A 115,343-nucleotide genomic window follows, 5' to 3' on the forward strand; every position below is an offset into this window, starting at 1 on the left:
TCTTTCAGGAACAATTCGATTTTTCGGTAATGGCATTACGAAAACCTCCGTCAAAGTAGGTAGAGAATACTTCGACGAAGGCTAATGGAAATCCTTGTTAGTTAAATGGTCAGGCGTAGAAAAAAAACGATCATTTTCCAAACGTGAATGGCACCGGTCGGGTAAGAACGTGGGAACATCACCTCGCAAGGAGGGATGCCACAATGCATGCTTTGAGATATTGGGATTATTACGGAATGACGGAACGCTTTACGGAATTATACGACAGAGCTATGAAACAGGAAGTTTTCTCGAACTTATACGACATAATTACATCCAGGGAAAATATCTTATTGGCCTATCGTATGATGAAATCCAACAAAGGTTCAAAGACGCCTGGAACGGATGGAAAAACCATCTCTGACATACAAAAGCTATCCGACGATGAATTAGTATCTGTAATCCAAACCAAGCTACAAAACTATCAGCCCAAAAAAGTTAGACGGAAACTCATAGAAAAAGATAATGACAAATTAAGGCCTCTCGGAATTCCCTGTATCTTGGGTCGCATCATTCAGCAATGCTTCAAGCAAGTGTTGAACCCATAGCAGAATCCCAGTTTTACAAGCATAGCTATGGTTTTCGCCCCCTCCGGTCAACGCACCATGCGATGGCCAGGGTACAATTCCTTGTCAACCACTCACAACTGCATTATGTCGTAGACATTGACGTTTTGGGGTTCTTCGGTGCGCCTAGGTAAGCTGGGTGCTTTCAGTGGGTGCAATTCCCACCCGGGCAAAGGGAAGAGCCACCCTACCCGGAATCGAGTCTTGAACACGCAAAGGCAACGATGCGGGTTAAGCGTAGACAGAGCGACGTCCAGGCCGTAACGCAAGTGAAGCGATAGAGCCTCGTGAGATGTCCGGGGGCCGACAAGGTCGAAAACTTGGAAGGCTACAGTAGATTTCCGACAAAGGCGAGGAAATCGGAGACCCCGGCGGGGTCTGAGAGCACGGCATGGCGGAAATGGAAGCATCACGGAACTAGGGAGATCCATCGCGGTCTTCGCGAGAAAAAAAATGCGGATTACGCCGACTGAAAGGACCATCCATAGGGGAGCGGATGCCGCGGTGGAAGTCGGACCTGCTGGTAGTACTCGGAGCGCGGGAAGGCCGCGTACAGGGGGAAGCGGCAGGACAGAGTAAGTTCTTAACAGCGAAACATACCCCACACACAGAGGTGGACCTTGTATGTCAACACAACTGGCTAAGATAGCAGAGAAAGCTCGGCAAGATAAGAAGATCCAGTTTACGTCACTGGCGCATCTCATGACACCGGAGTTTCTGCAAGAGACCTGGGGGATGATGAACCGCAAAGGGGCGAGCGGAGTAGATGGGGAAACAACGGTACAGTTTGAAGAAAATCTGAAAGAACGGACCGAACATCTATGGGCGCGGCTCAGACAAAATCGCTACCAGGCTCCACCTGTAAGGAGAGTGGACATTCCGAAAGGAAATGGAAAGACACGCCCACTTGGCATCCCTACTGTGGAAGACCGCCTCGTCCAACGAGCGGTAGCAAGAATAGTCGAAGCCATCTATGAACAAGATTTTCTGGGTCTATCTTATGGATTTCGTCCGGGAAGAAACCCGCATATGGCGCTTCAGGCGCTCCGAACGTGCATAGTAACCAAGAAAGTCAGGCATGTATTCGAAGCGGATATCCGCAGCTACTTCAACCACATCAACCACGAATGGCTGATGAAGATGGTCCAACAACGTATCGCTGACCCAGCCATTCTACGGCTAATCGGAAAATGGTTGCGGGCAGGAGTCATGCAACAAGGCGTCGTCACGAGAAATGAGGAAGGAACGCCACAAGGCTGACCGATTAGTCCCTTGCTGGCGAACATCTATTTGCATTACGTGCTGGACCTCTGGTTCAAGAAACGGTTCAAGAAGTGCGTACAAGGAGAGGCGTATCTCATCCGCTTTGCGGATGACTACGTCGCATGTTTCGAATACAAGCGAGATGCTGAAGATGCCGCGCATGAGAATGATGAATTAAATGGATAATTGTATTATAAGATGGAGGTTTTTGTAATTTTGTGTAGAATATATTACTATATTGCCTCTCTTGTGAGCAATATTTGTATTTTGGTTATTTGTATTTTGGTTATCGGAAGGGTGAATTTGTTTGAGTAGGCAAGCACTTCTAGTGGGGATCGATAATTACATTCATTGGAATAAACTGCGGTGCTCTGTTAATGACGCAAAATATATGAGTACAATCTTTGAAGATTGCAATTTTGAAACTACTATACAGCTGAATACTAGTAGGGAACAGCTTCAAGATGCTATTTTGAATTTTCGATACAGTTTATCTCAACATGATACTGGACTACTATATTTTGCTGGACATGGAGTTGAAATAGAAGGGAGACAATATTTAGTTCCCAGTGATTGTAGTACAACTGAGAATGAAAATTTCTTCTCAGAATTGGTTGATACCACGAATCTTATTAATGAGTTTTCTTCTAGTGATAATTTCACTGGGATAATTCTATTAGATTGTTGTAGGGAAAAACTCGAATATACAACTCGTACTAGAGGGATGATACATAATGATATATACAAATCAAAGGGAGCTTACATTGCCTTTGCTACTGGTCCAAATCAGCCTGCACACGAAAGAGACATAGATGGGCATGGAACTTTTACTTATTATTTGGGTGAGACAATTAAAGAGTATGGAACAGAAAGAATTGAATCAGTATTAAAGAGAGTTCGGAAAAAAGTTGTTGAACAACATAATGATCAGATTCCATGGGACTATTCTTCACTAATGGACGACTTTTATTTCAAAATTCGCGGGAAAGAGGAAAAATCAAGTGTATCCAATTTCTTTAATAGTTTGATTGAAGAATTAATACAGAAGAACTTGGCATATTCTAAATTAATCGATGAGATCGAAGAACGACTAATCCAATCTCCCGATATTTTTAAAGATATAGAGCTAAAAAAACAAGATCTTATTATTTATATACTTAATGAACTTGATCAGTACTTCATAAAATTGAATAGATAGGGAGGTCGTAAAAATTGATTAATTCTCGAAAAAAAACAATAAAAGCTGCTGTTATTGGAAGATCCGCTTCAGGGAAGTCGGCCTTCATACGTTCATTCAGTCGACACCCTGAATTAATTAAATCTGTAGGTCGAGGTCAAACTACACGGTCTTATGCAGAGTATCGCTTTCTACTAAAAAGCGAAGATAAACCTACAGATGTAATTATCTCATTTTTGAATGAGAGGACATTTGTTCGGAAGAGAACTGATCAAGTGATTGAAAAATTTTCTGGGTTTTTAAAAAAGGAAAATAAAACAGATCTTACAATCGACTGGATGAAAGAGCAAATAGAAGAATATTATGATGATCTAATAGAAGCTGTAATTTACTCCACTGACTTTTTTGATGTAAGGGAATTTAATTTTCTGTCAACTTCTATTGTTTGGGAACTAGAAGAATTATTTAAAGAAATATGTATAGTAATAACAGATGTCCAGAAAAAACAAGATACAGATGCACAGCAATTCAAATTTTTTGATCTAAAAAAATTAACGGATTTTAAAATAATAAATAGTTCTGAAACTGATAGTAGTAAGTACAATATAAGTGAAAACACATCAGAGTTAGTAGAAAGAGTTTGGATTCTATTTTTTACGATAGCGTATCAAATTATTATTAAGGCAGTTCAATTACAATTTAAGAATCATATTAATATTCCTAATGACAATGAACCTATTGTCTTTAAATTTACACTTGATGAAAGTTATAAAGGGTTACTCGAATTATGTCTAACGGTTGTCAATACACAATTAAGTGAAAAGAGCTCTCTTTCCGGAATGATTGAGAAAGTTATTATTACTAGTATCATCAATAAAGAATACTATTCTAAATTACAACCATTAAATATTAATAGCATAATTCTAGTTGATACATATGGATTAGATCATGCTAATCCAGCTGAGGAGCCAATGTTAATTGAGAGGTATCGACAAATATTTAATGTTGATTATCCAGGCTTATCTGCAGCTTTCTTTGTTGAGCCTATACGTCCAGGGGCCGCTACTACTTTTCTAAACGAGATTGAAATATTATACTCACAAAAACCTAGTATTATGACATATGTTGTTGCTTCTCACATAGATGAGCAGAGTGACCTTATTATTTCTAAGAACAAAGAATGGCTGCTCTTGGAAGAGAAAAATGGGGATTACACTGAGTTTGATGGAAAAGTTTTAGATCTTTTATTTAAATCTAATAAAATCATAAGTACTTTAAAACGAAATAGAATCCCGGAGACCCTTGCGAACAAACGTGTTGAAATCATGCGTAAAAGACTTGCGCCATTTTGTGGAAAAGATCAGAACTTTTTAAAGAATCCTGAATTGATGAACGATATGAATTTAATATCTATTACTTCATTAGTTACGTCGATAATTGATCAAGAACATCTAGGTGATGGTTATATAAATATCGAAAAATTAAAAATTGTGTTATTAGATAAAGAAAAGGTGCTTCCATTTGCCAAGATTCTAATTGATGAGGCCACTAAGATTTTCCAAAGATTATTTGTAGTGATTGGACCTAGGACAAAATGGAAATACAGGACGAATCTGTCTTCTAATATATTAGGATTTGATGGAAGTGTCTTCAATGTAACTTGGTATCGTATATTCAATGATGCATATAATTATACATTTACTAAACAAGTAGAAATTAACCGTGAGAAAGTGATGCTATCAGATGTTTATGGATTTGTTGGAAATGAAAAAGTTGCTTTTGATGAATTAATGACACTCCATTTTGGATCACTATTTAATAAGCCTTCCGAAGGTGAGTTGTTACAAATTTGGCCACAGGAAATAAGTTTGAAAAACTATAAAGAAACAGAAGATCAAAGAAATTCAATGTGGGGAATATTATTGGATTGTATACAAGAAATAGAGGTATTCAATTATCAAAATTATGGTAGTGTATTAGAGTGGTTAAACCATCTTCATAATTTTACTAATAGGTGTGATGAAAAATTTTATAACTCTTGGTATGAAATTTTCTTTGATAGGATGAATAATTCTTTTATGAAAGCCTGTCGTGAACATAATTATAAAGTTGCAGCTGTAAAAGCAAAGAGATCGGAGAAATCTTATTTTGAAAAGAAAGAAGAGCTATATTTAGAATATAGTCAAAATTATGATTCTCAAATTGAAAAAGAAGTTTTTTTCAGTTCAATAAACGAACTATAGAATAGTAGGGGAACAAAATTATTTATATCAATGGGAACAGAGTGAATCAATCTTTCTTACTATCATCAGATGAGAATCTTTGATAAAACAACAGATGGACTATATAAACATCGCCACATAAAAAGAGGCGGCGGTGTTTTTGTGTTTGTGTTGTTTTTGAGAGTTGTTATTTTTTCGGGTTGACAAGAACGCCCGGAGGCAAAGGATAGGTACAAGGGAGAATTCGCGGTTTGACGCTGCACTAAGGTTTACGTATGCCGAAAGTGCGTTGTAAGTTGGCAAAAGCTCCCTTTGACGTAGGCTTACCATGTGGTACCCAACCACGAATAGCAGTGTGCAAACCGTCGCTCACATTTTGCCTTCGCGCGTAGTGTTTTAGCGGAAAACATCGGGGCTTGACAAGTCACGTTCATAGCAGCGTCAAATAAGAAGGTGTATTCCAATCCAATCTAGACTTTGAGACAATTCCGTTAGTAAGTCGTTGGAGTTTTTCGACTCTACTCGAAAAACTCTAATGGGAGTGTGTCCAATTGCAAACTGGTGAAATGAGAAATCGCTATCGACTCCAGCAATGGACTGAGATCATTCGTGACTGCCGTTCCAGTGGTCAGACCGTGGTTCGCTGGTGTGCCGATCACGAAGTCAATGTGAAAAGCTATTACTACTGGCTTCGGAAAATCCGTGAAGCTGCGTGTGAATCCCATCCCGCCTTCTCCTCCCCGAATGAACCCACTCTCGTACCGGTCCCTCCATCTTTGCGGACGAACGCCCCACGTTCCGAAGCGAGCCATAAACAAGCGGCCAACATTCTTCGTACGGATGCCGTTACGATTGAAATTCATCCGCATGCGTCTACTGCACTTCTCAAACAGACGCTTCGCATCCTGCAGTATGTTCGGTGACATCTCGAAGGCCGATCAACTGTATATCGCCTGTGGTTATACGGATATGCGAAAGTCCATGGATGGATTCATTCACTTGGTGCAACATCAGCTACAGTTGAACCCGTTCCAGAATCATTTGTTTCTGTTCTGCGGCCGCAAGTGCGACCGGATGAAAGCCTTGTACTGGGAAGGCGATGGATTCGTCCTGTTGTACAAACGGCTGGAATCCGGCCAATACCAGCGGCCCATGAATGCGGAGGCCGTACGCTCGATCACGCCACAGGAGTTTCGGTGGTTGCTGGAGGGACTGTCGATCCATCAGCCAAAAGCGGTCAAAAAGCTGGGCTTCACCCCATCCTTGTAGGTCAAAACAGAGCCATTTATGCACCTTAATATAATAGTGATTTGTTTATGAAAAGTAGTAAAGGTTATGTTGATTAAGCTAAATTTACGTATTTCTCACGAAATTATACTACTTTGCTGATTATTTACCCATGGAGATTCCACTATGCAATATACCAAGTTAAAGCATAATAAAGAATAACATCAAAAGGGGAATTATTGAGCTAACGGCAACGTTGGTTAATCGAACCAAGGAGCAGTTTCCTGCGGCTAAAGGGCAATAGAGTCGAATAAAAAAGATGGGGGGCTATTTAAATGAAACGATTAGTAATTATTACGGTCGGGAAAACAGATAGTGGAAAGACCACATTTGCAAAAACGTTAGAGTTACCTAATTCAGTCGTGATCGACCAAGATCATGCTGCTTTCCTTACAGCCTATTACAAGTCATTAATTTCGTCGCAGGATTCTAAAGTATTCAAGCATATGGGGTTGTCTAACAGCCCCATATAGGTTGGGGTATTTTGGCATATTATATCAAGTAGCAATACCAAATATAGGAATAAAAAACCATGATTAAGGAGAATTTTCTTAACTTAAAAAGAGGAATTTTATTCCATAATGTCGAAACATGGAATACCTGAAATAAGAAATGGAAAGTTATTAATATGGCTAGATGAAAAAGTAAAGAAAAGTAAGAAAACGAAATGGTTGGTTCCTTTTTCGGTACGTATTAATTCACTAATACGCAATCCACCTCTATTAGCGTAGTTAACCTTGCTTTTGCTGTCGTGATAGTAGTTTTGATCATTCAGAAAATGAACTAAATGAACAAACTATGGAAGTACTATTTAAAAACACGGTTTTGATGCAAGCATTACGCAAGGTGACGGAGATTATGTTGCTCAACTCGTTATCGCCAAAACTGGTATGCTATTCTGGTCCAGTCCAAATGCTACAGCAAAAATGTCTGGATCCAGGCTATACAAAAAGGCTAAGGCACTGTATCTCATTACGGTACCACAGTCATCATAATTTTGATTTAAGTGAAGGAGAAACTAATGCCTCTATTAAAAGAAATATTTGACTGGCTTAAATCTTATTTTAATAATGATCCTAACTTTGGATGGTATGTCATTTTTATTCTTATAGTGTTATGGATGTATAAGGAAATACGCATGAAATACATAGGGAACAAAAAAGACGATGAGGAATTGCTTTGCAGAACATTGAGCATTTACATGGAGACAAAATTAGAACTATTAAAATATCAAGCAGCAAAAATTGACATTTACGTGTTAAATGAAAAGCTAACCCGTAATATTTCTGTATTTCCTTATCCATTAAGATATTCGATTAACGAATGGATAACCAGTAAAGGAATTAACAGCCACTCCTTACAGAAGATTATTGATAGGCTAAATGATGAAATAAATTATTTGCTCCTTAAGCAAGATAATAGATACGATTCTCGAAATGAAGAAGGTATTGTATTACCTACATTTGTATTTATTCGTAGAATATTCGATCCGTTCTTTATACCGCTATTTTATACATTCTTAATTCTTTTTGTCATTTTCTTTCTAGGTTTTATGATTATAGTTGCTAATAATGGAGATATTTTCACTAAATTCTTAGGTTACTCCCTAATATTTAATACGATTATGTATGTAATATTTGTCGAATCTTCAGTAATGCAACTAATAAAAAAAAGGAGAGTTTTTTCTTCATTAGGGTACACAATTTCTGCGGGCTTCATAATATTATCCCTGATTTTATTTATTTGGGGACCGTGGTATAGAGGGTTAATTTTATTCTGTCTGTTGGTTTTCTACTTGTTTTTTTTCATTAAAAATACTGAGAGAAATTGAGTGGAATTGACAACCATGCTACTGTCCTTGAAATGATGCTGCATCAATTTGAACATTGGCTCGGTCACACAAGGCGAATCACATCGCAAAATGAGGAAGGGCGGTTACAATGGCAATAAAAAAATTAACCAGGGAAAGCGTGCAGCAAGGGTACTCCTCGCGGATGAATTCATGCTCGGAAAAACAATTCAATAGCCAATCACCGTTGCTGCTCCTCACGCCATTTGAGATGTATACCTCATACTGGGAGGAAGGGGCCAATCACGACCAACAGATGATCCGGTTGCTGAAATTCCTGTATGGTGGAAACTCAGCAGGTCGAAGACGTTAAGAAGCTACTGTATACGTACCGTCACCACTAATCGTTGCGGCTGCAAACCGTGGGAACCATGAAGAGCGGATCAAGACCAAGCATAAGCTGGAATGCCTCATCGGCTATATCATCATCCGAACCGAGCGGCGAGCATAATCGGACAATGTTCATGTCAGTTATCGGACAATGTTCTTGTCATCCGACAAAAGTGTTATAGTTATTATATTTTAGTAAGTATATATATACATAAGTATATACATATGTACAAAATACGGGTTTTGTGCATATGTTATCATCAGAACGCGCAAAATAAATCAACGCTGAATTTCCTGCCCGTTTGTGGATCGGTTCCATCTCTTCACTCTTGTACCCGTTAGCTTAGTGAACAAGTCTAATGCAAGCTTTGAACTATTCAATATTATTTCTGGATTCATGTCCTACCAACAGCTTATGTCTATGGTCATGTGAATAATCCATTACAAATCCAACTTTTAATATCACGCGATTATACGCATATGTTTGTGTCGCAAAACGATTAAGCACCTATGTTTGTGTCGTGACCTCGCGACATAAACATAGGTGCTTTGAAATAAAAAATCCCCGATTGGCGGGGATTAAAAAGCACTCATGTTTGTGTCGCCGGACATCGGCTTCTGCTCAATATATGGTTTATGTCGGTGGCTCAGCATGCTACAGCTTTCTTCCCGTCAAGGAAAAACAGATCCGTTCAATTCGAACCGGTCCGTTTCTCGCGTTGCTCAGTGAGAGAACATTCAGGATTCATCTATTTAACTCTACCCTAAGTCCCTTGTCCGGGTTATCGGTGTAATACCAGTATATATAGATCGCGGCGTCTTTTTCTTGATAATCCTTATACACATCAATGGCTTGGTTGTTTCCGTCTCCGGTAAAATTGGTTGTAACCTGCTTGCCCGGCATGGTTTTCCCATCCTTAATGATATAAGTTTGATTGATACCGCCAAAATTGGGGTCTGCAGCTTCGCTTTGTACAAAGAGATCGCCGTTCTGCTTATAATACGTCCATTGGACGGAAAACCCTCCAACTTGTGTGGTCATCGTCTTCTTCTCTGTGCTGATATCCTTCAAAATAATAGGAGCTTTCTCATCGGAATGTTCTAAAACCTCATAGTTCATTACTAAAGCTATCGGCGTATGCTCCGTGATTTTCACATTAGGTGGCACTTCAAAATAGAAATCCGTTTCTTCAGGGCTTTTCTGTTGGAACGTATTGCCGTTCTGGATCTCCTTGCCGTCCACTTCCAGACGATGCTTCTTGAAGACAAGTGTTTGATTCTTTTCATGGGATGCCATGATTCGGATTCGAGTTGGAGTTACGACCATTTGCTTCAACGTCATTTTGCCGGCACCGGATTCAATCGGTATGTTCAGCTCACGTTTTATCGTCCCGCTCACCATTTGTTGCTTATTCAATTGCAGATCAAATGACCATTTATTGCCTACCTCCTGATCCTTCTTCAAGTACAGCAATTTATAAATCAAGGACGAATCTGTCAGGTCCGCGGCATGATAAAATTGCTGAAAGGTGTATTCCCCTTGTTCTCCGGGCTTGCCGTAAAACCCGTGGCTGGCCTCGTTCACTATGATGCTTCCCTTATAAACGCCTATTGATGGGGAAGCCCAGTTTTTCACTTCCGGTTGGTTGAAGAACACAGAGGAAGCCAGCAGGATTTTGTCCCCTTGGACGAAAGGCTGAATCACGATTCGCTGAATCCCATCATTCTTAATATCAAACGACTGTAACTGATCATCAGAGGATTGAAAAGGAACCACTTGCTCTGCGGCCGAATAGAATTGTAGATCTTGAGCCAATAGTTGAACATCCGACTCTACGGTTTCCGGCGTCCATTGAGCTTCGAAAGTTCCACGCCAAACCTTATTTTCGTTATCCCACATGAGCCTGTGGTTGCCTTCTATCATCCGGCCATCAACGGTTTTCAATGACATTTCGGCAAAACGAGCAAGTTGATTCGACTTAACATTCGGTGCATTCACGCTAAACAAAAGCACCGTCCGGTTCTCGTCCACGACGGCCGTATGAACGGTAAGATTCACACCATCTTGCTTAACCGACTTTTCGAGGGATTGTCCCAGCCCTTGTTGCAAGGCGGACTGGATTCCGCCGTTTCTATAAAGGTAGTTATCCCAATTGTAGGTGATAGCTGCAAATACAGGTGTCGCCACAACCAGGACGACTGCCGCTACTATGAGAACTGATCCGCGCACATTTTTTCTTCCGGTTGCTTGCTGAACTACCGGCAGCAGCTTCTCTTTAGACCCGGGGAGGTGTGGCTCGATTCGGTCCCACATCGCTTCAAAGTCCGGATAAGTTAAGTGATCCTCATCGTTCAGTAACCGAGTTAACGTTTGTTCTGCCTTTTCCTGGTCTCTCATTTGATTCCCCTCCTGTATAGTCATTCGCACTTATAATTTTCCTCATCATCTGTAACCCTTTGTTCAATCTGGATTTCACTGTGCCCGTGGGAATATTCAGGATAGCCGCGATTTCGTTGAGATTGCATTCGTTTAAATATCGAAGCGACATAACCGCTCTGATCTTAACGGGCAATTGATGCAAAAGGCCAACATATTCAACTTCGGTTTCCTTTTGTTCCACAATGTCTTCGATAGGCTTTTCCGCTCTGTCCGTAGCATTTTGCCAAAGCAATCTTCCCTTAAGTATGAAACTGTTTTCTTTTTTTAAATGGTTAAGACAGTGATTCATCGCTATTTTTATTAACCATGTCTTCAAAAACTCTACTTTCTGCCAATCATGCCGGAATACTGTAATAAATACTTCCTGGCAAACGTCCTCCGCATCCGCCGACCGGCGAAGCATATAATAACAGGTTCTGTAGATCTCTTTCTGGTAGGTTTCAAACAGTTCCTTCTCAGTCAAGTCCTAGTCACCCCTTTCCGTTGTTTCATATATTAACAATTTGAGTTTGGAAAAGGTTCATTTTTTTCGGTTTTTTTTCATATCCGAGGTAAAGTCAATAATTTTGCGAAAGGGGTTTCGTTGGGGATGAAGTAAGACGGGGTAGTTTCGCTAATGCTCTGACTTTATGATATTGGGCGAGACATTCGCTCCACTATCCTGACCGTTACTTTAATAGCCATTAGAGGAGCTGCCCGAAGCAAGCTCCTCCACTATTGTTCCCGTTAGCCATCCATGCAGCGCAAGACCCGCGCTGCACCACAGACTGTCGCTCCCTTACGGGAAGCACTCATGGTAGATTAACCCTATTTTGGTTTTTGCACCAGCCTCCACTACTAGTAGCCATAGAAATGGTCTTTTTCAGGGTCTTTTTCAATGAATATACTCATGCGTGCATGTGGCATGGATATTCATAAAAAATCCATTACAGCGTGTATCATGACACCTGAAGGAAAGGAGATTCAAACGTTTTCCACGCACTTCCAGTGGATGGATAGTGACAAGTAAAAAAAAGGTTACCCTAGGCCGTATACGACCTAGGGTAACCTTTTTTTGTAAGATTTGATTACTTCATCGGTTGAATTGGATTGCTCTTTAAGATGTCTTCCACTTCTTGGTAGCCATCAGGGTAGGCAAAGTTATAGCGCGCCGGAAGTGCGAACACGTATTTGTCATTGCGCGTCAGTTCGCTTGGGCCGATAGGCGCTGCGCCGATGTGGAATTTATCCTGCTGAAGCTCATTCCATTGGTCGACAGTAAAGACGAGAATAGGGATATCCTGTCTAGGCTGTTCCGCGGTCCATTCGGGATGGCGGATGCTGAGTTTCGCACCGCTTTCTATGACCTTATCGCCTTGCGCATCCCCTATAGAAAGACCCTCCCATTTGTCCGTTACGATCGTGTACCTTTTCCAACTGTCCGGCAGCGTGAAACGGAAGCCATATTGGGTATTCTCATAGACGGTTTGGCCTACTTGACCTGTTTGGCCGCCGACTGGGATCATCGGTTGAATCGGATTGCTCTTCAAGATGTCTTCCACTTCTTGGTAGCCATCAGGGTAGGCAAAGTTATAGCGCGCCGGAAGTGCGAACACGTATTTGCCATTGCGCGTCAGTTCGCTTGGGCCCATAGGCGCTGCGCCGATGTGGAACTTATCCTGCTGAAGCTCATTCCATTGGTCGACAGTAAAGACGAGAATAGGAATATCCTGTCTAGGCTGTTCCGCGGTCCATTCGGGATGGCGGATGCTGAGTTTCGCACCGCTTTCTATGACCTTATCGCCTTGCGCATCCCCTATAGAAAGACCCTCCCATTTGTCCGTTACGATCGTGTACCTTTTCCAACTGTCCGGCAGCGTGAAACGGAAGCCATATTGGGTATTCTCATAGACGGTTTGGCCTACTTGATCCGTTTGTCCACCTACTGGGATCATCGGTTGACTGCTTCCATCCCTTGGAGTGTCGTTGGATGAAGGCGATGAAGGTTGATGCGGAGTAGGGTGGACGTATTTAAGCGTGTTAAAAATCATCTCAGCGGCTTCTGCGCGTGTAATCTCCGCTTTCGGATGGAAATTGCCGTCGGCGTCGAGAGTTGCAATTTCTTTGTAAATAGCGGCTTGGACCGAACCGAGATCGTCAAGGGCAATTTCGGCCTTGTCTTTGATCTCGATTACTGGGATTTTGATCATGTGCAAAATGTTATGACCATCAAGCGCAAGGAGCAATTCTTTGGTGAAAGTCGCCTTCGTCCATTTCTGATCCGGATCGAGATCGGCAGAAAGCTTCAGGCCGTTATTCGCCGCAATAATGAAGCTTTGCGAGTACCATGCGTCATTTTTTGCTTTTGCAAAATAGTCAGTGGCCTGCGGCGCTTTTACAAATCGGATAGCGTCTAAGTTCATACCCAGCGCCTTGACGATCAATTGAATGCCTTGCGCTGCTGAAAGAGTAGCATTGGGCTGAAACAGGCCATTGCTGACACCCGATACGAGACCCTGCGATTGTAGAGAAATAATTTTATCTTTGGCCGCAACCTGGTCCAGATCGGTGAAAGCTGCAGTTGCAGCAAGGCTTTGCCCAGCTAAGGTAAGGGACAATACGACGGCAGCGGATAAGCTAAGAAGTTTTTTACGGGATTTCACTTTCTATCACCTCGTTGAGTTTTCGCTTACAGTACCTCAAACGTATGATTGGTTGAAATTGTTGCAAAAAAAATGAACTGCTATTTGCAGTAAATTTTCGGGAATCGCGACACAAATATAGGTGCTTTGAAATAAAAAAAACCGATTGGCGGGGATCTAAAAGCACTCATGTTTGTTTCGCCGGACACTACTGTTCCCTGATGGTTATAACCAACGATTAATTTTTGTTCAATCAAAAAAACAAATAAGGATTCACATTTCTGCGAACCCCTACCCCTGAATGCTATAACCACGTCTATGGAAATCTACACAAAAATAACTTAGCACACATCCATGATATTTATGATACGGTTCGGCGTGCTATCTGTACCGGCACGTTTTCGCTTAGACCCAGCGTCCGTGCTGTTGAAGTTTCAATTTCGTGGATAAGCTCTGGGTTTTTCAACAGTGACACGCCATAAGAAGGAATCATTTCTTTTATTTTCGGCTCCCACGCTTTTTTATGTTGCGGGAAGCATTTTTTTATGATCTCGAGCATGACGGAAACGGCGGTAGAAGCACCCGGTGAAGCGCCGAGCAATGCAGCTATTGAGCCATCAGCGGCACTAATAACTTCCGTACCAAATTGAAGCGTTCCTTTGCCAGCATCAGTATCTTTGATAATTTGCACACGCTGGCCTGCTAACAGTAAATCCCAATCCTCGCCTTTGGCGTTCGGGACAAATTCCTGTAAAGCTTCCATCCGCTTTTCTTTCGATAACATAACTTGCTTGATCAGGTATGTTGTCAATGGAACGTTTTTTACACCTGCCGCCATCATAGTTACGAGATTATGCGGTTTTACGGAAGTTAATAAATCAAACATTGAACCGAATTTTAAAAACTTTGGTGAGAAGCCGGCAAACGGTCCAAAGAACAACGATTCTTTCTTGTCTATAAATCTTGTGTCAAGATGAGGAACTGACATTGGAGGAGCACCAATAGCAGCTTTTCCGTATACTTTTGCACGATGCTGCGCTACAATATCCGGTTTCTGACACACCATAAATAGTCCGCTTACCGGAAATCCTCCAATACCCTTTCCTTCAGGAATGCCGGATTTTTGCAGTAAATGCAGACTTCCTCCCCCGCCGCCGATAAAGACGAATTTTGCAGTATGGCGTTCGACGGTACCACTATCGACATTCCGCACTTTCAATTCCCACGAGTCGTCGTTAGTACGTTTAATATCATCAACATTATGTTTGAATTTTAGATCGACGTTTTTACTCTTTAAGTGGTCAAACAATATGCGCGTTAAAGCGCCGAAGTTGACATCAGTGCCAGATTCGATTCTTGTTGCCGCTATAGGTTCATTCAATGTCCGGTCTTTCATCATCAGCGGAATCCATTCCATTAGTTTTTCCGGGTCATTGGAAAATTCCATTCCTTGAAACAATGGATTGTTAGACAGCGCTTCAAAACGTTTTTTTAAATACGCTACATCTTGTTTCCCTTGTACAAAACTCATATGAGGCACTGGCACAATAAAGTCCCGCGGATTCCGTATCAGTTTGCTGTTTACAAGATAAGACCAAAACTGCTTTGAAACCTGATACTCTTCATTTACTTTTATAGCTTTGCTAATATTTATGGAACCGTCCGGTTGTTCGACGGTGTAGTTAAGCTCACAGAGTGAAGAATGCCCCGTTCCCGCATTATTCCATTCGTTAGAACTTTCCTCTCCTGCGTTTTCGCGCCTCTCAATCACTGTAATTTCCCAGTCCGGTACTAATTCTTTCAGTAGGGACCCCAGAGTCGCACTCATGATTCCGGCACCAATTAAAATAACGTCTGTTTTAGTTTTTCTGTCGCTCATTTTTACCGTCCTTATATCCTAAGATTTGCAGAAAGGATGTATAGGCGCTCCTGCTTAGAAGTTAAAGCAAGCCAGGGCGCGACCTAACATCTTTTCTAGATCAATTATTACTCTATAGATTATAATATTTATTTACTATTATATGATAGTTACAAGCAATACGACAAGAACTGTAGCGAAGAAGTCTTACCGAATAATCCTTATAGCGTGTAAATCAGCTTCCATTATCGTTATTTTAAAGCCAGTTATACCTAGCCAATTACTTTTAACAACATTTTTATCCCATAAACAAAAAAAAAAAACGCGATTTACGCGGCCATTAATGAGATCAACTACTTGTCACCCCATATTAATTAGGTTGAACTTATGAACATATATCATATAACGGTAATACTCAATTGTCCTCCACTCTGTTTTTCCACAATAATATTTTAACATGAATAACTAAATATGACCACATAGTGTTAGAAATACGAGTCTTCCAAAATTTTAGTCAAACATCAAAAACAGTCATCTTTCGCAAAATCGATTGCGCAAGATGACTGTTTTTGATGTTTCGGGACTTTTTCAGTGGCTCCTATGATTGGATGGTTCGCTTCTGACGCTTGTCCGCTTCATCTGATCTACTAGCTGCTTCCACATCTTCATTATCTGCAAGCTCAGCACTATATTCCACATCTTCATTTATTATGACGGGGAGTTGCTCTTTATTGCCCCCATCTCCGACCTTCTGCTTTTTCATTTACAAAACCTCACCTTCTGCTTGATATAATTACTGACAATTTCTATTATTATTATTTGCAATCGTTACCTTTCTATGCAAAAGTTTAGCCATTCTTCTGGATGGTCTATTCTATTCAAGATTTTGTTAGTTCTATCCTTAATAAAAATAGTAGAAATAACAAACAATATCACGGCGTTCAGCAAATTTAGGGGGTATGGCTCCATGATTACCGAATTTCCACGCCTATTCATCGCAATTTCTATAGACGAAGGATGGAGAATACAATTGGCTGAGCAGGTCAACTTATTACAACACAAGCTTCCTTTTCAAAAATGGGTCCATCTGGAGGATTATCACATAACTCTCAAATTTTTAGGTGAAGCATCTGTAGAGCAATTCCCAAAAATACAAAACCATTTAGCCCAAGTTTCAAAAATGATCCAGCCGTTTGAATTAACGGAGAAAGGTTGGGGAACGTTTGGACCTCTCGAAGCACCCAACATTTTATGGGCGGGTGTAGGGGGAGATCTGGATTCATTAAACAAATTACAACAACATATTGATCACATGGAAGATCACGGATTCCCCAAAGAAAACCGTAAATTTCACCCTCACTTAACAATAGCCCGCCGCTACAAAGGTAAAGCACCTTTGGCAGCTCCAATAGAGGCATATCTTCCAAAAGCAAACGAGTCCATCATTAAATGGTCGGTCACTGAAATTAAGCTTTATCAAAGCCATGTTCATAAAAGTCCTATGTACGAGCCTCTCGACTCTTTTACATTAAGTAAATAACGAAATGACCGATTCCATTGCAATAGGTTTTAGTGCTGTCGTTTCATCAATATGGATATAGGCGTCATATCGCTGCGCCATACGTGATGGCACATAGTTATGAAATTCTCTGTTGGGGTCATAGACGACGCCAATCGCACGATGTCCTGTAATCTCGTTGAATTCGTCCTGGCTGCTGTCAAAGAGTAATAGCTGGTTCTTTCCATTGCCAGCACGATGCATATAATCCTCCCAGCTACCGGATATAGCCCTTGGTACGTCCATAACTTCAACCGGAGAGCCCCAGGCTCGGCCTGCCAAAACTTGACCGTGATGAGTGCCAAACCCTATGGCGAACATTTGTTTGCATTCAGGTTCTTCCCGGATCAATTGTCCCACGTTAACCATGCCTTCATCGGCCATATCCGTTGCACGAGCATCGCCGATATGGGTGTTGTGCTCCCAAACGATCGCTTTAGCCTCCGTTCCATAGAAATCCAACGTTCTCTTCAACACTTCCACCATATGCCGATCACGGACATTCCACGATTCGGGTCCTCCAGTGACCATCGTACGGTAATATTTTTCAGCGTTCATTGTAACAAGCGTATTAATCTCTGCATCAAGTGAAGCTTCACTACCAGGATGTTGATGCCTTTTCTTATTCATCGCGATCAGCAGTTGCACCACCTCATCTTCACAGCTTTCTCCTAGCAAGCCCGCGGAAATGCCATAGGACTGCTCATCACGGCCAAAAGGTTCGAAGCATGCAAATGCTTTCTTGGCAAGCTCCAACTGAGACGAACCTGTCTTTTCCAAATAAGCGATGATATGCGCCATCGATTCCCAAAGGCTATACATATCCAGACCGTAAAAACCGATTCTGTTCTCGCTTGCCAACGTTTGATTAGTAGCACGGATCCAGTTAATAAAATCAGTAACCTCGCGATTTGCCCACATCCAGGTCGGCCACCGATTAAAGTCACTAAGCGCCTGCTCAGCTGATTCGGCAGCACCTTGAGCGCTTTTTATAAATTGATTGACACTGTAGCACGCGGGCCAGTCCCCTTCCACTGCAACGAAATTAAAGCCCTTTTGCCGAATCAATCGCTTAGATAGCTCTGCGCGCACCGTATAAAACTCTGAGGTTCCATGACTAGCCTCACCGAGCAATACGATTTTAGCTTCGCCTATCGCATCAATAATCACATCCAAATCCTCCATATGTTCAAAAGAAATGGCATCCTTGCGAATCCGACCAACCATTTTATCAATATTCATGTTCCCATTACCTACCCTCACAATATATTGCCACACAGATAGGATATCCATATTGGCTTAGTTATATATAGGCATGAAAAGGGGCATGCTATTTCTTGATGTAAATAAGAGGAGGTTTAGGACTCATATGTCAAACGATAAAAGCATGCAGTCGATCTCAGGTAACGAGGTTGAAACAACCGGCATCTATGAGAATGAGTGGGGACGCGAGGAGACGCTGAATCGCGGCGATGAATTCCCTTTTGACCCGACCAATGGAGAAACAGAGTGGAAGCTTGTGCGCCTTTCCTCGGAAAGCTAGAAGAGGAAATTCACAGCAAACGAAAGCGAAGCCCACCTCTTGATGAGATGGACTTCGCTTTTTTATTCATTCCCAGTGTTTGTTATCACCCATACTTATACGTTATGCCGTAGCCGCCCTTCGGGTATACCCAAGCAATATTGTCCGATGGACAAGCTATCCGACATGTGCCGCATTCGATACAATTCTCGAAGGCTACTGTCGTAATCTTCAGCTTTTTCTCCCACTCATACACGTCAGATGGACAAAAATAGTTACAGTCCTTGGTCTTGCAGCTCAAACAGGTTTCCGTCTCTTTAATGACCAAATGGGACTCTGTATCGCATTTATATCGGATCGTAAATAGTTTCTCGGATACGTTGCAATTACTCATCCGTTCATCGCCCTCCATCCTTTATAGCCTAATTTCATTAAATTCACCGTGCCGCCAGCTGCCCCTTTAATTAAATTAACAGCCATTTTCTGTTTATCCGCTTTGGCGATCCCATCAACTAAGAACATATTGTAAGCCGCTTCATTCAAAGCCCTGGGCAGCTTATCGAACAATAGCTCCGGATCCTGCTCTTTGAGGAATTGGTGCATGCCTTTGTACTTTTTTAAATCCTTGTGAACAAAAGAGGCGCGAATTTTTGTATCATAAGCATTCATCGAAGCGGCTGAGAAATCGCCCTTGCCTTTAGCTTCGATAATCGCTTCCCCAGCCAATCGGCCTGAGGTCATCGCTAGATTCGTGCCTTCCCGATTCACAAAGTTGACGAGCTGCGCCGCGTCTCCACATACACACCATCCATTTCCTGATAAGGGAGGTATCGAATGAAAGCCTCCTTCAGGGATCAGGTGACCCGAATATTCCTTGGTCTCACCTCCTTGTATTAATTTACGGATCATCGGATGCTGCTTCACCGCATCAAGGATGGCATAGGGCTTGATCTTTTTCTCCCTTAAATGATTGACCATCACGCCGACGCCTAACGAAATCGTTTCCTTGTTCGTATACAAGAATCCCATCCCCGCCATACCTAGCGAGGTTTCACCCATAAATTCAATGGTAACGCCTTCGTCTCCTTCAAGCCCGAACCGATCCTCAATTTTTTCCCTAGGCAAGGAGATGATTTCTTTGACTGCTAAAGAGACTTCATCAGGCTTCCATTCCTTGTGAATGCCCATTGCCTTGCCGAGCAATGAATTAACGCCGTCCGCAATGACTATGACATCGGCGTATAAGTTGCCGTCCTCCCGGTCCGTTTTGACGCCAACCACCCTGTCCCCTTCGCGGATGACATCCAGGGCAACCGTTTCATACACGGGTATAGCGCCAGCAGCAACCGCTTTGTCGGCGAACCACTGATCGAATTTCACACGCAATCCGGTAAAACAGTTATAAGACTCTGCATATTTTTCATTCCTATGTCCAAAGGTAACCATGGATTCCTTGCCCATCATCCAAATCCGCTGCTCTACAATATACCGTTCCATCGGAAAGTTACGTTCCTTCCAAAACTCCGGAACCAGCTCCTCGATTTGCTTGCGATACAATACGCCGCCAAATAAGTTTTTGGCACCGGGAAATTCACCACGCTCAAGCAATACAACAGACAGGCCAGCCCGGGCCATAGTTAATGCTGCAGCAGAGCCTGCAGGGCCACCCCCAACAATGATAGCATCGAATTTTTCGTTCAAATCAATCCGCTCCTCACCCTAATAGATCATCCACCCATGTGTGCGTGACCAAAAGAATCTTTACACCGATTTGGCCATATTCTGCTTTTGCGAAAGCTTCTGTACTGCTGTTTCAGCAACCGGTATGGGAATACCGAATAGGCTTTTACGTTTCTTGACTTCTTCTGTTATAGCGGGAACGATCTTAAACAAATCCCCTACAATCCCATAATGTGCAAATTGGAAAATGGATGCTTTTTCATCCTTATTGATCGCGATAACAAGGTCCGAATTCCCCATCCCCACCGTATGCTGAACGGCACCAGAGATGCCGATGGCAAAATAAAGCTTGGGCCGGACTGTTGAACCGGTCTGCCCAACCTGGTGTTCGTGCTTGATCCACCCGGCATCTACAGCTGCACGAGATGCGCCAACGACCCCGCCTAAAGCATCCGCCAGTTCCTGAAGCATATTAAACGGCTCAGGTCCTCCCAAGCCACGCCCACCGGCTACGATAATATCCGCTTCCTCCAAATTCAGATTTCCTGTATCACGTATAAAATCGATCACCTGGGCGGCAATCTCCTCTTCGGGCATTAAGCTCTCGATGCTGACAATTTCAGCTTCACGTGTCTCATCCCGAGGCAGTGCCTGGAACACTCCAGCGCGAGTTGTCGCCATCTGCGGACGATATTGCTTGCATAGAATAGTCGCCATCATCTTCTCGGAAAAGGCGGGACGGCTTGCCAACAGCAGCCTCGAGGGATGTGGTTCCACATCCAGCTCCGTTGTGTCTGCGGTAAGTCCGGTCGGCAGGTGCGTTGCAATGGCTCCAGCCAAATCACGGCCTGTACCCGTTGCGCCAAACAGCACAATCTCCGGTTTCACATCATCAATCAGCTTTAAGCATATTCGGCTGTAAGGCCGTGTCCGGTACACACCAAGCTCAGGCGCCTCACACAAATAAACCTTGTCAGCGCCATAATAGGCAGCCTCCTTGGCAAGATGGAGAACACCATTGCCTATGACTAGCGCCAACAAAGGAACCTCCAGCTTGGACGCAAGCTTCCGACCCTCTCCGAGCAGCTGCCAGGACACCTTCTTGGCTTCACCATCCCTTTGCTCCACAACAATCAAAACCCCACGATAAGCCGACCAATCTGGCATAGCTGACGATTCTTGGCTTTCCTCTTTTTGCTCCTTTGGCATGGTTGTTGCCTCCTATGTCCAGCCTAAACGGCTTGGTAAGTCTCGTTCCCACAGCTGGTCAAGCAGCTGTGCCGCGGTCGCCTCCGGTGTATCCCCCATAATCATCTTGGAGTTGACCGCTTTCACCTGGGGGACCCATGTCTTGGACACGATGGTAGGCGAACCCTTTAAGCCAATCATCGACCGATCCAAATCCGGGAAATCGGCCGTCGTCCAGACAACCGGCTTGTACCTTGCGGCCCGAATCATCCCAGGCATAGCGGCTCTGCGCACCTTATTCAATTCCTTCAAGGCTGTAATCAGCACCGGCATACTTGTCTGAACCACTTCAATGCCATCCTCAAGTAATCGATGTACAGTTAGTCTTCGCTTTTCGATATCAACCTGTACCACTTTACTTACATAGGTCAGCTGCTCCAAATCGAGCCTGCATGCTACACCAGGTCCAACCTGGCCGGTATCCCCATCCAACGTCTGCTTTCCACAAAACACCAAATCAATGGCGCCCCATGTTTCTGCTACCTTTTGAAGCGTTTTGGCTATAACATAAGAGGTTGCAAGTGTATCAGCGCCCGCAAACCCTCGATCTGTCACAAGCACAGCCTCGTCTGCGCCTAACGAGATACATTGCTTTAAGCTCTTCTCCGCCGGGGGCGGCCCCATGGTGACAATAGTGACTCTTGCTCCCAACTTGTCCTTGATCCGCAGTGCTTCTTCCAGACCATGCAAGTCATAAAAATTAACAATACTCGGTACCCCTTGGCGTATTAATGTATTGTTCTTCGGGTCAATACGAATTTCACGGCTGTCGGGAACCTGCTTGATACATACAACAATATGTAGCATATGGTGATCCTCCTAACATGGGTTGGCGGCTAAGCCATAAAGTTTGTGAAACCTGTCACTTACTAGTTCAAATAAGTCCTCGAATGAAACCGTTTGCATTGACTATCATTCTTCTACAGTTTATGCAAGCATATCCTATGAATGCTACAAAATTTAGTAACTCCTCTCGGATTATTTTTTGAATATTATATTAATTCTGTATATTCAGATAATAACCTTTTTTAAAATATAAAAATTTGTTCGAACCCTACAAAAAACAATAAGCAGCCCGCTCGGCCGTCTCCCTGAGAAGAGCACGGCCACAGCAGGCTGCTTTATTGTTTTACTTATACTAATCACTTTACAGGCGTTCCGCCCATTCTTCTTTATTTTCCCAGTCCTTTGCTTTCCAGCGTAACACATCGGGGTTTGCCATATGAATAATTTCTTTAAAAAACTCCAGCTTTTCCAGGTCGGTCATCGGCGTAAAGCTTTTTGCCACTCTGAGGTTATTTTCCAATTGTTCCATCGATTCCATCCCAATAATGGCAGTAGATATCGGCAGTGACCATGTGTATCTAAGCGCTTTCTCATACCATTCGGCAAGTCGCCCTAAGCCTATAACCTTCATGCCAATAATCGCCATGCCCTTTTCATTGGCCTTGGGTACAAACTCGTCTGCGAAGCTGTACATAAAATGGTCTGCCGCGGATAACGCCACTAAAGCGCTATCAAATGGGAACCTGCGGATCGCTTCTAGCTGGACATTCGGATTCGTGTGTCCGCTGATACTGATATGCTTGATGATCCCCTGCTCTTTGGCTTCAATTAAAGCCTGTAAAGCGCCATCCTTGGCAAAGCACTGCTCAAGCTGCTCCATCGTCCGCACGTCATGCAGCCGCCATTCCTGTACATGATCCGTTTGCAGCCGCTTCAAGCTGGCTTCGATTGAACGCAACGAACCATCCCGAGTCCGATCCAGCGTTTTTGTAGCAATCCATACCTGTGAACGCCGACTACCCCAAGCTTTGCCAAGCCTTTCCTCAGATTGCCCCTTGGAATAGATCGGTGCTGTATCAAAATAAGTAATCCCCTCATCGATCGCCCGGTTAACGATTTGGATTGCTTCCTCTTCGGTACAGCTATGCTCATCCACAATACGTTGGGCGCCAAAGCTAAGTATGGGAAATTCTTGTCCCGTTTGTCCAAATTTACGTTTCTCCATGAGTGCTTCCTCCTCTTAAAATGGCCATTCCTATTTGCTGTTGCCCTGCTTGATCTATTATAAACGAATCTTGGCCCATTTAAAAATCCCATTAACGTGTCTACACCTCCCAACAGTTCGCATTTGCCCCAGACTAGTAGTATCATTTAAACTAAGATACTTACGTAGTAAGTTATCCGCAATAGCTTTTAAAAAACTCATAGCTAGAGGAGGAATGAAGATTATGAAAAGACCGAAAAAAACTTTGATACTTATCGCTTCGGCGGCCCTGGCATTCTCGATGTTTAGCTCAACATTAATGGCTGACACGATAAAAACAAGCTCTGATTTTAAAGATTTGGCTAGTGTGGACACCGGGCTGAAAGCCAAGATCGATTCCCTTCTTGCCAAGGGTGTATTTGAAGGGGTATCCGGTGACAGCTTCGGAATCTCGCAAAATATGACCCGTGCCCAATTCGCCAAGGTAGCGGCTTTGATTTTTGGACTCCCTGTCGATGCCAGCAACCAGACCTCCAGCTTCTCGGATGTCCGTGCCAGTGATGCCGCCAACGGCTGGGCAATTCCCTATATCGAAGCCGCTCGAAAAGCAGGCCTGATCGACGGGATAACAGACACGACGTTTGCTCCAGGAGATAATGTGACAATTGGGCAATTGGATACGGTGCTCGTTAAAGGGCTTGGTAAAAGTGTGCAGGTGAACACCCTGCCTTGGTATGCTAATGCTGTACTGCAAGCCCAAAATCTAGGCATCCATCCTGATGGCAAAAGTGGAGATGCCGCGGCTGCCCGCTCCGACCTGGTTACAGGTGCCTACGGTGCCGAGCAAGCTTACCAAAGCTTAAAGGACCAAGCGCTGGTATCGCTTACTACCGTTCAGGCTTCAGACAACCAACTGGTATTGGTTACGCTAGATAAAGCCGTTGACACCGCCAAAGCAACATTGACCCTCTCCAAGGATGGTACAGTTATTCCTACCACATTTACGTGGAATACAGACCGCAAATCGGCTTCCTTGACGTTATCCTCAGATAACAAGCTTTCGAATGGAAGCTATGTGGTTACATTGGGAGGCCTTGTCGGCACAGCCATACAAACAGCGTCAGGAACTTTTACATTCACCACATCATCCAGTACAGGTGGCATGGATTATACGATCAATGGCAATTATGATCTTAGTAATGTCTTAGATAGCGGATTAACTGCTTTGGCGACAGGCGCCAATGGCTTTGCGACAAAGACCGATGCGGAGAACCCGACTACCAGCAAATTTGCCAAAGAAATTACGATTAAAGCGACCAACTCTGGGCAAGAGGTTGCTGTTCCAGGGTTGATCCAATCGATCACTTCGCAGAATCCTACAGTAGTCAAAACTGGAATATCAACTGACCATAAAGGCTATATCCTGGGCATCAAAGCAGGCTCGTCAACGATTAATATTATTTATTCAACGATTAGCGGCGAGACCAAGCAAGTTTCCATCCCTGTCACCGTCAAAACGGAAAATGTAGCGGCGAGTCTTATCACTGCTGAAACCTCTTCCTTTAAGGCCACCGTTTCAGGCAGTGTGTACGGCGGCAGCGGACAATTTAACGCATTTGATGCGATGGACCTGACCGTTACCGATAATTACGGCATTAAATACGAGGATGAGGAGGTTGCTCAATACAACTTCGCCTTAGGAGTAGTCTTCTTTGCTGGAGATATTGCCGCAGATCCTGCTGGTGGAGCCGTTGGAACGGTTTCGCTAGATTTGGATGGAACTGTCCATATTAACGGGAACGTCAGCAGCTTTACTTTAACCGCCCTGCTCATGAACGGTACGCGAGCTTACACGGCAATAGAGGTTGTTAAAAATTAATAACAAGGAAATTGCCTAACAAAAAAGGCACCACTGAATCCCCATTTCGATAGGGGCTTCAGCGGTGCTTTTGCTTGGTATTTTTTCAGGAGAATGGCTTAGAATGGCTTTACTACATGTATATTAGCTATTAGAAATTTCAGTAAGCCTTTCTTTAATCCGCTCGGTACAAATACCGCCATGATAAGCAATCACCGTTTCGATCTCATACTCTTGCAGCTTGGCAACTGACTTCAATGCCTGCTCCATATTCGGTGTAAAGCTTGGGTTAGGCGGCATGATTACGCCTTCGTGCGATGTCAGCGCATCCCCGGATATAAGTGTTTTGCTCGGTATATGATAGAGGCTGATATGATCCGGCGTATGGCCAGGTGTAAAAATCACCTGAATCCCACCACAGAAGGGCAACAGATCACCGTCTTGAAGCGTCACATCGACTTTTGAAGGCGGCACCATAACCCCTCTTTTTATTAGAGGAACCTCTCCTAAGAGATATGGCTTTGTTAGCTCATGTGCATAAACGCCGATCCTGTCCTCCGATGCGGCTATTAGCTCAGGCAAGCTGCCCAAGTGGTCCAAATCTTGATGGGTGATCATGATTTTCGTAAGCTTTTCGAAAGGAAATCCTTCTTCGGCTAACGCATTACGTATGATTTCCAGCTGGCCTGGAATTCCGGTATCCACCAAAATGACATCCTGCTCGTCCCAAAGCAGCGCCGCATGTACGACAAACATATGGGCTCCTGCACTCATTTCCAATTTTAGAGCTTTAATTCCAGAGCTGGCTACCATATCCTACACCTCCATTATTAAGCTGACCCTACTATCATATTGTACTAGCTGGTATAGAGAATTTCAAACTTTCATACTCTGGCAAAAATACGTTAATATAAGAAAGAATATGGGATCATGGAGGCCGTCATTATGAAAGCGAATGTTAGGAAAGAGAATCTTGTAATCGTTAATAGCACATTAGCCGCCACTTTAAAGCATTGGCAATCGATGTCGGGGGCAAAACAAGATGAGCTTGAAGCCGAATCTACAGCTAATGAATTTGAAGCCGCTTTTTATACGTATATTGACGCGGTCCGCGCTTGGATCCACGGGCTGGAGCCACAACCCCAGACATTGGAGGAAGCCTTAGAGCTGCCCTTGGTTCAACAAATGGTCGACCAGCTGCCCACACCGTTATATTTGAATTTCGAAACGGAATTGGAGCTTATTATTGAACATAAAAACAGGGTCGATGATGAAAAATATGACTGAATGTAATGACTGAATACAAGTAGCTATGCTCCTGTAACGACCAATCTGTATGGATGCTGGACGATACCCTGAATGTAAAAAGTGGGAGCGATCCGTCGCCCCCACTTTTTACCTATCCTTATTTAGTATTTTCTTCGCTTGGTAGCCCTCTTAGCCCATAGCCACAAAATCCTTCGCTTCGTTATCAATATTAAAAGCAAGCTCGCCATGATGCACGCCGATCAGGACACGGGAGCCGTCTAATAACGTGCCCCCTACAATTTCACGGGCAAGCTTCGTTTCGATAAAACGCTGGATGTAGCGCTTCAGCGGCCGCGCGCCATAGACAGCATCGTAGCCCTGGTGGGCGATATGCATACGGGCTTCTTCGGTTAGCTGAAGCTCAACACGCCGCTCCCCTAGCCGAGCCTCCAAGCCTTGCACCAGCTTGCCGACAATAAGCTGGACTTCCTTGACGGTGAGCGGCTTGAATAGCACCACATCGTCTAGGCGGTTCAGGAATTCCGGGCGGAAACGAGTACGCAGCTCAGCCATAATCATTTGCTCGGTCCGCGGCTTAATATTGCCGACCTCATCCATGCCCTCGATCAAAAACGTCGATCCAATATTCGAGGTCAGAATCACAATCGTATTTTTGAAATCGACAAGCCGCCCTTGTGAATCCGTCAGCCGGCCATCATCGAGCAATTGGAGCAGTGTGTTAAAGACGTCAGGGTGCGCCTTCTCCACCTCGTCAAACAAGATGACGGAGTAAGGCTGCCGACGGACGGCTTCGGTTAATTGCCCACCTTGCTCATACCCGACATATCCGGGAGGCGCGCCCAGCAGCCGTGATACGGAATGCTTCTCCATATATTCGGACATGTCGATCCGAATGATTTTTTCCTCGTCGTCGAACAACGCTTCGGCTAACGCTTTGGCCAGCTCCGTCTTGCCGACGCCAGTCGGCCCTAGGAACAGGAACGAACCGATCGGACGGTTCGGATCTTTAATGCCTGCGCGGGCGCGAAGCACAGCATCCGACACGAGCCGCACGGCCTCTTCCTGGCCGATGACCCGCTGGTGCAGCTCCTCCTCCAAGCGCAGCAGCTTCTCCCGTTCGCCTTCCACCAGGCGGCTTACGGGTATCCCCGTCCATCGCCCGACAATGCCGGCGATCTCCTCCTCCGTCACTTCCTCGCGCAGCAGCCGCGGATCCGTATCCGCACGGGCGAGGTCCTCCGCCTGCTTAAGGCGCTTCTCCAGCTCGGGAATCCGCCCATAGCTGAGCTCAGCGGATTTCTCTAGGTCGTAGCGGTCCTCCGCCTCCTGCAGCTCCAGCCTAGCTTGCTCCAGCTCCTTGCGCAGCGCTTGGATGCCTTGGATCGTTTCCTTCTCGTGGTCCCACTTCGCTTTTAACGTATTGTGGCGGTCCTTTAGCTCGGCAAGCTCCTTTTGCAGCACCTTCAGCCTGTCTTGGCTAGCCGCATCAGTTTCCTTACGGAGGGCAGCCTCCTCGATCTCCAGCTGCATCATCCGCCGTGTAACCTCATCAAGCTCCGTAGGCATCGAGTCGATCTCGGTGCGGATCATCGCACAGGCCTCATCGATCAAATCAATTGCTTTATCCGGCAAAAAGCGGTCGGATATATAACGGTTGGACAACACGCCCGCCGCAACCAGTGCGTTATCGTGGATTTTCACGCCATGGTACAATTCGTAACGCTCCTTTAAGCCGCGCAGGATCGAAATTGTATCCTCAACATTGGGCTCGCTAACGAGCACCTGCTGGAAACGGCGCTCCAATGCGGGATCCTTTTCGATGTAGTTGCGGTATTCATCAAGCGTCGTCGCCCCTATACAATGCAGCTCACCGCGTGCCAGCATCGGCTTGAGCATATTGCCTGCATCCATAGCTCCCTCTGTTTTACCGGCGCCAACTATGGTATGCAGCTCATCGATGAACAACAGGATGCGCCCCTCGCTTGCGCTCACCTCATGCAGTACCGCCTTGAGGCGTTCCTCGAATTCACCGCGGTACTTCGCTCCGGCAATAAGGGAGCCCATATCCAGTGAAAAAATCGTTTTGTCCCGCAATCCATCGGGCACATCGCGTTTCACAATACGGTGGGCAAGGCCTTCCACAATTGCGGTTTTCCCAACGCCGGGCTCGCCGATCAAGACGGGGTTGTTTTTGGTCTTTCTTGAGAGGATGCGGATCACGCGGCGAATTTCCGCGTCCCGTCCAATGACGGGATCCAACTTGCCTGCACGTACCTCGGCTACAAGGTCGCGGCCATACATGGCCAGCGCCTCGTAGGTCGCTTCGGGCTCCTGGCTGGTCACCCGTTGGTGGCCCCTCACCTCGGAGAGCGCCTTTAGCATCGCTTCACGCTTCACGCCCAAGGAGCGGAACAGGTCGCCGACCTCCTGTTTGTCATCCAGAAGCGCTAACAGCAGGTGCTCGACAGACAAATAGTCGTCGCCTAGCTTCGTCGCTTCCTTCTCGGCATCGGCAATAACCCGGTTAAACCCCGGGGATAAATAAGCGCGGACGGTATCCGCTCCCGTGCCACCTACCTGCGGCTTCCGCGCCAGTTGCTCATCCAAACGGGTGCGCAGCGTATTTATGGGCACATTCAGCTTTTGCAGCAGCCTGGGTGCCAGCCCTTCCTGTTGGTCGAGAAGCGCCCTCAATAAATGCAGCAGCCCGATTTCCTGGTGTTTGCGCGATACAGCAGCCTGCTGCGCCCCAACAATAGCGTCCTGCGTTTTTTGTGTAAAACGGTTGAAATCCATGGTTCATTCCTCCCTAATATAAACTCCATATTTAAGTTCCATTAATTTGTTTTATCATTCAATTTTTATTAATAAACTTCATTAAGCTCCGTGAAATGTTGGTTCCATAGGGTATGCTTTAGCAAGCTCGCGGTACAGCTCTTGCTCCTTCTCGGTTATAGCCTGAGGCAGCTTCATATCGACTTCGACGAACAGATCGCCGAAGCTTCCATCTGGCTTGCGCAGCCCTTTGCCGGTTAAACGCAGCATATGCCCAGTGCCTCCAGCGGCGCCCATAGGCGGCACCTTCACATTAATTGTACTGCCGCCACGAAGCTTCAATTTAGCCTCCGTGCCTAATGCAGCATGCCAAGGAGCGATCTCCAAGGTCGCTGTTAAGTCATAGCCGGCCACCGTGAATACGGGATCGGGCTTCATCTTGATCGTAACGTACAAATCCCCTTTACTGCCATCCCTATACGTGCGGCCCATTCCTTTTAATCGCAGCCGCTGTCCATCGATCACCGATGCCGGTATCGTCAGGCTCAGCTTTTTGTCCAGCACCAGCACGCTTACTTTGCCGCCGAGAACAATTTCCTCCAGCGTCAAATGAAGGGTTGCTTCCTCATCGGCTTGCTGTTCACGGGCGCCCCCGGCTCCGCCGCTGACATCTTCCTGCGAAAAAAAGCTATCCGCCTGTCCCGCACGCCCCCCAGCCCCGCCAAAAAATTGGTTAAACAAATCCCCATAGTCCGCTTCCCCCGTCTGGTAACGGGTGCCTCCATAGGCGCCAGCCTGTCCCGCACGTGATCCCGCGCCGCCTCCATAAGCGTTGCCGTACCCTGCACCTCCGAAATTGCCCGCTCCTCCATTGGCGCCTGCACCGCCTTCACGCCAGCGCTCTCCATATTGGTCATAGCTTGTCCGTGATTCATCATCATGCAGAACCTCGTAGGCCTCCTGGGCTTCTTTAAAACGCGCCTCCGCCTCTGGGCTTTTATTGACATCAGGATGGAAAGCTTTCGCTTTCTTTTTATATGCCTTTTTAATTTCATCTTTGGTAGCCTTGCGGTCTACACCCAAAACCTCGTAATGATCCTTCGTCTTTTTCATATTCCTCACCCCAATCAAATTGGTCAGAAAAGGTCAAACTATCTTCATTAAAAAGAGCACCTTATAACGGTTATAGTAACCACTATCGTGCTCGGTATAGGAGAAAAGTTCAAGTTTTATTACCTATATTTAGTATAAGCTTTTTCCACAGAAGATGCAAAATCAGTATTCGGCCATTTTGAGCGAAAATCTGGCATTTTTAAGCATATTATTCTAAAAAGCAAGCACTGACCCTTTATTTGACCTTCTTTGACCTTTGATTGACCCTTTACATCTTTAATCGCTTTTTGCGACTTATTACGGCGTTAATTTCTGGATCTGGTTTAAAGCCTGCATAATTTCTTGTATGGTTTGGATCATCGGCGAATTGGCGAGAGACGTGAAATCAAACGTATCCGTGTTTATCTTGGGCAAGTAGCCATTAATTTCCGCTATGACCTTTTCGTTGTTGACTACAAGCTGCTTGTGGATTTCCTGGGCAAAAGCAGGTGCTTCCATAGCGTTAAATGCAGTAATTTTTGTCTTCATCGTTTCCAATTCCTTCAATAAAGAAGCTCTGGCCGCAGAATCCGTTACCGCTTGCTGAGCAAGCACGGGTATGTTTTGCGCAAATTGGGTAGCATTATTGATATAAGTCGTAGCTTCCTCCACGTAATTCAAGCTTTGGTTCACACTCGTTAGCAAGGAGCAGCCCGGCAGCAAGAAAATCGCAAGAGCCATAAATAATAATCGAATCCTCATTTTATTGTCCCCCTTTATCCATTTCACACTCTCTGTAATACTTGGTAGGTGGCCAGATGGTTTCAACTTTCGCAAATCCCGGGTCTTTTTGGACTTTGCTGTTTGGGATCGAGCCCATAAGGTTAATACTCAGTAACCTAATAAAAAGGAGATGTTGATAATGAGCAACAATGGACTAAGCGATAAAATTAAAGGTAACGTTTCCAAAGCAAAAGGTGAAATTAAAGACCAAATTGGGAATGCCACAGATAACGCATCTCTTCAAGCTGAAGGGAAGCTCGATAAAGCTAAAGGTGCTATCCAGCACAAAATCGGTGAAATGAAAGATGGAGATAAGTAGCCAGCTTTGGTAGATACTTAAGCCCTTTGTGGGAGAGCTACAGCAAGATCTAGCATGCAAAAAAGAAGCGTCCTTCACCTTCATCGGACGCTTCTTTTCTCATCTCTGACAATGCCATTCCCTTTTGCTAACATTAGCTTAAGCCTTTGGCGTTTGCAGCTTCAGCCATAACGTCTTGTTGCGGAATTCCTCCTCTTGCCCCAGCTCTTTTCCGAACCAGCCCGGCACTTCGTAGTCGTTCGCAGACTCCACATCGGGAAATTCCACTTCAACGACCACCAGATGGATTTGCTCGTATTCATCGATTTCCAGCACATACCCCTTGTGCTCCACCTTCGTACGCACCTTTTCCAAAGGCACAAGCCCTGACCCCGCTAGCAGTTGTTTGTATACATCCTCGGAAATGGAATATTCGATTTCTTCCCTTACCAGCCCGTGGCCGGATTTGAATGTATGGGTATAATGGGATACCCCATCCTTATCTACAAGCTTGCGAACCCTAATTTCCTGATCCTTCGAAAATGCCAGGTAGGTCTGGTAAATGGTTTGTTTGGACACAAAAGTAATTTCTTCTTGCTCCAACTCGGCACTCGGAAATGCTGGCAACAAAAACTTTTTTTCGATTTCAGTGCCCATGATTGGTTAGCTCCCTCTTTCCTTACTTATACTTATACTAAGATTATTGTATCATATTCTTCCAATAGTAGCAGTTCAAGTAGCTTGAGCCGTTAGTTGAGCAGCCATAGCCATCCATATAACGCCACAAGCGTGATCAGCAAGGTGGGAATCGTAAGCACGATGCCGATTTTAAAATACGTTCCCCATGTAATCCTTACTCCTTTATTCGCTAACACATGCAGCCATAAAAGGGTTGCCAAGGAACCAATCGGCGTTATTTTCGGACCCAGGTCCGACCCAATCACATTCGCATAAATCAACGCTTCACGGATGGCCCCCTCCGTTTGTGTACCTTGGATCGCCAAAGCATTGATCATCACCGTTGGCAGATTGTTCATCACAGACGACAATACCGCTGCGAGAAACCCCATCCCGACGGTTGCTGCCAGCAAGCCCTGATCCGCCATCGCTTGAATAGCTCTACCTAGCTGGTCTGTTAATCCCACATTGCGAAGCCCATACACGACTACATACATGCCTATGGAGAACAAGACGACTGCCCAAGGAGCATTTTTCACTACCTGTTTAATATTGATGGCAGGACTGCGGCGGGCGGCGATAACAAAGAATAACGCAACGAGGCCTGCGATAATCGAAACCGGCACATGAATAAATTCGCTGACAAAATAACCAACCAAAAGTACAGCCAAAATAACCCAGGATAAGCGGAATAACCGGATATCTGTAATCGCCTCACGGGGCTCTTTAAGCTCTTGGACATTGTAATGCTTGGGAATGCTTTTCCGGAAATATACATAGAGCACGAAAGTACTTGCAAGCAATGCAAACAAGTTAGGCACAAGCATCCGGGTCGTATATTCCACAAACCCAATCCCAAAATAGTCCGCGGATACAATATTGACCAAATTACTGATCACAAATGGCAAGGAGGTCGTATCGGCAATAAAACCGCTGGCCATAATAAACGGGAGCAGCATGCGGTCATCGAATTTCAGCGCCCGTACCATTGCAAGAACGATAGGTGTCAAAATAAGCGCAGCGCCATCATTGGCGAATAAAGCCGCTACAACAGCCCCAAGCAGGATTACATAAATGAACATCGTCATTCCGTTGCCATTGGCCAGCCTTGCCATATGAAGCGCAGCCCATTCAAACAACCCGATTTCATCCAAAATAAGCGAGAATAGAATGATGCCGACAAAGGCAAGCGTCGCATTCCACACGATCAAGGTAACATCCACTACATCACCCAGGCTTACAACCCCGCATGCCAATGCCAATATAGCGCCAATCATCGCAGACCATCCAATGCTTAGGCCTCTAGGCTGCCAAATCACAAAAACTAACGTAATGATAAAAATAAGTGAAGCCACGTAAGCCATAACATCCTCCTGGTGTCTTGCAAAAGTTCCCTAAGTATATCAAAAATTTTCAAAATCGAATACGACAAACATGCGCAAACGCCAAATAAAAGCTGTTGCCTACATCTATTTAGGCAGCAGCTTCTTAAGCAGTCATTTAGGTTTTATTCTACACCGAAATCCGGTTTTCGTAATCGGGTAGTTAGAACTCGTTGAACTAACGTTACCTGCTTAAACTGATTATAACTACTTGTTACCCAAGGCTGGTTGGAATATACGTTTAGCAAACTTTAAGACGGTACTCCGTGGAAGTAACCGTATAACCTGTGCCATGACATAATTGTTAAGACCAGCTATCATCATGCTGCGGTCTTTTTCAAGGGCCTTAAATGCCGCATCCACGACTTCAATAGGCTCCATGCGCTTTCCTTTCAAACTATCCGATCCAGAAGCAGCATGAAAAGAGCTCTTAGTCTCGCCAGGGCATAATGCCAGAATTTGCACTCCACTATCCCTATATTCGGCCCATATTGCTTCTGTAAAAGACAGGACATAAGCTTTTGTAGCGCCATAGACAGCCATATAAGGAACAGGTTGAAAGGCAGTCATCGAAGCTACATTAATGATTATTCCTTTTTTTCTCTCAATCATAGGGCCAATGAATTTATGTGTTAATTCTGTTAAGGCGACTAAATTTAGCTGAATTTCTTGATTAACGCGGGATTGTGGTATTTTATCGAAACTACCCAGTGTGCCAAAGCCGGCGTTATTTATCAAAATATCAACTGATAATCCGAGAGTTGTAAGCCCCTCAGCTATTTTTTCAGTAGCGTTGGAAGCGGTAAGATCAATGGGAAGCGCTATAGCATTAATAGAATATGTATTTTGCAATTTCAGTGCAATTTGTTTGAGTTTCTCTTGAGAACGAGCAACTAAAATAAGGTTGCAACCTTTTTTAGCAAGCTCATGGGCAAAGACCTCACCTATACCGGATGATGCGCCAGTTACTAAAGCTGTTTTATGAGAGTAATTCCAAGTCATAATAAATCTCCTCCAATAATCTGAATGATCAAAAGATTAAACGCTTAATCATTATGCTCAAAAAAAGACTTTCTTCAGCTGTTCGCTCTAGAAAGTCATAAGTACTATTCATACGATTTAGCAGGATCATTTAATATATCTTCAGCCACACGAACGATTTTTTTGAGTTGTTCCACAACTGAGTTCTCAATCGTCAAACTATAATAAACTTCGGTTCGTTCCTTTGTAGAGCTCAAAATGCCTGCTTGTTTAAGAATTTTTAAATGATGTGATATTGCCGGTCTGGACAATGGCGATTGCTCGACAATCTGTGCAACGTTCATTCGTTTGGCTATCATAAACATCAATAGAATTTCCTGTCTTACAGGGTCAGCTAGTGCTTTAAAAATATCTGTTGCCTGACGTATTTCATTTATCAAAGCTTTCTTATTTTTCAGCAATTCACTTTCCTTTGTTTGGTCCAATTGAGAATTATCCATAGCACCACCATCTTTAAGATCAAATGATTAAACATTTAATTACTTATACATTATAAGGTGCTACTGCTTGCTTAGGCAAGGACTATTTCAAATTGGAACGACAATTAGAACACTTTATCGCAAGCGACAGTTTTGGTTTCGGGTCATCTAGTCAAAGAAGGAGTTTCTCATAGCCAACAATTAGTTTACATAATAATTATTATGTAAACTAATTTAGAGGAGGTTGCTGCGATATCCACATGGTTGACAAGGCCGAGAACGATCGTGTGTAGCAACTCGGTTGCCATACTCCATTTGTGCGGAGGTCATGGTTGGATATAAAAATTACTCTCCTACGAATCAGGCAACAACAAAGCCTTGCTATCGAAAAGCTTCTGTTTCTGCTTCTCGGAGGCTCGAGCCAAATAAGCATCACTCAAGGCACGGACGATTTCCTGCCATTCGACGTTACGGTCAAGGCGCAGCCCGATCCACCCCAAATGCCCGACATAAGCGGGCACATAATAAAGGTCCGGTGAAGCCTCAATAAGCGTGGACTGTAAACCATCTGGAGCCGCGCACCAAAGCGCGACCCGCCCATCTCCGTGGTGATTGTTGTGGTATTGGGTAAAGGAACGTTTTCCATTGATAAAAAAAGTAGGGGCCCCATGGCTCACCCGTTCGCTTGTATCGGGCAGTGAAAGGCAATAAGCTCGAATTTTCTCCAACAGCACTTCGTCCTCGTGCACAGGTACAATCTCTTTGTTATCCACACTCAAATAAATACCCTCCCATTGAAATTTTTAAAAACCTTACTATGTAACAAACTGTATCACCGTTTCCAAATAACGTCAATTTAACCAAAAGAGCCATATCCCTTTTCAACCTCAGTCTTGATGTGTTATATATAAATTACAAATTCAACAAAATCGAACCCCAAGGCTCTCATCCAAGCTTCCAGTTCCCTTTAAGCTGCCCCAAATTGATATTCCATTATGACTATGTCTCCTATAAAGGAAGCGGACCCGATGCATTTTCTGGACTTAAAGGACTTATCCTCGTTGCAAATTGATGAGCTATTCAAATTAACAGACCAGTTAAGCTTACAAGGAGGGGCGAAGCCGCTAGGCGGTAAAACATTTGTGTTATTTTTTCCGGAATCCAGCATAAGAACCCGAATTTCTTTTGAGAAAGGTATACAAGACTTAGGCGGACAATGCTTGTTATTCCCTCCGGAAGCACTGGACAAACGGGAGCAGCTGAGCGATGTGATTCAATATATAGAAAATTGGGCAGATGGGGTCATTGTTAGGCATCCTGATTTATCGACAATCCAGCAATTATCCTTGCATACCTCTATTCCAATCATTAATGCGATGACAGCAGAAAACCATCCCTGTGAAATTTTAGCGGATCTCTATACCATTAGCAAAATGAAAGAAAACTTTACGGAGCTGGTATATACATTCGTAGGCCACGCAGGAAACATTTCCAGGTCATGGATGGATATGGCCAAAGTGATGGATCTGCAATTTAACCATATATGTACAAGTGGTCACGAGTTGGGTGAAGAGTCCCGCAACTACAGGTTTTATACTGAGCTTGAAGCTGTATTGATGGATAGCGATGTTGTGCTGACTGATTCCTTACCCGAGGCATTACGAACCAAGGACTACATAAGCAACTACCAAATCACCTTAGCCAAAATGAAACTAACCCCAAAGCATTCCCTATTAAATCCATGCCCTCCTTTTTTTCGCAATGAGGAAGTTAGCGAGGATGCGATTGACTCCGAATATTTTGTCGGTCATGCGTTCAAAAAAAACTTGATTTTTGTCCAGCAAGCGATCCTTTTATACTGTCTTTTCCATACATAAAAAGCACAAGAAATGAGGAGCATATTTCATGAAAATTACGGAGGTTCCATTTGGCATCATTGACTGGAGCGGGGTAAGCGCTACGCAGCATCCTGGCATTGAAGGCTTTGCTTATTGGCGGACATTTGAGATGGGCAACATCCGGGTGCGTATGGTGGAATATACGCCTGGATATATCGCAGACCATTGGTGTGACCGCGGCCATGTGTTACTAGTATTAGAAGGCGAATTGATGACTGAGCTTTCGGATGGACGCGAATTCAAGCTAACGCCAGGAGTTAGTTACCAAGTAGCAGATGGTGCAAATCCACATCGATCCTATACCAAAACTGGAGCCAAATTGTTTATTGTAGATTAAGACGCAGCTACTTGGATTAAAGTCCTGAAAATTCATCAAAAAAAAGCTTAACCCGATATAACAATCAGGTTAAGCTTTTTCTTATACTTCAAAGATTAATTACCGGCCCAAACATCCTTGGCGTAACGGCCTTCAGCCAGCAAGCGGTTTAGCCACCTGCTAGACTCCTGCTCCCCAACACTGTGCACCTGCTCATAGATGGCTTGCAGCGCAGCTTCCACTGCCGGAGCCATTTTGCTGCCATCTCCACAAATATAGAGGTGTCCGCCTTGCTCCAAAAGCTGGATCAGCTCCTCAGGATTTTGCTGGAGCAGATGCTGGACGTACGTCTTAGGCTGTCCGTCCATCCTGGAAAATGCCGAATGCAGCGTAACGAGACCCTCCTGCTCAAACTGCTCCATTTCGTCGCGGTAAATATGGTCGCTCGCATTGCGGCAGCCAAAATAGAGATGGGCTGGGCCAAGTGGCTTACCTTCGTTCTTAAGCGCTTGCCGCGCTTGGAGGAACCCTCTAAAAGGGGCTACCCCTGTCCCAGGCCCGATCATAATTACCGGTGTTTCCGGGTGCTCAGGGAGCTGGAAGCCCGAGTCAGGCGTACGGACGAATATGGCAACCGCATCGTGGACCGCAAGCTCAGCCAAATAATTCGAAGCCACGCCCTTGTAGGCTCCCTCCCCGTTTCGCGCTGGCTCATGGACAACAGCAACGGTAATGCTAGCTTGCTCCGGCTGCAAGCGCGGCGAGCTGGATATTGAATAATATCTAGCCTTTAGCGGCGGCAGCAGCTCTAAGAAGCGCTCAAAAGGCAACTCGCAAGCTTCATATTTATCGAGCAGGTCCAGCATCGTGATGTGCTTTTTCAGCACATGATTTTTGTAGGCTTCCTCCTCGAGCAGAGCCTCCAGCTCCCTCCTATGCGGAGGGCATACCGTAAAGGCAGCCAGCTCCCGCAGCTGCACACGGGTTACCGCCTCCTGCAGCTCGACCGTTTGCCCTAACAGCTCACCCAGCCGTACGGGGCGCCCTAGCGGCAAATGGGCTACGCTGCGCCCGGTCGCGCTCAGCACCAAATGATCATTGCTGTTCAGCTGGAACCTGCGCAGCACACGGTCTACCAAATCCTTGTGGTTATGCGGCAGCACGCCTAGATGGTCTCCCTCCTGGTAGGCGAGGCCTTGCGGCAGCTTAATTTCGAGATGGCGGGTATGGCGCCCGCTACCTGCTTCTTGCAGCTCCCGGTTGGCCACGACCGTCGCTTGAATCGCTTCATATGTTTCAGCAAGCGGCGTGTCCATAAAGCCGCTGACAAATTGCACCGTCAGGTTATTGCCTTCTTTCTCTGCCTTGTCATTGACCTTCAAGCCAAAGGCTTCCATCACATTGGGCCAGAGCCCGCCGCGCCAATCTTCTACTTCTTTCTCGAAATCGCCGCTAGCATCCCCTTCTCCTCGAGTTGTAAGGCGTGTTGCGCCCTTGGCTGCAAGCTGATCGTCAATAAACCGCGGAATTTCCTGGTACGTGTTCTTCCAATTGAGGTCGCCACAGCCAAATACCGCGTACCGTACCCCGTTCAGCTCGCCAGGCTCCACATTGCCCAGCCATTGCACAAATTCCCGTGCATTGCTTGGTGGCCTGCCGTTATAGGAGGCTGAAACAATGAAAACTGCGCCCTCCTTGGGCAACTTGCCAACGCGCTCATTCAAGGGCGCCACCTCGCTGCGAAAGCCTTGGTAGCGGCCCATTTCGGCAAGCTCGCGGGCGATGCCCTCAGCCGTTCCCATATTAGAGCCGTAAAGCACCAATAACGGGGTATTGTGGGCTTTAACGGTCGGCGCCAAGGCTGCTTCCTGCTCCCTTTGCTGAGCCGAGTCTTGCATAGGCGCAGCTATGCCTGTCCCAGTCCCTGTAGCGGTTCTGGTCTCTGTAGCTGTAGCTGTAGCTGTGCCCATATCTGATCCGATAAAGGCCAGATTCGTTTTCGGATCACGGGCACTCACCTTCATCGTAAAGCCGTCCGGTTTGAGGGTCAGGGATTCCTTGACCTTTAGCTGGTAATTCGTATGGTCGGTGATCTTGAAATGCTTCAGCACCATGCCCAGCACAAGAACCGCCTCCTGGATCGCAAACTGCTGCCCAATGCAGGCCCGCTGCCCGTTTCCGAAAGGCTTGTACGCATGGTGCGGAATTTGGCTTTGGTCCTCAAATCGCTCCGGCTTAAACTCCTCCACATCCTCGCCCCATACCTCTTTATCCCGATGGAGCTGGGGAATAATTACATTGACGCTTTCCCCTTTTTTCAAAGGGTATTTACCTGCAAGCATCGTGTCCTCTTTGGCATATAGCGAGAACGCAGGAGCAGTGGGCCATAGCCGCAAGGCTTCATCGAGAATCATGCGAATGTATTTGAGCTCGCGAACCTGCTTGTAGGATGGAATCGGTTCCGTCAAAATCCGGTCCACCTCTTCATAGGCTTTTTCCAGCTTATCAGGATTTTTCAATAAATAATATAGCGCAAATGACAGCAACCCGCTTGTAGTTTCATGTCCGGCAATGAGGAAGGTTATGATCTGGTAGCGGATATTTTCGTCATCCAGCACTTCACCTGTTTCGGGATCTTTGCCATTTAACATATGGGAGAGCAGGTCATCCCCTTGCTCGGCGTCATTGGCTTTGCGTTCGGCAATAATTTTGTCCACCAAGGAGAACATAACCTGGATATCATGCTTGAATTGGCGTTTGCTGATGACCATCAGCTTGTCCTGGATACCCAAGCGCTGTAATTGGCTCATCGATTCGCCCAACGCCCGCGTCATGCTTGTAATGAACGGGTGCGCCTGCTCCCGATAAAAGCTGTTAAAGCGATAATTAAAACCACATAAACCGATAGTATCCAGTGTCAGGCGGGTCATATCCTCCGGCACCTCTACACTTTCATCCGGATTGAGGCGCGACCATTTTTGGATAAGCTGTACCGCCACATCGACCATCATATGGTGGTAGCCGCGCATCGCGGTTTGGCTAAAGCTTGGAAGCAGAATCTGGTGCGCCTTTTTCCAGTTGGGCTCGCTCGTCGCGCTGGTGAACAGGCCATCCCCCGTAAAAGGCTTTACCTTTTGCAGGGGTGCCCAAACTCTTTTGTCAAAGCGGGACTCGTCACAGGCGTCGGCAACCAGCTCATGGCCCGAAATAATAAGCTCGCTCCTTCCAGGCAGATCCAAACGAAATATCGGTCCGTATTGCTGGGCAAGCTTGACCATCGATTGAAGCGGGATATCCAAATCCAGCTGTGGAAGATTGCCTAATGGACCGTACGTTTTAGGTTGGGGAATTTGAATCGACATGAAAAATCTCTCCTTTGGGATAGTATGAAAGTTAAGGGTTGGGGTTATACCGATTTCAATATTTTTGGGTGAACCAGCTTCAGCTAAATGAGTGGCAAATAAGCAGTATTTCTTCATAGGAGTGAATATTCATTCCGTTCTTTATAGAAGAAAAGTCCAACTTAATGGACCCGCACGGCATTCCAGCAGCATTCCTCCGCAGCCAGCAGCAAATCAGGTGTTTCTTCGACGACCCCAGTTTTGATGACTTTAAACAGCTTGATTAAAGCGCCATATACAATCGCTATCAAAACATCAGATGGCATGGGGCAAATGATCTGCTGCTGCTTCCCTCTTTCGATAAAGTCACGCAGAATGTCCAAAAAATCTTGAAACATGGTTACACTGCTTTCATCCAAGTACCGCGCACTCGAATGGGAATCGATAAAAGCGAGCGCTTTGTCGTGATGGTTGGCGAATTGGCTCATTTGGACAAAAATATGGTGGAACTGTTCGCGCATAGTACGATCATTGTTGGGCATATTGGTAAGGAGCGTCGCTGAAAGCAAACGTACACATTCCTGGAACAAGGAGTTCACAAGCACTTCTTTATTTTCAAAATAGCGGTAGATCGTCCCTGCACCCACCTGCGCTTTGTCCGCTATGGTCGGAACGGTCGTCGCATCATAGCCACGTTCAGCGAATAAGCTTAAGGCAGCCTTCAAAATATCTTCCCGTTTGTTTGTAATTGGCTTGCTTCCAGCTAATTTATTTATAGACACTAGGTCACCTCACTTTACCATCTTTGTGCGGAATGAACTTTCATTCCTAATAGATTCAGTATACTATTGCTGCCCATAAAAATCAACTGCATTCAAAATCCTACGAAGAAATCCATCGCTCATTGAGGCGATACGTGTTGGCAGTAACTACATTTCTCTAGCTTTTGTCTGAGTCGTCAAGCGCTAATTTGGATGTAGATTCTCCAAAAAAACGCAAACCACACAACCGAGCCGAATAAACGGCTCGGTTGTGTGGTCCGATCATGTACATCGCCATGCGGCTTCTTTACCTGGATACCGCTTAAACGGATCTGGAAGTATCAAGCGGACGCAGGTTCGCTTCAATGGATGCACGTTTGGGCTCAAGGAATGGCGGCAAGGCCAGCGCTTCACCTAAGGTTTCAAACGGTTCATCCGTAACAAAGCCCGGACCATCCGTCGCAAGCTCAAACAAGATGCCATTGGGCTCACGGAAGTACAAAGAACGGAAATAGTAGCGTTCCACGAAGCCCGAGTTTGGCAGGCCTGCTTTGTTCAGAATATCGATCCAAGCAAGCAGCTCCTGTTTGTCTTCGATACGGAAAGCAACGTGGTGTACGCCACCTTTGCCAACCGCAGCTGCGGATAGGTCGCTGCGCGGCTCAACCTGTACCTCAGCACCTGAGCCGCCCTCGCCCACCTGCATAACGATAATATCCTCCTGCCCTGCGACGATGGCAGGGATCCGGCTTTTCTCCGAAAAGCCCAACAAACGCAAAGCGGCAATGGTGGATTCAGGCTTGCGGACGGTTAGCTTCACAGGACCAAGCCCGGTGATGCCGAATTCAACCGGAACAGGGCTTTGATCCCAAGGGATGCCGCCAGCAACGCCCGAATTCGTTTCATCAGAAACCAAGGCTAGCTGTTGGCCCTCAGGGTCCTCGAAGAAAATCACGTTGCGGTTCGCATGCTCGGTGATCGCTGAATGCTTGACGCCATGCTCCTTGAAACGCACCAGCCAGTATTCCAGCGCCGCGTCACTGGCCACACGCAAGGACGTGCCCGATATGCTGCTTGCTCCTTTTCTGGTGGGACCAATTCCCGGAAAATCAAAGAAGGTAAGCTCGGTGCCCGGATTCCCCCGCTCATCTCCATAAAACAAGTGGTAAGCCGTTGTATCATCCTGGTTGACCGTCTTTTTAATCAGGCGCATACCGAGTACCTCTGTATAAAATTTGAAATTACCGGGTGCGTTTCCTGTCATAGCGGATAAGTGGTGAATGCCTTTTACGTTCATGGGTTATCATCCTTTTCATGTTTTTAATTTTTTTAATAGTTCAAGCAGCTGCTTCTGTTCGGAAGGGGTTAGCTTGTCAAATTGTGCTGCCTGAAAGTGCTCTTGGACAGGAACAATTTGGTCGAATAATGCTTGGCCTGCCTTTGTGAGAGAAACATACTTCGTTTTCCAATCCTGCTCCCGCTGAATCCAGCCTAATAGCTCTACCTTATGGAGAAGCTGCGTTATATTGCCTTTGGTCACAACCAGCTTATCTGCCAAATCCTGCTGCCTTATGCGCCCTGCCGCCCCAACCTGGGCTATAATATCGAATTGCGCTGCACTGATGTCCCACTTTTTCAAATGCTGGTTAGTTTCACGAATGCTTTGGTTATAGAAGCGGGACAGCCGAAACCACAAGACAATACCTAGCCGCTTATCATGCGTTTTTTTTGTAATTGGGAAATTATCTGAAGACAATCTCATCATCCCTCTTTCAATTAACTAACTAATAGTTAGCTGTGAAACTAATATAAGTATACAACTAAACTGATAACTATGCAAGCGTGAATACTCTTTTCAATCGATTTGCAAATAGATTGTCATAACCTGTTTCAGCGATCCATATATTGGTTAAATAGATAGTATCTTAAACTACTAAGGAGGTTAACCTGCATTGGTTATGACAAGTATTTCATACAAAGAAGATTCGATTCCAGTATTCCTATTCGGAGCGGATTCTAACATCATTCCATCTCTACTAACTGCCTTAAAAAATAATAAATTAACTTTAGCCAGCCTTAAAGAATCATTGGTGCGAATTGATTTGTTCCGCTCCCAAGCACTATTGTATTCTGCCAAAGGCGATAAATATTCAATTCCTATCTTTGCTTAATAAAGAAAGCTGTTATTTTAGGGAAACCTGAGATAGCAGCTTTTTTGTTCGTGGAACGGCTCTTTTTCAAAAAGATTTCCAAGGCTTTAAACGGTGTTATATAATATAGGTATTCCCATTGGCCTCTTAACCCGTTGCCCCATTACATGATAGGAGAAATTATATGGACATTATTGAAATTTCGACAAGCTTAATTGATGAAGACCGTGACCAGCCCCGCTACCAGTTTGACGAGGATTCCCTTGATGAGCTAATGAAAAGCATTGAGGAGCTCGGCCTGCTGTCCCCCATTAAAGTGAGGACCACCAAGGGCGGCCGCTATAAGATCATATATGGAAACCGCAGGTATAAAGCTTGCAAAAAACTTGGCAAGGCGACCATCCCTTGTATCGTATCCACGGTTACGGATGAATTGGAAATTTATTTGGAGCAAATTGCCGAAAATTTGACCCGCGAAGGCTTTTCGCCCATTGAGGAAGCCGAAGCCTTCAACAAGCTTATGTCCGACTCCAAGTTCAGCAGCTCGATCAAATATTTATCCAGCAAGCTGGGGAAGCCCGAATCGTATATTAAAAACAAATGTGAGCTATTGAAGTTTGGCAATCCGGTTAAAAAGCTGATCGTCAGCGGCACTGAGATCAGGAAAGACAAGCTGACAGAATCGCAGCTGCTTCCGCTTAAGGACTTGCCGATTGAGCATCGGGATCCACTAGCCTTAATGGTCGCCAAAGATGAAATGCCGGTCAGTGATGTCAAAAAAATAGCCCGTCTGTTTAAGGATAAAGACATCTCCGACAATACCAAAGCCAAGCTTTTGTATAAATCGGGGTACGAGCTGCTCGAAACCTGGTCGGTATTTGAGCAAAATAAAGCCGAACGGACCAAGGCAGCTCCAGCAAAGCCTGCGGCAAAGGGCGGGAAAGCAGCGCCTGCCAAGGAGCAGCAAGTGGCTTCCCCTTCCATCCCGGCTTTAACCATTGTTGATGATGCTTCACAGGTTGCTGAAGCGGAGACTAAAGAGGCCAGAGCGATTAAAGCCGTTGAAGCTGAGGCAATAACGCCGGTAAGATTGGCGCCCATCCAGCGCGATTTGCAGCAAATGCTTGCTTCTGTACCAGCAAATAACCCGCTATCGCTTGAAACGTTACATAGCTATGAGGCAATTGATGAAGCTGCCCAAGAAAGCTTTATTGTTGAGCTGGATTGGCTTGTTGAAAGCTTAGAGCTCCACCTGCAGGAGTGGAAAAAGGTGCAGTCAATGGTTTCTGCTAAACCGAAGGCGGTAATCTTAGTAACCGGAGAATAGACGAATAGAAGAGCTTGAGCTTACAAAAGCAGACAGTATTTGTTATTATAAAACCATAATTAACGCGATGATGAGAAGAGTAGGAAAAACGTTCTTACACAGAGAGCTCCGGCAGCTGAAAAGGGGCAAAGAGCTTTCTCCCGAACCAAGTCTCTGAGCAGCATTCTGGAACCTTCAATGGGGATGGCATGACGGGAGCTCCCGTTATAGAGCTAGAGTATAAGCATTGCCTGCAATGCCGTACTTGAAGAGGTTAATATGGCGACATATTAATGAACCTGGGGTGGTACCGCGAAAATTTCGTCCCCAAGACCATAGTCTTGGAGGTGAGGTTTTTTTGCTGTTTGACCACTTACCTTATTCATTAGGAGGAGCCCACAATGGATCATAAAACAGAGCATCAAAACGAAAACTTTTTAATTAAGCTGATTAGCGATGAGCTAGAAATAGGAGCTTTCGCCAGAGACATGTGCACACGATTCCCTCCCGAGCCCAATGGCTACCTTCATATCGGAAGCGCCTACGCCATCCACACGAATTATGAAATCACCCAAAGGTTTAATGGAACCTTTCATCTACGTTTTGACGATACGAATCCCCTTAAGGAGGATATCGAATATGTGCATGCGATTATCGAGGATATCAAGTGGCTTGGCTACGATCCGGGGAACCATATCTATTACGGCTCGGATTACTCCGCAGACATATATAACGCCGCTGTTACCTTAATCAAGCAAGGAAAGGCGTATGTATGCGATTTGGCACCTGAGCAAATAACCGAATATCGAGGAACCTTGACAGAGCCGGGCAGGAACAGCCCCTTTCGAAACCGATCCGTCGAGGAAAACCTGGAGCTTTTTGCTACCATGAAAAATGGCGGCTTCCCTGCCTTCTCCAAGGTTGTTCGCGCTAAAATCGATATGGGCTCGCCTAACATCAACCTACGTGACCCTGTTATTTATCGGATCATCCATGCTGAGCATTACCGGACGGGAACTGATTGGTGCATCTATCCCCTATATGATTTTGCCCACCCCATCCAGGATGCGATTGAGGGTGTTACCTATTCCTTATGCTCGATTGAATTCAAAGACCACCGCCCTTTATACGACTGGGTCCTTAAGGAGCTTGGTATTCCTGAGCCACCGCGGCAAAGAGAGTTTGGCAGGCTGAGCTTAACGGGTGTGGTGACAAGCAAACGGTTTTTGCGGCAGCTGGTAGAAGGCGGTTATGTAGACGGCTGGGATGATCCTAGGCTCCCTACGATCCGAGGCTTAAGAAGACGCGGCTTCACACCAGCAAGCATCCGCCGCTTTACACAGGAAATCGGCAGTATCCGAACCCAAAGCACGGTGGATATCTCGTTGCTGGAGCATGGGCTCAGGCAGGATCTCAAAGAAAAAACGATTAGCCTCATGGCGGTTTTACAGCCCTTGAAGATCGTTATTACTAACTATCCAGAGGATGAAGTGGAGCTGCTCATGATTGAAAACAACAGTGACAACGAGGCGCTGGGCAAACGAGAGGTTCCTTTTTCCAAAACGATTTATATCGAACGGGACGATTTTTTGGAGCTGCCGACCAAGGGTTTTCACCGACTAAGCCTGAATGCGGAGGTAAGGCTGAAGGGTGCGTATTTTATCAAATGCGAGCAAGTGCTGAAGGATCCGGCAACAGGTGAAATTACAGAGCTTCACTGCACCTACGACAAGCTCACGAAAAGCGGTACCGGATTTACCGGGCGCAAGGTGAAAGGTACGATCCACTGGGTTTCTGCGAAGCATGCTGTAACAGCCGACGTTCATTTGTACGAAAAGCTGCTGCTGGAGGAGGGGCTTTCGAAGGATGAAAGCACAAATTGGGCAGATCGGGTCAACCCACATTCGCTAGTTACCCTAAAGGACGTTATGCTGGAGCCTTTCGTCGAGCAGGCGTGTAGCGACCTTGATAAGGCAAAAAATGAAGCGAAACAATTCCAATTTTTTCGTCATGGCTACTTTTGCGTGGATAGCAAGCTGGCTACCGTTGACAGACTCGTTTTTAACCGCATTGTACCTTTGAAGGATACCTGGAATACAAAATAAACCTTGCTATGGACTATAATCCTTAGGCTTGGTATCGGCTACGCTAGGACTTGGGACGGCTGGACCATCACTGCTTACATGGAAATAGCCCTATACCCTTAGCTCTTCCGGGTATAGGGCTTTTCTGGTTCAAGTTGTGTAGCCGCTAGTAACCTGTGGGTACCTTTTACGCTGCCCGCTGTAAACAATAGTGGGCTTGCATTGGCATTTGGGATCGAGCCTGTACGGAAAGCTGATAGGGCGCTGGTGCTTGCATTGTTTTGCTACGCACATTATGCGATTTACGCAGCATACGCGTTTGTACAATGCTGATCGCGACAGCTGGCTCTACTTCATTTCGCTGCGCCAGCTCCACCAGCGTCGTTATATCCCCCATCTGATACGCCACTGCTAACGTCCGCAGGAAAGCCTTCAAGCCTTCATCCTCGATATGGGAGGCTCTACCCTCTTCAATCTCCTTTCTTACCGCACCTAATGCGAGTCGGGCACGGTGAAGCGCAGCTTTTACCGCTCCCTCCGTAGTACCGAGCATGGTTGCTGCTTCAGAGCTGGAATAGCCGCATACATCACGGAGCAAAAAGACGGTTCGCTGCAAGGGTGATACATGCTTCATCAAAGCTGCGAAAGCATCTTCGATCCCCAAAGTCCCATATTCCGGCCACGAAGCCCTTGGGCTTTGCTGCTGCATAATGACTGCCCATAGCTGATTCCTGCGTATGTTATCGATCCATATATTTTTTGCTGCCCTTAGCAATAACGCTTCTGTATTAGGGTGCTGGAACTCCCGTAATTTCGTTATCGTTTTTAGCCAGGTATCCTGCGCTAAATCCTCAGCTTCCCATAAAGAGCCTGTCAAGGACAAGCAATAGCGGTTTAATGTAGCCTGCAGCTGCTTTACAAAAGGCTCTATCAACTCAGGCTCATTAAAAGCTATATCGTTAGAAACTATACAATCCACTAAGATCATATGGCACGCTCCTTTGCTTAGATTATGTCATCCATTACATGCTGGTTATCCTCAGTAAACGAACCAGCTTCACGAAAAGATACGCAGCAGCTGCAAATTGTTGCTTAAAACTGTATAAACAGGTTATCGCATCGATGGTAACACGTCAAATCCTCATTTTGCTGAAAGAAGCTTCTACATAATGACTGCCTCCGTATCTTTCCCAAGCTTTTATTCGTTTACATCAGGTAACATGAAAACACAAAATGGAGGCTACCCAAATGAGTGCTTATGTACCTTATGTTGTCGAACAAACCGGGCGTGGAGAAAGATCCTATGATATTTATTCGCGGCTGCTTAAAGACCGCATCGTTTTCCTAGGATCCGCGATTGATGATCAAGTGGCAAACAGCATTACAGCCCAGCTGTTATTTCTAGCGGCGGAGGATCCGAACAAAGAAATCAGTATGTATATTAATAGTCCCGGTGGCTCCACCTCTGCCGGGTTTGCGATTTATGATACGATGCAATTCGTGAAGCCCCCTGTCCATACGATATGCACAGGATTTGCGGCATCGTTTGCGGCGATTCTCCTGCTCGCAGGCGCCAAAGGCAAACGCTTCGCGTTGCCTAACAGCGAGATTATGATCCATCAGCCGCATGGAGGGGCGCAAGGGCAGGCCAGTGACATCGCGATCAGCGCGAAGCGTATTTTGCGTATTCGCGAAACGCTCAATCAATTAGCGTCAGAGCGCACCGGACAGCCACTAGAAAAGATCGAAACCGACATGGACCGAGATTACTTTATGTCCTCACAGGAGGCGTTGGCATATGGCATTATTGATGAGGTCATTGTGAATACTGTGTGAGTTGGGACGTTAAAAATCTCGCAGCTCCTCAAAAACCTGCAACAGCGCTTCAATGTCTGTCCGTCCCCAATCCGTTTGCCTGTGCCTAACCCGGTTTCGTTTCCATCTGTCTTCATCCGGCAGGTTATCCCCGCTCCAGTCGAGCTCGACAATGGCAGCCAGTTTTACCTACCGCAGACTTCTCCAGATGGGTAACCTGACAGGCTGCATTTTTTTTGCAACCGTTCAACGTACTTACAATAAATATCTCCGATATTTACTATCATGTTCATTCGACCTTTATAAGCCCCTATTAGTTTACATAATATATATTATGTAAACTAATAGGGGCTTGCATAATGTAAGGTACAAGTTTAACCTTTTAAACTAATTAAAGTCGCGAAAGCTTGTCCAGGGCAGTAGTCGCAGTCGCGACATGCAAAGCGTTTATTTGATCTTCCAAATTCATTGTCAGAGGTCCCGTGCAGCAGCTTCTATACCTGCAAGCTTTATCGGCGAATTGGCATCGCTGTACAAAATCCGGCTTTCTGGCAGCGTAACAAGTGCCTTGTCTTTCAGGGCGAATGGAGCTTGTTGAGAAAGTCCCGTAGGACGCTTGAGCACTTCGCACAAACTAAAATGCCGCCCTAAGCGTCCTCATTCGAGAATACCCAGGCGGCATTACGTATACATTTTAATGAAGGGATATCCATTTACGAGTCTAATATTAAACAATCTGCAAATCTACTCGACATGGAATTCGGAGCGGTGTTCCTCGACAACTGGAACTTTATTTATTGCCAACTTTGACTTCAAAGCTATCGCCTGGCGCTAGCACTCTGCCTTGCTGGCCTTGTGCCTCTAATTGCTGGACAAACGCTAATGCATCCTGACGGATGATCGAGAAGGAATTATAATGCACAGGTATAGTAAGCTTGGCACCGAACCATTGGGCGGCCAATAGCGCATCCTCAGGTCCCATTGTATAATGATCACCAATCGGTAAAAAAGCGACATCGATGTCGTAACGCTCCCCGATCATTTTCATGTCCCCGAACAAGGCTGTGTCCCCAGCATGCAGGATGGTTAAGCCTTCAGCACGGATAATAAATCCGGCAGGATTACCTCCATAAATAATCTGCCCCTCTTCAAGCTGGATGCTTGAGCTATGGAACGCTTGGATCATTGTAGCTTTGCAAAACTCCAAGTCAACCGTACCACCCAAATTCATATCGATGGTTTGAAGACCTTTGCCCGCCAAATAAGTCGCCAGCTCCACTACTGCTACTATCGGAATTTGATTACTTTTGGCGATTGGTTCAGCATCCAGAATATGGTCAGTATGGGCATGGGTCAGTAAAATAACATCGGTTTTAATATCCTCAGGCTTGATAACCGCTAGCTCATTACCTCTTAGAAAGGGGTCTATCACCAAGGATTTGCCATTTGTTTCTAGCTGTACACATGAATGTCCATGATAAATAAATTTCATATCAATCAGCTCCTTTATATTTAGTCCTTTTAGGTCCTTTTAATTCCTTTTAAATTCTCTTACATCCTACTAATCCAGTTCAGCCCGTGAAAATAAGTCATTAATCAATGCATTATCTTCACATGCTTCCTTAAAGGCGATTGCAAAATGGCGCATAGCCTCTTTCTCATGGGTATAAGCAGCAAACATATCCGCTTCCGGATCAAAACGAATAACATCTGGATCCTATAATGGCAATAATGCAACCTTATCGCGCCGCTTCAAGCCTTCAACCATATCCAGCCACTTCACCGGCTTATCTGGCAGTATCGCATAATACCCAGTCAAAAATTGCACAACCAATTTTGCCGGAATGTCGGCAAGCTCGTCATCCTGGGGCATAAAGCCCAAGTCAAGCTCCTCAACCGCCACCCCGTTATTTTCCCATGATGGATGCACATAGCCGAGCTCCAACCGCTTGTAGCCTAGATGGGACAGCACCTCTCGGCGCACATAAGGATCCATCGGCTTGACCCCGCCGAACACATGCCCCTCAATGCGGTAGGGGTCATAAATTTCGGCAAACATGCCCAGCATCGGTTTACCAGAAAGGCGGGCCAGCTCCAGCAAATCCGCCATCCTTTTCTTCACGATAAACCGCCCTATGCTAAGCCCGGCTTGCCCGATAATCGTGAAATCTGTCATCGCTACCTGCAGTTCATCGTAATAGCGGTATTCGGTTGCACCGACGACCTCCCCCTCGTGCTTGACAACAAATACCCGGATACCCGGATCTTCCAGCGGATCTCTCCATAAGGAATATTCCAATACCTCCTCGGGTGGAAACACCTTTTTCATCAGCTCATGCATCAGCAGAAAATTGGGGTCATCTATACTTGTAATACGTAAAAATTCCATGTCAACGACTCCTTTGGTTGGTATAAAAAGCATTAGCTGTTGTAAAATGCAGTTCGAAACGGGTTGCGCCATTCCATCAGCAGCCCATAATGGCAGGATTCCTCATCGTCCAAATAGTTCGGGACAACCTGCATAGGAGTGCGTCCGCAGCGCAATAAAAAGGTAATGACTGGGTCCTTGTAGCGCCCCTCCAAGATCCCCTGCACGTATTGCTCAATCGTTACGGCCTCTGCAACCTTATGATAGCCCGGCATCCTGCCTCCGCCCAGCAACCGTACCAAGCCTAGCTGTACGGTCAGCTCATACATCGCCTGCATCAGCAGCTTGCCCAAGCCCAGCTTGCGGGAGGCCGGCCGGATGCACACATCGACGATATACAACGTATCTCCGTCGGGCTGGTGGTTGCGGATGTACCCATCATCCGTCATGGCTGCCCAGCTATGGTCACCTCTACTATTTCTAGTAATATTAGCGCTAGAACCAGCGTTGTAGCCCGCACCCTCATCAACGCCAGCGCTAGACGCAGCAGATTTAGTATTGGTGCCATCATCGGCACCATGTGCATCTCCGAGCTTATGATGGACAAGCAAAGCTGTCATTGACCCAACAAGCTCGCCGCCAAGCTCCACACATAACGCCCCTTCCGGGAACCTTGTGATATGCTCCCGGAGCTGCGCCTCGTTCCACCAAAGCTCGGACGGAAACGGCGGCGGAAAGCTTTCCTGCTGGATGCGGATTAATGCCGCAAAATCTCGCTCGGTATAATTACGAATGATGGCTTCCCGCGGCTGACCCTTGTCAAATACATATAACCTTTTATGATAGAGGTTCATCGTTTTTTTCATCCATCTTTTCATCCATCTTTTCTGATAAACTTTCTGGTACAGATTCTGTTAGATGTTCTGTTACAGGTTCTGTTAGATGTTCTGTTACAGGTTCCTCGACCTCCCAATCCGTATACAGGTCCGTCCGGCGATCGCGCCAGGTCGTCACGGAGCCCCGCTCCCGCACCTGCGCCAGCAACTCCAAGTCCAAGTCACCCGTCACCACCATATCGTGGTTAAGTTCGCCTTGCGCCATAATGCCTCCGGGAGGAAATGGGACATCATTAGGCGTGAGAATCGCGGCTTGCCCAAAGTTACCGCGCATAAAATCAACCGTTGGCAACGTTCCAACCGTGCCTGTGGTCACCACATAAATCTGGTTCTCAATCGTCCTTGCATGGCAGGTATAACGAACCCGGTGAAAGCCGTGGCGGTCATAGGTACAAGAGGGGCAGAATAAAACATCGGCGCCCCGCGCACGCGCCATTCGCACAATTTCGGGAAACTCCACATCATAGCAAACCAATATGGCAATCCGCCCTTTGTCTGTATCAAATATTTCCAGTGCATCCCCCGCACCCATGTTCCAATCCTTCACCTCAGAGGGAGTGAGATGTAGTTTTTTTTGTACACCCATCCGTCCGTCAGGATAAAATAAATGCGCGGTATTATACAGCTTGCCATTTTCAGCAGTAATGTGTGTCCCCGCGATCAGGTGCATGCCCGACTGCTCGGCAAGCCGCTTGAATAAGCTGCGGTATTTTTCCGTATAATTAGGCAGCGCCGTGATCGGCAACGCTTTCCCCGAGCTATCGCCTATCGACATTAATTGGGTCGTAAACAATTCGGGAAATAAAATGAAATCCGCTCCATATTCCGTCGCAATGGACACATAATGCTCTACTTGCTTTGCAAATTCAACAAAGCTGCCTATCGTATGTAGATGGTACTGTACGGCACTCACCCTTATTTTGGTCATTGCTGGCTCCCCAATCTTTGCTAACTGTCCTTGTTGTATTTTACCCTATCGCGGGCCCGCACTCAAATATTGCTCGTTGCTTTGCGCATCGACGTAGGCAAACGCGGGATCACCCGGTTCATCGCCTCTTGCTTTTGCTTGTCACCCACATGTGTATAAATTTGTGTCGTTTGGATACTGGCATGCCCAAGCAGCTCCTGCAGCGTTCTGATATCGGTACCTGCAATGACCTGCATCGTAGCAAAGGTGTGCCTAAGCTTATGGCTGGACAGCGCCTTGCCTTGCAGCTCCTGGTAGTGCTTTTTGAGCTCGATAAAATGGGACTCGGCGATTTTCTGGATCATCCGTGTAGAGATGCGCCGCCCGAACTGGGAAACAAAAAACGCTTGCTCCGTCGTTTTCCTCGGGTCAATCCGCTCGTTTAAGGCAGCGCCCAAAACCTCCGCTATGGAAGCAGGTAAAGGAACCGACCTCCATTTCCGCCCCTTCCCGTATACCTGAAGCAGCTGAGTGGTACGGTTGAAATCCGACATATTCAGCTGGTGCAATTCACTTACCCGCAAGCCGGCATAGCTCATCAACAGAAACATCGCCACATTGCGCAGCTGGTATTTGCCTTCAATCGATTCGAGGAAAGCCGTCAACAAATCCTCATCCAAATAGGAGGGTAGCGAATTTTTCTCGACCTTGGATTTCTTCAAATGCAGGGCTGGATTATTCACGGCATATTTGTGCTCTATGAGCGCCCCGAAAAAAGTTCGGATAGACGACAGGTAGCGGTTCCTTGTGGAATCCCCTGCTCCCCCTTGGCGCATCTTCGTTAAAAAACGGACGACATCAATCGCTTCCAGCTCATGGATGGTTTTTGTAATCGCCGCCAGAAAAAGCCGGACGTCGCCCAAATACGCTTTTTGCGTTTGTGGTGTGAAGCCTTGGTCCTTCATCCAAATATCAAACAGCTCTAAGAGCTCATCCACCTCGTATATTGTGTCCACTACGCATCGCTCCGTTCGTTACAAGTGAAATTACGCTAAATATCAATTTAGCGTAATTTTTTAAGGGAAAATAAAACTGCAAAATTCAGCATTTTGCAGCGTTTAAATCCCTATTGGATAGCGCTAAATCGTTGTATGTATAGGCTTTGCCACGATGATTCCGACTATTTCCACCAAATCGAGGACGGATAAGAAGCATTATGGATGCTTACGGTTTCGCCAATCCTTGGAGAGGCTATCGCTACGCCTCGTTCTTGCGCCGCTTTACTAATCCGTTCGATCGGATCCGTCCAAGCATGGAACGCCAATTTGAAAGCGCCCCAATGTATCGGGATCATCATTTCCCCTTTGACATCAAGCTGGGCTTGCACGGTTTCTTCGGGAAGCATATGGATCGCCGCCCATCTATTATCATACTGGCCGCATTCCATTAGTGTCAAGTTAAATGGCCCGTATTTCTCGCCAATCGCTTTGAAGTGCGGCCCATAGCCGCTGTCGCCGCTGAAAAACAATTTGCCCTCCGCATGGGCGATCACCCACGAGCACCATAAGGTGGAGTTATTGTCCAACAAATATCTTCCCGAAAAATGAATCGCAGGCGTACAAGCCAAATTTAACCCTTCAAACTCGGCTTCCTCCCACCAATTGAATTCATGAATTTTCTCCGGGTCTATCCCCCATCTCCTCAAGTGCCTGCCTACTCCATTGGGAACGTAAAAACGACCCACCTTATGCTTGAGCTTCTGGATGGAGCCATAATCCAAATGGTCGTAGTGGTCATGCGAGAGCAGCACCGCATCAATAGCGGGCAGCAGGTCGATATCGATCGGCAGCTGCTTGCTGTACCTTTTATTACCGAACCATGGAAAAGGTGTTGGCGCCTTGCCAAACATCGGATCCAGCAGCAAGGTTTTATTGCCTAACTTGACAAGAAAAGCAGAATGCCCAAACCAGATCACCTGACTTTGCCCCGCTTTAAAAAGCTCAATATCAATTGCGTTCATTGAAATTGGTTTTATTGGTTTATCATTCGGTATCCCTTTAGCCATGTCCCTAAAAAGCGATAGGCTCGTGCCCGGCGCCAGACTGGAGGTTACCCCGCTTTCATTCACAAACTTTTCCCGCGACCACCTGCCGCCAAACACAGGATACCAACGCAAAAATAAAACCAATCCCAATAGCCCTCCACCGAGGATAAAAGCGGCAATAACCATACTCAAGCTCCTAATAGTCAATTTCTTCCTACATTAAGGAAAATCCAAAGTATCATGAATGACCATAAACATCGACTTTAGTTGTTCTGGATATTTACGTTGTAGCTCTTGCCATTTTTCATTAGGGAGCACAATAATATCATGTGTGTCAGACATATAGGATCCAGTAATGAGACGCGGCTCATACCTGTCTTTAATAATGGCTGCGAAGCCCCGAATCGTAATATAACGGTCCTGCGGGGAGAAGCTAAGCTTGATCGGGTAGACGTCACCATCATAGGTAACCTTCAAGCCATCATCTGTATTTTCTACCTCAACAGTCTCTGGGATCGATTCCCCTAGCAGCCTTACAATCTCCTCATCATATTCCCGCCAATCAATGGACTTGGCAAAGACGTAAGCAAAAATTTGCAGCGCCTGATCGTTAAAGGGATAGGTCGCCAGCTCCTCAAGGTCTGCAGCTGAAATTCCGTGTTGCCTAAATGAGCTTTTATAGGTTTCGATAAACTCTTGGATGTGTGCCTTGTCCGTTTCAATTAAAAGATTTAAATCCTTATCCGTTGGCATCATGCTGGTTGGCTCCCTCCAAGTGGCATATCGTTCTATTCCCTATTCCATACTAGCATAATGGATTATAGAGGTAAATTTTTGCAATAGGCTGCACAAGCAAACCCTTCCTTCCATTCCCCTCACAAAAAACAGCTTGGAGTCCACCATCGGCGGTTTCCAAGCTGTTTTATATAGTGTCTATTGTTATATCTTAAGAGTGGCCAGCATGCTTCCAGCTAGTAGGTTGTCCGGACTTAGGACAATTGGGGAAGACTTCACCTTTTGTAAATTCTCTGCGTTCTCCGTCTTTATCCATATAGGCACCGGTTTCCGTTACCGTTTCTCCGGATTGATGGCGATGGTCAGCATGCCTCCAAGAAGTAGTTTGATTCGTAACAGGACAAAGAGGGAAATGCTCGCCTTGCTTCAATTCTTTGCTTTCTCCAGCCGCGCAAATATAAGTTCCTGTCTCAGCAACGGTTTCGCTCGTATGGTGCAAATCTTTGGTTGTTTGCATAATCTAACATCCCTTCATTTCGGATTTACTGCAACCTTCAATTATGCAGCTATGGCTATATTACCCGAAGTGTCTGGGAGATAATCAGGAATTTAGCTTTGGGGGAGCCTGTTCCTAACTCAACATATAGCTGCATCTTGAGTATTTGATCCAAGACAGGCTCCGTATTCAAGTGCGGATACGGTCAATAATTGGATTTAAATCCTGCTTTTGCACTTGGCTGATAAGGTCTCCATGTTTAGCTAGGCGTTCCTCAATGGTCCATAAGTTAAACGCATGAGGTGATATATTATGCTCGACTTCCTGCCAAAAAAGCGGGGTGGATACTGTTGCTTGCTGCCTTGCACGAGGGGTGTAAGGTGCAGATAGGCTTTTGCCAAGCGCATGCTGGACATAGTCGATATAGATTCGCGTTCCGCGGTTTTTTTTCAGTCTTTCAATCGTAAATAACTGTGGATTTCTTTCCACCAAATACTTACTGACAAAGCCGCCGATTTTTTTCAACTGAGCGAAGGTATGCCCTTCGGTAATCGGTATAATAATTTGCACACCCGTGGCGCCGGAGGTTTTGGGAACAGATTGAATGCCGAGCGAATGAAGGGTTTCCCCTATAATTGCGACAGCTTCCATCAGCCGCGGCTCATCCTCAACACTAGGGTCGATATCGAGCACCCATTCTGCTGGCGCTTGCCCGCCTATTCGTTCGAACGAGGGATGGAATTCAACCGCCGCTAGATTACCCAGCCATATCAAGGTAGACAAAGAGTCCAGATTAATATAATGAATGCCTTCCTTTTCCGCGGTATGTACATAAGGAGGTAAGGGCTTAGGGGCATTTTTCTGGTAAAAGGATTTGCCATGGATCCCATCAGGGAAACGGATTGTAGTCAAGTAGCGGTCTTGGCAATAGCGCATTAAATAGGGGGCTAACAGCACCAATTTTTGCAGATACACGAATTTATTAATCTCAAGCTCTGGCCATAGCCATTTATCTGGATGGGTAACGGCAATTTCATTGCCTTCGATTTCTACTATTCCGGAATTTGCTGTGCGCATCGCTCCATCTTCTCCTTCACCGTTTTAAGTCAGAGCCCTTCATTTAGTATTTACCAAAATGGGAAAGTCTAACAAACCATAATTAGTTTACATAATATATATTATGTAAACTAATTATGGTGATTAAACGATGCTAACATTTATTTGCTTTTTGCAGCAGGTTCAGTCCTCCCCAATTTTCTGGATGCGCTCGATGTTAGGATCAGTAAAGATGTCATATTCGTCCCTGCTAGTAGTGGAAAATTCGGAGACGATTGCTCCTTCCTGACCTGCCTGAAACCAATACTTCACTCCGGGCTGGATCGTATACTGTTGGCCTGGCTCCAATTCGACCTCGTGAAAAACCGTATAATAAGCCTCACTCCCGCTAGGAATTACCGCCTGAAGCTTCTCTGTGGGGGCTCCGTCTACATATAAATAAACGATACCTGCGCGGCAACGAAAAGTCTCCATCTTGCCTGGATCGCTTCCAACCGGCGGATGCAAATGCTCCGGGCATGTCTGCCGCGGGAATAGCACCAAATCTTTGGCACAATAACGATCGTTATTGACATAAGTAATAAGCTCCAGCCCTTGAAGCTCCAATTCTCCCAACCCAAAGCTTGCGACTTCGATTCTCGTTTGCTCTTCCGCTGTTAAGACGATCCCATTGCTGGCCAATAAAGCTGATGTCTTTTGTACAGCTTTGTTAAATTCATTGCGTGTCAATGACTTCATTAGTTTCCCTCCACCTTAAATAAGTGCTTTAACTTCAAGAAATTCATTTAAATATGTACATAATATGGCTATTATACATCGGAATCCTCCACCTTTGTCTAGCTCAAACTTTCTATTCACTTGTCGTTTTTGCCATCCATTTGTTAGAATGATGAGTACACATTTTTTTGACTGTTCGAGGTTACTTATCGTTATATCCCTGACAAAGCTGGTGATTACAAGCATGTGGAAGCCGGATCGATCAAGTAAAAAGCCGATCTACCAACAAATCACAGATGAAATGGACCGCCGAATTGTATATGGCGAATACCCACCCGGCAGTTTCCTTCCCTCCGAAAGAAAGCTTGCCGAACAGCTGGAGGTCAACCGAAGCACTATAGTGCAAGCTTATGAGGAGCTTCGTGCCAAGGGTATTGTCGAGAGCAGCGCTGGAAACGGAACGATGGTAAGCAAGCATATGTGGGAGATCCACCCCAGCTTAACGCCGAATTGGCGAAAATACGTTGATGGCGGAACCTTCGCGCCTAACCTACCCTTTATTCGCCGTGTACGCGAGGTTCTGCGTGAGCATGAGTCGATGGTGGATTTTGCAAGCGGCGAGCTTTCCACGGACCTATTCCCTAATACAGCCATTCAACAGCTATTGCGAGAGGTTCCCTTTGAAGCCCATTTAGGCTATGATGACCCACAAGGATATTTGCCATTAAGAGAGTCGCTTGCGACATTTTTGGAAACCCATTTGGATATTCGTACGACGGCATCATCGGTTTTAATTACTTCAGGTTCACAGCAATCGCTTTATTTAATCACCCAATGCTTGTTGACACCGGGCGATGCCGTTGCCATAGAGGACCCTTCCTATTGCTACTCCCTTCCGATGTTCCAGTCTGCGGGACTGCGGCTGTTTCGTTTACCTGTCTATAGCGATGGCATGAATCCCGAGGATATCCGCAGCTTATTCCGCCAGCACCGCATTCGGATGTTATTTTTGAATCCTAATTACCAGAATCCAACAGGCAGTATCCTACACCCTTCAAAACGGAGCTTATTGCTAAATATAGCTGCTGAGCTTGGCATTCCGATTGTTGAGGACGACCCGTTTAGCTTGACCTCCTTCGACCACCAGCCTCCAAGCAATTTGAAAAGCATCGACACGCACAGCTCCGTGCTTTATGTTGGTTCTTTGTCGAAAATTGCCGCATCGGGCCTTCGTATTGGTTGGCTGGTTGCTCCGCAGTCTGTGGTTAAACGATTAGCCGATGCCAGACAGCAAATGGACTTTGGGCTAAGTATTGTCCCGCAGTGGCTCGCACATCAATTTTTGGCGACTGGCTTATTTGACCAGCATATCCACTTCTTGCAGGATGCGCTCGCTCATAAGCAGGCTTTAATGATACGTGCCTTGCAGCAAGAGCTACAGGACCTAATAAGCTTCACCCCCTCCTATGGCGGACTGAATCTATGGTGCAAGCTGGAGCAACCCGTCGATGAGTTTAAACTATTGGAGGAAGCGATCAAACGAGGTGTCGTGTTTATGCCCGGTAACGTATTTGGCTCTGAGCAAGGTCGCATACGCTTAAGCTACGCTCGCCCAGCTATCGAGGATATTGGCCCGGGTATTATCAAATTTGCCCAAGCTTACCGTTCATTGCTGCGGGGATGACCCTCCGGTGGATGGTTTAAAAGCGGCACGGGTGGATGGGTACATTTTCGGCAATAATCATTATATTAAGAGAGTACAAATTTCTATTGGAGGTTACGCTAATGTCACTGTCCGTTTATTACTTATTATTCGCAACCATTCTATTACTTGCCGGAGTAGCGACCTTCCTTGTCGGTATTTCCAAAAAAAACAAAGAGGGAGATCCGGTTTATGACAGCCGCACAAAAAGCTATTGGTCCCGGCTCTCCTGGATTTATCTTGTCGTTATAGTGTTAGGGTATGTCGCTTTTTTCCTTTTCATTACGAGATCCCCTTAACTATACAAAGCCGACCTACACCAAGATTGACCAACTGTTTTCGACATGAAGTCCATAAAAAAGCACCTCTGTCCCACTTTAAGTGGATACGGAGGTGCTTTTGCTTATTAGAGCTGGTTCTCTATACCATATCTAATGGCATTTTGCGGGTAGACTGCGGGAAAGCCTGATCTAGTTTATTCAGATCCTCAGCAGACAGTTGAATGTGACCTGCCGCTGCATTTTCGATCACATGCTGCTCAGAGGATGCCTTCGGTATCGCAATGACATCGCCATTTCGGATGCACCACGCTAGCAGCAATTGCAAGGGCTTGACCCCATGCTTGCTAGCAAGCTCCATAACGGTCTGGTTCTGGACCAAACCCTTGCGTAAAGACCCTGCTTGTGCCAGTGGGCAGTAGGCCATAATCGGCATCCGGTGTGTACGCTGCCATGGAAGCAAATCATATTCAATGCCACGCGAGCCTAAATGATAAAGCACTTGGTTCGTTACACAGCTAGTGCCTTTAGCCAAACGGGACAGCTCTTGCATATCCGAGGTGTCCAGGTTGGAGACGCCCCACCTTAATATTTTGCCCGCTGCCACTAATTTCTCCATGCCTTCAATCGTTTCAGCCAAAGGCACATTGCCTCTCCAGTGCAGCAAATACAGATCAAGGCGATCCGTTTGCAGACGCTGCAAGCTCTCTTCGCAGCTTCTGGCAATCTGCTTCAGCCCTGCATGGTGCGGATATACCTTGGAAACGACAAACACTTGGTCCCGGATTCCTGAAATCGCCTCGCCAACCAACAGCTCCGATTTACCTTCCCCATACATTTCAGCTGTATCGATTAGACTCATCCCAAGCTCTACGCCCAGCCTTAACGCTTTGATTTCTTCGCTTCTTTTACTTATATCATCCCCCATAAACCAAGTGCCTTGACCGATAGCTGGCACCGATGCACCGTCTGAGAATGTTACCATAGATCGCTTATCTATTGATTGCTGATCGGAATTTGCCATCATTAGCCTCCTTACTCATCCTGATTTAACCGAAGTGGGATTTCAAAAGTAAAACAAGATCCATTGCTATCCGATTTTTCTAACCGGATCTGTCCAGCCATGAGTTCGACTAATTGCTTGCTAATAAAAAGCCCCAGCCCAGTCCCGGCTTCCTGTTCACTTTCTTTAGTTACATGAACTTGAGAAAAAGACTGAAATAATCGATCGACCTTCTCTGCAGCGATTCCCTCTCCTGTATCGGTTACTGAGAAAGCCAGCCGTACAGACGACGCTTCCGGTTCGTTCGATATCAATTTCACTGCTAGCGTTATCCCGCCTTGTGACGTGAATTTAAAGGCATTGCTCACGAGGTTTAATAAAACTTGGCGAATTTTATTGGAATCCCCCCATACCAGCTTAGGAAGCTTTGGATCAAATTCTGCCGATAAGAAGATCCCCTTCTTGCTGATATCGGTAGAAAATAATAAAAGCATCCGTTCTATATGGAAACGAATATCAAATGGCAGACTATCCAGCTCCATCTTGCCTGCTTCCAATTTGGAATATTTGAGAATATGGTCCAGCATGGTCAGCAGTGATTTGCCGCTGCTTTCGATAATATCCACATATTCCTTCTGCTCCTCACTTAGCTCTGTGCTGTGCAGCAAGCTTGCCATCCCCATTACCCCATTCATCGGCGTACGGATTTCGTGGCTCATAATCGCAAGCAAGTTGGCTTTTTCCTCTAGCAGCTCTTGCGAAGCCTCTTCCGCTTTTTTTAAAGTCCTGGCGGTTTCCTCCAGCTCCAGCACATTTGCAAAAAATATCGCTAACGATTGAAGCAAAGCCACATCCTTCTCGTGGTATTGGTAGTGATTATGGTCAAAGGCACAAAGTGACCCGAATACATCGCCACTAGGTGTAATAATCTTCACACCCATAAAGGAGCAGCCGCCAACAAATTGGGTTGCATCCATATCTTTGGTCAAAGGATGGGTCATATTATCTGGAACAACCAAGGGACCCACCGATTTCTCGATCACTAGATGGCAATAGGATTGCTCATTGTCCACAATCAAGCCTTCCTCGAGCATGGTGATCTCACGGTTGAACGATTTCAATACCGTAGTTGTCAATCTATCATTAATAGCGATACAAAATGTATTCGCATGAATCATTTCGCTCGCTACTTGCATGACTTGTCCAGCCGATTTGTACAAATTGTTGGAAATCAAAGATAATATATCGATATAATCAGTTCTCACGACAGTTTTCCTTCTCTCTACGCACAAAAAAAGTAACGATTTAATAATGCCTAGGTCTTATTATAGCTAACTTTTAATTTTTGTATAGCGTGATTCTAGCTTTCTTCCCATGTACCAAATCACAAGGAAAACTAGCAAGATCACAATCATTTTCCAAGGCTGCTTAATGAGGTTACCCAAATCATTTCCGGCAAGGGAAACCACCATAATCATGATGGCTTTGCCCGATGCGGTAGCTATCAGAAATACAAGCCTGGGCAGCTTGGAAATGCCTGCTACAATGTTCACGAAGGAGGAAGGCGTAAAGGGAAAGCACGCCAGCAAAAAGATCGGCATAAACCCGTGATGCTCAACCCAGCCGATAAATGACTTTGTTTTCGGGTATTTGCGTTCTATATAGCTGCGGAATCTTCCACCAAACCTCCTGAAAAACATAAATACCAGCATGGCTCCGCATACGACACCAAGCCAGGAATAGAGCACACCTTCCCATAAGCCATACGCATTGACATTGGCCACGATGATCGCAATTAGAGGCAAAATCGGAATCAAAGATTCTATAAAAGGAGCAATAATGCCTGGTATGGGTCCTAGCGATTCATAACGTTGCAGGTAGTGCTCAATATTTTCCCAAGATAAACCGCCAAGCCACTCGACCCAACTCATTAGAGCTTTCACCTGCCTTATCATTTCTGCAATCTCTTATCCTTCATTCTTGCACAAAAGGAAGATGACTACACATTATTTTGCACAAAGCTTCCTATAAAGTATACTAAAATATATGAAGCGGCAATACAAGTTTCATGCAGTTATAGACGAATCGGTTCTTATTCTAGCAAGTATCTATTATGGATAAAGGGGATTGTACCAAATGAATATTCTTGTCATGGCCGCTGTTGCCCTAGAAAGGGATGCAGTATTACGCGGACTTCATGCTTCTAAAGACTTTAACGTCGCCATAGCAGGTGTTGGAGCTGCTGCTGCTGCTGCGCAAACAGCAACACTGCTGGCCGCAGCGACATATGATTTGGTTATAAGCGCAGGCATTGCCGGCGGATTTGTCGGGCGGGCCGAGGTGGGCTCCATTGTTATCGCGGACGCCGCCATTGCCGCCGATTTGGGTGCCCAAACGCCTGATGGCTTCCGCAGCTTGGACCAGTTGGGCTTCGGATCATCCCAAGTTCCCGTTGATGTGGGCTTGGCGAAGCGGCTTGCCGAAGCACTTCGGGCCGCTGGGGGCCCTGTCTATACGGGCACTATCCTCACCGTGTCCACAGTGACAGGAACCGCAGAGACCGCCGCGGAGCTCGTTGCACGGGTTCCAGGCGCCACTGCTGAGGCCATGGAGGGCTATGGCGTTGGAATGGCTGCCTATCAAAGCGGGATTCCTTTTCTGGAAATCCGCGCGATTTCCAATGCCGTTGGCCCGCGGGATCGCTCCGCTTGGCGAATTGAAGAAGCCTTGCATGCACTAGAAGCAGCAAGTAAAACCTTAAGGGAGGTACTACAATGAAAATTGCCTTTTCACCATGCCCTAATGATACTTTTGTTTTCCATGCTTGGGTACATGGGCTGCTGCCAGATGCCCCCAAGCTTGATGTGATGTATGCCGATATTGATATCACCAATGGGCTGGCTGCAAGCCCAGGCGGGCCCGATGTGCTCAAAATCTCTTACGCTGCTTTGCCGTGGATTTGTTCGGATTATGCGCTTGTGCCATGCGGCGGCGCCTTAGGCAGAGGCTGCGGCCCTTTGGTGCTGACGGCAGGCGGGCAAGGCGGCGTAACCACCTCAGGCTTAAATGCAGAGCCCGCTGGATCTTCCAGCATCGACACCACGTCAGTTGTTCCGATGGATGCCGCTGCTTTAGCTGGCCGCAGGGTAGCGGTGCCTAGTGAGCGCTCTACAGCATATATGCTGTTCCGGCTGTGGGCCGCCTCGAACGTGCCTGGCGGTGTAGGCGAAATTGTAATTATGCCCTTCCATGAGATTATGCCTGCGGTGCGCGATGGCTTGGTGGATGCCGGTTTGGTTATCCATGAAGCAAGGTTCACTTACCCGACCTATGGGCTGAACCAGCTCGTCGACTTAGGTAGCTGGTGGGAGGCCGATACCGGACTGCCCATCCCGCTAGGTGCGATAGTAGCCCATCGTTCTCTCGATTTGCCTGCAATTCGCAAATGGATCCGTATGTCTGTCGAATACGCATGGGCACATCCTGAAGTTTCAAAAGATTATGTGCTCAGCCATTCCCAGGAGCTTTCTCCCGAGGTAGCCCAAGCCCATATCGATTTATATGTAAATGATTTTACATTGGATTTGGGAGACGACGGCTTTGAAGCAGTTAAGGCGTTGCTAGGGCGTGCCGCGCAAGAGGGTATCGTTCCTCCTATGGATTTAGAGGCACTTCGCTAATCCTGCCTGCATCAGGCAAAAAAAATGAGCTGGAAACCGCGAGGTTTTCCAGCTCATTCCTATTTTTCGAAAAGTTTTTTACAGGTTTTTTTACCATAATCAGCTATTATTGCTTGTTGAAGATTTCGGTTAATACCGGTACGATTTGCGATTTGCGCGAAACAACGCCTTTTAGCACAGCTTTGTTATCTACCAAAGTGACGTTATAAGCTTGCTCTACAGCATTTGTTGAGCTACCCAAGACAAGCGCAACGGAGTCATTGTTCAAAATATCCGTTACCACGAATACGAACAAATCCAAGCCTTTGGCTGCGATAATGGAAGTAAGTGCTGCTTCCAGCTCAGGCTGGCGGGAAAGGATATCATTCGTATCCACTGCATTTACCTGCGCAATTTCAACCTTGCTCAATCCCATAGTGAATTCCTTGGCATCAAGCGAAATTAACTCTTCAATCGTTTTGCCGCTTAGGTCAGCGCCAGCTTTCAATAGATCCAAACCGTACGTTTCCAGGTTGACGCCAGCAATTTCAGCCAATTCACGGGCAGCCGCTACATCCTGCTCTGTGCAAGTTGGTGATTTCAACAACAACGTATCGGAAATAATTGCAGAAACCATCAAGCCAGCTATTTCCTTGCGAATCTCAATCCCATTTTCCTTATACAGCTTATTCAATATGGTAGCTGTGCAGCCAACGGGCTCGGCGCGGAAATACAACGGATGACTCGTTTCAAAATTAGCGATACGGTGATGGTCGATAACTTCAATTACCCTTACTTGATCGATATCATTAGCGCTTTGTTGGCGTTCATTGTGATCGACTAAAATGACCGTTTCTGCTTCATTAGCAACAGTTTCCACCAAACGCGGTGATGTCGCTTGGAAATAGTCCAAAGCGAATTGGGTTTCCCCACTGATTGTACCCAAGCGTACAGGCTCAACATCAAAGCCCAAGCTTGTTTTTAAGTCAGCATACACAATTGCAGAAGTGATCGTGTCTGTATCCGGATTCTTATGTCCGAAAATAAGTGTTTTTGCCATTGATTTGACTCCTTAGCTGGTTTAGATTCCTATCAATTATAACTTCATAGAAAGTATATTCCAATAGTTTTACAGAGCTTTATTTAAATGTCCTTATAACCATCAATAGTAAGCTCTAAGGCACCAGTTTCTGCATCAATAATAAAACCATGGACAGGGATATGGGCTGGAACCAGCGGATGCTTGCGAATGATATTGACACTATGGGTGACACCCTCCTCCGAGCTTTTAAAGCCTCGCAGGAACCGGTCCATCCGGATCCCCGAATTCTCCAAGGTAGTGATAACTGCATCCGAAATCCCATTCTCGCGGAATTTTCCAACCATATTTTGCGTATCCAGATTGGTCATTCCACAGTTGGTATGACCAATCACCAATACCTCGACCGCTCCCATTTCATAAATCGCAACAAGAATACTACGCATAGCGCTGCCAAATGGCTGTGTCAGGATAGCTCCGGCATTCTTGATGATTTTCGCGTCTCCATTGCGAAGATTTAAAGCCTTCGGTAATAGCTCAACCAGCCGGGTATCCATGCAGGTTAATATGACAATTTTTTTGTCCGGAAATTTGTCGGTTAAATAGGCTTCATACTCTTTTTTCTCAACGAATTGTTGGTTGTATGCCAAAAAATCGGAAACCATTGACATTAGCATTCTTCTCCTTTAACGGGATACCGCCAGTTTTTAATTTCTTAACTAGTAAAATTGTACTTCTATTCACTAATATCGTAACATTTTTGAGCAGTGCTGTACAAACTAACATCAAATATAATTCCTAAGCCTGCCCTACACATTAGCTATACACTTCCGTTTCTCAGTACATTCGTCATCATCGCGGCGTTGGGATAACGGCTCTCCTCGTACTGTCGCACGACGCTTTCTACATCCGTATGAACCCGTTCAATCGCGGTTCGAATCCCTGCCGCTGTAATCTCGACAGTTGCATAAGAAGCCATGGGCAGTCCGTCAAAGGGTAGTCCCACACTTCCGGTATTGATAATAACCTTGCCCTGCAAATAACGAATATAAGGCTTGTGGATATGCGCATATACATAAATCTGCGAATCTGCAGCGGACATCAAGCTGGATTGAAGTGTAGCATCATCTACACCCGGCGCAATAATGTCGAATAAACTATGCGGCGTTGCGTGAAAGGCATGGATCTTCACCCCTTCGATGCTCAAATGAAGCTCAGAAGGCAGCTGCTTCAAATAATCAACATCAGCGGGATCAAGATGAAATACCGTCCAGTCCCGCTCACGGTTCATCATCGCCAACGCTTTCTCAGGTACCTCGCCTTCCCGGACACCTCGGACGACCCATTCATCGGCGTTGCCTTTAATGACCTCTGTGTTCAATGCGCGCACCAAATCCAGGCTTCTTTTGGGCTCGGGCCCTCTATAGCAAAGATCGCCGAGTACATAAATAAGGTCGACCTGTTTCTGCTTGATATCCGCCAGCACTTGCTCCAAAGCGTGTGCATTGCCGTGGATATCCGAAATAAAAGCTATTTTCATCATTCAAGCCTCCCATTTTCAATTGTTTCCTATAGCTGCTCGATAATATCACTGGCAATTAAAGAGGCCTTATAAGCACGGCTATCCGCTACGCGGTCACCGGCTGCTCCATGCAAGTAGGCACCAAGTGCAGCGGCCTGGATCGCAGTTTTTCCTTGGGCCAGCAAACTGGCCGTTATCCCAGCGAGCACGTCACCAGTGCCTCCAGTCGCCATCCCGGCATTCCCTGTCGGGTTGATGAAGACGTCGCCAGCCGGTGAAGCGATCACGGTATGCGCCCCCTTTAGTACTAGCGTAACGCCGTGCTCCTCGGCAAATGTGCGCGCGGTTGCGATGCGGTCCATTTGGATGTCCTTGACCGATTTCCCGCATAGCCGGGCCATTTCACCTGGATGTGGGGTGAGAATGACCGGGCTTGAGCGCTTCGGCCATGCCTTGAAGCCGCCAGAGCCAGAGTCGGAGCTAGAGCCGCTAAGCATATTCAACGCATCGGCATCCAGCACAAGCGGGCAGGAGGTGCCCTCCCACAGTTCACGAAGCCATGCGGTATCATCTGTAAAGCGCCCCACGCCTGGTCCAAAAACAAGCGCAGCTTTTTTCTCGGAAAGCTCGATGAGTGCTTGTGGAGTGATTCGGCTCCAATCTCCGAGCCCTTGGTCCGACATGCCGCGCAGCATGATTTCCGGAAGCTGCCCTACTATGGAAGGCAGCCAGCTCTCGGGCAATGCCCAAGTGACCAAGCCGCAGCCGGCCCGGAGCGCCGCTTTCGCGCACAGTAAGCCAGCACCGCTCATCGCAAGGCTGCCGGCTGCAACTAGCACATGGCCGAACGAGCCCTTGTTCGTGTCGGACGAGCGCTGCTCATAGTTGCGCAGGCCCAGCGTATCGGAGAGCAGCGGCTCTTCGATACGGAAGGTGTGAACACCCTGCTGCTCAGCAGCAGCCTTCGGGATGCCAATAGCACGCACGATAACCCGTCCCGCGTAATCGGCTCCGGGCTGCTGCTCCAGTCCCCGTTTGCTGAACGCCAACGCTACTGTACAGCTAGCACGGATACAAGGCGCATGCACGCCGCCATTATCCGGGTCCAGGCCGCTCGGGATATCCAAGGAGCAGATCGGCAGGCCGCTCCCATTGGCCTCGTCAATCAGCTTGGCATATGCCGCTCTAGGCGCTCCGCGGCTGCCAGTACCCAACAGCGCATCGACAATTACGTCGTAATCACGCCATGGGATAGGCGGCGAGCCTTCGCTGTAATTTTCATACGGAATGTTCAGCTTCCTCGCGATATCCCGTTGAATCGCTGCCTCATGCTCGAAGGTTGCCGGATCTGTGGCATAGATCAGCTTAACCTCATTGCCGAACTCCATAAGATGCCTTGCCGCGACAATGCCGTCACCTCCATTATTCCCCTTGCCAACCAAGATGGCAAACCGGCGGCTATCTCCACCTGCAAGCTTAGCAGCCTCCTCCGCTACTGCCCTTCCTGCATTCTCCATCAGCACCAGCGCAGGAATCCCGATTTGTTCAATCGTATAGTGGTCGATCGCCCGCATCTCCCGGGAATTAACAACGTACATCATTCAACCTCCATTCCTTAATTGACCAATGCATATGGAGCTAGCATTCATGCTCCGTTAACACAGATGTTCCGCTAATCAGTGTCCCGGTTTCTTTACCTTCGAATATTTCCAGCATACAGCCCGGTTTATCGAAATTGAACACGTGGATCGGAAGATGATAGTCCCTCGCCAATATAAAAGCCGATTGGTCCATTACTCGCAGGTCATGTAAAAGCACATCATTATAATGTAAGGTTTTATATTTCTTCGCTTCTTTATTGAGCTTGGGATCATGGCTATAAACGCCGTCTACCCCTTGCTTGGCAACAAGGATCGCCTCGCAGTTCACCTCAATCGCCCTTTGCACCGATGGGTAATCGGTCGTCACATAGGGCTGTCCGTTACCACCAGCAAATATAACGATATAGCCTTTTTCCAAATGGTGGATCGCCTTCAGGCGAATATACGGCTCTGCCACGGAGGTAACGGGAATCGCGGCCATCACCCTTACTTCAATATCGGTTTTTGCTTTCAGCACACCTCTTAGCATCAGGCTGTTGATCACAGTGGCCAAGGTGCCGATATTATCGGCCTCCGCCTTTTCGATCCCCCAAGCCTCTCCCATATTCCCGCGAAAAATATTGCCCCCGCCGATCACCAACGAAACCTCGACTCCCATAGCGACTATGGTCATAATTTCATTGGCAATATGCTCAAGTCTTTCCGGATCAAAGCCAAATTCACTTTTGCCAGCAACGGCACCTCCGCTGAGCTTTATCAATATTCGTTTATACTTCATGGTCCCTACACCTCCATAAGTGGTCTATACAAGAAAAGACACTCCAGCACAATCTGCCTGACGTGTCTTTTCTTGTTGGTTAAAGATCGAATCGCGAAAGCTGCTCCTTGGTTAGCAAGGAAAAGCCCGCTTGGGCATTGGAGGCGGCTTGCGCCGGTGATTTGGCTCCAGGAATGGCGACCATCGAATTCGAACGCGACACAACAAATTTTAATGCCGTGCTGACGAGATCCTCTCCCTCGTCTAAGGCAGCTTTTATCTTGGCCAGCTTTGCGATTTTTTGCTCAAACTGTTGTCGGACAGGTCCCTCGGCATTCCAGCGCTCTCTTATGCTATCCGTAAACAAAGTATGCTCGGAATAATTGCCTGATAGCAGGCCCATCGCTAAAGGACCCCGTACAAGCACGGCGATCCCATGCTCCTCGCAATAAGGCAGCAATCCGTCCTCTGCGGAGCGATCCAGCAATGAATATTCGGCTTCTACTACACTGCAATTACCAGCGGCGTTAAACCGCTTTAGCACTTCCAGGTTATTCGTCGAAATACCGTAGCTGCGAATTTCCCCACTTTGCTTGAGCTGCTCAAAGCCTTCAAGGAATACAGAAGGATCCTCGATATTATCTTGATGGCATAGCAATACATCAATCCAGTCTGTCCGCAAGCGGTGCAAGGACGCATGGGCGCAGAGCTTGATCATATCCGGTGTCGTCAAAGGCACGGCCTGTCCAGTCCGCTTACCCCAGTTGCCAATTTTACTAACGATATATGTATTATGGCGCTTGCCGCTTAACGCTTTTCCAAGGCGCTGCTCAGACAAGCCTCCAGGAATTCCGTAGGACTCCGCTGTGTCAAACAGATTAACCCCATTTTCTAGCGCTGCACTTACCGTAGCGTAGGCTGTCGCATCGTCAACCTCACCCCATTGATTGCCTATATTCCAAGTTCCTAACCCCATTGCCGATACTTGCCAGCCCATTTTGCCAAAGCCACGATATATCATTCATGATCACTCCTAGGATTGGGATAAAATCGATTGCCATTACATTTTATTAAGCATTTTGTTAAACATAACGATTATACTACAAGATTGTAAGCCGATACCAATTCTAAGGCGGTCCTCTATTTTCGAGCTCTGCCCAATCAGCAATTGTCGAATTTTGAGAAATCCTGCGTTTCATGCTATGATTAATGGGTCAATATGTATCGCAAGGAAACCAAATAGCTTGATGAGGGGACAATGATGATAGGTCTAAATGTGTTAATGATTTTTGTTTTGCTGCTTTTAACTGCTTTTTTTGTCGCTGCCGAGTTTTCCTTTATTCGAATTCGCCCCAGCCGGGTCGATCAATTGATTCTGGAGGGCAATAAAAAAGCACTAGCGGTCAAGCGTGTAACCAGCAATCTGGATGGTTATTTATCCGCCTGCCAATTGGGAATTACCATTACCGCGCTTGGTCTTGGATGGCTTGGAGAGCCTACAGTTGAATTAATGCTCCATCCGCTTATTGCGAATTTAAACCTGCCTAGCCAGGTCGTATCCACGCTTTCGTTCCTGATCGCTTTTGGACTCGTTACTTTTTTACATGTAGTGTTGGGAGAGCTTGCGCCTAAATCGGTAGCCATTCAAAAAGCCGAAGCGGTCAGCATGGTGCTGGCAATGCCGATGATTACCTTCTACAAAATTATGTATCCGGCTATTTGGTTACTTAACGGCTCGGCCACACAGTTCATTAAGCTATTTGGTATGAAGCCTGCTAATGAGCATGAGGAAGCCCACTCCGAAGAGGAATTACGTATCATTTTATCCGAAAGCTATGAGAGTGGTGAAATTAATCAAGCGGAATATGGGTATGTCAGCCGTATTTTTGATTTTGATGAATTGAAGGCCAGAGAAATCATGGTTCCCCGGACGGAGATGGTATGCTTGTACATACATAATACATTAGAAGAAAATATTAATATCATTAAAGAAGAGCAATACACCCGTTTCCCGGTAGCTGGGGAGAGCAAGGATGATATATTGGGGATGATCAATACCAAGCAATTTTTCTTGAAATATGTGGATACCCCGCAAATCAACCTGATCGACCTGATTAATCCGGTATTGTCCGTTCCGGAATCGTTGCCTGTGAAAAAGCTATTAAAGGAAATGCAGAAGCAAAACGCCCATATTGTCATGCTATTGGATGAATATGGCGGTACCGCTGGCATGATCACGATTGAAGATGTGCTGGAGGAAATTGTTGGCGAAATCCGTGATGAGTTTGACTCGGAAGAAAAGCCGGAAATTGAGCAATTCGAGGATAAACTTATTATTGTAGATGGCAAAGTGCCGATCTCCGATATTAACGATATTTTTGGCAGCGACTTGGATCAAAGTGAGCTCGACACGATTGGCGGGTGGCTCTATGCGAAACATCCTTTACTTAGAGAGGGTATGGAATGGAATTTTGATGTACTCTCGTTTAAAATCCTCAAAAAAGACGGGCTCAGCTTTAGGAAGATTGAAATCAAGCCCTTGGTAAAAACAGTTACAGCTCCACCCAAAGATTAATAGCGATTGGCAGCCTACATAAGAATAACAAAAAACATTCATGACCCTTGTCAGGTCAAAGGCTATGATGAAATTTCATCATAGCCTTTTTACATTCTCCTAAGCTCTCCCATCCTGTTAAGGAACCGTGCCTTCAGCTTAGCAGCTGATCATCCAGATCACGCCGTATTTATCTTCCAGCTGCCCATACATGCCACCCCAAAATACCGGCTCAAGCGCTTGCATCACTTTGCCGCCTGCTGCAAGATTATCGAACGCTTCCCGACCTTCAGCTCCAGATTCGAACTGTAGATTCAGGTTGATACTGTTCCCGTGCGTGAGGGAATCGAAAGAATCGGCCATGAAGAGGGTTACCCCTCCAGCAGTCAGGCACATGTGCATGACTTTGTCTTTCATCGCAGTATTTGGCTCCGGAGCTTCCCCATGCGTCATTACGGACTCGATCTCCCCGCCAAGCGCTCCAATATAGAACTCCGCTTGGGCCCTAGAATCCTCCGAAAATAGAAAAGGTTTAAGTGTTGCCATCCTCCATCATCCTTTCATCCTGTTTATTCATTCCTATTATAGCATTTCTGAATAAATGGGATTTCTTGTGAATTGCGGTATTTGAATAATTGTTAGATTCGCATATTCCAGGAGAAGTGGGAAACGGCGATCATTTGGGTGCAGCCATGGGATGACAAAAGATGCTGGGAGCTTGATCCCAGCATCTTTTGTCATTTATTCAATTCAAGCTTTTGTCGAAGACCACATGGATTCGATTTCCTCCAACGATTTCCCCTTTGTCTCGGGTACAACACGCCAGGTGAAGAAGAAAGTAATCAAGGACATGACGCCAAATATCCAGAATGTAATCCCGGGTCCTACAGAAGCAAGCATCGGTGGAAAGGTCTGGGACACGATATAATCGGCTGCCCATAGCGCTGTTGAAGCAATTGCCGTTGCTTTTCCGCGAATATGATTCGGGAAAATTTCGGACATAATTACCCACACGACCGGTCCAAGTGATACCGCAAATGAAGCCACATAGAGCAAAATAAAGATTAGTACCCAAGGCCCTGAAGTATGTCCCGTATGAAATGCAGTACCTATCACAACCAGGCATATTGTCATTGAAGCAGATCCTGCGAGCAAAAGAGCCTTACGTCCCACCTTGTCAATGAGCCATAGAGCAAGGATGGTGAACAAAAAATTAATCAAACCGACCAAAATGGTCTGAGTCAGCGAGGCATTAGTGCCAGAACCGGTTTGCTTAAAGATTTCCGGGGCATAGTACATAATCGCGTTGATTCCCGTAACTTGCTGGAGAACCGCCAGACCCACACCCACGATTAGAGCAAGCCGCAGAGCGGGGCTGAACAGTTGGCGGATCGATCCGCTTTCTTGTTTAAACGATTCTTTGATATCAAGCACTTCCTGCTTGGCCAGTTCCTCGCCGTGAATCTTAAGTAAAATCGGAAGAGATTCTGCTGCCCTCCCCTGCTTGATCAACCATCTCGGACTTTCTGGTACAAAGAAAAGCAAGCCAAGGAACAGCAAGCCGGGAAGCACCCCGAAACCAAACATCCACCGCCAGGCCGTAGAAACGTCCCAAGCGTCGTCTCCGTACCCTGCTATGCCCATATTAATGAAATATACGAGGAATATACCGGTTACCGTCGCTAACTGATTCAAGGCTACAAGACGGCCACGATATTTGGCAGGCGCTATCTCCGCGTTATAAAGAGGACATAGTGTAGAGGTAATACCAATCCCCAGTCCACCGATGATACGGGCAATAATATAACCGGTGAACGTATCTGGAATGGCCGAACCGACTGACCCGATAATAAAGAGGATCGCAGCCATAATCAACACTTTTTTTCGGCCGAACCTGTCGCCTAGCACACCGGCGCCTGCAGCTCCTACGATACAACCGATGATCAGACTGGAGACAGCCCACCCCACTTCTAGCTCATTTAAGACGAAGCGTTCTTTCATAAAACCGATTGCACCCGACACAACAGCTGTATCAAATCCAAATAATAAACCACCTAAAGCAGCAACTATCGAAACTAGTGTTACAAACTTTATGCTTACTTGTTGACCTTGATTGTTTATTTTTGAGCTCACAACGATTATCCTTTCTGACTTATCCGCATCTGCATACGGGTCCTTTATCATTAAAAATGGCAAATCAGTGATAAGAGAGCCTCATTATATCATGTGTTTTGTTCAAGCTAGGATCTAATTCCCTTCACTTATTTGTTGTTTACCAGCATAATATGGATCTCAATCTACCTCGATCGGATATATGGACACACACTAGCATATTATTGTTCGATAAAACAAAAAAATCCATGCAGATCTGCATGAACCTATGCTTGATTATAATTGATGCGGTAGTCAGTAGGTGTTAGCCCCGTTACCTTTTTGAAAACTCTGCTGAAATAATTAGGGTCTTTATATCCCACAAGATAACAAACCTCCTTTAAGCTGAACTGTCCGTCTCTTATGAATTCTTTGGCCCTTTCGATTCGCAGCCTTGTCACATAATCAATGAAGGTTTCTCCAGTCTGCTGCTTGAATACCTTACTGAAATAATGGGGGTTCAAATGGACATGCTCTGCCACATCTTCAAGGGAAAGGTCCTCTTGGAATTTTCCCTTGATGAACGTGATTGCGCTGTCTAGTACACTCCATGTTCGTTGTTCACGTTCATCACGGATTCGCTTGATTGCCAATTCTACGTAAGTACGATCAGTAGTATTATTTGCAATAAACTTATCGGAAGCTTCCCCTTGTCCTTCCACTGTGAGAATTTGCAGATCCTCAAAACGACAAAGGTTTCCCCATTTTTTATGATAAGTGGATGCAAATACAGCTTCAAAATATGATCTCCTGATTCCCTCGATATCTGCTTGTACAGAACCAATTCCTATTGTGGCATCGATACTGCGCTGCTGGTGAAGTGTCTCTACCAGCTTCGTGCCAAGGAAAAAAGCCTCTTCTCGCAATACCTCATCCTTCATATGAGCCTTCTCAAGAAGAAAAATGACCATGTGCCAATGGACCATGGAACTGACGACGCAACCGGTTCTGTTCTTGATGAATCCTTTTGTAAAGTTTTTTACCGTTTCGTAAATCTTTTTCTTTTCCATGCCTAATTCCTTTTCGGATGTAAGCCCAAATTCCGGTAAGGCGATTACAAGCGCACATCCTTTATCTATGGTAAGCTCGAGAATATCAGCTAAATGCCCCACTTCGGTCTCGTTCACTTGATCGGACATAAAGACCAAAGCCATTTCCGTTTCCGCCAGCGGGAGCAATTGGATGAACTTATCCCTCATCGTGAACTCCTCGTTGCGCTTTCTTTGGTCCTGATCAATTTCAGCCACCAGCCGCTGCAGGAGTGTGACGACTTGTTCGCGTTTAGCCGGTTTGATTAAATACTCCTTAACCCCTAGGGAAAGTGCCTCTTTAGCGTATTCAAAATATTCATAAGCTGTAACCACTACCATCTTGATCTGTGGATTCTGAGCCTTAATTTCCTTTAACGCTTCAAGGCCTTGTATGCCCGGCATCCTGATATCCATCAGAATGATATGCGGCCGAAATTCATCTGCCTTTTGAATAGCAACACGACCATTCTCCGCATGAAGAACTTCGAAGATATTCGGCATCATACGGGTTACGATCCATTCAATGCCTTCTCGCTCTAAAGCTTCATCATCTGCTATTAGTAGGCGATACATCTCCCTCCACCTTTCCCGCGGCAGGTAGCCGGATTAGGATAGTCGTCCCCCGGCCCGGCTCACTGTGAATGTCTATAAGATTCTTTTCTCCATAAAATAATTCAAGTCGTTTAAACACATTGCGCGTCCCTAAGCCAGTGGACTGTCCCTGTTCCTTATCTTGGCCAACCAGCCGTTCCGAATCGAAGTGAAGCAGCGAAACACGTACTTTCTCGCTCATACCGATCCCATTATCTGATATCGCAACCTTTACCTCATCAAGCCCGCATGCAATGACCAGCCTAATCTTAGCCCCTTCCTCCATCCCCTCAATGCCATGGACAAAGACATTCTCCAATATGGGCTGAAGGGTTAGCATTGGAACAAAAACGTCCAGTGCGCTCTCGTCAATATCCGTTTCAAATTGAATCCGGTCGCGAAAGCGGGCCTGTTGAATGGTAAAGTATTCTTTCGCATGCTCAACCTCATCCCGGAGTGTCGCTGGACGATCCAATTTCCGAAGATTATATCGAAGAAGATTCGACATGGATACAATTAGATCGCTTGTTTTTTCAGCGCCCTCGAGCAGAGCAAGCTTGGATAAAACATTCAAGGAATTAAAAAGAAAGTGCGGGTTCATCTGATTTTGTAGAACTTCTAGCTCCAACTCCTTGACCAACTTGTCTTTTTCCAAGCTTTCTTTCTCTTTCTCAATGAGCTCTTTCAGATTGTTTTGCATGCGCCCAAAAGCATTAGATAAAATACCAAACTCATTCTGGGAGCTAATCTGCGGAGGGTCTGCTTGCAAATTTCCATCTGAAATTTGTTGGGCCATTAGAGCCAGCTGCTTAACCGGTCTGGAAATACCCAGGGAGATCCAATATGCAAAAACAACGCTTATCAGCGTATTCAGGATAAAGATAGCAACTCCCCAATGATTCATAATTTCCGTTTGGATAAGAATTTGTCGATAGAGGGGCTGGTAAAAACTTAGTTCCAAGTCAATGAGATGATACCCTTCTTCTTGGATGAACGCTGCTGTTTGCTCAGCTTCTTCATAGAAAGCCGCATAAGCCAAAGAGCCTTGGTTATGTAATGCCTGTATTACACCCGCTTCTTGTCCGATAAAGGTGTCGATCATATTGCAATAGCTGCGGACTGTGAGCTCTGTAGCTGGAATCGTGTTCTGTGCATCCAAGCTTTCCCGCAGATGATTCAGCTCATCCCTTTGATATATATATTCCTTGCGGCTGTTATCACTTCGATCTATTAAGTAAATATTCATAGCACGGAGGTTTTTCTGCGTTTGTCCGGCTATTTCCTTGTATAATAATACCCGATCTAGCATCACATTATAGCTTTGCTGCACCGTTATTCCACTTTGAAAAATAAAATAAGAGACCGCATTATTCAATATAAAAAGCGCAGGTATGACAACAAATAGCATTCTACGTATATTCATGGGCTATTCACCATTGATTTCAGATGTTTTTTTATCCAGAATATCCGTAGTTGTAAAGTTCTGGACCGGAAGGGAGCTCCCCTTAAAAAATTCATCTAACAGATAAACAGCTTTAGAGCCAATCTCTTGGGGCTGCTGAACGACAGAAGCCTGGATGGCTCCATGGGCGATGCCCTGCTTGGTTTCCTCTAAATCATCAAATCCATACACTCGTACATCTGCTCTATTCGTTACCTTCATTCCTTCCACAATTCCGGCAGCATCTAAGGAGCTGAATCCCACCATCGTCTGAATACCGGCATATTGGTTTAACATGGCTTCTGTCTGCTTAGCAGATTGAATCCGTGAAATATTTGATGAGCGGACAGCTACGATCTCAAAGCCAGGAGTATTGGAAATGATGGAACGGAAACCTTCTAAACGCAGCTGTTGGTTTTCCGCCAGTTCGCTTCCGATAATGACACCAATACCGCCTTTCCTGCCAGCTTCTTTTACCACAAGCTCTCCCATGCGTTTGCCCGCTTCCCTATTATCTGTTCCCACATAGGCAAGCCTCCGACTCTCCGGCTCATCCGCATCTACCGTGATCACTGGTATACCTTGATCTAATGCCTTGCTGATCAGTTGATCGTATTGTTGATTCTTTATACCCTGCACTAAAATGGCATTCGGCTTGGCAGCAATCGACTTTTCCAAGAGATTTGTTTGTTCGGAAGGATTAATGCGAATCGGACCCATGTAATCGATCTTCATACCCAACTGCGCCGCAGCTTCTTCAGCGCCCTTTTCTACAGTTCTCCAGAATGGATTGTCCCTTTCTTGAGCTATAAGCACAACATGTTTGATTGGTTTTTCCTCCATCTTATTCTGTTCCATTTGCCCGACCAGATCATCTATCTTAAGCGTAGAAGATAAAAACTGAAATAAAAAATAACAGAAAACAAGAAATATGCCTAACAACCCCAAAGTCCAGGTTTTATTTGACATGGAGCACCCCCAAGGTTTAGAGAAAAATATAGCTTTATTAAACAGAGCCTGCAGAAAATAAGGGAATTTCGTTTAGTATTAGATAATAAGCTTGGAAATATTAGATCGGCTTTTATAGCAGCATGTGAACGAAATAAAAAACCAAGCTTTTGTTATCCATGGGAAACAGTCCCCATGGATAACAAAAGCTTGATTCGTAATATCCGCTTATAAATAAGGCAGGTCACCTTCAATTAACGGCTTTTGACTAATAATTCAACCGCTTGTTTTACCATTTTACTTGTATCTCTTCCGGCTTCCTTTTCATCAAGAATACACTGTTCTAAATTGACAGCGACGATGCAGGCAATCGCTTTATCCGCCGCGCTTCGGACAGCGGAGATTTGGGTCACTACATCCTTGCAATCCTGATCTTCCTCCATCATCTTCAGAACCCCACGAATTTGACCTTCCATCCGCTTTAATCTTCTTTTTACATCATCATCGTATTTCATCTATATAGCCTTCCTTTCATTGATACCGGTATAGGTATATTATTACCGATATGGCTAACGAAAACAATATGAGGAAAGACGGGAATGAGATCAAAAAAATTTAGGCACAACAATTTTTAAGCACTTTAGGTTGAATCTGCTGATAAGCGCGCATGCCGTCTTGCAGGTTAGTCAAATGGTTAAACCCAGATTTCTTTAAGATTCTAGCTGCCTTCTTGCTGTGATACTTAGAGTCAGCAATCAAAATAATCTTATCATCAATATGCAGTTCCTTTTTCTTTACATAAGGCAACCGACCGAGTGAAATGTTTATCGCCCCTTCAATATGGTTTGCATAGTAATCGGTTTGGTCCCTGAGATCAAGTATTTTCACACCATCGGTCATATCTTGCAGAAGTCTACATAGCGTTTGCGCATCTATATCATGTAAGCCACGTACAGATTTCATGCGTTGAAAAAAGTAAAATGCAAATATTATAGCTACAAGATAGATCATTTTGTATCGCCCCTCCTTTGCATATATTTTATACCTCTGGGGGTATGAAATTCAATGAGTGATCACTGGAAAAGCTATCGCCGGTTACTGAACGATAGCTGTTCCGTTCTATCAAGATCCATTTTTAACAGTAAGTGTGAAAATTCCGTTTTCTTCTTTCTAAAATGCTTATTTCCCGTATTCCATATCCCCGGACCAGTTGGACATGCCACCTCGCATATTGACCACGTTATAGCCCATAGAAGATAAGTAATCACACGCCTTGCTGCTTCGATTGCCACTATGGCAAACGACTATGGTTTCTTGTTTGGGGTCGAGTTCATTTAAAGCCCGTGCGATATCCCCCAAAGGTATGTGTATTGCACCTGCGATATGCCCGGATTCCCATTCATCTGGCTCCCGAACATCCAATATCGTTACACGCTCTTTCTTCTGGATTTGATCCAGTACTTCAAAAGGCATTTGCTCTTTGTAGGTTTTGTCGCTCATTGGGTTCCTCCTCAAATCCTCTTCACCCATTATTTATTTGAAGATTCTACGACCGGAAACCATCCCGGAGTATGCATGATTGCATTCCATAGTGGACTTGGGACGACAAGGCGTTCCTGATCCTCTTTGGTCAATGTGGTCTTGATATCCGATTCCCGACCACCTTCTACTAACGAAACCCAATCTGGCTCGATAATAATTTCACGGCCAAGAGCTATGAGAGGAACACCCATTTCCAATGCTTTGATAGCATCATCAGGTGTATGAATCGAGCCTACACCGATAACTGGCACCCTGTCTCCGGCTATTTCTTGAATCCATTCCATACGCGATCTGCCATCGTCTTCAATCCCCCGTCTTGGAGTTGACCAAAAATCAAATAAAGAAACATGGATGTAATCCAACTCTTTGTCTGCTAAAGCATCTACTAATTTTAAAGTATCAGCCATAGTTATGCCTTCCTCTTCTTCTTCTTCTGGTGAAAAGCGATAACCAATAAGAAATGATCCTTTTGCGTACTCAGCTACAACACGTTTTATCTCATCAACAATAGCTAGTGGAAAGGTTAGACGCTTTTCTAAACTGCCACCCCATTTGTCATCACGCCGGTTAGAATGAGGGGAGAAAAACTGCTGTATTAGATAACCGTTAGCTCCATGAATTTCAACACCATCGTACCCAGCTTCTATGGCCCGTCGTGTTGCTTCTCGAAAGTCAACTACAATCGCCTCGACTTCGGAATCTGTTAATGCTCTTGGAGTTACGCTACCTTCCTTTTCCTCAGGAACAGCACTAGCGCTTACGATATCACCGTTTGGTACTAATTCGGGTGGACAACTTCGACCACCATGGAATATTTGTAGAATAGCTTTAGCTCCTTGTTCCTTAATGGCTGTTGCCAAACGTTGTAAACTCGGGATCATCTCATCCCTATCGGCTGCGAATTCACCTTGAAATCCCTTCCCATTAGGTGTTACATAAGTGCATGCAGTGATCACCATACCTACTCCGTTTGATCTACGAACATAGAAATTTACTTCCGCATCAGAAACTGTGCCATCCTCGTGGGAGGAAAAGTTCGTCATGGGTGCCATAACTATCCTATTTTTCAGTTGTACACCACTTCTAAACGTCATTTTTTCGAATAAGGGACTATATTGGGTTTTCATCATGGTTTCTCCAACTTTCTCCAATTAGGTTAATAACCAGTTGAGCATAACTACTCCTACCTACGATTTTCTTGATAGTATTCCATTGACAATTTCCTTATATACTAAGTAGCACCGACAATATTTTTCGCGACTAGAACTGGCTTCAAATAAAAAATCCACGATTTACGCGGATACTAATCTGACTATATGGCAAGTTATTAGGATGAAATATCCCATAGCCGTCGTGATCGCTTCAAGATGTGGGTGTGAAACCCTGCCGTATGGTTGCTCTGTTCACTTTCGATCCACCTATCAAGCTACCTAACAGGGTGGATAATAGTAATCTCCAAAACAGCTCCCAATGTGTGATGTTCCCAAGATGTTGATCTATGCCGATAGTCATCTTCCTTCAAGCTTACAGTCAGAAATCAACAACAAAAACGGTGAATGGAGTTGTCAATATGAAACGAGCATGGTGGAAAGAATCGGTTGTTTATCAAGTATATTGGCGTAGTTTTTTGGATACTGATGGTGATGGCTACGGCGATCTTCAAGGCAGGAACGATTGAAACTTTGGACATCCTGCTTCAGGAAATCCATAAGCGTGGAATGAAATTAATTATGGATCTTGTCGTAAATCATACCTCTGACCAGCATCCGTGGTTTGTTGAATCCCGGTCAGCGCGAAATAGCTCTAAGCGGGATTGGTATATTTGGAAGCAACCAGAAGACGGGAAAGAACCGAACAATTGGCGGTCCTACTTTTCTCCTTCTGCATGGGAATGGGATCAGCGTACAGAGCAGTATTATTTTCATTCATTCGCCGTAGAGCAGCCGGATTTAAATTGGGAAAATCCCGAAGTTCGTGAAGCCATATATGCGATGATGCGCTTTTGGCTGAAAAAAGGAATCGATGGCTTCCGTCTTGACGCTATCGCATTGCTGGCAAAACCGGAGGGGTATCCCAATGTGGCCGATCCGCAGGATATTCGGTATTTGACCAATAACCCCGGTCTACATACCTATCTCAAGGAAATGAACGAAAAGGTGCTTAGCCAATTCGATATCCTGACTGTAGGAGAAGCAGCCTATGTCACACCCGAAGAAGGCTTGAAGTATGTCGGAGAAGACCGTAACGAGCTCCATACTCTTTTTCATTTTGAAGTTGCTGATGAAATGCCTTCATGGGATATGCTTCGGTTCAAAGATATTCAAAAGCGTTGGTATGAGGGATTAAAAGGAAAAGGATGGAATTCACAATTCCTGAACAACCATGATCATACTCGGCAAGTGACCCGTTACGGAAATGATAAACAGTATCGCGTAGAGTCCGCCAAGCTGCTTGCCACCATGCTGCATACACTGCCGGGTATGCCTTATATTTATCAAGGCGAAGAAATTGGAATGACAGGAGTCCGTTTTCCTTCAATCGAGGATTATAATGATCTTGCAATGAAGAATCGTTACGAGGAGGAAATCCTTAAAGGAAGCGACCCTCAGGTTGTGTTTGAAAGCCTGCTGCCCTTAAGTCGGGATAATTCACGAACGCCTATGCAATGGGACGAAACGCCAAATGCTGGATTTACAACAGGAGCTCCCTGGATCAAATTGAATCCTAATTACAAAGAAATCAATGTAAAGCGGGATCTAGAAAATCCGAATTCTATTTATCGATATTATCAGAAACTAATTGCACTTCGTAAGGACAATCCAGTTATGGTTTATGGAGATTATCAAGATCTTTCCGAGGGAGATCCGAATCTTTATGTATATACTCGTGAGCTTGATGGTATCCGCTGGTTAATTATTTTAAACCACGCTGATCACGAAACTCCTTTTACATGTATGGAGGGTTTTCGTGATCTGAATAATAAACTGGTTATTGCCAATTATATAGATGTACCGCTGAAAACTTCCTTAGTTTATCTCATGCTTCGCCCGCACGAAGCACGCATCTATAGCTTGTAATGCTATTGCGAATAAGAGGTTGATCCCTTAGTTCCATAAAATTGGATTATAGGAACGCAAAATAAAGCCAATAGTCTCCTTGGCTTTATTTTGCTTATTCATCTTTGTTCTCTCGCTTGCTACTTATAGCTATGAGTTGATTTTAAAAATCGAAACGGATTGGTTTAAATCATCTGCCAGATTGGCCAGTGATTGAGAGGTCGCAGCTGTCTCTTCCGAAGCGGCAGCCGCTTGTTGACTGGCCGATGCAATGCACTCGATAGAGTTCATCACTTCCGACGTCTGGGCCATCTGTTCCTCGCTTGCTGCTGCAATCTCAGTCACTTTTTGTTCGGTTTGATCGATCATTTGTATAATCTGTTCGAATGCTTTGCGGGTGTCTTCTGTTTGTGCTACTCCTGCGGAGACGGACACCACACTCCGATGCGTGTTGGTTTGCATACTTTTGATAATATCGGTGATTTGCTTAGTAGCTTCCCCACTTCGTTCAGCCAATTTTCTGACTTCAGTTGCCACCACGGCGAAGCCTTTACCGTGATCGCCAGCTCGTGCTGCTTCGATTGCTGCATTAAGTGCCAAAAGGTTGGTTTGACCCGCGATATCGCTAATAACATTAATAATTTCCCCGATTCGATTGGAATCTTGCTCCAACAGATTCATTTGTAAGTGTACTTCATTCATGCTTTGGATGGATTTGCTGACAATCTCGCCGCCATCTTTAGCAATTGCTGTTGTCCTCCCGGCAAGCTCTGCCGCATTTTCCGCGCTCGCAGCAACGGAGTTAACTACCATAGTCAGTTCGCTGAACAGCTCCTGCATACGCTGAGACTCTTCTGCTTGAGTGGTACTTCCCTTAGCAATCTCTTCTGTAGTTGCGGAGATTTCCTGTGAGGCAGCAGCGACATTGTGAGAAGAGTTAATTACCCCGCTTATCAGGCCTCGCAGGTTAGCTGCCATATTGCTCACAGATACCGACAATTTACCAATTTCATCTAATGATCTAACAACAATTACTTCAGTTAAATCCCCCTGGGCGATCTTATCTGTAGCAGCCATTAATTGGTCAAGAGGCTTTGTAATGGAACGGACGATCCCGAAGACCAGCAAGCCCCCAAGTAATATGGATACAATCATTACAGCTACCATCGTATAAAAAATTCCACGAGAGGCAGCATCGATTTCGGCTAATTCGATAGCACCAATGATCTTCCAGCCTGTTATTGGATTCGTTACAAACACCGACCTCTTATCCTCTCCCAGGTATGTATAATTCAGAGTACCGCTCTCTTTTTCATAAAACCCCTCCATAAAGGATTCATTGTTTACATCGCCTGCTTTTCGTGTGGGATGAGTGATGTATTTTTTATCTTTATCCACAATAAAAGCATAGCCCTTCTCACCAACCCTCACAGTTGCCACCGTCTGTGCTAACTTCTGCAGATCGAGATTTCCGGCCACTACACCACTGCCATCATTCAATGACTTGGAAGGAACGACAACAATAGTTCCACTAGACGCGGAAAGAGAGGCTGGATTAATAATTGCTTTCGCCTTATTATCCATAGCCGCTTTATACCATTCACGAGTTCTCGGATCGTACCCCTCTACTATTTGCTCAGGAGAACGAATCATGAGGCCATCTTTATTACCCATAAAGACCATTTGAAATTGAGGATGAAGGGCTTTATATTGTTCTAAAACAACTCGAATTTGTGGGCTTTCAAAGTCTTGTACCTTCTCAGCGGTTAATTGCTTTGCAAGATAATCCATATCAGTAAGAGAGCTGGATAATAAATCAGTGACTTGATTATTCAATAATTGCACACTTTGCATGGCACCATTTTCCAATTGGAACGCTACCTCTGATGCTGCTGATTGATAAGAAAAAAATCCGATAGCGCTGCACGGAATAAGAAGGATTACCATAAAAGAGAAGATCAAACGATTCTTGATAGTTATATTTTTCATGCTTTAGATCTCCTGTCCTCATATTTTTAGTTGTAAGTGGGAAGTTGAAATAAAATTGGGCAGTCGAAGGGGGATTAACTCCTATTGGTGTAGTAAAACTTCTTCCAGCATTAAAATACCGACCAAACCGCTATCAGTAATTCCGATCCCTGTGAATAAGTTGCCATCTAAACCGCCCACCCATGTCGGCGGTGGCTGAAAATCGGAAAAGGTAACCACTTTGTTCACCCGATCTACTATAATGCCTACTTTGTCCTCCTGATGATGAACCACCACAATTCGCGTCGTCTTGGTGTATGCTTGTTCCCCCATCTTGAATAGGCTTCTTAAGCTAATTACAGGGACGATCTTACCTCTGAGATTGATGACCCCTTTTACATAGGGCAAAACATTGGGAATTTGCGTGATGTCCTGAATTTTAATGATTTCATGAATATCCTGAATTCGAATGGCATATTGTTCCGTTTCGATGCCGAATTCGACATATTGTTCCTGCTCCGCTGCTTGCATATACTCACAACCTTATATAATTTTGATAATCATGACTTAATTAACTTTGAAAATGGATACTGCATTATTCAACTCCTCAGCAAGGTTGGCAAGAGATTGGGCCGTCGTTGCTGTTTCCTCGGTGCTTGCGGCCGCTTCCTCAGAAGCAGCCGAAATACTCTCGATCGAAGTCAGCATCTCCGTGGATTGAGCAGCTTGTTCCTCGCTTGCAGCCGCTATTTCAGTTACTTTCTGTGCGGATTCATTAACCATCTTGACGATATTCTCAAAGGATTCACCTGTTTTCTGTGATGCAATAACTCCTTCACCTACTGCTTTTACACTTTGCTGTGTATTGGTTTGCATGCCTTTAATAATCGCAGTAATTTTCTTCGTAGCTTCGCTGCTGCGTTCAGCCAATTTGCGAACCTCATCTGCAACAACTGCAAACCCCCGTCCTTGATCCCCCGCACGAGCCGCCTCAATGGCTGCATTCAATGCTAGCAGATTCGTCTGATCGGCAATATCGTCAATGACATCGATAATCTCCCCGATTTTGTTGGAATCCTCTTCGAGTCGGGACACTTGCTGATTGACACGACTCATGCCTTCAATGGAAATGCGAACTACCGCACTTCCCTCTTGGGCAATACCCATGGTCTTATCAGATAATTCCGAGGTTTGCTCCGCATTTCGCGCTACTGAATTTATAGCGGTGGATAATTCTTTAAACAACTCATTCATCATTTGAGCATCATTAGCTTGGCTCATACTGCCACTGGCTACTTCCTCGGCGCTGGCCGAAATTTGTTGAGCAGCAGCAGCGACGCTTTGCGAGGAAGCCAATATTCCACTTACGGTAGTTCTCAGACTAAGGATCATGTCATTAATAGAACTCGCTAATTGTCCTACCTCATCCTTTGTATTGATTTCCATAGTTTCTCTTAAATCACCGGCCGCTACATTACTTACTAATGCCACAACGCGGATTAAAGGACGTGCGATCATCTGGGAGATTAAGTAACCTAATCCCACACTGATAATTAGTGAAACTAGAATGATCACCAAAGTAATATTCCGAGAGCTTTCATAGGCAACATCCGTGTCTTTATCCAATTGATTGGCAAGCTTAATATTAAGTGCAATTAAATTATTCAAAATAACTGCGATTTCATCATTACTTTGCTTAAAACCACCTATTAATAGAAATTCCGTAAACTGCTCCGGGCTTATATTCTCAGCATTCATCTGCATAGCTTGATCCAACAATTTATTGTTAGCCTGCCATTTAAGAGTGAAATTCCTCAGCATATCTTGCTCCTCTGTAGTTAAACGAGTCTTACTGTATGTATCAATCCGGGTCTCAATTTCTTTCGTATAGCCTGATATAGTATCCTTATATTTATCATTCTCTGCTTTAGTTGTCGCCATCGTATTCATATCTCTAACATCGACTTTGATTTGTTGAAATAGGAGCATCGCATTGGATAGTTCGCTGATCGGCATTAAATTATTGTCATACATTTTCGACAGATCATCATTGGTTGTACTCATATTTGCAAGTCCGTAGAATCCGACAAAAGCCACAATAATTGCCATCAACACAAAGGCGGATATTAATTTCACTGCTGTTTTCATATTATAAAACCACTGCATAGTCCAAATCCCCTTATACTTGTTTTTAGTTGATCTTAATTTTCATCGAGCTCAGATAATCTTTTATTTCCCCCTAATATTAGTCCTTTAGTACCAATATATATATAATAATACCTAAAATCTCTCAAGTAACCGAAATAGTTTGGCGTGGTTACGCAATAAATTTGCGGTGTTCTTCAGGTGACTGAGGACGCCAAATAACCCGACGCTATCCATTAATAAGGACAGATACGTCAGGCTGTTGTTTTTTTAAAATAATCCAGTGCTTTTGGAAATCTCGTCTGCGGCTAACAGGATAAGGGGTTATAGTTTTATAAAATCAGAATCTGTCAGTAAGTCCATTTCCTTAGCTTTGATAGCAGCCTCAATCCGAGATTTTACATGTAATTTCTGAAAGAGATTGGTTAGGCAATATTCCAAGGACCTTTGGCTCATAAAGACGATTGCTGCGATTTCTTTATTACTTTTCCCCTTGGCTATTTCTTTGAGTATTTGATATTCCTGGTCATTAATGGCCTGCGGTTGCACCTCATCGATATTTTTTCCCGTTTGGTTATGGGTTCTCCTCAATTGTTTAACCAAGGAAAGCGGCAGGACCACTTCCCCCCGCAAAGCACAACGTACAGCGGTTACTAACTGCTGCCTGTTTGCAGTTTTCAACACAAATCCGGAAATGCCAGACTCAATCATGAGATTAAAATGATTATTAAATTCAAATCCTGTATAAAGAATTATTGCCACATCCGAAGAGATCGTTATAATCTGTTTGGCAAGGTCAATTCCATTCATATCTGGCATATGCAGATCGACCAATATCACGTTAAAATGTTGAACTTTCACCCTATCTATGGCGTGCTCACCCGAATACGCCAGGAAAGCTTTGATATCTCCTTCCTGCTCCAGTAACATTTTAGTGCCTTCCATAATAGTTGGATGGTCGTCGACCAATAAAACTTGAATCATTTCTAACACCTCGTTGTCATTTCTAGTTGTCAAATAAATGGGGTTGAAATTTTTCAGCATTGGCGGCCTCAGCTCATTACAAGTGACACGTATTTAATAGATGACATCCAGCAAGCCTTGCTTAACCTGTTGCAGTCTGCTTCAGATCCTGGTCAAGTCCTCATGTGAAAATTTCACATACTATGATAGATTTTATCATTTTACCATTAGGGTCATGACTATGTGAATCATTCAAAAGACCCACGCTAATTCCCCGAATGAGCGCTTTCAACACAACAAAAATTTATATTTGACTGTTTAGTCTATAATGGATATAATCATTTTAGAAAGGAGGATCATTAATTTGGGAAGGAATAAGGAATTCGATACAGCACTTGTCCTTCACAAGGCCATGGAGGTATTTGGTCATTACGGGTATGAGGGAACCTCACTACAAAATCTGCTTGATGGACTAGGTATCGCGCGGCAAAGCTTATATGATACTTATGGCACGAAACGGGACCTCTTTACAACTGCAGTAAAACACTACGTAAATGAGAAAACCGGAATGGTTATAGCCATGCTTGATACCCCAGGTTCAGTGAAGGAAACGATTTCGCATATATTTCATGAGATTGTTGCTGTACTACAGGATGAAATACGCTGCAAGGAATGTTTCATTATGCAAAGCGCTATTGATCAAATTCCTCACGATCCGGTATTAGCTGAGTTTTTCAAACAAGATATGCAGCGATTGGAAAAAGCATTTCATAACGCATTAATCCGTGCTCAAGAGCAAGGTGAACTGAGTAATCGTCATGATGATCTTTTGTCGTTGGCTAGGTATTTAATTCATGCCAGATATTCGCTAACACAGGCGGCAAAATTAACTACTGATCCTAAAGTACTAGCTGATATATCCAATGTAACCCTATCTACGCTAGATTATTAATGAAGTGGAAAACCGCTTCATTATATTTTTAGATATTTTAGACTGATTAGTCCGTAATTTCACTTGAGACCATTTACGGCGAATTCCAGCAACTTTAATAAAAATTCAGTATGACAGGAGTATGAAAATGACAAATTTAAATGTAACCCTTGTAACAGGTGGGCGCGGTAAGACAGGCAGACGTATTTCTTCTAAACTTAAGGAGCTTCAATATTCTGTTCGTACAACTGGCCGTAGTAATCGATCCGATCAAACCGATTCCGACTATGTCCGCTTTGATTGGTACGATGAGTCGACCTATCCAGCCGCACTCTCAGATGTAAGCAACGTCTATATGATTGCACCAGTTGGTGACATGAATCCTGTCAATATCATGGAACCCTTTATCAAAAAAGCGATTGAAAATGGGGTGAAAAGATTTGTACTGCTAAGCAGCGCATCGATTTCCGAGAATGGTCCTGTGCTAGGAGAGGTTCATCAAGTTATAAAACAATTGGCACCTGAATGGACCGTACTTCAACCCTCATACTTCATGGAAAATTTCACAGAAAGTCATCACGCAGGCACAATAAAAAACAACAATGCCATTTATAGCGCTGCTGGAGATGGCAAAATCGGATTTGTTAGTGCAAATGATATAGCAGATGTAGCCGTAAGAGCTTTGACTGATAAACAACCTCACAATACAGCACATGTTATTACAGGACCTCAAAGCTTAACCTATGGTGATGTAGCCCAAATCCTAAATTTTGCTCTTGGCAAATCCATTAAGCACATATCTCTTTCCGATAAAAAATTACAAGAAGCACTGACTCAGGCAGGCATCCCAAATGTATACGCCGAGTTTCTTGCAGGTTTAGATGCAAAAATTCGTGAAGAGGGAAGCGAAAACCAAGTAACAGACACAGTAATGAGGGTAACAGGTCATGCTCCTCTTTCGTTTGAGCAGTTCGTTAAGATGCATTTGGATACTTGGAATTAAGCCGATTGATTTTTTTACTAATATTAGATTAAATGGTCTGGAAAATCCTAATGTATGAGAAATAGAAAAAGTTTGATTCTTAAGATAAGATGATAATGAATGTAATAGACCGGGATCCTTTATCTATCAAGGAATCCCGGCCTGTTAATCGCCAAGCTATTAATAAAAAAAGCGTCTTTTGACATAATCTTCACAGACCTTCATATGCCCCAGCAAGTTCTGCCCGATGGGTTACAGCAGATTAAATCGTTTGCCGTTAATATAATAGGCATCCTCACTGTAAATCTTGAAAGCAAGCTCCACTTCCTCAATACCGATAGCATGGATATGCTTCGTCAATGCAAAGGCAAATCGGTCTCTGGTTTCCGTTCCCCGCTCAAACCAGGAGATCTCAATAAACGGATACGTGTCCACCCTTTGCCCGGCAAAAACGGACGTTGTCTCCATGCAGTCGATCATGAAATTGTCCGTTCCGCATTCACAGATGGCAGCCAGTTCCTCCAGCATGGGTTGGCTTACCTCTCTAATCCGTTCCGCCGGGATTCCTCTTATTGTAAGCTGCGGCATCATGGCTTCCCCCTTTTTTCTCTCTAGTATAGCAGATACGTTCGGTAGTAAGAAGCAGATCGGGGTCAACCGGATCACTGGTGAATCCATGTAAGCTGATTGTATAATGAATATGATAACGATACCCACTATCGCCTCTTTTAATAAATATGTATTGAAACGAGTTGGAAGTATGCGTTTATTATGATCCTTGCCCAACAGGAGGCTGCAAACCAGATGATGGCTCAACCCCCTTATAGAAAACCGTTTACTCTCTATATACAAAGCAAAATCCAGTCTGGACTTCGATTTTGCAGTGAAATATGGTTTCGCCAAGGCACTCTCATTCTAGGTCGATACCACATCCAGCAACGACTTGGTAGGGGAAACTATGGCGTCGCTTATTTATGCAAGGACCAGCATACGGGCCAACCCTGTGTGTTAAAGCGGATAAGCCCCCTCAAAGGTAGTAAGTCCAGAAGTAGATGGATATACGATCAGGAAACCAACATGCTGGGACGCCTTAACCATCTAGGTATTCCAACCTTGCTGGAGCCATTCACATATCGCCAGCACTTAAGCTTTACGATGCAATATATGGAAGGGGAAAATTTGGCAACCTTGCTCTTCCATAAAAATTGTACATACACGGAGCTTGAATCGCTACAGCTTATTTCAAAGCTATTAGAAGTGATTGGCTATATTCACTCAGTTGGCGTCGTACATCGAGATATTAGCTTAACGAATGTGATCGTTGCTGGCGATATGGTTAAGTTAATCGATTGGGGATTGGCTCGAGATTTACGGGGTGTAACACCAAATGAGAATGATCTTGAGCCTCTTGAGATTGAAGGCGGACATGCATCGGAGAACGTATTGCGAAGGCGGCTTCATAGGTCCAGTGATTTTTACGCAATCGGTCACTTATTGCTTTTTCTGTTGTATAGCACCTATACCGAAGACAAGAATGCCTCTACTGCTAAAAATATGGGTTGGGACGAGGAGTTGAATATCCATCCCCATACCAAAAGACTGCTTCGTTGTTTGTTAGAGATGGAGCAGCCTTTTGGTCAGGCACAAGACATCATTCTTGAGATCCAGCGAATCCTTCAAAGCCTAACAGATTCTGATTAGCTGCTAGAGCTGGAGGATCTTTTCTTTTTGTAATAACTATGTCCATACTGTTGATGCCGCTGGTTATTCCTATATCCGCTCTGCCCCCTGTAGTGGGAACCACCACGGGTCGATTTATTCATAAGCTTATAGAATAGCTTACTTAACAGCTTACCTACCAATTTTCGTAACATGGATAAACCTCCCTTTATTCTTCTATACGAATCAAAGGAGGTTTCGTTTCAGCCTGGGGGATCCTATTATGAAAGCTGTGGCATCATGGTTTCCCTTCCAGCATTCCCTACGTTTCCAAGATCTTCGGGAATGCCTCGTTTGCTATTATTAAAGTGCTGGGAGAACGCTAAGTCAGGTACCGCAAAAGGTTTGGTAAGCGCGCCCTGATGGTGCAGGCAGTGTGGAGTATTCAGCCTGTTCGGCAGAGTGCGCATAGGGACTTGAAAGAACCGCCAGCAGCCGCTCCATCACGCTGTAATCGCCTTGGTTCACCGCGGCTTCAAGTGCGTCTTCTACCCGATGGTTGCGCGGGATTAGCGCGGGATTGTTGTTTTTCATCAACTGATGCGAGGAAGCTTTGGGCTCCGGCTGCCTGCCTAGTCTCGCCTGCCACAGCTCATGCCACTGGGAAAATGCCGTGATGCCAAACAAAACCGTATCCTCCGGCTTGTCAAAGGTTAATGCGAGAAAGGTATTGGTGAAGTCTGCACCATGCTTTTGCATCAAGCTGAGTAGGTCTTCAATGAGAGCTTCATCCTCTGGCTCTTCGTTAAAAATCCCCAGCTTTGCCCTCATTCCCGAGAGCCAATTATTCTGGTACAACCTTGCAAATTCTGAGAGTGCATCCTCAGCCAGTTTGACAGCCTCCTCCTCGTTGGCATGCAGCAGCGGCAATAAGGTTTCAGCAAATCTCGCGAGATTCCACACGGCAATACGCGGCTGATTGCCATACGCATAGCGGCCCTGCATGTCAATGGAGCTGAATACTGTTGCCGGGTCATAGACGTCCATGAAGGCACAAGGTCCATAATCAATGGTTTCTCCACTAAGCGCCATGTTGTCGGTGTTCATCACCCCATGAATAAAGCCAACGAGCTGCCAATTGGCAATCAGCTTGGCCTGACGTTTGATCACTTCCTGAAGCAGGAAAAGATAGCGGTTCCCCTCAGCAGCAGCTTCTGGAACATGTCTTTGCAAGGTATAATCAGCCATAGCCTGGAGATCCTCGGCTGTGCCCCAATGGGCAACGTATTGAAAGGTGCCGACACGCAGATGACTGGCGGCCACGCGGACCAGAATCGCACCTGGTTGCTCGGTCTCGCGGAATACTGACTCGCCCGTTTCCACCACTGCAAGGCTTCGGGTGGTAGGAATACCAAGTGCGTACATGGCTTCGCTGATCATGTATTCGCGCAGCATTGGCCCAAGTGCCGCTCGACCATCGCCTCGGGGGGAGTATGGAGTTTTACCTGAACCCTTGAGCTGAATATCAAACCGCTCACCTAGTGGAGTGATTTGTTCACCAAGCAGCAGAGCCCGACCATCCCCTAGCATGTTAAAATGCCCGAATTGATGCCCCGCATAAGCTTGAGCAAGAGGCAAAGCACCTTCGGGAATCTGGGCTCCAGCAAGCGCCGCTACGCCATCATTGCCGCGCAACGCTTGACCGTTCAGCCCGAGGGACGCTGCTAAAGGATCATTAAGAATGACCAGCTTTGGTGAGCGTATATGGGTTGGACCCAGCAAGCTATAAACTGATTTTGGCAGACGAGCATAACTGTTGTCGAAGTTCCAGCCTGCTTCTCCTGCTTCTGTGGTTACTTTTTTTTCTGTCATCGTATCTCCTTTTTTCGCATTCGGATTTTTAGTTACCTGCATTCTATATATCAACACAAGGTTCTTTTAGTGTTTATATGTGCCCATTTATTATACCCTTTACACATTTAGATGTCGCCCTTTTGATATACAGGATACGGGATGAATTCCAGGCTGTGCTCGTCTACGACACCAAGCCTGACGTAGCCAGATATGGCTGCCAGCGTCGCTCATAGGTTTAAGTGTCGAAGCTTGTCCGGGTTCCGCAAGATATAAATATTATGGATGCGGTTAGCTCTGATCTGGAAGCTGATGACCGCGTTAAAACGATCGTCGGAACTGCTTACAATCAGCCCGACCGCTCCGTTGATCCGAGCAGTACGAATTCGAGTTTGACCATCCATCTTCGAAGAAAGTCCTTGCACCATTGCCGCAACGCGTGGCATCGTTCTGATCGCACGGATCGCAGCGTGCACTTTGCCTCCACCGTCGGTGTAAACGGCGATATCTTCGGTCAGTGTCGCGACAAGCGCATGCATATTTCCTGTAGAGGCGGCATGCAGAAAACGATGAACGAGCTCCACGGACTGCGCTTCGTCAGTCCGTGGAGTATCGGGCTCAGCTTGAATTTTGCGCTTCAGGCGGCTGAAAATTTTGCGGCAGCCCAGCTCTGTTTTACCAATCATATCCGCTATGTCGCGGTAATCATAATCGAAAGCTTCGCGGAGAATGAAGACCGCGCGTTCGACCGGCGTAAGCCGATCAAGTAGAATAAGAAACGCATACGAGATTGTATCCTCCAGCATGATCGTCTGCAGAGGATCTTGGCCCGATTCAATTGTATAATGCTGAACAAGCGGCTCCGGCAGCCACGGACCGATGTATACCTCTCTTTTTTTGCGAGCGGATTTCAGGAAGTCGAGGCAGCGGTTCGTAACGATCTTACACAAATAGGCTTTAAGGTTGCGAACGTGATCGCCTTCTTTATTCGTGTCCCACTTCCGGGCTATAAGAAAGACATCCTGCACCAAATCCTCCGCGTCGGACACCGAGCCCAGCATCCGATAGGCAATGGACAGAAGGAGCGGACGAAAGCTCAAGTAAGCTGAATCAAGCTCCAAGTGAATTCCCTTCTTTACTATGGTCTTTGCCGTTTATTATACAATGCGCGGCGCTCTTGGCGCTAGCCAGCGAAGCGCCCAGCAGCATGCCCTCAGCGCCCACCCAGTCGCCTGCAACGAACAGTCCTTTGCGTCCTTTGACGACAGGACCAGGCCTTCCAGCGTAGCCACCGCTTGCCGCGTCAACAACAGCATGCGATACGAGCAGGTGCGGCAGAAAACGGCGCTGGACAACATGTAGGCGCCAGCGAGGCTGGATCAAGTCAAGAAACTGCTCCAATTCATGTTCATCCTGCTTGGAGTTCGAATCCTCTCCCGGACGCAAATATTTCATAACATGTACGACCATTTGTTTAGGATTATCGCTAAACTTAGCGATGGCTGAATGGTTGGAGAAATACCAAGGATAATCGGCACCCATGGCGAAGGTCGTTTTAGGATTTGGCATTTCGGTCATAACCAGATCCAGGCATGCTGCCTGAATGGGAACGAGCTGCTCGAATATCGCCGCGTCCTCCGGCTGCAGGGCAGGGTCAAGGAGTGCCAATGTTTCTTTCGGCCCGACAGTGGACAAGACCTGGTGAGCCTTCAGCAGCACTCCGTCCTTTAGGGAGACTGACATTTCCGGTACATTTCCCGTGATGGTTCGCACCGGGCAACCGCATCGGATCGTCACACCCGCAGCCAGCGCCTGTTCTTTTAAGGGATCTACGAGGGTTCGCCAGCCTCCATCTACATATAGCACTTGCCCGTGCTGCAGCTGTACGATCGCCGCACCGGCGCTGAGCAAATCCGGTGCGCTGCAATACGTGGACGTGCGTATAAGCGCAAGTACGGCATTGCGAACACGCGGGCTGGGGAGGCGGGTCTCCAAATATTTCTCCAGACTAACGTTCTGAAGAATGGAGGTGTCCTCCTTGCGCATCTGGGCGTAGAATCGAATCAACTGGGTTTTCTCTGACCATTTAAGGAACGAGCCCAGCAGAAACTGAAACAGAGGCAGGGCAATATCTCCACCTTTCGGTTGTTTGTAAATAAGTAAGCTGTTCGGCTTTGGCATCGCACCTGTCGGCGTAACGCCAACCTCCTGCAAAATCCCTAACGCAGTTTTATAGAGCGCATGCGGGCCCAGATTCATCCAGGAGCCGGCTATATTTTTCGTTGCGGCTCTACCGCCAGGCTCTACTGCTTTCTCTAGCAGTAGTACTTTCCGCCCAGCCCTTGCCAAATACACGGAAGCTGTCAATCCTGCCATTCCGGCTCCTATGACGACCACGTCCCATTTCATTTCGCTGATGCTCGACATCTTCTGCACCTTCCTTTTCCAGTTAGATGCATGTAAGACGATTTAGGAATCGGAAACGTGACAGATATAAGATATCAAAGCAGCATAGCCGTATTTTTGGATTATTCGCCAGTGAAAGCAACGAGCCACACGAAAAAAATTCGCGGTTTACGTGACTCTTGCTGCAAAACTTTATCTGCGGAATGGATCGCTTGCTGTAAAGCCTCCTGGCATAGTTCTTGGGCAAATGCTTCCGCCCTCTCCAAGCACAAGCTTCCCAAGAAGCGGCAGGCAAAACGAAAGCCCATGAGCTGGTTAGGCTCATGGGCTTTAACGTTCATAGCTTTTCATTTATTAATGGTTGGGTGTTACTAATACGCTGCCATCGGATACTAGCCTCACTGTTCCGGAAGCCGACTCAATTTCTTGGATCGCCCAATGGTCCTGCGGTACATCCGGCCAACTGGAGGCCTTCACGCCTGCAGTCGGTCGTTCAAACAATCTGTTCAACACCTTCACTGCTTCCGCACGATTCAGCTTGCTTTCCGGCTGGAAGGTACCGTCTGGATAACCCTCCAAAATGCCTGACTGCGAAGCTTTCTTGATCGCTTCGAAAGCCCAATGCCCTTGTGTATCACTGTAATCCCCAGTCGATGCAAGACCAGCCGCGGCTGCCGAGATCAGCCTTGCAGCAATGGTGGCCAGTTCCCCGCGGGTAATGGCGTCGTCAGGGCGGAACTGCCCGTTGTTATCGCCGAGCATCATGCCCACGCTTTGCATGTGCGTGATTGCTATTGCCGCCCAATGTCCTTGAGCAACATCAGGATAACCAGTCTCTTGTGCGGTGACCGCTTCGTCCGAGGAGTTGCGAACACCAACGCGATGTAAAATCGTCGCCAATTCCGCACGCGTGATTGCTTGAGACGGGCGGAAGGTGCCATCTTGGTAGCCGTTCAAATAAGGCTGCAGCACTGCATCTGCTCCATTCTTCTGAATGACGGTAAATGTACTGAACTTATTGATTTCAATAGCTATACCAACCAATTTGCCATCGGCATCATAACGGATTTCTCCTTGCGATAGCGCCTTGTTACCATCGCTGTGCTCGATATAAACAGCCAGCTCGGATAAAATTTGATTGGCGGCAGCCCCATTTTCAGGCAATGCCATGTTATTCAGCGGTAACAACAGCTCTGTCGTGTATCCAGAGTAATTAGTTTCAATCATAATCGGTTGGCCAATAATCGCGACCGGTTGACTGCCTGCCACATTTTGCACCAGCTCGGCAGTCTGGACACGTGATTTAACCTCGCTGCGCTCAGCAGAATCACGGATCGGTACAACTCGGAAATAAGCATCTTTTCCGTCTTTAGCCATCTGCTGCAGGGAAGCTGCAGATAAAGTGAGCTGCGCGTCAGGCATCACGATTTGCAGCGATAAGCCGCCATCTGCAAGCAAGCTCACGAAATCGGTATTCATGTTGACAATCCACTCATCCGAAGGCATATCCGGCACATCGGTCAAATAGATGCGAGCGATCCTGTCCTTGTTCTGAACCGCTTTTTCCAGTATGCTGCGCGCTATTTCCGCATCCAGCTTCACTGTATCGATTATCCTTCCCTCTTCCGTGCTTGTCCGAACGATTGAGGTTTGATCCGTCCAGCCTCCAGCGCCGCCTGAAATCGTGGTATGACGCTCGTTCGGGGCCGAAGCTGCAGATTGATTCCGTATACGCTCCACATCGATAGAGTAAGTCTGCGAGGTGGTTAAATCAGCGGATTCGACACTCACGATAATGGTGTTCAGCCCCATATCGAGATTAGTTGTGAAGCTGCCGCCGCCCTTCAAAGATACGCCCTTTACTGTCACTTTCGCCAGGGGGTCATTGGAAATCGCCGTTACTGACGTTCCACTGTTCGTGGTTTTTCCAATGGTTCCATAGTTTAGCTTATAAGGAGTGAAGGCACTGTCCAAGCCAGCACCCGCCATCAAACTCGCCAATAAAGGCGGCTGTACAGGCGATGCCTGCTGCCGCAATACGGAAATGGTATACGTGAGCTTGGTGCCGTCCTGGGCGCTTACCTCAATCGCAAAGGTTTGTGCAGCCTTCGTAAACGGAATCGATAGCGCAGTACCCTTCGTTACGGCTTGACCCTCAATGTGAATCGTTGCATCAAGCTGTTCGGCAACGGGCAGAAGCGTAAAAGCTCCAGTCGCATAGGGTACAAGCACCTGATAATTCAATGTAGCCGGATTAAAGGCGGACACCAGCTCTGCTCCGTTTGTAGCCAATCCCAACTGCTGCAGCCGCGCATCACTGCTTGGCTCCCGCAATACGACTACCTTATAACTGCGCGTTTCCTTGCTGTCTGGTGAAGTGACAGCCACAGGTATTTGATTCTCGCCTACCTGCAGCTGAATCGTTTGGGAAGCTTGTCCATTCTGAACGGCTTGTCCCTTCACCTTTATGCCTGACCCCGCATCCAAGGCGCCAGGCGTCAAGGTAACACTGTCAACGGTGTTGCCCACATGGACGGTATAGCTCTCTTCCGCTCCTGTAAAGGCTTGCGCTGCGAGATCTTCACCTGTTTGCAAAGCCGTAGTGTTTTTCAGCTTCAATGTACGCAATACCGCCACGCTGGAGCCCGTTTTATGAATTTGCAGCGTGTATAGCTTATCTGATGCATTACTAGGGTGAACCCATATTTGCACGTTACGCCCCGTAGCAGGCACATCTACATCCACATAGCCGCTTTCTGGAAGCGCCTGTCCGTCTACAGAAACTACGGAGGATGCAGCCATTGGAACCGCATAGACACGAACCTTATCCGAGTAAGCCAATGCTTGATACGAGGTTGTGCCAAACGTATAAGGCGTGCTCATAGTAGCACTTCCTGTCGTTAGAGCGGCAAGATCACCAGGGTAATCCGGGATCGCTCCTACTACATCCCGCAGCACCTCAAAGCCAGACTCCGTTTTATTGCCAATCATATCGGATGCCGTAATTTTGATCACGTTCCGATCCGCTTGGGTTACCCAATCGAGCGGAGCATAATAGACGAAGCGTCCTTCATCATTCAGAGGGACGTTTATTCCATTGATGACAAGCTTCGCTCCCGCATCCGTTTGGCCGGTAATATAAACCTTGCTGTCAGCAGTAACCGTCCCGTTCAACGCAATCGGCTTGCCTTGAGCATCATCGCCTCCGGACGCGATAAGCAGCGGACCGGTACGATCAACAACAAGCTTACGGTACACAGTGCTACGGTCGCCTTTCTCATTGACCGCTTCGATCAACAGATTGTATTCCCGCTCTTTTAGCATGCTTACGTTAAGCAGGGTATGCAGCACAAACGCATAAGTTCCGTTTGCCGATACTTGTCCACTGCCAAGCTGCTCCCCGTTGACAGACAGGACAAGCGATGTGTTTTGATCTGTCATTACCTTCAAGGAAGCCTGCTCAGCCGTTGTAAGCAGCAGCGTTTCCACCGTTCCGTCAAATGCCGTATAGGTGCGTTCACTTGATACATGTGAGCCTGAGTCAAGCGATACCCCCATAGCGGCCGGCTGAGGTACAGGAAGCTCCGATGCCACAATCGCGGATTGAGGGCTTAATACCAAACGTCCTTGCTCTTGTCCAATTGCCGATACCGCAAAGGTATACGAAGCTCCGGCAGGCAAGCCGGTTACAACCGCATTCTGCCAATTTCCCGTTTGCGGGGTAAAGTCCATGATCGGAGCGGCTGCTTGTCCGTTTGCACCTCCGCTGACCCAAATCCGATAAGCCGTTACATCTCCCGATATGGATGCAAAGCGCAGCGACACTTCTCCATTCCCTGTAGAGAGCACCTCAGGCTGCTCTGGTGCGTTAAGTGTATAGGGAGCTGTTACCTCAACTGTTCCTTCAGCAATTGCATAAACTGGAGCATTACCGGTTTTTGCGCCCTCCACGGACAAGTAATAAGTCCCAGGCATCGTCATAGCGGGAATATCGAGGGTTGTACTGCCGTAAGCAGGCAGACCTTCGGCGACCACTTCTCCGATATCATTTTCTGCGCTGTCCGTAAGCATAACCCTCACTTCTGTACCAGGTGCGGCGTTCTCCATCGACCACGATACATGAATACGGTTGACTGCGACGGAAACAGGCGATACAGACGCCTTGATAGCTGGCAGCGCAATTAGCTTCTGAATTTGCAGTTCAACCTTTTTCGTATTTTGGACCATCCATTTGCCCGCAGGTGCGTCCAGCAGCGAGACGTAAAGCATATCTCGTCCGTCATGCACAGGATTTGGTGTGTTAATCTGCGTCTGCTGGAGCGGATCTCCACCAGAGCCTGCACTAGGCAACCGGTCTGCCGCCGGTTGTAGGTAGGCGTTGCCGTTTGGAGCTTCAAAGTTCAAGGTATACGTCGAGCCGTCCGGGGCGGTGATCACCGTGTTAGCATCTCCACCGCTGACCGTCAGCATATAATTGCCATTCTCCGATATTTGGAAATACTTACCAAATCGTCCTTCCATCATCAAAGGCTTGATCGATTTGAGCTTCCTGCTGGATTCATAAGCAATAATACTGGTAAAGCTGCTGCTCACCACCTTCCACTGGCCGCTCATCTCAACATCGGTAAGCAGAACCGTCAGCTTATGCTGCATGTCATCATAAATGGCATTCATGCCAGATTGGTTTGGATCAAGCTGCAGGGTATAAAGCTCGCCCTTTGGCGTATACAGCTTTGTCTGTGCGTCTGCCCCATAAATCTCGACGATCGCCTGGAGATTACCCGTCTGTCTCATTTGAAACGCCGTCGGGTAAGCTTGGGCTTGCATCCATTGCACGACATCTCCAATCGTTGTCTGCGAAGGTACGGTGTTCAGTACTGCTGTCGTACTGGTGCCGGCGCTAACGATCCAGGTTCCCGCCTCCACAGCATTCAGCAGCGCGTACAGATTGCCGTTAGCATCTTGGTAGGCGTTCCAATCCGGCTGGTTCTGCGCCGTTTGCAGGCTGTAAGGGCGTCCATCCGGCTTGTAAACAATAGCCTTGTCCTGTGCCGCACCCATCTTCAGCACATAGGATCCGCGTTCCTCCACGGTAATCGATGTGACCGACCGCTCAGGTGTTTGCGCCCATAGTCCCGCCAACAGATCAAGTGTCAGCGATTCGCTCGCAAACAGCAATTCATTTACGAGGATACGGCTGTTACCGTTCGTAACAAGCTTCCAGTCTCCTGCGTGCAGCAACACGCGCATAAAGGTTGTATCGCTGGCAGCATCATAGAACACTTCCGGCAACACGATTTGTTCGGAAATTTGCCCCGAAGCAGCAGGGACGCTCAGAACGGCAGATCGCTGATCGCCTGTCAGTGTAATAAGCGAATTGTAAGAACGGTCCACCGTAAAACCGGCGGTCAGCTTTCCGCTCGAACCGTTCGTTTCTGTTGTCATCAGCGGTGTCCGATCAAGCGTTGTAAGCTTACCATCGACAATACGTGCCTTGACTTCCGTTTGCGCCGTATCCTCCGTTTGGAAGGACAAGCTAATCGGTGTTAAATCAAATACTCTTTTCAACGGATTAGCCGCAGCAATCGTTACCTGCTTGCCCGAATCCGGCTTCATCAGGAACAATTCCTCCGCTATATCCAGCCATGGTTCGGCTGCGTCCATAAAGTCGGATACACTGTCCATGAAATCCAGGGCTTTTTCCCACCACTTCTTCTTCGGAGGCTCCGCCTCCACCTCAAACAAAATCGTATTGTTAGCAAACGTATACTTCAAATTAGCGCCAACCCCGTTATGCTTGAACGTGCCATAGATTCCGGTTTCGTTAACACTAAGTGCAACATTGCTTACAGTCGCCCCGCCAATGCGCGGGATTCCTTTGGGAACATATACGTTTCCTTTTATCACCCCATTAAAGCCCTTCTTATTAAAGGACTGCGTGGTAATAGCCCCTTTTACTACTTCAGATAGGTTAATCTCGCCCTTGGAAGCAAAGCCTGGGGTGGACAACCCTTTTATTCCGGCTGTTGTTGGGTTAACCACAGTCTGCATGTTCATGTTCTTCACAGGCAGCCAGTAATAATATTCCGTTCCGCTAGCGCTAAAGCCGTAGGAGGAAAGATCCATATCGATCGAATCCGTTCCGATCAGGTTAAATTTGTAATCGACCTGTGGATGCTTAAGCTCAGGCACGATCACATCCATCACGGAACCGGTGACGCTGAACTTTTGGGGAATTTGCGTTTTTTCCGCCAGCTTGTCAACGTTACCGAACAAATAGTTGACCTGAAGCCCTGTCGAGGCCAGCTTCGTCTTGCGGTACATGCCAAAGTTTACGCCATCAAGACGTCCCTGCTTGGTCTTCATATTGAGATCGAAGCTAAGATCGGTATCCGGCAAGCTGCCTTTGCCTTGAACGCCAACATAAGGAATGCGGCTGTCCATGACAAATTTGGTGTCACTTACGTTGAGCGGTCCTACCTTAAAGCTGTTTTTCATTGTAAATGTGCCTGATAAATCAAAGCGGTTATTGCGGAATTTCATTTCTTCAACCTTTACAGAATCTGTAACCTTCTGATTGCCTACCTGCAAACCGATTTGAAGATCGCCTGTCAGACGCAAGCCATCCTTGGTAAAAATAAGCGAGCTCGCCTTCACAGGCATATCGATATTCAAATAATCGGTCGCTACACTGCTGTTCAAGTCGATGGCAAAACGATCCGACGAGATCGTGAACGCTCCTTCTTGGATCGTGTAGGACAAATTCGCTCCCAACGCTCCGCCACCGTTGACGTACAGGCGACCCTCTCCGGTAATTGTGGCCTTACCGGCTTCAATGTCCTTGGTCACGACAAGACGGCTGCCCTTGAACATAACCGATTCATTGATCGACACGACTTCGGAAGTATCAGTAAGCACATATTCATTCGCTTTGGAAGGATCCTCTACAAAAGGACCTTGCAGCACCAAGCTGTTCACTTCATTGCTTGCCGATGTGCTCGGTACTTCTACTCGGGCAAAGTTGCGCGGCTTGTAGAAGTCAAGCGCCGTCACTGTCAGCCCTTCTGTGAATACATAAGGGTTGTAGTCAACATGCTCCAGGTGTACATCGTATTTTCCCGGAGGCAATTCCTGAGTCCATGTCAGCTCCAACTGGCGAGTATTTAAGACATTGTAATCCAGCTTATATGTGGGTTTATTACCATTCTGGCTCTGCAGGTAGTAATTAATGTTGTTTAAAGGCTTACGCAGCAAATTAGTAATGCCTGTACCCACAGCGACCAGCCGCTTCTTGTCCTTTATGTGCAAGAACGATGCACCAACTCGGTCGAAAACAACGTCCGGCGGCAATAAATTCGGATCCTTCTCCATCTTAAAATCTTTAGTTGTTGTGTAGCTTGTGCCGATTTCATTGACTGCATAGCCTCGAACCTCATAATCCTGATGCCAGACCAGACCCGTTATAGTAACGGTAAAGGGGGCTGGAACTTCTGGGATTGAACCCGTATAAGGCACCTTAATCCAAGCGCTATCTCCCTTCTTACGGTATTCCACCCCTTGCGAGGAGATGGTTCTGGTGCCATTGTCATAAACATTCGTGATGACGCTCACGGTATCATTGACCTTCTGTGTATCAAAATTATAAATCACCGGATAATCCGGATTATCCGGATCCGCCTGTTCCACATCAAACTTTACGCCTGGACCTGTCGGGGGCGTAAAGCCGAACACCCAGGTTTCATTCATATTGCCCGCAGGTTTAGATCCGACTACGGAACCAAAAACCTTGTCCATAATACTGATTTGGCTACGATTTCCGCCAAACACGACGAAATTTTTCCCATCAAACGCCATGCTGGCATAGCTGAGTGGAAACGGTAGTTGGTTGGGGTCCATTTGGACATCATAGACCTTACCATCCTTATCCATATTGCTTTGATAGACGGTTTCCGTGGATAAATTGAGCGGATAGCGTTCCCAATTGCTTCCCGTCCAACCATATGCATAATCGCCTCTCGTAGGAGGATACATGCTCGAAGGCAATTTCAATTTCTCGACCAGACTGGGATCGTACATATGAACATAGTCACGTTCCCCACTAAAGAGCACAACGCGCCTTCCGTCATAAGCCATGGTCTGCCCCCAACGGCCGTAGGTTTCCGGACCATTTGTCGAGGTCCAAGACTTGGCCGCACGATCCCACTGCCATAAAAGCGGGGAGCTGTCGTCATGAGTGAACGTTTTCGTGGAAATCTGACCCACATAGGATGCGGTGATGGATCCTATATTACCGCCGTACTGCACCGCCGTATTGCCGTCATAGACCATCTTGCCGCCATATGCAGCCGGCGGGGACTGGTCAGGCTGTGCCTGTGTCCAAGCCGCTCCATCCCATAGCCATGTATCGCCAAGCGGCGTCTTCGAATTCCCGCTTCCTGTATAACCGCCAAACAAGACAAGCTGCTCGCCGTCATAGGCAAGCTGCGCTCCACCTCGAGCTGAAGGATGGGAAATGAGCCCGGTTACTTCTTCCCATGTGGCATCAGTGCCGTTCCACAGCCAAGTATCTCCAAGTACGCCTGACTGGCCTTCGCCGCCAAACAAAAGCACTTTTTTGCTGACAGCGTCATAAGCCATTACCGCACCTTGGCGATTGGAGGGCTTGGGAGAAAGATTCAATATTTCCTTCCAGCTTTTCTGGCGACCATCCCAAATCCAGGTTTCATCAAACAGGCCGCTATTGCCCTGGCCGCCGAACATGACCACATTGTCTGCATTCTCGTCGTAAACCATCGACGCGGCTTGTCTGGCATCGGGAGGTAAATTAACCGTTACTCTCTCCCATTTATAATCCGTTATTTGGCTGCTGACCGTTTTGTTCATAGTGAACCTCGACATCGGCGTAATGACACTGTAAGTATTCGACTGCACCGTGTTATTTCCGTTGCTATATGTTTGTTCTGTTACCGTTCCATTTGCATGAGCCGCACTTAGCCCGCCAGGCAAGAAAGGCATACATTGCAGCAGCAATACGGCGATTAATAGCTTCGCCAATCTAATATTCCAAAGTTTACGCACCAAAGTTTTCCCTCCATTGTATATTACGTTTGCCAAAAGCATAAATTGAAAAATAATTATCTTATTCCATGCGTTCAATCAGGCTAAAATCCTACATGATTGGACAAACTCTCTCACTTTCTGTCTAGTTTTGTAGTATTTTTGTGTGATTAATATAACATATCTACTCTGGACCTTTTCTGAACAAAATAAAGACAACAGGCACCTGAATGAGCCATTCGTTCTAACAATTAATAAGCCGTTATTGCATAGCATGATTCAACATAAAAAATCCCTCCATTGCTGGAGGGACGGATTTCAATTACGCAGGCTTTGCGTTTATCCGCAAAACCTCAATCGTTAGCCTTATTTCACGTTGTGGGCAATCCAGGATTGAATCGATTTCCCCTCTTGGTTCCATCCAAGTAGATTTTGGACTGACATTACTCTACTTCCCTTGTATACATATGCTGATTTTGCAGATGAACCAGCACCTTCCCAAACCGGCCGCCTTGCTGAATTTCGACCATCCCTTTATTATGGGTTTCACGTATGTAACCCTCTGCCTTTTTGAGTGAGCCTTCATCCACAGGAAAGCCATAGTGTGGCATCCACTCCAGTGTAGTACGAACTGCCTCATCAATGGAAAGCATAGCCGTCTTCACTTCTCTTGTAATGAGAGATTCAAAAGAATAGCCTTTTAAATAGAGCAATTGCGTCAAATAAGCCGTATCTGATGACCCTGGTGGTTGCTCTGCTATCCCCAGTACAGGTCGAAGCTCCTGAATCAGGCTGTGTACTTGGGGGCCAGCCAGAGTGCTGATATAACAATGCTGTTTGGCACAGCTAATGGCTTTTTCTACCATCTCCCAATCTGTAATCGCAGGACACATCGAAGCAAATACCAAATCAAATTTGCCATTCCATGCTTTTTCCTCTATGGAGATATTTTCAAACTGTTCACGTACTATCTCAATGTGTCCCGATAGCGGTTCCGTAATGTTCGCTTCCAGCAGCGATGCTAATGGAACCGAAGGCTCAATAGCAGTGACGGTCGCCCCCAGTTCGGCAAATGGCAAACTGAAAACACCCGATGCTGCCCCGATATCCAAAATAGATGCTTTCTCAAAGTCAACACCTTGACCCTGCAGCCATCGTATAATTCTTTTGGTTCGCTGCTTTCCTTCCTCATTGAATGACTGTTCATTAAAGCTAGCAGCTCTTTTGCCTAAACCTTGCGCTGCATCTATCCCTCCCTTTTTCATTTTATAGCCTTGTGTGTGCGGATCATTTTTCCATGCAGACTCCCATACCTCTGGGATAAATAAAGGGTTTGACATCAGCTATATTCCTCCTAATATTGAGATTTTATATAGACATAAAAGATATCTTATATCTATAATATACGCAAAAAATAACCGTGTCTCACAGAAACCCTGTTATTTTTGGGCAAGCTCAGAAATTTTTTGACTTCTCAAATACTCTTCCATCTTCTCTTCCGCCGAAACCATCACCTTTTGTATCAAGCACTCTGTTCCATGGTTGATATCGCAGTCTAAAAAAGAAGCGGTGCCTTCAATTGCATGAATAATATCCAGAAACGAAATTTCTTCCCAATTCCGCTTTAGCTTATAGCCACCATTAGCACCTGAAGAAGATTCAATCATTCCAGCTTTGACCAGCTTGGTCAATATTTTGGAAAGATACGTAGGCGATACCTCTTGTCGCTCAGCCAACTGCTGAACACCGACAAGTTTATCCGGAGTGGCTACTACCAGATAGAGCATAGTGTGAAGGGCATAGTTCGTAGCTTTTGAATATTTCATACTGAATGAGCCCCCTCAATCCAAGACTTTATTTATCTATAATAACCTTTATGATGAAGCATCGTCAAGTGTGCAGTGTTTTTGTTGCTGTCAATCCATTGCCAAATTAAAATATTTCTAATAGTATAGCCCTGACATATTAAATGTGTTTAATAAGTTTGGTTAGGCGGTGGTGAACATGGTTAATGAATTAATCGCAACTTCAAAGGAAACGAAAAAAGTGATCCTTCGGGGTATACGTTCAGCACGCTTTTTATGGTCATATCAGCGGGTACGATTGTATCCAGCTTGGCAAGTGGAGCCGTCATTCAACGGTTCGGAACGGGTAAAGTCACACTTGTCAGTTGCTTACTGACAGCCGGCGCTCTGCTCGGTTTCGCTATGTCTCCATCGCTTATTTGGTTAATGCTATTCGCAATACCGTTTGGATTAGGCGCTGGCTCGGTAGATGCAGCATTAAACAACTACGAGGCTACTCATTATAAAGCACACCACTTGAGCTGGCTTCATTGCTTCTGGGGCGTCGGTGCTACGCTTGGCCCCATCATTATGGCTCAGTTTATTACCGGTTCCAACTCGTGGAGAGATGGCTACCTTTCAGTTGCCGGAACGTGCGCGGTTGCAGCAGCGTGACCGGCGGCACGCGCATCAAAGCAAGCTGCCGGATGAGTGCTGTCGCGAGCACAGCTACTATCCTTCCATTACTTCCGCCCCCAAATCGCCCGCGACCTCTATCATCTTGGGGATCACTGCTTCATTGGTACCAGATACGTAAATATCGCCCTGATAATGGCGGAATGGGATCTTTATATCGCCGTAGCTCCACATGAAAAAATCTCCTTCAATGGACATGCTGGTAGCACCAGACACCGTAAACACTGATGTGTAGGAAAAATCAGGTTTGGATGTAAAATACCGTTTGCACTCTTCTAAAGATATGATTTGCGCCAAATTGCCATTTTCCTGAAATCCTCTTGTAATTCGAAAACGTTGACTCATTGAAATGCCTCCAATTTCCATAAAAATAGGTTTGATTATTCTTTACCCCTTTTCAGCAGCCGGGGCTCTCTGTAAACTAACATCACCATGATGGCTTCTGTCATTATAATGCAAAAGGATAAATGGATGACAGCCCCTTTTTAATTTTTTAACTCTTGAATAGCTCAATTGAAAATGGACTCCATCTAAAACTATTCGCACTCCTTGACTTACCAATTGATGACCATTGAGACCGTTAGCAGCTTTTCGTCCGCAAGCTGACATATCCAAAGCTCCGCAAAATTCAAGAGAAAAACAAAGGGAATTCGCTCCTTAAATGATAAGGATCGTTATTTTTGAAAGAAGCAATCCGTTCTTTCTTGATCACATCCAACCCCGCTACTTGGCTATAATCAATGTTATTTTCAGACAAAAATTGTCGAGTCCAGCTTTTAGGAGAGTTATAGAACTGCCTGATTTCATTAATGGCAAAATCATCGATTAGACCTAGGTTATAAGCCTCTGTGAATAAAGGAATATCGACAATTAATGGAGAGATAACAGATACCTTATTTTCCCTTAAATTATGAATCCCTTCTTGGCTACGGACAGCTACAGAGAGGGTTTCGTTTAACTCGACACCGTGATTTGTCAGTATAGGTATCCATCTTTCTAAATAACTAGTGGCCAGATTAATAATATCAGCCACATGTAACACTTTTTGGTCTGGCAGTGCTAGCTCAATCGCTGCTCCCTGATCATTCGTGACCAGATAATCACCCGATTTAAATAAAAAGATATGCGGTATTTGCAGTTTTTGGGCAATGGGTATAGAAAAAAACCAATCTCTTCTTTCTCCCCCAGATATGGAAGTGGGTTTAAAGCTGTTTTGAGCTAGATAATAGTCCAATAGAGCATCAATGGAAGCGTTATAAGCTTCATCGGCTTCAAGGGCATCGCTGATCATTTCCCAAATGGCTTTCACCTGCTGTTCCTTGGAAACCTTGTCTTTTAAAATAGCTGTTATACGTTGCAAAAGTAAACCTGCTGTAGGCTCTCCTGCTATATTCTCGGTATTTATGTAAAAAGGGCCCGGCTTTCCAGATGTAAACCAATGAGCATCATCTTGCTTGCTCTTTCTAACTGAAAAACCATTTGTTGCAATTAATCGTTCCAATAATAGTTGCGGTGCGCCAGCTTTTGACATGAATCATACTCCCTTAAATACAGTATAAGCTAACGAGGCTCCACTCCGCTTTGCTTGCGAATGCTGTTCGGGGAGACGCCGAAGCAGCGGGTGAACGCCCGGGTGAACGAATAAATATCCGGATACCCGACAGACAGGGCAATCTCGGTTACAGACAACGGACTCTCCAGCAGCAGTTGCTTGCCCCGATCGAGCCTCATCTTGATTAAATAGTGGGAAGGCGGCATGCCGACCTGCTTCTTGAAAATTTTTGACAAATACGTGCGGTGCAAACGAACGTATTTCGCCACATCCTCCACCGTAATTTTATCCGAATAATAAGCATGAATAAAGTCCAAGCTCTTGCTCACCCAATCATTGGGCGTTTGCTGAAGTTCGATGTCTTTATCCGGCAACAGCTTACTGAATATGCGGAACATGAGGCTGTACATTGTCATTAATTGCTTACGGCTGTTTCCTTTGCACCATTGGAAAATTTGCTGCAGCTCAATCTCTATATCTTTATCGATGTTGCGCAGGTAAGGCTTGTCCTCGGCAAAGCCGACCATCGTAAGAATTTGCCGGGCTTGCTGGCCATCGAAAGTAATCCACGCCATCCGCAGCGTCTGCTCGCTCGGTACAATTTGATACGTGTAGACCGTGTTTGGAAATTTACAAAAAATATCTCCTTCTCCAAGGACAACCTGCTGCTCTCCGTAAAAAAGCTGCACTTTCCCCTCCCGTATAAAATGCATGTTGCAATACGGAGTTTGCCGAGGTCCGTTACCGTAATTCGGCTTTGCAATATTGTGGCCTATGCGCACCGGCCATACTCCGGACAATTCGTCGAAGCCATCCGGTTTATAATACCAGAGGTCACTGAATTCTAGCGCACTTTCCCGCATCGTTGCCCCCCCTTCGCGAATTAGTACCACCTACGAAATGCCAAAAAAAGACTACTACATGCTATTTAATAAACACACTTTTAGGACTATGATTCAGATACCGGCCGAAAATAATGTTTGCGCAACCTCAAACCTTTATATTCCCTGTTCACGTTTCCAGTTAAATTTAACATTCAGGAGGAGTAACCATGAACGTGTCCACCTCTTTAAATATCTTTTACGCCCCCGACGTATGCGTGCCGGATTCAGTCCGCCGCTGCGCTGTAGCAGGATTTGTTTCTTTGGATATGAACTATTGGGACCATCAGAAGCAAATGCTGCAAAGCAGCCCACAAGAGGAGGAAGCATGGGCTCGGGAAATCCGGGCCAGCGCGGACAATCACGGTGTCCGTATCACCCAGATGCACGGGCCTGTTCATGGATCAACCTTTTCGAATCTAGCACACGGCATGACCTTGGAGTCGTTTGAGAAGCTGCTTGAAAGATCGCTGAGGTCGGCTGCCATATTGGGCGTACCTTGGGTTGTGCTTCATCCGACGAATGTGACTCGCGTGGAAGGTGAATCGTTCCAGGAAGCACTTGAATATAACGTAAATTTTTACCGAAAAATAATCCCAGTTCTTGAACAAACCGGTGTCGGGATCGCTCTGGAAAATATGATTGGTCAGCGTGGAACCCGTATTACGCATTTCGCATTGCCGGAGGAGCTTGTCGAGCTGATCGACACCCTCAACCATCCACTTGTTGGTGCATGCTGGGATACCGGCCACGGACACATTACGTCACTAGACCAAGCGGCCAGTATAAGCACCCTTGGCTCACGGCTGAAAACGACTCATATTCAGGACAACGACGGTACGAATGACCAACATCTGCTCCCGTACCAAGGCACCATTCCTTGGAACGAAGTTGTTCAAACGCTCAAGCGAATCGGCTATACGGGTGATTTTACATACGAGACGCATAACAGCATCCGCACCTTGCCGGACGGCATACGCGATGCGGGCTTGAAGTATGCGCTCGACTTAGGCAATTATGTCATATCGTTGTAAGTAAACTACGGGAGTGAACCGCATGAAAATCTATTTGATCCGCCACGCCGAACCCGATTACCCGAATAATACCATTACGGCCGCGGGACATTTGGAAGCGCAAGCATTGGCAAGCCTGCTGCAAGAAATCGGCATCGATCGCATCTATTGCTCACCGATCGAACGGGCCGTCCTTACGATGCAATATACCGCCAATCTTCTCGGCATCGAACCGGTTATCGAACCGTGGACGCGCGAATTAAATTGGCAAGCTCCCGACGACCAGGGCCGCCCCATCGCAGCGTGGAACATCCCCGGTGAAACGGTGCGCGCCAGCCGGCCTTACCCCGATCATGAAATATGGCCAGCACGGGCACCTTATCAGAATTATGTTGATCATTACGAAACGATCAAAACCAATTCCGATGAATTTTTGCAACGGCACGGATATATCCGAGAGGACGGGCGTTATCGGATTGACAAACCGAACCAGGAATCAATCGCCGTGTTTTGCCATTTGGGCTTCGGGCTTACGTGGCTGTCTCATTTACTGGAGCTTCCTTTCCCAATCGTCTGGAGCGGATTCTGGCTACCCCCTAGCTCCGTAACAACGATTTTGTTCGAGGAGAGAAGTGAGCAATGGGCCACCCCCCGCTGCATCGGTCTTGGATGCGTGGCCCATCTTCACAAGGCGAAACTGCCCGTCTCGCCTATGGGTTTGATGGCGAACACCATTTGACTTCGACGATTTCTGACGCAACTGCCCCCGTATCCGCGCCAAGCGAATCGTGGGCTTTTTCCGTTTGCGGTACGAAGTAATTTCCGAGCCTCGTATCCTTGTATATTACTTAAAAATTAACCGATTTACAAATAAAAGCTTACAAAGTATTAGCCTTTGTAAGCTTTTATGATCATACTTTAGCAACCTCTCATGCTTCTTCCCATCGGTTCTACAGCACGAGGTAAATGTATTTGTGATCAAGTTCCAAATTGCCCGGCTCCAGATTCTCTGATTGACCGTTTTCTAACCCATCATTGCCTACTTCCAGCTCACCCCGCATCAGTTTGTTTTCGGGATCGACCAAATGCTCGCCTGTCTTGAGGTCGAACTCCCAGCCATGCCAAGGGCAGCGGAGAATTTCATTGTCCCTCAAAGAAAAGCTTTATTATAATTAACCACATTTTAGTACAAATAACCAAAGTTTATATCCGTTTATGCCTATATCAACTCATTGCGCGCCTTCAAAAATTTGTATAAGATGTATCCAAATACAGCACTAATCAGCGCACATAAACCTATAAAGCCATATCCAGCTTGAAGCCCGCGCAGTAAGCCCTGTTCCAAATCCGTTCCGTAGCCAGCTTTAACTCCACTTGTGATGGCACCAATCACATAATTGCCGATCACACTGCCTATTCCCATTAAAGTAACCGTAAATGTGATCGCGGTATCACTGCCGCGGGGGTATCTCGTGGCAATAAATGCCATGATAGTCGGATAAATAGGAGCGATCCCCACCCCTGCTGCTGCAAAAAGAAAGACCATCGATTCCCCGCCCACAATAGCAATAAAGGTACAAACTGCGGAGAAGCCGGAAAAAATGATAAGCGATAGCGTAAACCCTATTTTATCCGTGACCGGTCCGAGAAACAGTCTGGCAGCCGAGAAGCAAAAAAAGAACGCAGACAGCATCCCAGACGCGGCTACTGTGCTCCAACCATACGATTTTTCCAAAAAATTGACCAGCCACCCTCCAACCGCCAATTCCGAAACAACGCCAAATGTCAGCATAAGCATCAGTAGCCATAACGCAGGGTCACGCATGAGTGCTTTCAGCGGAATTCGATCTTCATGAGGCAGGTCGTCACCTGGAAAGGAGCTTAAAAGTGCAGGGATCATCGGCAGCACCGACAAGGAAAGCATAATCAGGTACATCCCCCGCCAATCCAGCAAATGGCCATAAAGGTGCACAGACATTAAACCTGTGGCAATCATTGGAGCTACGGTCGAGCTGATTCCATAAAAGAAATGGGATAAATTCATCATGGTACCGGTGTTTTTCGTGAAAATGCGCGCACCTAATATGGCAAGACCGATTTCGAGCATGCCATTGCCGATGTACATCAAGAAATAAGAGGATGAAAACACAGGATAGCTGTGTGAGAAAAAGATCAGGATACCAGAAACCAGCATAGCTGCAAAGGCAGTCAGGCTGACGTTTTTGATACCCAGCTTTTTCGTTAAATAACCTGTGAAGGAGCAGGCAATTAAATAACCCAACGCATTAAGCGAGAGCAATGAGCCTAGCTGTACTTCATCCAAGTTAAAATCGTATTGAATTCTTGGAATCGCGGGTCCTTTAATATTTTCCGATATTCCAAAAATAATAAATCCAATAAAAATAGTTGCTAATTGCATGGCATACTTTTTATTCATAATGTAGCTAAAAGTTCCTTGGGTAATTTGCACGCTATACTATAAGCAGGATTATAAACATTGGCGATATCATATTCCACGGTCTGGCCTAATAACAGGCTGGCCTCCGTTGCTGTCAAGCTGTAATCCTCTTGAAGCATCGCCAGCATCTCTGTTGTGGCATGCTGTAATGCTTGGTCAAGTGGCCTACTGTTGCCGATGCAGAACACATGAGTGTCCGATTCTCCTCGCGGCCAGCCGATCGTTTTACCTTTTCTTAGACGAACCGTGAAGCGGACATCTAATGAGATTTCGATACCCGTACCTACGATTTCACCATCACCCTGTGTTGCATGGCCGTCCCCAAGATGAAAAAGCGCGCCTTCTGTGAGAACTGGAAAATAAACCGTAACTCCGGCAATCAGCTCTCTGTAATCCATATTTCCTCCGTACTCACCGCTTGTAGCCGTAGATATCGATTGTCCCATGCCAGGAGCAACCCCAAAGCAGCCTAGAAAGGGTCGCAAAGGCAGCTTCAAATTGGCAAGCCCGGGAGTTGGATTCTCAAGAAAGGCCAGTCCGTTGGCAACATCTACTGTCCACCTTACAATTTCTGAAGGATGTAACACTGCAGCAATGTGAGGATCAACGACATTAAGTGCAAGTGCATTCCGGGTCCATCCCCATTCCCTGTTAGGAACCAACGATTCCAGAGCTACCTCTAGCGTATCGCCTGGCATAGCGCCCTCCACGTAGAAAGGCCCCGTCATCGGGTTTCCACGAGCAGCCGCAGCCTCGCCTTTATGATCCCAGCCTCTGGCGTCAACAGTAGACGTTACAACTGTATCACCGCTACTAATGTGAAGCACGGGGGGATGCTGTCCCAAGGTATTAACATATTGCTGGGGTTGAAAATGATGCACGGTCATTGCGCTGTCACCTCTCCTTGTCCAAGTCTCAATATAGTAATCCTGCCATAACATAAGCCTTATGTCTATTCTCTTATTTAAATAAACAGGGAACACCCAAATATTGAGCAAATAAATGGATGTTAAATGAAGAATATTTTGTTTAAAACCTACGGAAAAAAATTCCCCCAAAAATATCTTTCCAAAACACAGTGTAAGAGCATAAAGATTCCTGTTAGTCGAATGAAGAACCTGTAGCCTATAAACGTAATAATATCCGGAATCAATATTTCCCTCTATATGATCGATCTAATGCCTATATATGGGAAAAATCGATTTACACAGGCTTCGATAGTCCGGATGGTCTTACTCGTCGACGACCGTATGGAAACTCTGCAGCTGAACCTGTAGCTTATATAATGAGGGGTATAGGAAGCGTATTTTATACGAAAGAATGAATGCGGAGAAAAAGTAATAAGAACAATCCCTATGCCCTTACCCATTAATGGTACACTCCATTTAATTCCCTGCGCATCCAGCAATGGCAGTAGAAACTTCCGATAGTTCATTCCTGCGTAAACGTCCACACTGTTTAAATTCAAGCTTAATATCTGATCCGCGACTTTCCTAGACCACTCTTTTTTTTCAGGTGCTTTCATATTGTTAAGCGTTACGTCATACGGATCAATAACTTCATCCTTACTTAACAGCCCATACTTGGCAGAAAGAATAAACCAATCGTTGTACCCTTGCTGCTCGATATACTTAACCGCTTTGCTGAACAATGCCGACTTTACATACAATTCTCTAGATGAGCAACTGTATTCCTGTTTCAACTTGGTACAGCTAATTAAAGCGTACATCATAGTCACCTGCCATTATATACCGTCTACGTTTAGTAATGTATCAGCAAATTGAACTGATGCTATAGCAATCATTTCTTTTTCAACCGCAGGCAATGAACAGGACAAACCAGACAAGCCTTTGTCACCAGTAAACCAAGGTGCAATGAAAAAGAATATTGGCTCATTTAGCATAGGCGGATCATTAGTTTCAAAGAGGGCTTTTGCCCAAGTCATGTATTTCTTACTTGGTTTCTTATAGGCTTGAAACCCATACAT

At 45.8% G+C, this 115,343-nt stretch carries 105 protein-coding genes, 4 pseudogenes and 1 other annotated feature (1 of these 110 running past the window's edge); of the genes and pseudogenes, 31 read left to right on the forward strand and 78 right to left on the reverse strand.

Annotation, left to right across the window (positions count from 1 at the left end):
* Positions 1-203: 203 nt before the first annotated feature.
* From G9U52_RS31970 to G9U52_RS31985, 4 genes and pseudogenes are all read left to right on the forward strand, one after another.
* A pseudogene (locus tag G9U52_RS31970) lies at positions 204-724 on the forward strand (reverse transcriptase domain-containing protein); the annotation flags it as partial.
* 505 nt (positions 725-1,229) lie between these two features.
* Positions 1,230-1,865, forward strand: coding sequence for a reverse transcriptase domain-containing protein (locus G9U52_RS31975; RefSeq protein ID WP_166155332.1), 636 nt, complete (start codon positions 1,230-1,232; stop codon positions 1,863-1,865).
* 310 nt (positions 1,866-2,175) lie between these two features.
* Positions 2,176-3,066: a caspase family protein gene (locus G9U52_RS31980; RefSeq protein WP_166155334.1), complete on the forward strand. Its 891-nt coding sequence runs from the start codon at positions 2,176-2,178 to the stop codon at positions 3,064-3,066.
* Between the two features lie 14 nt (positions 3,067-3,080).
* A complete protein-coding gene (locus tag G9U52_RS31985) occupies positions 3,081-5,288 on the forward strand; it encodes a hypothetical protein (RefSeq protein WP_166155336.1) in 2,208 nt (735 codons plus the stop codon).
* 497 nt (positions 5,289-5,785) lie between these two features.
* On the opposite strand, the gene G9U52_RS31990 is transcribed toward G9U52_RS31985, so the two are convergent.
* A complete protein-coding gene (locus G9U52_RS31990) occupies positions 5,786-6,193 on the reverse strand; it encodes a hypothetical protein (RefSeq protein ID WP_207953347.1) in 408 nt (135 codons plus the stop codon).
* Between G9U52_RS31990 and tnpB the strand changes: the two genes are divergently transcribed.
* The 4 genes and pseudogenes from tnpB (at position 6,180) to G9U52_RS32010 (ending at position 8,716) form a co-directional block, all read left to right on the forward strand.
* On the forward strand, positions 6,180-6,536 hold the full coding sequence (gene tnpB, locus G9U52_RS31995; protein WP_279538783.1) for an IS66 family insertion sequence element accessory protein TnpB: 357 nt from the start codon (positions 6,180-6,182) through the stop codon (positions 6,534-6,536). The two genes, G9U52_RS31990 and tnpB, sit on opposite strands and share 14 nt — an antisense overlap.
* 293 nt (positions 6,537-6,829) lie before the next feature.
* Positions 6,830-7,012: pseudogene (locus G9U52_RS32000) on the forward strand (ATP-binding protein); the annotation flags it as partial.
* Between the two features lie 563 nt (positions 7,013-7,575).
* Positions 7,576-8,385, forward strand: a complete 810-nt coding sequence (locus G9U52_RS32005; RefSeq protein ID WP_166155342.1) for an Asp23/Gls24 family envelope stress response protein — start codon at positions 7,576-7,578, stop codon at positions 8,383-8,385.
* A 109-nt stretch (positions 8,386-8,494) separates the two neighbouring features.
* Positions 8,495-8,716 carry a hypothetical protein gene (locus G9U52_RS32010; RefSeq protein ID WP_166155344.1) on the forward strand — a complete coding sequence of 74 codons (222 nt, stop codon included), beginning with the start codon at positions 8,495-8,497 and terminating at the stop codon, positions 8,714-8,716.
* A gap of 27 nt (positions 8,717-8,743) precedes the next feature.
* On the opposite strand, the gene G9U52_RS41105 is transcribed toward G9U52_RS32010, so the two are convergent.
* The 6 genes from G9U52_RS41105 to G9U52_RS32035 form a co-directional block, all read right to left on the reverse strand.
* On the reverse strand, positions 8,744-8,869 hold the full coding sequence (locus tag G9U52_RS41105) for a hypothetical protein (RefSeq protein WP_279538784.1): 126 nt from the start codon (positions 8,867-8,869) through the stop codon (positions 8,744-8,746).
* Positions 8,870-9,478: 609 nt separating this feature from the next.
* Positions 9,479-11,131: a DUF4179 domain-containing protein gene (locus G9U52_RS32015; RefSeq protein ID WP_166155346.1), complete on the reverse strand. Its 1,653-nt coding sequence runs from the start codon at positions 11,129-11,131 to the stop codon at positions 9,479-9,481.
* Positions 11,079-11,636, reverse strand: coding sequence for an RNA polymerase sigma factor (locus tag G9U52_RS32020; protein ID WP_166155348.1), 558 nt, complete (start codon positions 11,634-11,636; stop codon positions 11,079-11,081). Before G9U52_RS32020 ends, G9U52_RS32015 begins: the two co-directional genes overlap by 53 nt.
* Positions 11,637-12,240: 604 nt before the next feature.
* Positions 12,241-13,815 carry an S-layer homology domain-containing protein gene (locus tag G9U52_RS39485; RefSeq protein ID WP_311764953.1) on the reverse strand — a complete coding sequence of 525 codons (1,575 nt, stop codon included), beginning with the start codon at positions 13,813-13,815 and terminating at the stop codon, positions 12,241-12,243.
* A gap of 340 nt (positions 13,816-14,155) precedes the next feature.
* Positions 14,156-15,673: a malate:quinone oxidoreductase gene (locus G9U52_RS32030; protein WP_166155350.1), complete on the reverse strand. Its 1,518-nt coding sequence runs from the start codon at positions 15,671-15,673 to the stop codon at positions 14,156-14,158.
* A 577-nt stretch (positions 15,674-16,250) separates the two neighbouring features.
* Positions 16,251-16,415, reverse strand: a complete 165-nt coding sequence (locus G9U52_RS32035) for a YfhD family protein (RefSeq protein WP_166155352.1) — start codon at positions 16,413-16,415, stop codon at positions 16,251-16,253.
* 204 nt (positions 16,416-16,619) lie between these two features.
* On the opposite strand from G9U52_RS32035, the gene thpR reads away from it, so the two are divergent.
* Positions 16,620-17,192 (forward strand): RNA 2',3'-cyclic phosphodiesterase, encoded by a 573-nt coding sequence (gene thpR / locus G9U52_RS32040; protein WP_166155354.1) that lies wholly within the window; start codon positions 16,620-16,622, stop codon positions 17,190-17,192.
* On the opposite strand, the gene G9U52_RS32045 is transcribed toward thpR, so the two are convergent.
* Entirely contained in the window at positions 17,181-18,452 is a 1,272-nt protein-coding gene (locus G9U52_RS32045) for an erythromycin esterase family protein (RefSeq protein ID WP_166155356.1), read from the reverse strand. The two genes, thpR and G9U52_RS32045, sit on opposite strands and share 12 nt — an antisense overlap.
* A 127-nt stretch (positions 18,453-18,579) precedes the next feature.
* Here G9U52_RS32045 and G9U52_RS32050 point away from each other — a divergent pair, with 127 nt between their 5' ends.
* A complete protein-coding gene (locus tag G9U52_RS32050; protein WP_166155330.1) occupies positions 18,580-18,753 on the forward strand; it encodes a hypothetical protein in 174 nt (57 codons plus the stop codon).
* Positions 18,754-18,838: 85 nt separating this feature from the next.
* Here G9U52_RS32050 and G9U52_RS32055 read toward each other — a convergent pair whose 3' ends face one another.
* From G9U52_RS32055 to G9U52_RS32075, 5 genes are all read right to left on the reverse strand, one after another.
* A complete protein-coding gene (locus G9U52_RS32055; protein ID WP_166155358.1) occupies positions 18,839-19,126 on the reverse strand; it encodes a ferredoxin family protein in 288 nt (95 codons plus the stop codon).
* The gene (locus tag G9U52_RS32060; protein ID WP_166155360.1) at positions 19,123-20,433 is read right to left on the reverse strand and encodes an FAD-dependent oxidoreductase; all 1,311 of its coding nucleotides are present in this window, start codon (positions 20,431-20,433) and stop codon (positions 19,123-19,125) included. The genes G9U52_RS32055 and G9U52_RS32060 overlap by 4 nt, the downstream gene beginning before the upstream one ends.
* 60 nt (positions 20,434-20,493) lie before the next feature.
* Positions 20,494-21,621, reverse strand: coding sequence for an electron transfer flavoprotein subunit alpha/FixB family protein (locus tag G9U52_RS32065; protein WP_166155362.1), 1,128 nt, complete (start codon positions 21,619-21,621; stop codon positions 20,494-20,496).
* 12 nt (positions 21,622-21,633) lie between these two features.
* Positions 21,634-22,467, reverse strand: a complete 834-nt coding sequence (locus G9U52_RS32070; protein ID WP_166155364.1) for an electron transfer flavoprotein subunit beta/FixA family protein — start codon at positions 22,465-22,467, stop codon at positions 21,634-21,636.
* A 340-nt stretch (positions 22,468-22,807) separates the two neighbouring features.
* Complete coding sequence (locus G9U52_RS32075) at positions 22,808-23,671, reverse strand: aldo/keto reductase (RefSeq protein ID WP_166155366.1); 864 nt, start codon at positions 23,669-23,671, stop codon at positions 22,808-22,810.
* A gap of 223 nt (positions 23,672-23,894) precedes the next feature.
* Between G9U52_RS32075 and G9U52_RS32080 the strand changes: the two genes are divergently transcribed.
* Positions 23,895-25,529, forward strand: a complete 1,635-nt coding sequence (locus G9U52_RS32080) for an S-layer homology domain-containing protein (RefSeq protein WP_166155368.1) — start codon at positions 23,895-23,897, stop codon at positions 25,527-25,529.
* A 123-nt stretch (positions 25,530-25,652) separates the two neighbouring features.
* On the opposite strand, the gene G9U52_RS32085 is transcribed toward G9U52_RS32080, so the two are convergent.
* Entirely contained in the window at positions 25,653-26,321 is a 669-nt protein-coding gene (locus tag G9U52_RS32085) for an MBL fold metallo-hydrolase (protein WP_166155370.1), read from the reverse strand.
* A 132-nt stretch (positions 26,322-26,453) separates the two neighbouring features.
* Between G9U52_RS32085 and G9U52_RS32090 the strand changes: the two genes are divergently transcribed.
* Positions 26,454-26,795, forward strand: coding sequence for a hypothetical protein (locus G9U52_RS32090; protein ID WP_166155372.1), 342 nt, complete (start codon positions 26,454-26,456; stop codon positions 26,793-26,795).
* Between the two features lie 150 nt (positions 26,796-26,945).
* Here G9U52_RS32090 and clpB read toward each other — a convergent pair whose 3' ends face one another.
* The 3 genes from clpB to G9U52_RS32105 all read right to left on the reverse strand — a co-directional run bounded on the left by clpB (position 26,946) and on the right by G9U52_RS32105 (position 31,406).
* Positions 26,946-29,573, reverse strand: coding sequence for an ATP-dependent chaperone ClpB (clpB, locus tag G9U52_RS32095; protein WP_166155374.1), 2,628 nt, complete (start codon positions 29,571-29,573; stop codon positions 26,946-26,948).
* Positions 29,574-29,654: 81 nt separating this feature from the next.
* Positions 29,655-30,665 carry a DnaJ C-terminal domain-containing protein gene (locus tag G9U52_RS41110; RefSeq protein WP_166155376.1) on the reverse strand — a complete coding sequence of 337 codons (1,011 nt, stop codon included), beginning with the start codon at positions 30,663-30,665 and terminating at the stop codon, positions 29,655-29,657.
* A 297-nt stretch (positions 30,666-30,962) separates the two neighbouring features.
* Entirely contained in the window at positions 30,963-31,406 is a 444-nt protein-coding gene (locus tag G9U52_RS32105) for a DUF6376 family protein (RefSeq protein WP_166155378.1), read from the reverse strand.
* Positions 31,407-31,566: 160 nt separating this feature from the next.
* On the opposite strand from G9U52_RS32105, the gene G9U52_RS32110 reads away from it, so the two are divergent.
* Positions 31,567-31,746: a CsbD family protein gene (locus G9U52_RS32110; protein ID WP_166155380.1), complete on the forward strand. Its 180-nt coding sequence runs from the start codon at positions 31,567-31,569 to the stop codon at positions 31,744-31,746.
* 138 nt (positions 31,747-31,884) lie between these two features.
* Here G9U52_RS32110 and G9U52_RS32115 read toward each other — a convergent pair whose 3' ends face one another.
* The 5 genes from G9U52_RS32115 to G9U52_RS32135 all read right to left on the reverse strand — a co-directional run bounded on the left by G9U52_RS32115 (position 31,885) and on the right by G9U52_RS32135 (position 36,018).
* Complete coding sequence (locus G9U52_RS32115; protein ID WP_166155382.1) at positions 31,885-32,382, reverse strand: CYTH domain-containing protein; 498 nt, start codon at positions 32,380-32,382, stop codon at positions 31,885-31,887.
* Between the two features lie 92 nt (positions 32,383-32,474).
* Positions 32,475-33,767 carry an arsenic transporter gene (locus G9U52_RS32120; RefSeq protein ID WP_166155384.1) on the reverse strand — a complete coding sequence of 431 codons (1,293 nt, stop codon included), beginning with the start codon at positions 33,765-33,767 and terminating at the stop codon, positions 32,475-32,477.
* Positions 33,768-33,992: 225 nt separating this feature from the next.
* Positions 33,993-34,787 (reverse strand): SDR family NAD(P)-dependent oxidoreductase, encoded by a 795-nt coding sequence (locus G9U52_RS32125; RefSeq protein WP_166155386.1) that lies wholly within the window; start codon positions 34,785-34,787, stop codon positions 33,993-33,995.
* Between the two features lie 104 nt (positions 34,788-34,891).
* A complete protein-coding gene (locus G9U52_RS32130) occupies positions 34,892-35,266 on the reverse strand; it encodes an ArsR/SmtB family transcription factor (RefSeq protein ID WP_166155388.1) in 375 nt (124 codons plus the stop codon).
* Between the two features lie 332 nt (positions 35,267-35,598).
* On the reverse strand, positions 35,599-36,018 hold the full coding sequence (locus G9U52_RS32135; protein ID WP_311764959.1) for an MmcQ/YjbR family DNA-binding protein: 420 nt from the start codon (positions 36,016-36,018) through the stop codon (positions 35,599-35,601).
* 222 nt (positions 36,019-36,240) lie between these two features.
* Here G9U52_RS32135 and G9U52_RS32140 point away from each other — a divergent pair, with 222 nt between their 5' ends.
* Entirely contained in the window at positions 36,241-37,122 is an 882-nt protein-coding gene (locus G9U52_RS32140; RefSeq protein ID WP_243767684.1) for an ornithine carbamoyltransferase, read from the forward strand.
* Positions 37,123-37,150: 28 nt separating this feature from the next.
* Positions 37,151-37,480, forward strand: coding sequence for a DHCW motif cupin fold protein (locus G9U52_RS32145; RefSeq protein WP_166155394.1), 330 nt, complete (start codon positions 37,151-37,153; stop codon positions 37,478-37,480).
* A gap of 95 nt (positions 37,481-37,575) precedes the next feature.
* Here G9U52_RS32145 and G9U52_RS32150 read toward each other — a convergent pair whose 3' ends face one another.
* From G9U52_RS32150 to G9U52_RS32165, 4 genes are all read right to left on the reverse strand, one after another.
* Entirely contained in the window at positions 37,576-40,821 is a 3,246-nt protein-coding gene (locus tag G9U52_RS32150) for a bifunctional cytochrome P450/NADPH--P450 reductase (protein ID WP_166155396.1), read from the reverse strand.
* A gap of 161 nt (positions 40,822-40,982) precedes the next feature.
* Positions 40,983-41,582: a TetR/AcrR family transcriptional regulator gene (locus G9U52_RS32155; protein ID WP_311764954.1), complete on the reverse strand. Its 600-nt coding sequence runs from the start codon at positions 41,580-41,582 to the stop codon at positions 40,983-40,985.
* Positions 41,583-41,883: 301 nt separating this feature from the next.
* Positions 41,884-42,858: a ring-cleaving dioxygenase gene (locus tag G9U52_RS32160; RefSeq protein WP_166155398.1), complete on the reverse strand. Its 975-nt coding sequence runs from the start codon at positions 42,856-42,858 to the stop codon at positions 41,884-41,886.
* Between the two features lie 15 nt (positions 42,859-42,873).
* Complete coding sequence (locus G9U52_RS32165) at positions 42,874-43,296, reverse strand: MarR family winged helix-turn-helix transcriptional regulator (protein ID WP_311764960.1); 423 nt, start codon at positions 43,294-43,296, stop codon at positions 42,874-42,876.
* A 223-nt stretch (positions 43,297-43,519) separates the two neighbouring features.
* Here G9U52_RS32165 and G9U52_RS32170 point away from each other — a divergent pair, with 223 nt between their 5' ends.
* From G9U52_RS32170 to G9U52_RS32180, 3 genes are all read left to right on the forward strand, one after another.
* On the forward strand, positions 43,520-43,732 hold the full coding sequence (locus tag G9U52_RS32170; protein WP_166155555.1) for a hypothetical protein: 213 nt from the start codon (positions 43,520-43,522) through the stop codon (positions 43,730-43,732).
* Positions 43,733-43,895: 163 nt separating this feature from the next.
* The gene (locus G9U52_RS32175) at positions 43,896-45,038 is read left to right on the forward strand and encodes a ParB/RepB/Spo0J family partition protein (RefSeq protein WP_166155400.1); all 1,143 of its coding nucleotides are present in this window, start codon (positions 43,896-43,898) and stop codon (positions 45,036-45,038) included.
* 58 nt (positions 45,039-45,096) lie between these two features.
* Positions 45,097-45,349, forward strand: a binding site (T-box leader).
* A gap of 69 nt (positions 45,350-45,418) precedes the next feature.
* Positions 45,419-47,122: a glutamine--tRNA ligase/YqeY domain fusion protein gene (locus G9U52_RS32180; protein WP_166155402.1), complete on the forward strand. Its 1,704-nt coding sequence runs from the start codon at positions 45,419-45,421 to the stop codon at positions 47,120-47,122.
* 166 nt (positions 47,123-47,288) lie between these two features.
* On the opposite strand, the gene G9U52_RS32185 is transcribed toward G9U52_RS32180, so the two are convergent.
* Entirely contained in the window at positions 47,289-48,089 is an 801-nt protein-coding gene (locus tag G9U52_RS32185; protein ID WP_166155404.1) for an RNA polymerase sigma factor, read from the reverse strand.
* A 245-nt stretch (positions 48,090-48,334) separates the two neighbouring features.
* On the opposite strand from G9U52_RS32185, the gene clpP reads away from it, so the two are divergent.
* Positions 48,335-48,937 (forward strand): ATP-dependent Clp endopeptidase proteolytic subunit ClpP, encoded by a 603-nt coding sequence (gene clpP, locus G9U52_RS32190; protein WP_279538785.1) that lies wholly within the window; start codon positions 48,335-48,337, stop codon positions 48,935-48,937.
* A gap of 450 nt (positions 48,938-49,387) precedes the next feature.
* Here the strand turns inward: clpP and G9U52_RS32195 are convergent, their stop codons facing one another.
* The 12 genes from G9U52_RS32195 to G9U52_RS32250 form a co-directional block, all read right to left on the reverse strand.
* On the reverse strand, positions 49,388-49,549 hold the full coding sequence (locus G9U52_RS32195; RefSeq protein ID WP_166155408.1) for a hypothetical protein: 162 nt from the start codon (positions 49,547-49,549) through the stop codon (positions 49,388-49,390).
* Positions 49,550-49,706: 157 nt separating this feature from the next.
* Positions 49,707-50,408 (reverse strand): metal-dependent hydrolase, encoded by a 702-nt coding sequence (locus G9U52_RS32200; RefSeq protein WP_166155410.1) that lies wholly within the window; start codon positions 50,406-50,408, stop codon positions 49,707-49,709.
* Between the two features lie 69 nt (positions 50,409-50,477).
* Positions 50,478-50,621, reverse strand: coding sequence for an Imm51 family immunity protein (locus tag G9U52_RS32205; protein ID WP_311764961.1), 144 nt, complete (start codon positions 50,619-50,621; stop codon positions 50,478-50,480).
* A 12-nt stretch (positions 50,622-50,633) separates the two neighbouring features.
* On the reverse strand, positions 50,634-51,305 hold the full coding sequence (locus G9U52_RS32210; protein WP_166155414.1) for a GNAT family N-acetyltransferase: 672 nt from the start codon (positions 51,303-51,305) through the stop codon (positions 50,634-50,636).
* A gap of 32 nt (positions 51,306-51,337) precedes the next feature.
* Positions 51,338-52,150, reverse strand: a complete 813-nt coding sequence (locus G9U52_RS32215) for a GNAT family N-acetyltransferase (RefSeq protein ID WP_243767686.1) — start codon at positions 52,148-52,150, stop codon at positions 51,338-51,340.
* The gene (locus tag G9U52_RS32220; RefSeq protein ID WP_166155416.1) at positions 52,122-53,108 is read right to left on the reverse strand and encodes a carbon-nitrogen hydrolase family protein; all 987 of its coding nucleotides are present in this window, start codon (positions 53,106-53,108) and stop codon (positions 52,122-52,124) included. The genes G9U52_RS32215 and G9U52_RS32220 overlap by 29 nt, the downstream gene beginning before the upstream one ends.
* Positions 53,109-53,170: 62 nt before the next feature.
* Complete coding sequence (locus G9U52_RS32225; RefSeq protein ID WP_311764955.1) at positions 53,171-54,103, reverse strand: tyrosine-type recombinase/integrase; 933 nt, start codon at positions 54,101-54,103, stop codon at positions 53,171-53,173.
* Positions 54,104-54,267: 164 nt separating this feature from the next.
* Positions 54,268-55,317, reverse strand: coding sequence for an MBL fold metallo-hydrolase (locus G9U52_RS32230; protein WP_166155418.1), 1,050 nt, complete (start codon positions 55,315-55,317; stop codon positions 54,268-54,270).
* Between the two features lie 33 nt (positions 55,318-55,350).
* Positions 55,351-55,887, reverse strand: a complete 537-nt coding sequence (locus tag G9U52_RS32235; protein WP_166155420.1) for a hypothetical protein — start codon at positions 55,885-55,887, stop codon at positions 55,351-55,353.
* A gap of 190 nt (positions 55,888-56,077) precedes the next feature.
* Entirely contained in the window at positions 56,078-56,383 is a 306-nt protein-coding gene (locus G9U52_RS32240; RefSeq protein WP_166155422.1) for a hypothetical protein, read from the reverse strand.
* Between the two features lie 168 nt (positions 56,384-56,551).
* A complete protein-coding gene (gene ligD, locus G9U52_RS32245; protein ID WP_166155424.1) occupies positions 56,552-57,439 on the reverse strand; it encodes a non-homologous end-joining DNA ligase in 888 nt (295 codons plus the stop codon).
* A gap of 162 nt (positions 57,440-57,601) precedes the next feature.
* The gene (locus tag G9U52_RS32250) at positions 57,602-58,156 is read right to left on the reverse strand and encodes a D-lyxose/D-mannose family sugar isomerase (RefSeq protein WP_166155426.1); all 555 of its coding nucleotides are present in this window, start codon (positions 58,154-58,156) and stop codon (positions 57,602-57,604) included.
* 223 nt (positions 58,157-58,379) lie between these two features.
* On the opposite strand from G9U52_RS32250, the gene pdxR reads away from it, so the two are divergent.
* Together pdxR and G9U52_RS32260 are read left to right on the forward strand one after the other, a co-directional pair.
* Positions 58,380-59,819, forward strand: coding sequence for a MocR-like pyridoxine biosynthesis transcription factor PdxR (gene pdxR / locus G9U52_RS32255; RefSeq protein WP_166155428.1), 1,440 nt, complete (start codon positions 58,380-58,382; stop codon positions 59,817-59,819).
* Positions 59,820-59,920: 101 nt separating this feature from the next.
* Positions 59,921-60,136 (forward strand): hypothetical protein, encoded by a 216-nt coding sequence (locus tag G9U52_RS32260; RefSeq protein ID WP_166155430.1) that lies wholly within the window; start codon positions 59,921-59,923, stop codon positions 60,134-60,136.
* Between the two features lie 121 nt (positions 60,137-60,257).
* Here G9U52_RS32260 and G9U52_RS32265 read toward each other — a convergent pair whose 3' ends face one another.
* The 3 genes from G9U52_RS32265 to G9U52_RS32275 all read right to left on the reverse strand — a co-directional run bounded on the left by G9U52_RS32265 (position 60,258) and on the right by G9U52_RS32275 (position 63,049).
* Entirely contained in the window at positions 60,258-61,142 is an 885-nt protein-coding gene (locus G9U52_RS32265) for an aldo/keto reductase (protein WP_166155432.1), read from the reverse strand.
* An 8-nt stretch (positions 61,143-61,150) separates the two neighbouring features.
* On the reverse strand, positions 61,151-62,383 hold the full coding sequence (locus G9U52_RS32270; protein ID WP_311764956.1) for a sensor histidine kinase: 1,233 nt from the start codon (positions 62,381-62,383) through the stop codon (positions 61,151-61,153).
* A 66-nt stretch (positions 62,384-62,449) separates the two neighbouring features.
* Positions 62,450-63,049, reverse strand: a complete 600-nt coding sequence (locus G9U52_RS32275) for a TVP38/TMEM64 family protein (RefSeq protein ID WP_166155434.1) — start codon at positions 63,047-63,049, stop codon at positions 62,450-62,452.
* A gap of 205 nt (positions 63,050-63,254) precedes the next feature.
* Between G9U52_RS32275 and G9U52_RS32280 the strand changes: the two genes are divergently transcribed.
* Both G9U52_RS32280 and G9U52_RS32285 read left to right on the forward strand, forming a co-directional pair.
* On the forward strand, positions 63,255-63,896 hold the full coding sequence (locus G9U52_RS32280; RefSeq protein WP_166155436.1) for a futalosine hydrolase: 642 nt from the start codon (positions 63,255-63,257) through the stop codon (positions 63,894-63,896).
* Positions 63,893-64,798, forward strand: coding sequence for a 1,4-dihydroxy-6-naphtoate synthase (locus G9U52_RS32285; protein WP_166155438.1), 906 nt, complete (start codon positions 63,893-63,895; stop codon positions 64,796-64,798). Before G9U52_RS32280 ends, G9U52_RS32285 begins: the two co-directional genes overlap by 4 nt.
* Positions 64,799-64,904: 106 nt before the next feature.
* On the opposite strand, the gene G9U52_RS32290 is transcribed toward G9U52_RS32285, so the two are convergent.
* The 6 genes from G9U52_RS32290 to G9U52_RS32315 all read right to left on the reverse strand — a co-directional run bounded on the left by G9U52_RS32290 (position 64,905) and on the right by G9U52_RS32315 (position 70,717).
* A complete protein-coding gene (locus G9U52_RS32290) occupies positions 64,905-65,837 on the reverse strand; it encodes a manganese-dependent inorganic pyrophosphatase (protein ID WP_166155440.1) in 933 nt (310 codons plus the stop codon).
* A gap of 83 nt (positions 65,838-65,920) precedes the next feature.
* Entirely contained in the window at positions 65,921-66,487 is a 567-nt protein-coding gene (locus G9U52_RS32295; protein ID WP_166155442.1) for a beta-class carbonic anhydrase, read from the reverse strand.
* 149 nt (positions 66,488-66,636) lie between these two features.
* The gene (locus G9U52_RS32300) at positions 66,637-67,356 is read right to left on the reverse strand and encodes a metallophosphoesterase family protein (RefSeq protein WP_166155567.1); all 720 of its coding nucleotides are present in this window, start codon (positions 67,354-67,356) and stop codon (positions 66,637-66,639) included.
* Positions 67,357-67,385: 29 nt separating this feature from the next.
* Positions 67,386-68,936: an NAD(P)H-hydrate dehydratase gene (locus G9U52_RS32305; protein WP_166155570.1), complete on the reverse strand. Its 1,551-nt coding sequence runs from the start codon at positions 68,934-68,936 to the stop codon at positions 67,386-67,388.
* A gap of 40 nt (positions 68,937-68,976) precedes the next feature.
* The gene (pyrH, locus tag G9U52_RS32310; RefSeq protein ID WP_166155444.1) at positions 68,977-69,717 is read right to left on the reverse strand and encodes a UMP kinase; all 741 of its coding nucleotides are present in this window, start codon (positions 69,715-69,717) and stop codon (positions 68,977-68,979) included.
* Between the two features lie 79 nt (positions 69,718-69,796).
* Positions 69,797-70,717: an aldo/keto reductase gene (locus G9U52_RS32315; RefSeq protein WP_166155446.1), complete on the reverse strand. Its 921-nt coding sequence runs from the start codon at positions 70,715-70,717 to the stop codon at positions 69,797-69,799.
* Positions 70,718-70,957: 240 nt separating this feature from the next.
* On the opposite strand from G9U52_RS32315, the gene G9U52_RS32320 reads away from it, so the two are divergent.
* Positions 70,958-72,271, forward strand: a complete 1,314-nt coding sequence (locus tag G9U52_RS32320; RefSeq protein ID WP_166155573.1) for a hemolysin family protein — start codon at positions 70,958-70,960, stop codon at positions 72,269-72,271.
* Between the two features lie 138 nt (positions 72,272-72,409).
* On the opposite strand, the gene G9U52_RS32325 is transcribed toward G9U52_RS32320, so the two are convergent.
* The 9 genes from G9U52_RS32325 to G9U52_RS32365 form a co-directional block, all read right to left on the reverse strand.
* Complete coding sequence (locus tag G9U52_RS32325; RefSeq protein ID WP_166155448.1) at positions 72,410-72,796, reverse strand: VOC family protein; 387 nt, start codon at positions 72,794-72,796, stop codon at positions 72,410-72,412.
* 204 nt (positions 72,797-73,000) lie between these two features.
* On the reverse strand, positions 73,001-74,383 hold the full coding sequence (locus G9U52_RS32330) for a sugar porter family MFS transporter (RefSeq protein ID WP_311764957.1): 1,383 nt from the start codon (positions 74,381-74,383) through the stop codon (positions 73,001-73,003).
* A 245-nt stretch (positions 74,384-74,628) separates the two neighbouring features.
* The gene (locus G9U52_RS32335) at positions 74,629-76,005 is read right to left on the reverse strand and encodes an AraC family transcriptional regulator (RefSeq protein ID WP_166155452.1); all 1,377 of its coding nucleotides are present in this window, start codon (positions 76,003-76,005) and stop codon (positions 74,629-74,631) included.
* Positions 75,980-77,446 carry a sensor histidine kinase gene (locus G9U52_RS32340; RefSeq protein ID WP_166155454.1) on the reverse strand — a complete coding sequence of 489 codons (1,467 nt, stop codon included), beginning with the start codon at positions 77,444-77,446 and terminating at the stop codon, positions 75,980-75,982. Before G9U52_RS32340 ends, G9U52_RS32335 begins: the two co-directional genes overlap by 26 nt.
* 3 nt (positions 77,447-77,449) lie before the next feature.
* Entirely contained in the window at positions 77,450-78,433 is a 984-nt protein-coding gene (locus tag G9U52_RS32345; RefSeq protein ID WP_166155456.1) for a substrate-binding domain-containing protein, read from the reverse strand.
* Positions 78,434-78,666: 233 nt separating this feature from the next.
* Positions 78,667-78,927 carry a metal-sensitive transcriptional regulator gene (locus G9U52_RS32350; RefSeq protein WP_166155458.1) on the reverse strand — a complete coding sequence of 87 codons (261 nt, stop codon included), beginning with the start codon at positions 78,925-78,927 and terminating at the stop codon, positions 78,667-78,669.
* Between the two features lie 100 nt (positions 78,928-79,027).
* A complete protein-coding gene (locus G9U52_RS32355; protein WP_166155460.1) occupies positions 79,028-79,423 on the reverse strand; it encodes a rhodanese-like domain-containing protein in 396 nt (131 codons plus the stop codon).
* 168 nt (positions 79,424-79,591) lie between these two features.
* The gene (locus tag G9U52_RS32360; protein ID WP_166155462.1) at positions 79,592-79,912 is read right to left on the reverse strand and encodes a rhodanese-like domain-containing protein; all 321 of its coding nucleotides are present in this window, start codon (positions 79,910-79,912) and stop codon (positions 79,592-79,594) included.
* Between the two features lie 29 nt (positions 79,913-79,941).
* On the reverse strand, positions 79,942-81,081 hold the full coding sequence (locus G9U52_RS32365) for an NADH-dependent flavin oxidoreductase (protein WP_166155576.1): 1,140 nt from the start codon (positions 81,079-81,081) through the stop codon (positions 79,942-79,944).
* Between the two features lie 443 nt (positions 81,082-81,524).
* Between G9U52_RS32365 and G9U52_RS32370 the strand changes: the two are divergent.
* A pseudogene (locus G9U52_RS32370) lies at positions 81,525-83,031 on the forward strand (glycoside hydrolase family 13 protein).
* Positions 83,032-83,160: 129 nt separating this feature from the next.
* Here the strand turns inward: G9U52_RS32370 and G9U52_RS32375 are convergent.
* The 4 genes from G9U52_RS32375 to G9U52_RS32390 form a co-directional block, all read right to left on the reverse strand.
* Positions 83,161-84,999 (reverse strand): methyl-accepting chemotaxis protein, encoded by a 1,839-nt coding sequence (locus tag G9U52_RS32375; protein ID WP_166155464.1) that lies wholly within the window; start codon positions 84,997-84,999, stop codon positions 83,161-83,163.
* Positions 85,000-85,080: 81 nt separating this feature from the next.
* Positions 85,081-85,509, reverse strand: coding sequence for a chemotaxis protein CheW (locus G9U52_RS32380; protein ID WP_166155466.1), 429 nt, complete (start codon positions 85,507-85,509; stop codon positions 85,081-85,083).
* A gap of 36 nt (positions 85,510-85,545) precedes the next feature.
* Positions 85,546-87,144 carry a methyl-accepting chemotaxis protein gene (locus tag G9U52_RS32385; RefSeq protein ID WP_166155468.1) on the reverse strand — a complete coding sequence of 533 codons (1,599 nt, stop codon included), beginning with the start codon at positions 87,142-87,144 and terminating at the stop codon, positions 85,546-85,548.
* 303 nt (positions 87,145-87,447) lie between these two features.
* On the reverse strand, positions 87,448-88,140 hold the full coding sequence (locus G9U52_RS32390; protein ID WP_311764958.1) for a response regulator transcription factor: 693 nt from the start codon (positions 88,138-88,140) through the stop codon (positions 87,448-87,450).
* Between the two features lie 310 nt (positions 88,141-88,450).
* Here G9U52_RS32390 and G9U52_RS32395 point away from each other — a divergent pair, with 310 nt between their 5' ends.
* Together G9U52_RS32395 and G9U52_RS32400 are read left to right on the forward strand one after the other, a co-directional pair.
* Positions 88,451-89,038 carry a TetR/AcrR family transcriptional regulator gene (locus tag G9U52_RS32395; protein ID WP_166155472.1) on the forward strand — a complete coding sequence of 196 codons (588 nt, stop codon included), beginning with the start codon at positions 88,451-88,453 and terminating at the stop codon, positions 89,036-89,038.
* A gap of 127 nt (positions 89,039-89,165) precedes the next feature.
* A complete protein-coding gene (locus G9U52_RS32400; protein ID WP_166155474.1) occupies positions 89,166-90,020 on the forward strand; it encodes an ergot alkaloid biosynthesis protein in 855 nt (284 codons plus the stop codon).
* Positions 90,021-90,251: 231 nt separating this feature from the next.
* Here the strand turns inward: G9U52_RS32400 and G9U52_RS32405 are convergent, their stop codons facing one another.
* Entirely contained in the window at positions 90,252-90,590 is a 339-nt protein-coding gene (locus G9U52_RS32405) for a DUF1904 family protein (protein WP_375790303.1), read from the reverse strand.
* A 213-nt stretch (positions 90,591-90,803) separates the two neighbouring features.
* Here G9U52_RS32405 and G9U52_RS32410 point away from each other — a divergent pair, with 213 nt between their 5' ends.
* Entirely contained in the window at positions 90,804-91,700 is an 897-nt protein-coding gene (locus G9U52_RS32410; protein WP_166155476.1) for a serine/threonine protein kinase, read from the forward strand.
* On the opposite strand, the gene G9U52_RS32415 is transcribed toward G9U52_RS32410, so the two are convergent.
* The 8 genes from G9U52_RS32415 to G9U52_RS32450 form a co-directional block, all read right to left on the reverse strand.
* Complete coding sequence (locus tag G9U52_RS32415; protein WP_166155478.1) at positions 91,697-91,873, reverse strand: hypothetical protein; 177 nt, start codon at positions 91,871-91,873, stop codon at positions 91,697-91,699. The genes G9U52_RS32410 and G9U52_RS32415 overlap by 4 nt on opposite strands.
* 172 nt (positions 91,874-92,045) lie before the next feature.
* Positions 92,046-93,530, reverse strand: a complete 1,485-nt coding sequence (locus tag G9U52_RS32420) for a protein adenylyltransferase SelO (RefSeq protein ID WP_166155480.1) — start codon at positions 93,528-93,530, stop codon at positions 92,046-92,048.
* Positions 93,531-93,739: 209 nt separating this feature from the next.
* Positions 93,740-94,630, reverse strand: a complete 891-nt coding sequence (locus tag G9U52_RS32425) for an RNA polymerase sigma-70 factor (protein ID WP_166155482.1) — start codon at positions 94,628-94,630, stop codon at positions 93,740-93,742.
* Positions 94,620-95,936 carry a phytoene desaturase family protein gene (locus tag G9U52_RS32430; RefSeq protein WP_166155484.1) on the reverse strand — a complete coding sequence of 439 codons (1,317 nt, stop codon included), beginning with the start codon at positions 95,934-95,936 and terminating at the stop codon, positions 94,620-94,622. The genes G9U52_RS32425 and G9U52_RS32430 overlap by 11 nt, the downstream gene beginning before the upstream one ends.
* Positions 95,937-96,037: 101 nt before the next feature.
* Complete coding sequence (locus G9U52_RS32435) at positions 96,038-96,256, reverse strand: hypothetical protein (RefSeq protein WP_166155486.1); 219 nt, start codon at positions 96,254-96,256, stop codon at positions 96,038-96,040.
* A 13-nt stretch (positions 96,257-96,269) separates the two neighbouring features.
* A complete protein-coding gene (locus G9U52_RS32440; RefSeq protein ID WP_311764962.1) occupies positions 96,270-104,993 on the reverse strand; it encodes a cadherin-like beta sandwich domain-containing protein in 8,724 nt (2,907 codons plus the stop codon).
* Between the two features lie 422 nt (positions 104,994-105,415).
* A complete protein-coding gene (locus G9U52_RS32445; protein WP_166155490.1) occupies positions 105,416-106,312 on the reverse strand; it encodes a class I SAM-dependent methyltransferase in 897 nt (298 codons plus the stop codon).
* Between the two features lie 99 nt (positions 106,313-106,411).
* A complete protein-coding gene (locus G9U52_RS32450) occupies positions 106,412-106,798 on the reverse strand; it encodes an Rrf2 family transcriptional regulator (protein ID WP_166155492.1) in 387 nt (128 codons plus the stop codon).
* A 237-nt stretch (positions 106,799-107,035) separates the two neighbouring features.
* Between G9U52_RS32450 and G9U52_RS32455 the strand changes: the two are divergent.
* Positions 107,036-107,419: pseudogene (locus G9U52_RS32455) on the forward strand (MFS transporter); the annotation flags it as partial.
* A gap of 69 nt (positions 107,420-107,488) precedes the next feature.
* Here the strand turns inward: G9U52_RS32455 and G9U52_RS32460 are convergent.
* The 3 genes from G9U52_RS32460 to G9U52_RS32470 form a co-directional block, all read right to left on the reverse strand.
* Positions 107,489-107,797: a hypothetical protein gene (locus tag G9U52_RS32460; protein WP_166155496.1), complete on the reverse strand. Its 309-nt coding sequence runs from the start codon at positions 107,795-107,797 to the stop codon at positions 107,489-107,491.
* 283 nt (positions 107,798-108,080) lie between these two features.
* Entirely contained in the window at positions 108,081-108,983 is a 903-nt protein-coding gene (locus G9U52_RS32465) for a hypothetical protein (RefSeq protein ID WP_166155498.1), read from the reverse strand.
* A gap of 29 nt (positions 108,984-109,012) precedes the next feature.
* Positions 109,013-109,867, reverse strand: coding sequence for an AraC family transcriptional regulator (locus tag G9U52_RS32470; protein ID WP_166155500.1), 855 nt, complete (start codon positions 109,865-109,867; stop codon positions 109,013-109,015).
* A gap of 188 nt (positions 109,868-110,055) precedes the next feature.
* On the opposite strand from G9U52_RS32470, the gene G9U52_RS32475 reads away from it, so the two are divergent.
* Both G9U52_RS32475 and G9U52_RS32480 read left to right on the forward strand, forming a co-directional pair.
* Positions 110,056-110,919, forward strand: coding sequence for a sugar phosphate isomerase/epimerase family protein (locus G9U52_RS32475; protein ID WP_166155501.1), 864 nt, complete (start codon positions 110,056-110,058; stop codon positions 110,917-110,919).
* A gap of 22 nt (positions 110,920-110,941) precedes the next feature.
* Positions 110,942-111,637, forward strand: coding sequence for a histidine phosphatase family protein (locus G9U52_RS32480; protein WP_166155503.1), 696 nt, complete (start codon positions 110,942-110,944; stop codon positions 111,635-111,637).
* Positions 111,638-111,848: 211 nt separating this feature from the next.
* On the opposite strand, the gene G9U52_RS32485 is transcribed toward G9U52_RS32480, so the two are convergent.
* The 5 genes from G9U52_RS32485 to G9U52_RS32505 all read right to left on the reverse strand — a co-directional run.
* A complete protein-coding gene (locus G9U52_RS32485) occupies positions 111,849-112,052 on the reverse strand; it encodes a Rieske (2Fe-2S) protein (RefSeq protein WP_243767688.1) in 204 nt (67 codons plus the stop codon).
* A 65-nt stretch (positions 112,053-112,117) separates the two neighbouring features.
* On the reverse strand, positions 112,118-113,335 hold the full coding sequence (locus tag G9U52_RS32490; RefSeq protein WP_166155505.1) for an MFS transporter: 1,218 nt from the start codon (positions 113,333-113,335) through the stop codon (positions 112,118-112,120).
* Positions 113,332-114,243 carry an acetamidase/formamidase family protein gene (locus tag G9U52_RS32495; RefSeq protein ID WP_166155507.1) on the reverse strand — a complete coding sequence of 304 codons (912 nt, stop codon included), beginning with the start codon at positions 114,241-114,243 and terminating at the stop codon, positions 113,332-113,334. The genes G9U52_RS32490 and G9U52_RS32495 overlap by 4 nt, the downstream gene beginning before the upstream one ends.
* A gap of 275 nt (positions 114,244-114,518) precedes the next feature.
* Positions 114,519-115,088, reverse strand: a complete 570-nt coding sequence (locus G9U52_RS32500) for a DUF6884 domain-containing protein (protein WP_207953348.1) — start codon at positions 115,086-115,088, stop codon at positions 114,519-114,521.
* A 12-nt stretch (positions 115,089-115,100) separates the two neighbouring features.
* A protein-coding gene (locus tag G9U52_RS32505) for a hypothetical protein (protein WP_166155510.1) crosses the window boundary here: on the reverse strand, positions 115,101-115,343 show its final stretch. 375 nt of this gene lie beyond the right edge of the window; only the last 243 of its 618 coding nucleotides appear in the window; its start codon lies beyond the right edge, outside the window; its stop codon occupies positions 115,101-115,103.

This window comes from Paenibacillus agricola (assembly GCF_011440305.1).
GTDB classification, from domain to species: Bacteria; Bacillota; Bacilli; order Paenibacillales; family NBRC-103111; genus Paenibacillus_S; species Paenibacillus_S agricola.

Excerpts from the sequence above, each read along its gene's own strand:
- G9U52_RS32355 (WP_166155460.1), bottom strand. The coding sequence starts at position 79,423 with ATGATCTATCTTGTAGCTATAATATTTGCATTTTACTTTTTTCAACGC.
- G9U52_RS32130 (WP_166155388.1), bottom strand. The coding sequence starts at position 35,266 with ATGGATAATTCTCAATTGGACCAAACAAAGGAAAGTGAATTGCTGAAA.
- G9U52_RS32435 (WP_166155486.1), bottom strand. The coding sequence starts at position 96,256 with ATGAACGTTAAAGCCCATGAGCCTAACCAGCTCATGGGCTTTCGTTTT.
- G9U52_RS32465 (WP_166155498.1), bottom strand. The coding sequence starts at position 108,983 with ATGTCAAAAGCTGGCGCACCGCAACTATTATTGGAACGATTAATTGCA.
- ligD (WP_166155424.1), bottom strand. The coding sequence starts at position 57,439 with ATGCGCACAGCAAATTCCGGAATAGTAGAAATCGAAGGCAATGAAATT.
- pdxR (WP_166155428.1), top strand. The coding sequence starts at position 58,380 with ATGTGGAAGCCGGATCGATCAAGTAAAAAGCCGATCTACCAACAAATC.
- G9U52_RS32035 (WP_166155352.1), bottom strand. The coding sequence starts at position 16,415 with ATGAAAAAGCAGAAGGTCGGAGATGGGGGCAATAAAGAGCAACTCCCC.
- G9U52_RS32065 (WP_166155362.1), bottom strand. The coding sequence starts at position 21,621 with ATGCCAAAGGAGCAAAAAGAGGAAAGCCAAGAATCGTCAGCTATGCCA.
- G9U52_RS32325 (WP_166155448.1), bottom strand. The coding sequence starts at position 72,796 with ATGGCAACACTTAAACCTTTTCTATTTTCGGAGGATTCTAGGGCCCAA.
- G9U52_RS32175 (WP_166155400.1), top strand. The coding sequence starts at position 43,896 with ATGGACATTATTGAAATTTCGACAAGCTTAATTGATGAAGACCGTGAC.
- G9U52_RS31975 (WP_166155332.1), top strand. The coding sequence starts at position 1,230 with ATGTCAACACAACTGGCTAAGATAGCAGAGAAAGCTCGGCAAGATAAG.
- G9U52_RS32115 (WP_166155382.1), bottom strand. The coding sequence starts at position 32,382 with ATGGGCACTGAAATCGAAAAAAAGTTTTTGTTGCCAGCATTTCCGAGT.
- G9U52_RS32070 (WP_166155364.1), bottom strand. The coding sequence starts at position 22,467 with ATGCTACATATTGTTGTATGTATCAAGCAGGTTCCCGACAGCCGTGAA.
- G9U52_RS32335 (WP_166155452.1), bottom strand. The coding sequence starts at position 76,005 with ATGTATCGCCTACTAATAGCAGATGATGAAGCTTTAGAGCGAGAAGGC.
- G9U52_RS32420 (WP_166155480.1), bottom strand. The coding sequence starts at position 93,530 with ATGACAGAAAAAAAAGTAACCACAGAAGCAGGAGAAGCAGGCTGGAAC.
- G9U52_RS32210 (WP_166155414.1), bottom strand. The coding sequence starts at position 51,305 with ATGGAATTTTTACGTATTACAAGTATAGATGACCCCAATTTTCTGCTG.
- G9U52_RS32265 (WP_166155432.1), bottom strand. The coding sequence starts at position 61,142 with ATGATGGCAAATTCCGATCAGCAATCAATAGATAAGCGATCTATGGTA.
- G9U52_RS32275 (WP_166155434.1), bottom strand. The coding sequence starts at position 63,049 with ATGAGTTGGGTCGAGTGGCTTGGCGGTTTATCTTGGGAAAATATTGAG.
- G9U52_RS32075 (WP_166155366.1), bottom strand. The coding sequence starts at position 23,671 with ATGGAGAAACGTAAATTTGGACAAACGGGACAAGAATTTCCCATACTT.
- G9U52_RS32365 (WP_166155576.1), bottom strand. The coding sequence starts at position 81,081 with ATGAAAACCCAATATAGTCCCTTATTCGAAAAAATGACGTTTAGAAGT.
- G9U52_RS32470 (WP_166155500.1), bottom strand. The coding sequence starts at position 109,867 with ATGCGGGAAAGTGCGCTAGAATTCAGTGACCTCTGGTATTATAAACCG.
- G9U52_RS32260 (WP_166155430.1), top strand. The coding sequence starts at position 59,921 with ATGTCACTGTCCGTTTATTACTTATTATTCGCAACCATTCTATTACTT.
- G9U52_RS32495 (WP_166155507.1), bottom strand. The coding sequence starts at position 114,243 with ATGACCGTGCATCATTTTCAACCCCAGCAATATGTTAATACCTTGGGA.
- G9U52_RS32030 (WP_166155350.1), bottom strand. The coding sequence starts at position 15,673 with ATGAGCGACAGAAAAACTAAAACAGACGTTATTTTAATTGGTGCCGGA.
- clpB (WP_166155374.1), bottom strand. The coding sequence starts at position 29,573 with ATGGATTTCAACCGTTTTACACAAAAAACGCAGGACGCTATTGTTGGG.
- G9U52_RS32300 (WP_166155567.1), bottom strand. The coding sequence starts at position 67,356 with ATGAAAATAGCTTTTATTTCGGATATCCACGGCAATGCACACGCTTTG.
- G9U52_RS32090 (WP_166155372.1), top strand. The coding sequence starts at position 26,454 with ATGAAAGCGAATGTTAGGAAAGAGAATCTTGTAATCGTTAATAGCACA.
- G9U52_RS32085 (WP_166155370.1), bottom strand. The coding sequence starts at position 26,321 with ATGGTAGCCAGCTCTGGAATTAAAGCTCTAAAATTGGAAATGAGTGCA.
- thpR (WP_166155354.1), top strand. The coding sequence starts at position 16,620 with ATGATTACCGAATTTCCACGCCTATTCATCGCAATTTCTATAGACGAA.
- G9U52_RS32380 (WP_166155466.1), bottom strand. The coding sequence starts at position 85,509 with ATGCAAGCAGCGGAGCAGGAACAATATGTCGAATTCGGCATCGAAACG.
- G9U52_RS32230 (WP_166155418.1), bottom strand. The coding sequence starts at position 55,317 with ATGGTTATTGCCGCTTTTATCCTCGGTGGAGGGCTATTGGGATTGGTT.
- G9U52_RS32120 (WP_166155384.1), bottom strand. The coding sequence starts at position 33,767 with ATGGCTTACGTGGCTTCACTTATTTTTATCATTACGTTAGTTTTTGTG.
- G9U52_RS32500 (WP_207953348.1), bottom strand. The coding sequence starts at position 115,088 with ATGATGTACGCTTTAATTAGCTGTACCAAGTTGAAACAGGAATACAGT.
- G9U52_RS32375 (WP_166155464.1), bottom strand. The coding sequence starts at position 84,999 with ATGAAAAATATAACTATCAAGAATCGTTTGATCTTCTCTTTTATGGTA.
- G9U52_RS32290 (WP_166155440.1), bottom strand. The coding sequence starts at position 65,837 with ATGGCAAAAACACTTATTTTCGGACATAAGAATCCGGATACAGACACG.
- G9U52_RS32240 (WP_166155422.1), bottom strand. The coding sequence starts at position 56,383 with ATGCAAACAACCAAAGATTTGCACCATACGAGCGAAACCGTTGCTGAG.
- G9U52_RS32110 (WP_166155380.1), top strand. The coding sequence starts at position 31,567 with ATGAGCAACAATGGACTAAGCGATAAAATTAAAGGTAACGTTTCCAAA.
- G9U52_RS32350 (WP_166155458.1), bottom strand. The coding sequence starts at position 78,927 with ATGAAATACGATGATGATGTAAAAAGAAGATTAAAGCGGATGGAAGGT.
- G9U52_RS32160 (WP_166155398.1), bottom strand. The coding sequence starts at position 42,858 with ATGAACGTAAAAGGCATTCACCACTTATCCGCTATGACAGGAAACGCA.
- clpP (WP_279538785.1), top strand. The coding sequence starts at position 48,335 with ATGGAGGCTACCCAAATGAGTGCTTATGTACCTTATGTTGTCGAACAA.
- pyrH (WP_166155444.1), bottom strand. The coding sequence starts at position 69,717 with ATGAAGTATAAACGAATATTGATAAAGCTCAGCGGAGGTGCCGTTGCT.
- G9U52_RS32315 (WP_166155446.1), bottom strand. The coding sequence starts at position 70,717 with ATGATATATCGTGGCTTTGGCAAAATGGGCTGGCAAGTATCGGCAATG.
- G9U52_RS32475 (WP_166155501.1), top strand. The coding sequence starts at position 110,056 with ATGAACGTGTCCACCTCTTTAAATATCTTTTACGCCCCCGACGTATGC.
- G9U52_RS32285 (WP_166155438.1), top strand. The coding sequence starts at position 63,893 with ATGAAAATTGCCTTTTCACCATGCCCTAATGATACTTTTGTTTTCCAT.
- G9U52_RS32415 (WP_166155478.1), bottom strand. The coding sequence starts at position 91,873 with ATGTTACGAAAATTGGTAGGTAAGCTGTTAAGTAAGCTATTCTATAAG.
- G9U52_RS32305 (WP_166155570.1), bottom strand. The coding sequence starts at position 68,936 with ATGTACGTTGTTAATTCCCGGGAGATGCGGGCGATCGACCACTATACG.
- G9U52_RS32015 (WP_166155346.1), bottom strand. The coding sequence starts at position 11,131 with ATGAGAGACCAGGAAAAGGCAGAACAAACGTTAACTCGGTTACTGAAC.
- G9U52_RS32180 (WP_166155402.1), top strand. The coding sequence starts at position 45,419 with ATGGATCATAAAACAGAGCATCAAAACGAAAACTTTTTAATTAAGCTG.
- G9U52_RS32250 (WP_166155426.1), bottom strand. The coding sequence starts at position 58,156 with ATGAAGTCATTGACACGCAATGAATTTAACAAAGCTGTACAAAAGACA.
- G9U52_RS32050 (WP_166155330.1), top strand. The coding sequence starts at position 18,580 with ATGTCAAACGATAAAAGCATGCAGTCGATCTCAGGTAACGAGGTTGAA.
- G9U52_RS32460 (WP_166155496.1), bottom strand. The coding sequence starts at position 107,797 with ATGAGTCAACGTTTTCGAATTACAAGAGGATTTCAGGAAAATGGCAAT.
- G9U52_RS41105 (WP_279538784.1), bottom strand. The coding sequence starts at position 8,869 with ATGAACATTGTCCGATTATGCTCGCCGCTCGGTTCGGATGATGATATA.
- G9U52_RS32125 (WP_166155386.1), bottom strand. The coding sequence starts at position 34,787 with ATGACTTGGAATTACTCTCATAAAACAGCTTTAGTAACTGGCGCATCA.
- G9U52_RS32105 (WP_166155378.1), bottom strand. The coding sequence starts at position 31,406 with ATGAGGATTCGATTATTATTTATGGCTCTTGCGATTTTCTTGCTGCCG.
- G9U52_RS32140 (WP_243767684.1), top strand. The coding sequence starts at position 36,241 with ATGACTATGTCTCCTATAAAGGAAGCGGACCCGATGCATTTTCTGGAC.
- G9U52_RS32220 (WP_166155416.1), bottom strand. The coding sequence starts at position 53,108 with ATGACCAAAATAAGGGTGAGTGCCGTACAGTACCATCTACATACGATA.
- G9U52_RS32010 (WP_166155344.1), top strand. The coding sequence starts at position 8,495 with ATGGCAATAAAAAAATTAACCAGGGAAAGCGTGCAGCAAGGGTACTCC.
- G9U52_RS32045 (WP_166155356.1), bottom strand. The coding sequence starts at position 18,452 with ATGAATATTGATAAAATGGTTGGTCGGATTCGCAAGGATGCCATTTCT.
- G9U52_RS32170 (WP_166155555.1), top strand. The coding sequence starts at position 43,520 with ATGACAAGTATTTCATACAAAGAAGATTCGATTCCAGTATTCCTATTC.
- G9U52_RS32360 (WP_166155462.1), bottom strand. The coding sequence starts at position 79,912 with ATGAGCGACAAAACCTACAAAGAGCAAATGCCTTTTGAAGTACTGGAT.
- G9U52_RS32345 (WP_166155456.1), bottom strand. The coding sequence starts at position 78,433 with ATGTCAAATAAAACCTGGACTTTGGGGTTGTTAGGCATATTTCTTGTT.
- G9U52_RS32340 (WP_166155454.1), bottom strand. The coding sequence starts at position 77,446 with ATGAATATACGTAGAATGCTATTTGTTGTCATACCTGCGCTTTTTATA.
- G9U52_RS32055 (WP_166155358.1), bottom strand. The coding sequence starts at position 19,126 with ATGAGTAATTGCAACGTATCCGAGAAACTATTTACGATCCGATATAAA.
- G9U52_RS32235 (WP_166155420.1), bottom strand. The coding sequence starts at position 55,887 with ATGATGCCAACGGATAAGGATTTAAATCTTTTAATTGAAACGGACAAG.
- G9U52_RS32480 (WP_166155503.1), top strand. The coding sequence starts at position 110,942 with ATGAAAATCTATTTGATCCGCCACGCCGAACCCGATTACCCGAATAAT.
- G9U52_RS41110 (WP_166155376.1), bottom strand. The coding sequence starts at position 30,665 with ATGAAAAAGACGAAGGATCATTACGAGGTTTTGGGTGTAGACCGCAAG.
- G9U52_RS32080 (WP_166155368.1), top strand. The coding sequence starts at position 23,895 with ATGAAAAGACCGAAAAAAACTTTGATACTTATCGCTTCGGCGGCCCTG.
- G9U52_RS32445 (WP_166155490.1), bottom strand. The coding sequence starts at position 106,312 with ATGTCAAACCCTTTATTTATCCCAGAGGTATGGGAGTCTGCATGGAAA.
- G9U52_RS32150 (WP_166155396.1), bottom strand. The coding sequence starts at position 40,821 with ATGTCGATTCAAATTCCCCAACCTAAAACGTACGGTCCATTAGGCAAT.
- G9U52_RS32490 (WP_166155505.1), bottom strand. The coding sequence starts at position 113,335 with ATGAATAAAAAGTATGCCATGCAATTAGCAACTATTTTTATTGGATTT.
- G9U52_RS32400 (WP_166155474.1), top strand. The coding sequence starts at position 89,166 with ATGACAAATTTAAATGTAACCCTTGTAACAGGTGGGCGCGGTAAGACA.
- G9U52_RS32200 (WP_166155410.1), bottom strand. The coding sequence starts at position 50,408 with ATGAAATTTATTTATCATGGACATTCATGTGTACAGCTAGAAACAAAT.
- G9U52_RS32385 (WP_166155468.1), bottom strand. The coding sequence starts at position 87,144 with ATGCAGTGGTTTTATAATATGAAAACAGCAGTGAAATTAATATCCGCC.
- G9U52_RS32430 (WP_166155484.1), bottom strand. The coding sequence starts at position 95,936 with ATGTCGAGCATCAGCGAAATGAAATGGGACGTGGTCGTCATAGGAGCC.
- G9U52_RS32145 (WP_166155394.1), top strand. The coding sequence starts at position 37,151 with ATGAAAATTACGGAGGTTCCATTTGGCATCATTGACTGGAGCGGGGTA.
- G9U52_RS32410 (WP_166155476.1), top strand. The coding sequence starts at position 90,804 with ATGATGGCTCAACCCCCTTATAGAAAACCGTTTACTCTCTATATACAA.
- G9U52_RS31990 (WP_207953347.1), bottom strand. The coding sequence starts at position 6,193 with ATGTCACCGAACATACTGCAGGATGCGAAGCGTCTGTTTGAGAAGTGC.
- G9U52_RS32185 (WP_166155404.1), bottom strand. The coding sequence starts at position 48,089 with ATGATCTTAGTGGATTGTATAGTTTCTAACGATATAGCTTTTAATGAG.
- tnpB (WP_279538783.1), top strand. The coding sequence starts at position 6,180 with ATGTTCGGTGACATCTCGAAGGCCGATCAACTGTATATCGCCTGTGGT.
- G9U52_RS32005 (WP_166155342.1), top strand. The coding sequence starts at position 7,576 with ATGCCTCTATTAAAAGAAATATTTGACTGGCTTAAATCTTATTTTAAT.
- G9U52_RS32405 (WP_375790303.1), bottom strand. The coding sequence starts at position 90,590 with ATGATGCCGCAGCTTACAATAAGAGGAATCCCGGCGGAACGGATTAGA.
- G9U52_RS32320 (WP_166155573.1), top strand. The coding sequence starts at position 70,958 with ATGATAGGTCTAAATGTGTTAATGATTTTTGTTTTGCTGCTTTTAACT.
- G9U52_RS32215 (WP_243767686.1), bottom strand. The coding sequence starts at position 52,150 with ATGAAAAAAACGATGAACCTCTATCATAAAAGGTTATATGTATTTGAC.
- G9U52_RS32295 (WP_166155442.1), bottom strand. The coding sequence starts at position 66,487 with ATGTCAATGGTTTCCGATTTTTTGGCATACAACCAACAATTCGTTGAG.
- G9U52_RS32280 (WP_166155436.1), top strand. The coding sequence starts at position 63,255 with ATGAATATTCTTGTCATGGCCGCTGTTGCCCTAGAAAGGGATGCAGTA.
- G9U52_RS32450 (WP_166155492.1), bottom strand. The coding sequence starts at position 106,798 with ATGAAATATTCAAAAGCTACGAACTATGCCCTTCACACTATGCTCTAT.